Consider the following 104840-nt stretch of genomic DNA (forward strand, 5'->3'; position numbering starts at 1 on the left):
GCTCTACCGAACTATCACCCTCCCCGTCCGCCCTGCCCGGCCAGCAATAGAATTTCGCCGACACCGGCTCGGCGTAGCCCGTGTTAGCCGAATTAATGATCCGCCGCGCCGTATTAGCGGAATCGTTGGACATGGWCGGAAAATGGCGTTGCTCTTGCACAACGGCAAAAATCGCYACTGAACGGCCGTTTCGCAATATAGATCAATGGTTTACAGCCATGCGATTGCTATCGGATATAGCGGTCACCGCTAGCGGGATTAACGATCCTCAACAGCAGCCGACGCGGCCAGTCCAAGCCCCGCATCACGCGCTACCTCAGCCACGCCATGTGGCAGACGGTCAAGGACACCATCGAGGCGATGCCGGGTACGAGCGACAGTGCGACCGAGCGCGAGCGCCTGCATGCGGCGCGCTGCCGCTGGCTCTTCGCGGTGCTGTATCTCGGCGGCCTGCGCGCGGCCAAAGTGGCCGAGACCCGGATGGGCGCGTTCTTTTGCCGGCGCGACCGGGAGGGCCTGGAGCGCTGGTGGCTGGAGGTGACCGGCAAAGGCAACAAGACGCGGCTGGTGCCGGCGACGGACGAACTGATCGTGGAACTGGCGCGCTATCGCGAGGCGTACGGCCTGCCACCGGCACCGCATCCCGGCGAGGCACGCCCCATCGTGCTGCCGATCATCGGCAAGGAAAAGCTCTTGTCACGCGGTGCCCTGCACCTGGTGTTGAAGGAAGTCTTCGGGATGGCCGCCCAGCGCCTGCGCTCACGCGGCCCCGAGTGGGAAAGCCGTGCCGCGGTGCTGGCCAGCGCGTCAGCGCACTGGCTGCGCCATACCGCGGGGTCGCACATGACCAACCAGCAGGTGGACCTGCGTTTCGTGCGGGACAATTTCGGGAACGCATCGATTTCTACCACCAGCGCCTACCTGCACACGGAGGACGATGCCCGCCATGCGGCCACGCAGGAACGCCACCGGATCGGCTGGACGCGCGAAGGGTGACAGGTGCTCGCCTTGGCCAGACGCGCAGTTGTATCACGCAAGGACAATGTCCGGAATCGCATTTCCTCCGTCGATCGCGCGGGTATGCTGGGGGAGTCCCAAGGCGACGGCTGCGAGGCCTACCCTACTGGCGAGGCAGCCGGCCTCCGGGCCGCAGCGCTCAATGCGCAGCTCAAGACTGGTGCCTGGTCGGGCCGGCCAAAAGCGGTCTGCCGATACCGCCTGGCCGCTCCTGAATCGGCCTCAGAAGCCGGCGCGTGCCTGGATGTAAACCATGCGCGGCGCACCGACCAGACGACCGGCATTGCTATCGGTGGTACGTGTGTAATAACGCTTGTCGAACACGTTGTTCAAGCCGATGGTGATGTCGGTACGCTTCCACTGCGGCACCTTGAACATGGCCTGAAGGTTCCAGGTACGGAAGCCCGGTATGCGCCCCACGCTACCATCCGCCGACTCGGCAACCGTATTGGCCAAGTCGGAGTACTGCGAGCTCTGATGCGTCGTGGAGACATTGAAGGTCCAGTTGCGCCAGTCGTAGCGAGCACCGATCGTATCCGTATTGCGCGAGTAGAACGGTACGTCCTGGCCGGCCGTAGCGCCCGACTTCTGAATCGCTCGCGTGTACGTGTAGTTGGCGTAAACATTCAGGCCCGCCAGCAGACCGGCGCGATCGAACGTGTAATCGATCGCGCTTTCCACGCCATCGTGATCGGTAGCGCCGATATTCTGGAACGTGGCGGGAAACAGGCCCGGCACCTGCAGGATCTGGTTGTCGAACTTGATCTTGAACGCGGTCAATTCGGCCTTGATCCGGTTGTCGGTCCAACGGGTACCCAGTTCGAACGTACGGGCCACTTCCGGCTGCAGCGGATTGTTCGGTGTCTGCGAATTGAGCTGGGTGTTTTGCACCGGTCCGAACGACGTGCTGTAGTCAGCGAACATGATCCATGCGTTGTTCACCAGATACGAAACGTTGATCGATGGCAGTGCCTTGTTATTCATGCTTTCGAACTGTGATGTCGCCCCCCGTTGTTGGCGCGTGGTGTCGATATGTTCAAAACGCACGCCCGGCACGATGCGCCAACTCCCGATGGCGATACGGTCGTCGATATAGACGGCGTGGGCATCGGTTGCGTTATCGAACGTGGTGGTCGGGCCTGCCACGCCGGTCACCAGGCTCTGGTTGTACGCGTTGTCATCGCCACGCTCGCGGATATAGCGGTATCCGACGGTGATGTCATGCAGGGTCGGGCCCAGCGCCACGCGCTGTGTGTAGCGTGGTTCAATACCGAACGTCGAGTAGTTGCGAGGCTGGTGCGCGATCTGGGTGGCGCTCTGCTGCAGCGTGCTCTGGCGATAGCTGTCGTTGAAGAAAGTGCGGATTTCGAACTCCTGGCTAGCGGAGATCGTGTTCACGTATCCCAGGTCGAAGCCCGTGCGATTGCCGCTCCAGTAGTCGTTCGGCCGCGTATTCTGAAACGGGTCCGCGTTGTACTGTGCCACCGTCAGCCCGCCGGGCGTGCGCGAGCGCACATCGTAGTAGGACATCTTGCCGTAGACCCGCGACCTGCCGGTGATGTCATACGAAAACTTCAAGGCGACGTCGTTAACATCGTCATCGCTGCCCTTGCGCCATTCGCGGCCTGCCATGCCCGAATACAGGAGGGCCAGTCCCAGACCGTTCTCGAGCGTGGTGCCGACAAATGCGCTGTATTGCGTATTGCTGCCGCCGCCTTCGGTGTAGATGTTCTCGCGAATCGAGGCATCGCCGGTGATTTCCGGCCCGTCGGGAATCGGCTTGGTATTGAAGTTGATAACGCCGCCAACGTTCTGCGGCCCATACCGCACCGCGCCACCGCTGCGCACCACATCAATCGACTCGATATTGCCTAGGCTGACCGGCGCGAAGGACAGCTGGGGCTGCCCGTAGGGCGCCACCGCCATCGGAATGCCGTCGAGCAGGACCGTAGAGCGCGGCGTGTACCGGCCGGTCAGGCCACGCACGCCGATATTGAGCGAGATAGCGCTGCCGGCGGTGCCGGAGTTATCGGTTGACTGCACCCCTGGAATCCGTCGCATGACGTCCCCGATGCTCGCTGCCCCACTTTGCTCGATCTGCTGTTCGTTGACGACGGTGCGCGCGCCCGCGAACGTCTTCACACTGTTCTCCAGTCCGGTGCCCAGCCAGTTACCGGTTACCTGTACGGTATCGAGCACATGTTCGGCATTGCTCTTTTGCGTCGACTGCTCATTGGTCTGTTGCGCGGACGTCAGTTGCGGCGCCAAGCACAGAATGGAGACGGCGAGCGCTGTCGCGCACAGCGAGGTCTGGGGTGCGGCGGGCAGCTTGCCGCAACGACTGGTGTTCATGGCTCTACTTCCTTGCAACAAGAAATTAACGAAAGCGCATGAATATAAATGATAATGATTATCAATTGAGATCCAGTCGACAAAAGAGCTGCCGGATGCGCACACCTCCAAGCAAATTGTTGCTGTGGCACGACGAATATCTACAACTTGCTGGTGCAACAATGCACAACGACCGTCCTGGCGCACATGCGGATCGCCCGTTGCGGGTGAGAGATCGTCAAATGCTGCCCTCTTGTTTGCGCCCTTTAATCCACTTTAATGCCGCGCGGTATCTTTGGATGCGACGGGCAGGCAGCGAGGATTACCAATCCGTGTCCCGTGAGGTGAGTTGAATAAACAGCCTAATGAGGCACTTCACGGATGAAGGTGCGGAAAGTGACGGATGGTGGTGGAGTCAAGGCGAGGGTGCGTGCGAGTGGCCTGTCGATGGCGCGGCACGTGATGCGAATGATGGCGACAATCAGCAGCAATTAGGGCGCATGCGATGCCTGCCGAGCAGCCGCGAGTTGGGGAGAATGACGATGCCCGCCATCGCCATCCACGCTTCCGTTTTTTGCCTGCCCCTAAGGACGCGTGCGCAGTGCAGCGCTTTTGTCGTTTGTCCTGCCCCCCCTGCTTCACTCGCGCCCAGGCACTGGCGAACGATCTTGGCATCTGCAGCAGTTGCGGATTTGGCGACTTTGCCAGGACATTCGTGACACGCGGCTTCCCGCGCCGGCGATGACGCGGGACATACCGGGTCTTTGGCATCGCACCGCGTCAATTGGTGGCGGTGGAATCTATGGACCGAGGGGTATTCAACGAGGCCAGCGCTTTTCTGAACGGTGTATCACCTAAGGGCACCGGCATTGCAGGTCGGATCGCCTGCGACCAAAGTGCGCCACGGCTGGCACCAGTCACGCAAATCGCGCAGTACTCAACGGCGATACTCCGATCCGTAGCAGCAGTCCTGCAAATACAAACCGGCCTGCGTCCCACGGCGCTCACCGGAAGCCATTACGATGGCTGGCAAGCACCCCCGCGCTGCCGGGCAAGTCATGGGAGGCACGGCGCGATCCCGCCGCGCGCGCACGCGCCGCGTTTGCGGGTATCCCGCTGTGCGAGTACAGCTTCCCGGTGCCCTTCACCCGCGACTGACGCCCTGCGCGCGCTGGCAGACGCGGCTGCGTTGCGCCACGATCAGACCAGCCGCGCGTAGCCGGCCGCCACCGCGGCGCGGRCCATCAGCGCTACCGGCTCGTAGTGGGCCAGTCCGGTCCGCGCAATGCCGCGCAAGCGCAAGCGGCGCGCCAGTGCCGGCTCGCCGGAAAGCACTTGCGCCAGCGCCGCGCCAACACGCGCGCTAAGCGCCGGAGCGGCGTGGCGCGAAGACACCAGCGGCAGTCCGGGAGCGGCCTCGGTGCTGCCAATCTGGCGCAGCGCAACAAGACGCTCGGGCAGGTGATCGCGCGCGAACGCCAGCGTGACGCAATCGATGGCGGCGACATCCGCCGCGCCGTTGGCCACGGCGTCGAGCGATGCCAGATGCGACCCGGTGCGCACCGTGCCGGAGAAGAAGCGGCCGTCCCGCGCCAGCTGTGCCACCGCGTAGCGCAGCGCGTTCATGCCGCTGTGCGAGCCCTCGTCGTTATAGGCCACGCGCAATCCGCGGCACGCGGCGAGCGTGGCGGGCCCGTCATTGGCGCGTACCACGATGGCGCTGGTATAGCTGGCGCCATCGCAGCCCGGCGCATCGAACCGTGGCGTGCCAATGATGCGCACATGGCGCCGCAGGCCCTGCACCAGCGGATAGCCGCAGGTTTGCGAGAGCAACAGGTCCGGCCGGCGCCAGAATTTGTGCAGCGCCTCCACCGTCCCGGCGGGCTCGACGACGCTCAGCCGGAGCGGGTCGCGTTGCCGCGCGAGCAGGTCGGCCACGCGCGCGATCAGCGCCAGCCAGTCCGTATGCAGCGCGGGTGTCAGGTTATACATGGGTAGCGCGGCCACCCAGTGCTTGCGTTCGGTCATCGGCCGGTCTTCCACGTTCACCCCGTCAGTTGCGCACGGGCATCGTTGCTGGCCTGCCCGCTTCCTGTTGCAACGGGCACCGCTTCACGTACAGAACCGCGAAACAGCGGATGTACCACGGGCGCGGCCGTACGCAGCGCGAAGCGCGCCAGCCATTCGCCGTAGCCGTGTACCACGAAACCGCCGCTGCGCCGCTGGTAGTCGGCCGCGCGGCGACGATAGATATGTCCCAGCGCGAACCAGGGCACCGCAGGCAAATCATGGTGGACAAGGTGATAGTTGTTGTTGAGAAAGAGCAAGCGCCATGGCCACGCGGCCTCGTTGATCACGCTGCGGCATGCCGGCAAGGCATGGGCACGGTGCTCCTGGAACGAGCGTACCGCCGACAGCGACAGCGCCGGATAGGCCACGCCGGCCAGCATCAGCCACGGCGCGATACCGCAAATGCTGTCGAGCCAGGCCAGCAACGCGGCCAGCGCCAGCAGGTGCGCAAGCCACATCGGCAGGTCGCGCAGATCGCCGTCGCGCACCTTGCGCCCCGCGCCGGCCGCGGTCTGCGCGATGGCAAAGGCCGGGCCGATCAGCACACGTCCCGCCAATGTATTGCGACAGCGCAGCAACACCCGCCCCAACGGACCGGCCGCTTGCCAGTCGCCGGAAAGCATGAAATAGCTCTCCGGATCGGCGCCCGGATGGGTGAGATCGTCGGCCTCGTGATGGCGCAGGTGCTCGCGGCGATACAGCCCGTAGGGAAACCATACCGCCAGCGGCGCCATGCCGAACAGCGCATTGAGCCAGGCCAGCCGGGTCGGGTGGCCATGCAGCAGCTCGTGCTGCAAAGACATATACCAGGCCGTGACGAGAGCCAGCAGCGCGACAGCCAGCGGCAGGCCGATGCGCGTGGCGTTGAACGCGATGCCAAACCACGCGCTATGGACCGYCGCGATCAGCAGCCAGGTAGGCACCTCCGTTCGCCATATCCAACGGCGGGAGGCGCGCGCGATATCGGCGCATTGGATGTCATCCAGGTAGATTGCCATGGCTTCGTCATCGTCGATCGGTGGCGGGCTGGTCGGCAATCGAGGCGACGCGAACACCCAGCGCATCCCGCGCCCGGCGCTCCGGCATGTGCATGGCTCCCGGCGCGAAGGATGTCACTCCAGCTTAACGGCGCCGGAAAATAAGGGAACGAAGGAATGCCGATAAGGATATGCGGGCGCGGGGCCGGGTACCCGTTGCTGCCTACGCTTCGCATGCGGGACGTCAGGTGCCACATCCGGCACAAGGTGCACGCCAATGCCAGACACCTGCGGTTGTGCCCCAGTCCGTTCAGGCGACGAAGAAACAACCTTGCTAGCCGTCAGCGAACAGTGCCAAGGCAGATGGCACGCCACGCAACATCGGGGCCCGGATTACGACGATGCCTGCAGCCATCAGTGCATGACGCCCGCGCAGGTCGCGCGCAAGGTCGCGCATCATGGCGTTGCTTGCCGATGTCTGGCACGACAGTCTCATTGCGGGTATGGACGCCGGTTCAATGCGCAGGGATCTCGATGCCGCCGGGAGAATCGTCGCCGCTGCGCGTGGGCTGCCCACCGGGCCGCGCCGCACGGGCCCTGTACTTGGCCACGTGGTTCTCACGGGCCTCGTCCAGCGAATGGCTGCACTTGAGCCCGCCTTCCCTGTCGGCAAGCTCCGCCAGCTGGCGATAGAAGGTGACCAACTGGCGCAACTCGTCCTCATCGAGTTCCTCGATCGAGACTAGCATGTTGCTCGCTTCCTTGTGCGAGGCAAGCAACTCGTTCAGCTTCAGGTGGACGGCCACGGCGTCCTTGTTCTGGCTCTGCTGGATCAGGAAGACCATCAGGAAGGTGATGATGGTGGTGCCGGTGTTGATCACGAGCTGCCACGTTTCGGAGTAGTGGAAGACCGGACCCGTCAAAGCCCACGCCACCACGACGCCGACCGCCAGCATGAATGCCGTAGGCGAGCCCGCCTGCCTCGTGGCTGCGCCGGCAAGGCGATCAAAGACATGAAGCACGGGAGACCGGTGCCCGTGCAGTGCGGGGGCACTATCGATCCGATGCAGTGAGAATACTGGCTTGCTCATCTTCGGCTCCTTGCTGTCGGCTGCCGCCGTCGGCAACGCGCTGCGTTCATTGTATGGAGCGCGCCGCCAATGGTTCAGCGGGCGCTGTCCTACAACGCCTCCATGACCGGCTGCCCCAGATCGATCAGGGCGTAATTGTGGAGAACAAGCGACTTGGGCAAGTGCTGGGGATCGGCAGCGCTGCGCAAGCGTCGGCCCGGGCGCTTTCCCCCGCTCCGCTGCGGGCATTCGATATTTTTCCTTGACAAGGCGCGACCCATGTTCCAGTATTGTTTATATCGTATGCGATTTAAACGGATGCGATTTACATAGAACCGACAACCACCGGAGATCCATTCCATGAGCAAGATCGAAAAAGTCCTCGCCACCGGCAAGACCCACACCACGCACAGCAGCGCCGGCGTTACCTCGCGCGGCCACAACGGCACGCTGGACATCGCGCTGTCGCCTGGCGACAGCGCCACCCCGGCGCACGTGTTCCCGGCCGTCCAGCCGCACCCGACCGCGGAACAGCTGTTCGCGGGCGCCTGGTCGGCGTGCTACATCGCCGCGGTCGGCCTGGTGGCCAAGGAAATGAAGCTGGAGCTGCCGTCCGACCTGGCTGTGGATATCGAAGTCGACCTGGGCCAGACCGGCGCGGAGTACTTCCTGCAGGCACGCCTCAATCTGCGCGTGCCGGGCCTGGCGCGGGATACGGCGACGGAACTGGCCCACGCCGCCGATGCAATCTGCCCCTACTCGAAGGCAACGCGCGGCAATATCGACGTGGCGCTGAACGTATTTACTTCGTAATTCCCTGCCCTTCTCATTGCCGCAAAATAGTCGTATGCGATTTAATCGCATACGTCAACAATTCACCTGAATCAAGGATGCATACCATGAGCACGATCACCACCATCGCCCGCTACGCCGTTGTCGCAGCCGCCCTGCTGACCGCTGCCGCCGCGCAAGCCGCCGGATCGGCGCGCGACCCCTTCACCGATGGCGCCCGCTCGGTCACCAGCGCAGCCGATCCGTACACAGACGGCACGCGATCGGTACACGGCACGCGCAGCCCTTACACCGACGGCGCCCGCGGCAAGGTCGACCCTTACCTCGACGGCGCGCGCGCCTGAGACCGCGCAGCCACTCGGAGGCCAGATGGTTCGCACGATTTGCCGCCGGTCGCGGGCGCCCTCCCCTTGGGCTCGCGTGACCGCCGCGGGAAGTCATCGCACCTACGATCCAATCGCATACGATCTATAATCGACGCCTGCAATCCATCCGTCTTTGGCCAACGAGGCAGCAAATGAAATCCACCGACAAGCCCGCCGCAGACCCGACGCTCTCGGACTTCCTGTGCTTCGCGGTCTATTCCGCGAACCTCGCCTTCGGCAAGGCCTACAAGCCGATCCTTGAGCAGCTGGGGCTGACCTATACGCAATACATCACCATCGTTGCGCTATGGGAGCAGGACGACCAGACCGTCGGCAGCCTGGGCGAGAAGCTGTTCCTGGAATCGAACACCCTGACACCGATCCTGAAGAAGCTGGAGGCGATGGGCTACGTGGTGCGGCAGCGCGACCCCGAAGACGAGCGCCAGGTACGCGTCAGCCTGACCAAGGCCGGCCGCAAGCTGCGCGAACTGCGCCTGGAATCCGGCCTCGCCGGCGCAACCGGCCTGGCCCCGGACGAGTTCGCACGGATGCAGAAGGCAGTTGCGTCGCTACGCAACAACCTGATCCAGTCGGTGAAAGACAGCGAATGAACAAGCACACAGGACCCACTGCATGACCAGCAAAGCCGCCCAGTACAGCCCGATCGCCTGCGAGTTCCACGACCGCCTGGAAGACCTCGCCACCGTGCGCAGGCCCGCGCAGATCCACTATCGCGACGCCGATGGCACGCCACGGCAACGTACCGCGACCATTACCGATGTGTACAGCCGCGGTGGCGCTGAATACCTGACGCTCAGGACTGGCGAAACGCTGCGCCTGGACCAGCTCGTGGAAGTCGACGGCGAGAAGCTGGCCGACTACCAGGAAACGCGGTCACGAAGTGACGCTTGACCCCCGCCGTTTCATCTTTTGGGATCGGGCGCGCCCGATGGGGAGACCGCGCCAAAGCAGGGCCTGGCCTTCGCGACGGTCCCTCGACCCGATCCGGTAATGCGGGTCAATCCAGCGTGATTCCTTCGCGCTGGATCACAGCCCCCCAATTGGCATCCTCTTTCTCAATGCGCTTCGCGAAGTTCGCGGAGTCGATCATCACCACGTCGCCCTGCTGACCCAACGCCGCCTTTGCCTTGCCGTCATCAAGCACCCCACGGGTGATCGTATGCAGCTTTTGCACAATCTGCGGCGGCGTGCCGGCCGGCGCGAGCATGCCGATCCAGAAGGTCACGTTGAAAGGCGCGATGCCGGCTTCCTCCAAGGTGGGCACTTCGGGCAACTGTGCCATGCGCTTTGACGAACTGACGGCGAGGGGTTTCAGCTTCCCTACCTTGATTTGAGGGAGGGCGCTCCAGGTGTCAAAGGCGGTCTCCAGTTCACCACTCATCACGGCCATCTCCGCCTGCGCAGAGGACTTGTAGGGAATATGCGTGGTCTTGATCTTTGCCCGGTTGTTCAACATGGCGAAGCTGAGATGCGCAATATTGCCCGGGCCCGCCGATCCATAGCTGATTTTCCCGGGATACTGCGTGGCGAATTGCAAAAGGTCCGCTACCGAGCCGACCGAATTCTTCTGCGACCACTCCGGGTTCGTGACCAGGATGAATGGCGCCTCGAGCACTAGCGTGACCGGCGTGAAGTCTTTCGGCTTGTAGTTGCTCTTCTTGTACACCTGATGGTTGATGGTGATGCTGCTGGAGTTCGTAAGCAGCAAGGTGTACCCGTCTGGCGCAGCCCTGGCAGCCTCTGCCACGCCAATCAACCCGTTCGCTCCCGCCTTGTTGTCCACGATCACGGGCTGCCCCAGGGATTTGCTGAGGTGCTCCGACACGACGCGCGCCACGGTATCGGTGAATGACCCGGCCGGGAATGGAACGATCATCCTGATCGGCTTGTTCGGCCAGCTGGCATGCTGGGCTGCGGCCGGACCGGAAATTGCGCCAGTCAGGACGACCAGCGCAGCGACAGCCATTCTGAATCGGCCTGCGACCCTCTGGCGGCGCGACGTAAATTTGAGTTCCTTCATTCTTGTCTCCTGTTCTTGGGTAGTAGTCTTCGAAACTTTTTCTGACCTTACGCCGCCCCTTTCGAGGACTTTGGCTTCGCGGTTTTTCCTGTGATGCCCATGCGTTCCAGGTCCGCGATCTGCCCTGCGCTCAGTCCAAGCACGCGAGTCAACACCTCCTCAGTGTGTTCTCCCAGGGTCGGGGCAGCGTTGCGGATCGGCACGGGCTCGCTTCCAGTGCGAAACCAGGCGGTGCTGGCCGTGTACATGCCACTGTGGGCACGTTCGACGCCACGCCAGAATCCCCGTGCGTGCAGGTGGGCGTCCTGCAGCACCTGTGACATGGGCCGAACCACGCCCGCGGCAATGCCCGCCCGTTGCAACAGGCGCATTGCCTCTTCCGGGTCCCGGGCCTTGCACCAGGACGTGATGGCCGCGTCGATCCTGTCGTGCTGCGCGCGACGCCCTGGCGCCTGGGCAAGCCGCGCATCCGCGGCAAGGTCCTCCCTCCCGATCACACGGCACAGGGCAGGCCATTGCGCGTCAGTGACAGTCAGAACGATCCACGCGTCATCGCCTGCGCAGCGGAAACTCCCATGCGGGACGTGCATGGGATGGCGGTTACCCAGGCGAGGCGAGACCGTTCCGGAGACCGATTGCTCCAGGATGAACGGCGCAGCCATTGGCAGCATGGCCTCGACCTGTGACAGGTTGACATGTCGGCCTTCACCGGTGGCTTGCTGCACGAACAGCGCCAGCAACATTGCGGCCCCTGCATTCAAGCCGCCTATCGGATCGCCATAGGCGTACGACGTCATGGCCGGCGGTCCCTCCGGATGGCCCGTATGAAGCGGCAGGCCGCTGGCCTGCTCCAGCGTGCCGCCGTATGCGCGGGTGTTGCTCCACGCGTTTCCAAGCCCGAATGCCGGCATCGACAGCATGACCAGACGCTCGTTCACGGCTCGCAGCGCTTCGTAGTCCAAGCCCAGCTTCGGCAAGACCTCGGCAGAGTAGTTTTCGATCACCGCATCCGCGCGCGCCGCCAACTGCAGCAGCAACTGCTTTCCCTCGGGGCGCGTCAAGTCCAGGGTGATGCCCAGCTTGTTGCGGTTCATCAGGTTGAAGTTTGAATTCTTCTCGTACAGCCTGTCCCGATAGAACGCTTCAGTGAAGTTGGCGCCGCGCCACCAGTCCGGGTAGCCGGTGCTTTCGACCTTGATGATTTCCGCGCCAAGATCGGCCAGGGTTCGCGACGCCAGGGGGCCCGCCCAGCCCATCGTCAGGTCGACAACACGAATGCCCCGCAGCGGCAGTTGCTCGGCAGACGTTCGCCGGAGCTGCAGACGGGGGTGGTGATCCAGGCCGGATGTCCGGTAGAGGGCGTTATGGGCGCCCTTCGCCGGAGCCGATCCGCCCGGCAACGGCCCGGCCGCATCGAGGCGTAGCGGCACAACGGGGCCTTCGAAGGAAACTCCCCCTACTTCGACCGGGACGAATGCGTTGCGCCGCCGATGCACTTCCTGGCTGAGCAACTCCGCCATGGTGGGGACGATGACAGTCGGATGCTTCTTGTCGCCAAGGATCTCGAACCACTCCCGGGCCGTCCGCGTGAGAAACGCGGGGATGAGCAGCGCGTCGATCTCGTCCGCCCGGGCCATGCGCTCCTGGCCGTTCGCGAAACGAGGGTCGCCGGCCAGCTCGGGGCGCCCGATCGCCTCGCACAGCGCCACCCACTGAGGCAGCGTGTGCGTGAAGATTCCGATCCACCCCTCCGAGGTCTGGTAGATGCCAGCCGGATGCGTGCCGCAGAACCGGTTGACGCCGAGGCGCCGAAGCGGGTGGCGCTTGTCCGGCACCATGCCCGCTTCCATTTCGACCACGCTGAAAATGGCCTCGTGCACACTTAGCACGTATCGGCGGCTGCCTTGCGCGCGTCCGATCAGGGCCGCGACAGCGGCCGAGAATGCGGCAAGCCCGACGACGACCGCGGTCTGCACGTCGTGCGGCATGTGGGGCGGCCCCTCCACCGGGCCGCTCCCATGCACGGCGCCAGCGAGGCCTCGGCACACAGCTTCCGCGCCCGCATACTGACTGTAGGGCCCGCTCTCACCGAACCAGGTGAGCGCCACCTCGATCGGCTCGTGCCCTTGCCGCTCGGCTGTATTGCCGGACCAGACAGGCCTGGCAAGGATGACCGGACCCTCGGTCAGCGCGCGGGCATCCAGGACCACATCGCAGGTTCGCGCGAGCTGGGCCAGCCAGGCACTGTCCTCGGCGCTTCCGGCATCCGCAGTGACGCTGCGCTTGCTGGTATTCAGCCAGGCAAAGAGCGCGCTTTCCGGCTGCGCGGCACCAGGAATGCAGACCATGGGCGGCATCTGCCGCCAGGCGTCGCCCGCCGGACTCTCCACCTTGATCACTTCGGCGCCGAAGTCAGAGAACAACTTGCCCGCGTACGCAAGCGCCGGACCGGTGCCGACCTCCAGTACGCGCAGCCCATTCAACGCCAGTTGCGCCGCGTCAGGACCATTCTTCATCATGGAACCCTCTTGTGTATGCATGGCGATCACCAGGCATCGATGAACGAGCGGCGCTCCCTGCGGCTTCGAACGCCGGCGGATGCGATACCCTGGACAATCCATTTCCGTGTCTGGGCAGGGTCAATCACGGCATCAATTTCCACGGCAGCGGCCGTGTTGATCGCGTGGCCACGCTCATAGGACTGTGCAACCAGCTTTTCGAACAGCGCTTTACGCTCGGCCCCGTCCGGAACGGCTTCGAGCTCCTTCTTGAAGCCCAGCCTGACGGCGCCTTCCAGACCCATCGGACCGAACTCGCCGGTCGGCCACGAGATGGTGAAGCTCGCTGACCGGAAGCCACCACCCGCCATTGCCATGGCGCCCAGGCCATAGCCTTTGCGCAGCGTAACGGCCAGCAATGCGACGCGCAGCTTGGCCGCCGTGAGGAACATGCGCGACACATGCCGCACCTGGGCGTGTGCCTCGACGTCCGGCCCGACCATGAACCCGGGGGTGTCGATCAGCGAAATGATCGGCAGCCCGTGCGCATCGCACAGCTGCATGAAGCGCGCCGCCTTGTCGGCGGCATCCGCATCGATGGCGCCCCCGAGGTGATATGGGTTGTTGGCCATGATGCCCACGGGTTGCCCTTCCACGCGGGCAAGCGCCGTGTGGATGCCCGCACCGAAGCCGCTGCGCAGCATCAGCACACTGCCGATGTCCGCGATCCCCTCGATGGCTTTCCGGGTGTCGTACACGCGTAACCGGTTCTCGGGTACGACGTGACGCAAGTCCAGGGAATCCGGTGCGCTCCAGTGCGCCACGCGCCCCTGGAACATGGACAGGTAGTGCTTCGCCACCTGCACGGCTTCCGCCTCGTTCTCAACCAGGACATCGACCACGCCATTGGCAAATTGCACCGAAGCCGGACCAACGTCCTCGGGGCTGAAGACCCCGAGGCCGCCACCCTCGATCATCGCCGGTCCTGCCATGCCGATGTTCGCGGACCGGTCAGCAATGATGACGTCGCAACAGCCCAGGAAGGCCGCATTACCGGCAAAGCAGCGCCCCGAAACGATGCCGACTACCGGGACATTCCCGTTGAGATCGGCAAACGCGGCAAACGACGGCTGATACAGGCCGGACACCGAAGGAAAGTCCACGTCGCCGGGCCGCCCGCCACCGCCTTCGGCGAACAGCAAGAGAGGGAGTTCATCACGCAGCGCAACCTCGACGATGCGATCGGTCTTGATATGGTTGCGCTTGCCTTGCGTACCCGCCAGCACCGTGGCGTCATAGGCCATCACCGCACTGCGCGCCCGGTCGTGACCGACAAGTCCTCCGTTGATGTTGCCGATGCCGGTGATCAGTCCATCCGCGGGGGTGTTGGCAATGAGGTCCTGCTGGCTGCGCCGGGAGGCCTGCGCCGCAAGCGCCAGCGCGCCATACTCCACGAAGGTATCCGGGTCGCACAGGTCCGCGACATTCTCACGGGCCGTGCGCTGTCCGCGCGAACGGCGCTTCGCTACCGCGTCGGGACGCGCGGCGTCATCCAGGTACGCATGCCGGTCCAGCACGCGCTGGAGGTCCGCACGGATCGCATGGGGGTCGACCTTCTGGGCGGCATCCACGGATACGCCATCGGCCTCGACCTGCTCGAGCACGATCAGGATCTGGCCTTCGGCTGCCAGCGCTCCCTTCTCCAGTCGCAGGTCGACCACGCGGCCGCCACATTCCGCCGCGATCGCGTGCTCCATCTTCATGGCGTCGAGCACCGCGACCGTCTGCCCCGGCTTGACGATATCGTCCACCTGCACCGAGATCTCCACCACCCGGCCTGTCAGCGGAGCGCGGATCGCCACCAACCCTTCGTCCACCTCCTCCTCAATATCGGGGGACCGTGGCGCATGCGCAGCCGGCGGGCGGCCCGCGCCCGCGAAGAGCGCCTCCTGCGCACGCTCGGCATCCGCAATGGCCTCCGCCGAGGCCATCAGCTCCGGCAGTATCGCTTCGAAGTGCCGTGTGTGTACGTGTTGCGTGAGGAAGTCGTCGCGCTGCGCGAGGGCCCGCAGCAGGTTGAGGTTGGTCGGCACCCCCACGATCCGGAACTCCGCAAGACTACGCTGCAGACGCCGCACCGCGACCTCGAACCCGGGCGCCGCGCTGCTCACGATCAGCTTTGCCAGCAAGGTGTCGAAGTTGGGCGACGGCGCATAGCCGGTGTAGCCGTGGGAGTCGACGCGAACGTCAGGACCCGAAGGCGGGTCGAAGCGCTCCAGGCGACCGTGAGCCGGGCGTGCCAGGCCCTGCGCGTCGGTCATTTCCGCGTTGACGCGAACCTGGATGGCGTATCCCCTGGGTTGCGGCGGCGAAGCGGGATCCAGGCCAAGATCACTTAAGGACCGCCCCGCTGCCAGCCCGATCTGCAGCGCGACAAGATCGACCCCGGTGACTTGCTCGGTGATGGTGTGCTCGACCTGCAAGCGGGGATTGGCCTCGATGAAGACAAAGTCCTTCTGCTCGCCGGTCCCGGTTTCCTCGACCAGGAACTCGAAGGTGCCCAGGCTCTGGTAGTTGACGCGGCGTGCCAGCCTTAGCGCGGCCTTGATGATCTGCTCGCGCAGCTGCGGCCTGAGTACCGGGCTGGGGGCGATCTCCACCAGTTTCTGGAAGCGGCGCTGCAAGGTGCAGTCTCGCTCGCCGAGGGCGATCACCTGGGCTCCGTCGCCGGCAATCTGCACTTCGATATGGCGCGCCCGGCTGACCAGCCGCTCGGCGTACAGCGCGTCAACGCCAAACGCGGAGCTCGCCTCCGACCGGCAGCGCGCGTAGGCTTCCGCCAGGTCCTCGCGCCGCCGGACCACGCGCATGCCACGGCCGCCTCCGCCGCCGACGGCCTTGATGACCACGCCGGCATCGCCTTGCGCATCAAAGAAGCTGGTGATTTCCTCGAGAGATGCGCCGCCTCGCGTTGCGGGCATGACGGGAACGTCGCTCTCCGCCGCCAGCCGCAGCGCCCTCCCCTTGTCACCGAAGAGCGCAAGGTGCTCGACCGTCGGGCCGACGAACCGGATCCCGGCGTCAATACACGCCTGGGCGAAATCAGCCCRCTCGCTCAGGAAACCATAGCCGGGGTGGACGGCGTCGCAACCGGATTCCTTCGCTGCGGCGATGATCCCCGCAATGTTGATGTAGGCCGACGGGCCCGCCCCATCGAGGGGACGCGCCTCGTCAGCCAGCATGCGGTGCCGCGCGCTAAGGTCGTCTTGCGAATAGACCGCGACTGTGCCGATATCCAGGTCGCGCGCAGCGCGCAGGACGCGCAACGCAATCTCTCCTCGATTGGCGATCAACAGTTTTTTCAATTCAGTCTCCTCATTCAAACTTCGATGTCAGTGCCGAGCCAGCAGGCCGGTCATACCGCCGGCAGGAAGCGGCAAGATGATGGTCATTGGCTTGCGCGGCCAATTGCCCCGTGCTCGCGCCGCGATTGCGGCCACGGCGGCGGGTGTTGGGTTGCGAGCGAGCATGCGCGGGCGTTGCCGGCGCCTGGTCAGTCGTCTCCATTGTTGTGATCGAGAATCCGGAGAAGCGGCGCTCAAGGCCGGATGCCAAATCGGCTGATGCCGGCTTCGCGCAGCGGTGCCGCCAGATCGGCGAACTCGCACAGCAGCGTGCGGGTATCGCGCGGATCGATGATGTCTTCGATGACGAACGCCTCGGCGCTGCGGAACGGCGAGGTCAGGCTGCGCACGCGCTGCTCGATCTCGGCGCGCTTCTGCACGGGATCGTCGGCGCCTTCGATCTCGGCCTTGTAGGCGACTTCGAGTCCGCCTTCGATCGCCAGCGAGCCCCAGTTGGCCGATGGCCAGGCATAGCGGAAGTTGAACCGCCCCATGTGCTGGTGGCCGGCTGCCGGCACGCCGTACGCGCGGCGCAGGATGACCGAGCACCACGGCACGGTCGCCTGGTAGACCGCGGCCAGCRCGCGCACGCCGTAACGCATGGTCCCTGCCTTCTCGGTCTCCAGGCCGACCTGGAAGCCGGCGATATCGACCAGGTTGACCACGGGCAGGTGGAAGGCCTGCGCCATGTCGACAAAGCGGGTGAATTTCTCCGCGGTGTCGCTGTCCCAGCCGCCGCCATAGAAGCACGGATCGCTGGCGACGACGGCCACCGGCCACCCGGCCAGCCGGGCCAGGCCCGTGACGATGGCGCAGCCCCAGTGCCTGCCGAGCTCGAAAAAGGAATCGGCATCCACCAGCGCCTGCACGATCGGGCGTATCTTGTAGACGGCACGGCTGTCCCGCGGAATGGCTGACAGCAGCCATTCGTCGCGGCGCGCCGGATCGTCGGCCGACTCGGTCCGCGGCGGCAGTTCGTAGACCGAGGGCGGCAGGTAGGACAGGAAACGGCGTGCGCACTCGAAGGCCTCTTGCTCGGTGGCGACCTCATCGTCCACCACGCCGTTGCGGGTATGGATGTGGCTGCCGCCCAGCTCGTTCTTGGTCAGCTTCTGGCCGACGCGTGCCAGCACAGGCGGGCCTGCGTTGAACAGTTGCGCGGTTTCCCTGACCATCACCGAATAGTGGCTGGCGGCCACACGCGCCGCGCCCATGCCCGCCACCGATCCCAGTGCCAGGGACACCACCGGCACCACGGACATGTTCTCCACCACGTGCTCCCAGACCTTCATGGTGGGGATCAGGGTGTGGCCCTTGATCTCGATATTGCGCACCGAGCCGCCACCGCCGGTGCCGTCCACCAGCCGGACCATCGGCAGGCGCAGGTCGTGCGCCATCTTCTCGGCGTGGATCAGCTTGTCCCCCACTGCGCCATCGTTGGCGCCGCCGCGCACGGTGAAGTCGTCCCCCACCAGCACCACCGGGCGCCCGCCGATGCGCGCCCGGCCCATGACCAGGTTCGACGGGACCAGATCCACCAGCCGCCCGTTACTGTCATAGCGGCCACTGCCGCTCAGCCCGCCGACCTCGCGGAACGACCCCGGGTCGGCGATCCCGGTGATGCGCTCGCGCACGGAAAGCTTGCCGGCCGCCTTGTGGCGCTCTACTTTGTCTTCGCCACCCATGCGGGCGGCGAGCCGCCGCCGGTARTCCAGTTCGTCGATTTCAGGCTGCCAGGTCACAGCTTGTCTCCCGTTGATGCCGGCGGAATATGTATTGGCGTTAGTAACGCACTATCCATGCCAACCTGAAGACACTTGCATGGCCCTTGATTTCATTGAAGAATTTCCCGGGCATGGCTATCATGTCCGCCACAACGACAGAATGTGTCCGCACTGAGGACACCCATGGAGACGGCCTGTGTCCTCAACAACAACACCACGGTCAGCAGCCGAAACCGTCGCGCTTGGTGCCCTGGTGCGTTTGYGCGATGGCGGCCGGGTGGCGGCGGTCGGCGCCTGTGCCGACCCCGCCATTGCGGACGCGGCGGAATCCGCCTGCGACCGTGCAACGGACCTGGCCGACGGGCGCAGGCTTTTTCCCGTTGAGGCCGGCGCTCACCGCTACATCGGGCTGTGCCTGGAAGACAGTCGCCATCAACTGATCCTTCTGCACCGCGCCGACACAAAGGCGGTGCTGCTTGACTTCCTTGGCACTGTCCCCTTTGCGGGTGCGATCCTCGACCACTTCCTGACTGGCCCATACCAAGCCATTACCGTGGTCGACCAGGATGGCCGGGTACGCTTTATCAGCCCCGTGCACGAGAGATTCCTGGGCCTGGACGCCGGCGCAGGCATTGGCCGCCCCGCGGCGAACGTCATCCCGAACTCACGGCTGCCGCAGGTGGTGGCGAGCGGGAAAGCCGAGATCGGGCAGTTGCAGCAGATGAACGGCATCGCCCGCGTGGTCAACCGCATCCCCATCCGCCAGGACGGCAAAGTGGTTGGGGCCATCGGCCAGATCATGTTCAAGGGGCCGGAAGCCATTGTGCGCATGCACAACGAGTTATCCGAGTTGCGCTCGCAGGTGGCGCGTTACCAGCGCGAGCTGGATGGCCTGCGGGAAGGCCCGTCGATCCCTGGCCTGATCGGTGAAAGCGCGCCGATGCAGCGCCTGCGCCGGGAGATCCAGACCGTGGCACGCCTTGATGTGCCGGTGCTGATCCTGGGCGAAAGCGGCACCGGCAAGGAACTGGTGGCCCGCGGCATTCACGTGACCGGGCGGGAGCCGGTCAACGAACGGCCGTTGGTCAGCCTCAACCTGGCGGCCCTGCCCGCCACGCTGATCGAGTCCGAACTGTTCGGCCATGCGCCCGGCGCCTTCACCGGAAGCCAGCGCCAGGGGCAGGCCGGCAAGCTCGAACTGGCGGCCGGTGGCACCGTTTTCCTCGACGAAGTGGCGGACATCCCGATGGAGATGCAGGTCAAGCTGCTGCGGGTGCTGGAGGACCACATGGTCGAACGCCTGGGCAGCCGCCGCGCGCAGCGGGTGGACTTCCGCCTGATCTCTGCCACCAATCGCGATATCCCCTCGCTCATCGACGCCGGGCGCYTCCGCCTTGACCTGTACTACCGGCTTAGCGGCGTGGTGCTGCGCATTCCGGCCCTGCGGCAGCGGCGCGAGGATATTCCCGCCCTGCTGCAGCATTTTGTTGGCGCTTTCTGCGAGCGCAACAACGTGCCCGTGCCCAGGATAGATCACGAGGTGGCGCGGCACCTTGCCGGCCAGCCCTGGCCTGGCAATGTGCGCCAGTTGCGCCAGCGCATCGAGGAGGCGCTGGTGTTCTGCGACGGCCGCACGCTGGGCGTCGCGGATTTTGCACGTGGGGAATCGGCGCGCGAGTCAGTGAGCATGGAAAGTCAGCTCGGCGTGCATCCGCTGGCGCAAGCGTATCCGCACGAGGATAGCGAAGCGGGCGGGCCGCCATCCCCCTCACCCACTGCCTGGTCATCCAGCGAGCCCACGGCGGGCATGAGCGAGCTCGCCTATGCCGCCGTGGTTGACGCCATCGCGCGCCACAACGGCAACAAGAAGCGCGCCGCCGAGCAATTGCGGATCTCCCGCTCCCACCTGTACAAGCTCCTGGAGCGTGGGCCGGGTGGCTAACCACTCCGGTTCGCGCACCCGCCCGGCGCACGCTGTTTGCGGTGCATGGCTGGCCTCGCATGACGCGGGTCAGTTGACAGTCCCGGATTCACGACGATTTCATGTAGCATCCTTTTACGAATTGGATCGGGATAACTTCGGGGGAGAAGGCTGGCATGTCGCACAGGCAAACCAAGGAACTCGACGTACTGAAGCGCGCCGCCGAGGCAGCCGAGCGATTCAGGGAAGCGGTCGCGACACAGCCTCCCGCCGCTTCGTACGCGGCATGCCGCCAGGCATGGGACAGCCCCACTCCCGAAGCCGGCACGCCTGCGGCGCAGACGATCGATGCCTTGCGCGCGCTGGCGGAGCCCGGGTTACAGCCCACCACAGGGCCGCGTTTTTTCGGCTGGGTGGTGGGTGCCTCGCATCCGGTCGGTGTGGCCGCCGACTGGCTCACCAGTGCCTGGGGCCAGAATTGCGCCAACCACCAAGGCTCGCCATCCGCCGCGGCGGCGGAAGACGTCGCTGCCAGGTGGCTGCTCGACATCCTGCGCTTGCCTGCCAGCGCTTCCGTCGGCTTTGTGACGGGCGCGACCATGGCGAACTTCACTTGTCTGGCCGCCGCGCGCACCCATGTCTTGCAAAAGGCCGGCTGGGATGTGGAGGCGCAGGGACTGTGCGGCGCCCCTGAAATCCACGTGCTGATCGGCGACGAAGCACATACCACCGTCTTTGCCGCGCTGCGGCTGCTAGGGTTCGGGCGGGATCGCATCAAGCGCGTGCCGAGCGGCCGCGACGGCGCCATGCTGGCGGAGCCCTTCCGTGCCGCGCTGGCAGCCTGCGAGGGCCCCGCCATCGTGATCGCGCAGGCCGGCCAGATCAATACCGGTGCGTTCGACCCGGTGCAGGAAATGCTGGCGGATATCCGCGCACGCGGTGCGTGGCTGCATGTGGATGGCGCCTTCGGCCTGTGGGCCAGGGCTTGCCCCGAGACGGCGGCGCTCGCCGCCGGTCTCGAAGCCGCGGACTCCTGGGCGACCGACGGGCACAAATGGCTGCAGACCCCGTATGACAGCGGCTATGCCATCGTCGCGCACCCGGACGCCCATCGGCGTGCGCTGACGGCCGCCRCCAGCTACCTGCCCCACGCGGCCGGCGATGAGCGCGACCCGTCGCAATACGTGCCGGAACTCTCCCGCCGCGCGCGCGGCTTCGCCACCTGGGCCATGCTCCGCCACCTTGGCCGCGCGGGCATCGCCGACATGGTGGCGCGCCATTGCAGGCTGGCGCGCCGCATGGCTGAGCGGCTGGAGGAGGAAGCGGGCATCACCGTGCTGAACCGGGTATCGCTCAACCAGGTTATCGTCAGCTTCGGTGCGGGACAGGACGATGCCACCGCCGATCGCCTGACCCGGCATGTGGTGGCTCGCGTGCAATCGGCAGGCGACTGCTATGTCGGCGGCGCCTGCTGGAAGGGCCGCGAAGTCATGCGCCTGTCGGTCATCTCCTGGCCTACCGGGGACGACGACATCGATCGCGCGGCGGACAGCATCGTCGAGGCCTGGCGGTATGTTGCCAGGCTCGATCCCTGACGATTCAGCGGTTCAGGGCACTAGATCTTGGTAACAAAGGTCCGCGCGTGATACAGCGCGGTCAGGCTGAGCGCCGTTATCACAACGATCGCGATCACGTCCGCGCCCGGATAGCCCCAAAAATCCGACATGGCAGTCTCCCAGTTGAGTTGTCGATGGTCCGCGGTGCGGGCCTTAAAGCAATCCGGTATCCAGCATCCGCTGGCGGCCGAAGTCGCTCAGCCGGAAGCGGAATCGCATCTTGTCGGCGTAAGCATCGAATTTCTCCTCGACGCTGGTCACCAGCCCGCCCGAGTACAGGTCCGTCAGGATAACGCGCACGGAGCCAATCCAGTATGGCCCTTGCTTGCCGTACTCCTCGCAGACCGACGCCGCGATATCGCTGTCCCACATGCCGTCGGTACCGGCGATCTGCTGCAGGATGAAGCCCTTGATATGCACTTTCGCCACTTGTCATCTCCGGTTCGGGGAAAATACCGCCTCGCTTACAGCGAGCGGACCACTTCGAGGACATCGCTCTTCTCCGTGTACATCAGGAAGGCGCCCGACACCACCATCGCGAGTCCCAGCAGGAAATTCCACGCCGGAAACTGCAGGGTGAAGGCAGYCAGGAATACCACCGCGAACGCGCCGTACAGCGCGGCAATGGCCTGCCCCCGGCCCACGCCGATGAGCGGGAAAGACTTGTACCAGGACACATAGCAGAAGCCGAAGGTGATGCCCGCCAGCAGCAGCCATGTGATGGCCTTGAGATTCCAGGTCTGGATGATCAGGTGGATGACATCGACATCGCCGAACAGCGCCAGCGCCGGCAGAACCAGGCACAGCCAGTAGATGGATTCCGCGGTGAAACGCACGGTGATGCCGCAATCCGGATCGGTGACATCGAGCGCGCGGCCCGCCAGCGCGCCCTCCACGCCCCAGCCGATCGCCGCCATCGCGCCGCCGAGGTAGCCCAACCATGACGTGTGCCGGGTTGACGCGCCGGAGAGTTCGCCCAGGATGCCCGGCGCATAGATAGCGATACCGCCGCCGACGATCACCAGGATGCCGAGCGCGGCACGCATCGTGATTTTCTCGTTGTACCAGATGCGTGCGATGCTGGCGCCGATGATCGGGTAAAGCAGTCCGGCGATGGCGGCGAACACCGCGCCCACATAGCCCATGGCAAGGAAGGAGCCGAAGATCGCCATCGGCCCGCCGAATATCGCGGCGGCGAAGTACCACTTGGAGATGCGCCGCACGCGCACCAGCGTGCGGCCGAAGTCCTGGAATTTGCCCAGCACGATCAGCCACAGGAACAGGAAGAGCAATACCGAGAAGGCGTTGAACGTGGTAATGACCGCCGCCGCGGTCAGGAACTGGCGGGGGTTCGCCATATCCATGGTGGCGAACGGCGCCTCCTTCCAGACCGCAGCGCCAGGTACATACCACGCGCCCCACAAGACCGCGCACCATAGCGCCCAGATAAAGCCCCAACGGATACTGCGGGCACGGAATGCCACCTTCGCTTGGCCGACGGTTGTCATGGATCCTCCTGTGGTAAGCGCGTCGGGATGCGCGCCTGTCTCCTGCTTTTTGTCTTCTTTGTCTTCAAGTCATCGGGAAGACATAGGCAGGATTATTGGAAGGCGGAGGCAGGACAGACAATAATCCAAAGGGGAGATACCTACAAAGAGGCATGAGGGCGGGGAGTTCCGGGGTGGAAATCTCGCCGAGGTGGGGTGGCATCTGGCGCCCTTGCGACCTTTGACCTTCTTGCCCACGTCGTATCCCTGGCCTGCCCCCCGGGGCGAGATACGGCGGTGCAACGCTGCCGCCAGCTGGGCCAACTACGTACAGCCGCGTCAGCCGCTAAAGCACGAAGACCCCGCCCACTCAATGCCGCTTCTGATGCTCATGACGCCAAACCACGGCCTCCAGCCGCGAATGCAAATTGAGCTTGGAAAGCACATGTTTAACATGCACCTTGACCGTCCCCACGCTAATCCCCAATTGCCGGGCAATCGTCTTGTTACACAATCCCTCGGCCAGAAAATCCAGCACCTCCGATTCCCGGGAAGTCAGGTCAGCCTGCGCGGCAGGAACCCGTTGATTCGTCGCCACCACCTGCATCAAACTACCAGTAACCGACTCACTCAACACCGAGGCTCCATTAGCAGCCCTGCGCAGGCAATCACACAAGTCCTCCGGCTCCATATCCTTGAGCAAATAGCCATGCGCTCCGGCCCGCAGCGCCGACACGACATCGCGATCGTTATCCGATACCGTCAGCATGATAAATCGCGCATCCACCTGCTTCTCCCGCAACGCGCCGATCGTCTCGATGCCGCTCATGCCCGGCATATTGAGGTCAATCAGAATCACATTGGGTTGCATGCGCACGGCCATCTCAACGCCCTCCGCGCCGGAGGCGGCCTCGCCGACCACGCGAAAATCCTTATCCATGCCGATGAGTTGCGCCAGGCCTTTGCGGAACAGGGCGTGATCGTCGATGAGCAGCACCGTATTGCTCGTCTCCATGGCCAGTTGTCTCCGTTTCATTTTTTTTCTGCGCGGCCACGGCGGTCTGTACTTCGTCCCGCCTCGGGCCGTATCGTCGCCTGTATCGGCGGCTGCTATTTGCAGGGGTAGCGGAAATGTTACACGGCATCCAGCAACGATGGCGCGTCGTTCAGGGTTTCCCCCATTGCACGCCGTTCCTACCAGTCGGGCTGCCCCACCGGGCGAAAGCGCACCGCAACGCAACATCCGCCGCCCGGCCGGGKTGTGATGGCCAGGGCACCGTCAAGGCTCAAGGCCCGCTCCCGCATGATGGCGGTGCCATACTGGTTGCGCGCATCCGCCGCAGGCTCGAAGCCAAGCCCGTCATCCTCGATGGTGATCGCCATCGCGCCATTCTCCGCGGGCAGCAACCGGACAGTAGCCTGCGAGGCCCCCGCGTGGCGCACGACATTGGAGAGGGCTTCGCGCACGATCTGCACGATATGGAATTCTTCGTTGGCGGTCAGCCGGCAGTGCTTTAGCCGGTTGTCCAGCGTCATGGCCACGCTGCTGCGGGCGCCGTACTCTTCCAGGGCCTCTTCCAGCGCGGCGGAAAGGCCTTGCGAATTGATCTGCGTGCGGAATGTCGTGATCAGTTCACGCAGCTTGCGGTAGGCGCCATTCAATCCGTCGCGCAGCTCTTCCGCCGTCGATACCAGTTCTTCGCGCCCGTCGCCCCGCTCCGACAGGGTCTGCAGCCGGCTGACCTGGATCTTCATATACGACAGCGATTGCGCCAGCGAGTCGTGCAACTCGCGTGCCATCGCCGCGCGCTCCTCGATCAGCGCCACCCGCCTCCCCTCCTGCATGCGCCGGAAACCGCCGATGGCCAGCGCCAGATGCCTGCCGACCGCTTCGCCGATCTGGCTGCCTTGCGACTGGCATTCCCGCACCGTCCCGAACACGAGGAACAGGTGGCCGTAGCGCACCTTGCCGTCGCTGATTGGCACCGCCATCCCTGCCTCGCCATCCTGCGCCGGTGCGCCATGCTCGGACATATCGAACAGCATATGCGGGCCGGCCACCACCAGCGTGCGCACGCGCTCCACCTGTGCCCAGCCGAGTTCGCCCACGTGCACCACGGCCGGCAGTTGCAGCGCTTCGCTGGTCTCGTCATCGAGGCAGATGCCGCATGCCCGCGCCGCCAGGCTATCGGCCACCGCGCCGCAGACATTGCGCAAGGCTTGCGGGCCAAGCGATTCGCCCGACAGCGCTGTCATGACCTGGTCGAGCAGGGTCAGCCAGCGGTCCTGCGGGTGGGCATCGGCCGCATTCGCCGCACCCATGCCGGCCCGCGCCTCGCCCGCATAGCGCCGCAGCCGCAGGCCAACCAGCAAGCCGCCGGCGGCAACGATCAGCAAGGCAATGCGCACCGCGATATCGACCCGCAGGTGGCGCTGCAGCGCCTCCGATACATCGACGGCAGCCTGCTCGAGCAGCGGCATGGCGCCCGTCACCGTCCCTGACGCGCCCGGCTGTYCCACCTCGGCGAGCGCGGAGCCGAACGGCGGGTCGGCCAGCAATGCCCGCGCTTCCACCAGCCATTGCCGTGCTTCGCCATTGGCTTCGTTGCCGCGCGCGAAACCGCTGCCGCGCTGCCGCAATTCGGCCGCCTTGGTCATGAACCGCACCGCCTCGCTGGACCACGCAGCCGTCAGCACGGGCTGCACCATCAGTGCCAGCGCGGCCAGCGCGGCGACCGTCATCACCACCATCCAGGGACGCGCGCGATGGTGTTGCTGAGCGAAAAAAAGCAAGTATGATGGCGAGGCGCGTCTGGCAGGCACGGGATTGCTATTCATCGGATCACCTTGGGTCGCAACGCGCATTCAGTCCCGGACCGATCGCATGCAAGTCAACAAGCGAACGCCGGGAAATAATAATAGGGAGACGAGAGGGATTAGCGTGAGGGGGAGCATCATGCTGGCCGTGTGGCTGTATCTGAGCGGCGCGGCCGCCGCCTGCGGCTATGCCATTGGCGCCACCATGGGCTGGCTGCCCAGCAGTACACCGCTTGCCGTGGGCTGTCTCGGCGCAGCGCTGGTGCTGGTATCGGTGGCAACCGCCACCAACCGGCGCCTGCCCGCCAGACTGGCCGACCCCGGCACGCATCGCCCGAGTGTCGGGCCGATTCCGCTGCATCACGACTATCGTGCCCTGGTCGACGGGATCGAGGACATCGTGTTCGAGACCGATGCCGATGCCACATTCCATTTCCTGAATCATGCGTGGAAGTCCGTCACCATGCTGGATGTGCACCTTTGCCTGCACACTCCCGTGTTTCGTTATGTCCATCCCGATGAGCAAGCGCTCAACCGCGAACAGTTTCTCACAATCCTCTCCCAGAACAGCGATGCGTGCCGCTACGAGACGCGCCTGATCTGCCACGACGGGCGGCCGCGCTGGATGGAGGTGCGGCTGCGGCCCCGCTTCGACGGCCACGGCCGGGTAACCGGCACCACCGGCATGATGACCGACATCCAGTCCCGCAAGCGCGCGGAGGATGTGCTGCGCGCGCGCGACCGCAGTCTGTCGACCCTGCTGGACCACCTGCCCGGAATGGCGTTCCGCTGCCGCAACGACCGGCGCTGGACCATGGAGTTCGTCAGCGATGGCTGCTTCGAACTGACCGGCATGGAGGCGGTGGACCTGCTCAACCACCCGTCCTACGACGAGCTGATCCATCCCGACGACCGCGCTTATGTGTGGGACTACGTGCAGAGCCAGCTGGCGCAGCACAGGGCATTCCACCTGCGCTACCGCATCCGCACCCACGCGGGGCAGGAGAAATGGGTCAGCGAGCGCAGCCGCGGCATCTTCGCCGGCAACGGCACGCTGCTGGCCATCGAAGGATTCATCTCCGACATCAGCAGCCAGAAACGCGACGAGGAGCGCGCCGAGCGCGAGCCGCTGCACGACCGGCTGACYGGCCTCAAGAGCCGCGCCCTGCTGCTCGACCGCATCGATCTCGCCCTGCGGTACGGCGCGCCCTTCATGCTGCTCTGCCTGGATGTGGACAACCTGAAACGGATCAACGAACGGCATGGCCGCGCCTTTGGCGACCAGTTGCTGGCCCGCCTGGGCGAGCGCCTGGCCACCTGTTGCGGCCCGGGCATCTCGGCGGGACGCAGTGGCGGCGACGAGTTTGCGATTCTCGTCTTGCAGGCGCCGGCCAGCGAGGGAAGCCCGGCTCTCGACCCTGCCCGCTTTGCGGGACGCACGCAGAACGAGCGCCGGCTCGCCGCGGTGATCTCCGCATTGACGCTGGTGGACACGATCGCCGCCATGCTGGACACGCCGTTCGAGATCGACGGCATCTCCGCCTCCATCAATGCCAGGCTCGGCATCGCGATCCGGATCGCCAACCAGCCCGATGCCCGTTCCCTGCTGCGCGACGCCTTGCGCGCCGTGTATTCGGCGCAATGGCAAAGCGCCAATGGCACGGTGCGCTACGCCTTCGCGGGGGAAACGGCCCGGCGCACGGCACAGGCCTGGCGCCGCTCCCTCGGCGAATTCGCGCGCGCGTTCAGCTCGCATGGGCTTCAGGTGAGCCTGGCGCAGGTCATACCGCTTGGCGACGGCCCGCGCTGGGCGGAGGGATCGGCATGCTGGCACAGCACGCGCTCCGGCGCCATCCCGGCCGCGCATCTGTTCCTGTATGCGGCCCAGGCCGGCACACTGGACCAGTTGGCAGAACGCTACCTGCTCGCCATCTTCGACCAGGCCTACCCGTTGCTCGAACCACAGCAACGGCTTTGCCTGTGCCTTGACGCGGTGCCGCTCGACGCCATGGTGCTGCGGGGCCTGCAGGGCGCATTGCGGGCCATCGGCGACAAAGCGACCCTCGCCCGTATCGACGTGCTCCTCCCGCAATTCGCGGATCGCGGCCTTGCCGAACTCGATGTCACCCTTGCCGGCTTGCGCCGCGATGGTGTCCGCGTGGGCGTCGACCTGACCCCGGCCACCGCGCACGATGGCCCGTCCTTGCCCGACTGGACGCTGCTTGCGGATTTCTGGCGCATCCGGATGGATGCCGGCGCCGCGGATACGAGCCGCCTGGCGCGCCTGCTGCGGATCGCCGCCAGGCACGGCATCCCGGTAGCGGCGGCGGGAGAACCCGATGGCGCCGGCGGCCAGGGCCGCTTCCAGCATCGGGTCGGGCTCGCGGAGCCCATCGGGGTGGAAGCTTAGGCGGCCACCGGCGCCAGTGCCAGGCATGGCATCAGAAGGTTTTCTTCAGGCCCAGGATCCAGTGCGCGGTGCCAATCTTCTTGCCGTCCACCACCCACAGCGCGCGGTCGGCATTGGTCCCCGTATAGGCAAACGAGACGATCCAGCCCTCGCCAAAGGTCTTGCTAAGCGCGGCGCGCCAGTCCGTATAGTTGAAATCGCCGTAGTTGCGCACCCATTGGCGGCCCACGTGCAGCCCCAGCGTGACGTCCCACGGCAGCGGCACGTCCGCGTTCAGCTCCAGGTAGCCGCTGCCATGCGAATTGCCTTTGCCCGTGCCCATCGACGCGCTGTCGTAGCCGAAGAAATTGGTCAGCGTGCGCGAGTACTTCAGCGTCAGGATTTTCCAGCCGACGGCGCCATACAGTTCCAGCGTGTTGTATTTTTCGTCCGAGTCCGGCAGCTTGGGGTTTTCCGGATAGTAGAACTGCAGCAGGCCGACATCGAAGCGCCAGTCGCCGAACGACCTGGCATAGCCTCCGTACAGATCCAGCTCCAGGCTGGCGCCGTTGATCGCCTTGCTGCTGACATTGGTGCCCCAGATGCCGGCATACAGGCCGCTCTCATGGGCATAGTCGAAGCCGCCCTGGAGCGCCGGACGGTCCTGCGTATACGTGATGCCGCGGAATACATAGTTGCTCATGAGCGCGACGTTCGCGCTCACGGTATGGGGACTGGCGGGCGGTTTCGGTTCTTCCTGCGCGAACGCGCAAGACACCGCGCCCGCCCCGCCCGCCAGAAAACAGCCCGAAGCTACCACCCTGGCCCAGGATTGCGACAATTTCATGGTTCACCTTCGACAAGGAAAAGGCGGCAATCGCGCGAGGGCGGTGCCGGAACGCGATCAGAAGTGGTTTTGCAGTTCCTTGCCGATATCGAAGATATCGCCCACGATGCCGTACTTGGCGATAGTGAAGATGGAGGCCTCCGGATCGGTATTGACCGCCACGATGGTGTCCACGTGCTTCATGCCGGCCATATGCTGGACCGAGCCCGAGATGCCCATCGCCACGTAGAGCTTGCAGTTGGCCGCGGTCTTGCCGGACTGGCCGACCTGGCGAGATTTCGGCAGCCAGCCCGAATCCGCGATGGGCCGGGAGCAGCCGAGCGTGGCGCCCACCGAGTCGGAGAGTTCCTTGAACTGCTCGACGTTGTCTTCCTCGCCCACGCCACGGCCGATGGAGAGGATGAAGTCGGCACCCGGGATATCCACGTCGTCGCCGCCCGCCGGCTCCTCAAACGCCAGATGCTGGCTGCGCGGCGTCACCTGCGGCGCGGGCAGGCTCGTTATGGCCGGCGTGCCGGCTGCCTCCACCGGCTTGAACGAGCCGGGCCGCACCGTCAGCACCACCGTGGCGTGCCCCGGGAACTCCATCTCCACGTTCACCTTCTGCCCGTAGCCCGAGCGGGTGGCCACCCAGCCGTCCCCGTCGCGCTCCACCTTGAACACGTCGGTGGTGAACCCGTGGCCGTCGCGCACCACCAGCGGCGCCGCGTAGCCCAACGTATCGATGCTATGCGGCAGCAGCACCAACGAAGGCTGCCGCGCGGCGATCAGCGCGCGCACCGAAGCTTCATATACCTCCGGATCGAAGGCATCCCCGGCGCTCTGCACCGTCACGATCTCATCCACCCCCGCCAACTGCAGCGCCTGCGCGTGGCGCGCCGGGTCGGCGGCGATCAACGCCACCTGTACCGGCTCGCCGCTGGATGCCTTCAGCGAAGTTGCCAGGCCGATCAGCTCGCGGCTGACCGGACGCAGTTCTCCCTTGCGATGCTCGACTACCACCAGAATGCCCGCCATCATGCTTCTCCCCTGAATTCCTTGATGATCTTCGCCAGTTGCGATGCCTGCTCCGCGGGGGTGCCCTCGATCATCTGGGCGCGCCCTTTCTCCGGCACATACATGCGCCGCACCCGCGACAGCGATCCCGCCGCGCCGGTATCGCCGGCCGCCAGTCCGATGTCGTCCGGCCCGACCACCTCGATGGGCCGTGCCGCCGCCTGCTTGATGCCGCGCAGCGATGCGTAGCGCGGCGTGTTGATACCCAGTTGCAGCGTGAGCACGGCCGGGGTGTTGATCTTCACGACGGCGTAGGTGCCGCCCTCCAGCTCGCGCCGCACCGTTGCCGTGCCCTCGCCCGGGGTGTATTCCAGCGCGGCCACCACCGCCGCATGGGGTGTGTCCAGCAGGCCCGCCATGGCCATGCCGGTGGCGCCGAAAGCGTGATCGGAAGCCTGCACGCCAGCAAAAACAAGATCGGCGGACTCGCGGCGGGCAAGCGCGGCCAGCACGCGCGCCACCGCGATCGGGTCGGCCTCTTCCAGGGCGTCGTCCCAGACGCGGACCGCGCGGTCGGCGCCCTTGGCCAGGCACTTGCGCAACTCCTCGTCGGCGCTGTCGGGCCCCACCGTGGCCACGACCACCTCGATGTTGTCCCCGCCAGGCCCCTCCTTCAGCCGCATGGCCTCTTCCAGCGTGAAGTTGTCCCACTCGTTCAGGTCGTGCACCAGGAAGTCGGGGTCGATATCGCGGTTGTCACCGCGCATCTCGAAGTCCTCGTCCAGCGAAGCCACCTGCTTGATCGTCACCAGTATCTTCATAGCGTCTCCATCGTCATCAGCGGTGCTGATTGTTCGGCTCTCGGCGGAGCCTCGGTATGCGCGGCGGCGGGCACGCCGGCCAGCCGCGCGAAATGACTGAATATGCGGAAGCGAACCTGCGTGTCGGGGTCGTCCCGCATGCGCCAGCGGTCCGCATCCGTGAAATTGGGGTGATCGAGCACCATCGCCCGGTGCAGCGCATAGCCATCCTGACGCAAGGCGAGCAGCACGCCGCGCGGTGCGGCGCGGTTCAGGATCACTGCCCGGCGCACGTCCGGACTCTCGTGCGCCGCCAGCCTGGAAAGCTGCGCAGGCGATGTGGCGGCATTGCGCGCCACGCCCGCCAGCACGTCCACGCTGGCGCTGCGCGCGAGCCGGCGCAGCAGCGGCGGCGCCAGTTCGTCGCGGTAGACCACGCCCGCCTGGACCCAGTCCTCAGGGTCTGCGCCAAGCCGCTCAAGTACGGCAGCGGGACAGGCTGGATGCCGGGCGGCGGCGCGCCGTACTTCGGCATGAGCGTCCGCAGCGGCAATCGCCAGGAGCGCCGGCGGGCAAGCCGCATTGCGGGCCACCGTGCGGCGCACCCAGGAATCGGTGTCCTCCTGCAGCCAGCCGGCCATTCTTGCCGACAGGTCCGCCCGCGCCGCCACCGCGCGGCGCACGCCGGCCTCGGCATCGAAGCAAAGCGTCAGCAGCGCTTGCGCGGGCACGGCGGCATGGGCGGCGGCCGCGCGCCGCACGGTCGGGTCGGCATCGGCCGCCAGTTGCCGCAGTAGCGCCACCGGCGCGCGCGGATGCCGCGCCCCGCAGCGCCGTTCCAGCACGGTCTCGGGCACGGCCTCCAGCAAGCGGCCAGGGCAATGCGGATGCAGCAAGACCTGGGCGCGCACGGCCGGCTCGTCTACCGCCGCCGCCCACAGGGACAGCAACGTATCCGCGGCGGTGGCCAGGTTGATGGCAAGCAGGCGGTGCAGCACCGGCAGGTGGCGCCGCTCCAGCGCCGCCAGCACATCGGCAGCGGTACCCGTGTTCTCGCACAGTGCCCGCAGAATCTCGACCTGCGCGGTGCCTTCGGCCATCTGCGCCAGCACGCCGCGCGGCATGTTCGTATGCCTGGCCAGCAGCAGGCGCAGGCGCTCGCCCCCGCCGCCGCGCCAGAGCGTCACCAGCGCCTGCGCGGGAGCGGCCGGATTGCGCGCCAGGCGCAAGCCGACCGCAGCATCGTCGCGGGCGATCGTGGCAAGCCGCGCCAGTACCGCTGGCGCAAGGAATCCCGCCGACGCCAACAGCAAACGGTCCTGGCGGGCATCGAACAGGCGCGGCAGCAAGCACGCCTGGTGTGCCGGCAACGCGTGCGGATAGAGCGCAGCGGCCGCGTAAGGCTCCGCGTCTTCCTGCGCACGCCGCAGCAGCTCGTTCCAGTGCCGGCCCGAGAATCGCATCTCCGCCCCCGCCCTAAGCTTCCACCAGGCCGATAGCGGCATGGCTGGCCGGGGCGGCCTCAGCCGGCTCAGCCAGGGCGTCGCGGATCAACTCGATCAACTCGCGCACCACGAACTTGCCTTCGTAACCGCTGGTCTTCAGGGCGTCCTCGAACATGGTCAGGTCCTTCGGACAGCACACCACGAAGACTTCCAGCCCTTCGATGCCGGCGGCCTCGCGCATGCGGTTCTGCGACGGCTTTTCCACGCCGACCGGGTCGGGCATCCAGATGCGGCCGCCACCGGCGCCGCAACAGAAGGAGTTGTCGCCATGGCGCGGCATTTCCACCAGTTCGCAGCCGATCTGCTTCAGGATGTCACGCGGCGCGCCATAGCCCTTGTTGAAGCGACCAAGGTGACAAGGATCGTGCAGGGTCACGCGCAGGCGCTGCGGCTGGCGCACCTTGATCTGGCCCTGCTCCAGCATGCGCTGCACGTAGCTGGTGTAGTGCTCGATCTCATAAGTGCCCCCAAAATCCGGGTATTCGTTGCGGATGGTGTTGTACGAATGCGGGTCGGTGGTAACGATGCGTTTGAATTGCGCGGTGCCCAGGGTCACGATATTGGTCTCGGCCAGCAGTTCGTAAAGGCCTTCCTCGCCAACGCGGCGCACATCGTTGCCCGCATTCGACTCGCCCTCGAACAGCAGGCCGAACTTCACGCCGGCATCGTGCAGCAATGTGGCGAACGCCTGACTGACTTTCTGGTTGCGCGGATCGAACGAGGCATAGTCGCCCACGAACCACAGCAGATCCACCGGTTCCTTGCGCGCGTCCTTGATCTCGAACGGCAGCGTTTTGGTCCAGGCCGCGCGCTTGCGCTTGGATTCCCCGAAGGAGTTGCCGGTCTTGTGGATCGTCTGCAGGGTCTTCTGCAGTTGCGGCTCCATATCGCCGTCTTCCACCAGCTTGCGGCGCATCTGGACGATGATGGGCACGTGTTCGATCGCCACCGGACAGATCTCCACGCAGGCCATGCAGGTGCGGCAGGACCACAAGGTCTCCATGAACACCTGGCCGCCGTCCTTGCCGTGCGGGCTCAGCTTGACCTCGTCCGGCAGGGCTTGCTTCTGCAGCGCATCGTTGGCGAACTCGCGCAACGAGAGGATCACGTCGCGCGGAGACAGCGGCGCGCCAGACGCTTGCGCCGGACAGGCCTCGTGGCAGCGGCCGCACTTGGTGCAGGCATCCAGGTTGAGCAGGTGCTTCCAGGTGAAATCGGTGATCGTGCCGTAGCCGACCTTGTCCCCGGTGGCCGCCTGGCGCGGCAGGCGCTGCGCAGCCAGCGGATCCCGCAGCATCAGCGAACCGGCGGCGGTGAAAATGTGCTTGACCTTGGTGAAGGGGATCAGCGCGATCAGCGTCAGCGCCAGCAGGCCGTGGAACCACCACAAGCCGGAGCGCAAGACGCCTGCCGCCCCGGCGCCGACGCCCACGGTGCGCATCGCCTCGGCCAGCGCGGCGCCGAACGGCGACCACCAGCGCAACGCCCACACCTCGGGTCTTTCCTGCAGCCAGACCAGCCGCGCGGCTTCGAGCACGTAGCCGGTCACGCCGATGATGATCAGGGCCCACAGGAAGGCCCAGTCCTCGCGGCGGTAGCCGCTGCGGTCATAGCCCGGCTCTCCCGGCTTGCGGTCCGGCCGGGTGTAGTCGAGCTTGGGCGGCTTGATCCAGCCGCGCCGGATCATCATGTAGACCAGCCCGGCGATCATGGCCACGCCGGCGCAGTCGAGCACCAGCGAGAACCACAGGTAGAACTTGCCGTGCCAGAAGCGCAGGCCAAGCAGCTTGCCGGTGATGTCGTATTCCAGCGTGATCGTGGCGGTGCCGATAAACAGCAGCGCGAAGCCGTAGAAGATCAGCCGGTGCGCACGGCCGGCGGCGGGATCCCGCCGGGCGATGGTGCGGTGGCTGGCAACGGTGCGGCACATCTGCATGAAGCGCTTGCCGATTTCCAGCGGCGTGCCCAGCGGCTGGCCGCGCCGGTACTTGCGGATCTGCACGTAGGTGCCGTAGCAGAACACGCCGATGGCAGCGAAGCCCACCAGGTAGAACAGCACGATGGCAGGTGACGAGAATCCTTCAAACAGGACGCGGGTGACCTGGAGCGGGTCGAACTTGTCTGCGGCTGGCATGGCGGCTTCCGTCTGTGTGGATGCGGGGGCGCGAAGCGTCCGGCGGGAACGGCCTGCGTGGCCGTTCCCTGCCCGGATCAGATCTTGTAGATGATCTCRAACGTGCCTTCCTTCTTGTGCGGCACGCCCCAGACCGGCACCTCGCGGCGGTAAGGCAGCGGGATCTGCGCGTCCGCCTCCTCGATCTCGCGGGCCAGGCGCTGGCCGCCGAAGGTGGCATCCGCGATCAGCCGCGGCGCTTCCGCATCGCCGATCAGGTACACGCCCTTGATGCCGACGCTTTCCCAGCGGTCCTCCGCCGCTTTCAACTGGCGGTGCAGCGTATCGTTGGAGCGGCGGCCGGTCACCAGCACCAGCGAGTCGAACTCCAGCCAGCGATGGCTCTTGTTCTCGTCGCGCGGCGACTTGCCGGGGCCGCGGTAGGTACGACGCGATCCGTCGCCCCAGATGTTGTAGATCTCCAGCCGGCCCGGCTCGATGCGGCTGCAGAAATGGTCGCCCATCTCCTTGACCTTGAGCTCGTGCAGGCGCCGCATCATGTTGGGATATTCCAGCGTGAAGTGCATGTAATTGGCCAGGTGCACGCCGCTGACGATGGTCACCTCATGCCCGGCCGTGGCCAGCTTCTCGGCCAGGCTCGGCGCCATGAAGTAGGTGTCGGCGTTGAGGATCACCACCCGCTTGCCGATCGCCTTCTTACCGGCGATCACCTGCTCCGGCGTCAGCTGGTCGTCGCGCGAGGCGTCCGCGCCCGGGATCGGGTCGTGGGTCAGGCAGTTGGTGCCGTCGGTGACCCAGTGCGAGCCGGTGGCGATCACCACCTTCTCGGCGCCGTATTCCAGGATGGCGTTGGCCGTCAGCGCCTTCTGCCCCAGCGCAAGCTGGCTCTGCTTGTTCTTCTTCAGCAGCTTGTTGATCTGGGTTTCGCGGTAGTCGCGGTGATAGCCCCACTCGCCCAGGCCAGGCAGCGTGATGATCTGGTTCAGGTGGCCGCCGATCTTCTCGGCCTGGTCCACCAGGTGGACCGTATGGCCGCGCTCCATCAGCACGCGCGCGCATTCCGAACCGGCCGGGCCGGCGCCGACCACCAGCACCGCGTCGTCGGACTTCCTCCTGGCAAACCTCTCCGGGTGCCAGCCGCGGCGGTATTCCTCGCCGGCGGTGGCGTTCTGCGTGCAGATCATCGGCGGGCCGCCGATTTCCCAGCGCGAGATGCAGACGTTGCAGCCGATGCAGACGCGGATGTCATCGATGCGCCCTTCCTCGATCTTCTTCGGCAGGAACGGATCGGCAATCGACGGACGCGCCGCGCCGATAATGTCGGCGATGCCCTTGGTCACGATCTCGGTCATCTTCTCGGGATCGGTAAAGCGCCCCACGCCCAGCACGGGCTTTTTCGACACCTGCTTGATAAAGCGCGTCCAGGGGATCTGGTGGCCTTGCAGGTTGAAGCGCGAGGGGCCGGCGTCCTCGCCCCACTCGGCGATATCCCCCACATCCACGTCCCACAGGTCCAGCAGCGAATCCGCCATCTCGACGAACTTCATGCCGTCCTGCTCCACCTCGATGCCCGCGCAGCCGTACAGCGAGTCCACCGCGAAGCGCGTGGCGATGGCGCAGTCGTCGCCCACGGCGCGGCGCACCTTCTCCAGCGTCTCCAGCCAGAAGCGGGCACGGTTCTCCAGCGAGCCGCCGTACTTGTCGGTGCGCTTGTTGTAGTACGGCGAGAGGAACTGCAGCGGCAAGTAGGAGTGCGCGCCATACACGTAGACGATATCGAAACCCGCGTCACGGGCCCGGTAGGCGGCGTCGACGTAGTACTGCTGCACCTGCGCGATATCGCGCAGATCCATCTCCTTGCAGTAGGTCAGCGTTTCGAATTCCGACGCGTACTGGCTCGGGCCGCGCGGCGTGGCCCGGCTTTCCATGCAGGGCGCGTGCGCGCCGCCATACCACATCTCGATGCCGGCCAGCGCGCCGTACTTATGCACCTCGTCGGTCATCGCGCGCAGGTTGCGCACGTCGCCCTCGTCCCAGATCCGCGCCGACAGCCGGTGCGTGTCGTCGGACTCCGGGTGGATGGAGCAGTATTCCGTATTCAGCGCGGCCCAGCCCCCTTCGGCCTTCAGCGAACGGTGCGCGGCCTGGAAGCCGGGCAGCGTGGACCCGGCGCCGATGCAATGAGGCACCTGGTAGAACCGGTTGCGCAATGTCTTGGGACCGATCTGGATCGGTTCGAACAGGATGTCGTAGCGTGGGTCGCGGGCCATTTTTTGTCTCCAGCCGGTTTGTAAGGCGATCGCGCAAGGCGTCGCAAGCAGTGCGGAGCGCGCTGGCTCCGCATTGAATCTTCTGTGGGTGCCGATCTTGTTGTGTCTTCGCCGCGCTTACCCCGGGGCGGTACCCGCGCCGAGGGTGCGGCCGTCGTCGTGCCGCGCCAGCCAGTCGATCGCGGCCTGCCGGTAGCGCGTGATGCCTTTGTAGTCGACCAGTTCGTCCGGCAGCGTGCGCAGCACGCGGTGCAGGCGCGCCGCCCACCTGGGGACCGTGGCCAGTTCCTGCAAGCTGATCAGGTAGCAACGCACGCCAAAGCCGATGGCATTGCTGCGGGGCAGCCGGAACAGCGTCTGCAGTTCCACCCGCAGGTGCACCAGTTCGCCCGCGGTCTCGCGAGTGACCGAGGCCCGGTCCGCGCCCCACTCCGGATAGCGCTCCGGCGAGGTGTCCAGGCGCGGGTGAATGGTCATGGTCCAGTTCAGCCGGCGCACCGGCGCGCCTGCGCGCAGGTGCAGCAGATACTTCAAGGCGCGGTCGAAGATGCCCAGTTCGTGCGCCAGCGGCACGGGTCCGTGCCACTCGCTGAAACTCATGCCGAGATCGAAATCCAACGACCAGTCGGCCTGCGTGGTGACCATGCCGGCGTCCATGAACAGGTTGTCCTGGCGTTGATCCATCAACACCCAGTCACCCTGGTTCTGGCGGGCAATGTATTCCAGCGGCGGATACGGCAACGTCGCGGCGTCGCCAAAGACAAAGTCCTGGCGCAGGCCCAGCAGGCGGTTCTCCCAGGTCCAGCGCGTACCGTCGCGCCGCAGCGTGAAGTGCGCGGGATAGCTGGCCGCCAGCGACTCCATCATCAGCTCCAGCGTGTCCCACTCCGCCTGCATCATGTGCGGCAAGGCCATGCAGCGGCCCGGGTCCTGCGCAAGCACCAGGGCCCGTTCGCGGCATTCGCCGATGTAGTGCTCGTCGACGTCGAAGGGATGTTCGGTCACGCTGCCGGCCGGGCCGGCAGCATGCGGTTCGATGTTGACCGAGTACATGTACCGGTCTTCGTGGAACGGAAACGGAAAGCGCTGGATCGCGGCCGGGCTGTTGGCATAAGCAAAGTTGCCGCGGAAAGTCTCGTCTTGCTTGAACGTGGTGTGCATCGCGCCTCCTAGATCGCCAGCACCAGGCGCTGGCAGTTCGCCCGGGAGACGCAGGGCATCAGCTTGCGGCCGCTTGCCCTTTCCTCGATGGAAAGATAGTGATCGTGGTGGACCAGTTCCCCGTCGTTCTCCAGCACCTCCAGCTCACACTGGCCGCAGGCGCCGCCGCGGCACAGGTAGGACGCCTTGACGCCGGCCGCCTCGATCGCTTCGAGCAGGCTGGTCTCCGCGCCTACCTGGACGGTGATGCCGCTGCGCGCGAGCACTGCCTCGAATGGCGCGCCCGCCGGTGGAGCCAGGAACTGCTCCCAGTGCACGTGGCTGTCCGGCCATCCCGCCGCGCGTGCCGCCTGGCGCACCGCCTCGATCATGCCGGCGGGGCCGCAGACATAAACATCGGTGCCTAGCGGCTGGCCTGCCAGCACTTTGGCGAAGTGCAGCGGCTGGCCGGCGTCCTCCACATAGAGATGCAGCCGCTCGCCCGCCAGCCGAAGCAGCTCGGTGGCAAAGCCGGCGTGTTCCTGGCTGCGCACGGCGTAGTGCAGTTCGTACGGCGTTCCCAGCCGCTGCAATTCCGGCAACTGCGAGAAGAACGGCGTGATGCCGATGCCGCCGGCAATCAGGATGTGTTTCCGGCGCGTCTTGAGCAGCGGGAAGAGATTGACCGGGGCGCGCACGCGCAGGAGCGAGCCTTCCTTCACGTGCTCATGCATGAAACGCGAACCGCCCCGCCCTTCGTCGACGCGGCGCACGCCGATCTGGTACTGGCCGGTTTCCCACGGCGAACTCATCAGGGAATACGGGTTGCGGTGCAGGCGGTCCTCGCCCTGCATCTCGACCACGATATGGCTGCCCCCCGAAAAGGCGGGAAGAGCTTCCCCATCGGCGTGGCACAGCGTGAAGCGTTTGACCAGCGGCGTCACCGCCTCGATCCGCGTCACGCGTACCGGTATGCTTTCTTGCGGTTTCATGCTGCCCCCGGCGTTTCCGCATCGGCCATCACGCCCATGAAGGCGGCAAGCCGGCGGGAATAGTGATCGCGCACCAGCAGCTTGCGGCCGCAGCCCGCGCAGGGCGCGATGCCGCCGGACACGGCTGCGTTGCAGGTGCGGCAATGTACGCAGTAGACCCGCCGCGCGCCGGGCGCCACGCATTCGCATTGCATCTCGGCGGAATCCAGGCCATGCAGTTCCGCCACCCGGCTCACCTCGGCGAGGAAATCCTCGTCGCCGGCGGCGTAGAAGCGCAGGCCCATCGGCAACGAGGCCAGTGCATCGCCCAGTTGCTCGAGCAGCGCCGCGGTGGACGCCGCGACCGTCACATCGGCGCTGCTTGCCCGCACCGCCTGCGTGAGGTCGGCGCCCGCCTCGGCCGCGTACAGCACCTTGCACGCCCTGGCCGCGCCGGCCAGGCGACGCAGCGCGTCGCCACCCGCGCCCCGGGCCACGGCCAGGTGCACCTTGCCGCTGCCGTCGAACTGCAGCGGGCGGTACAGCGGCATGCTCTTGATGCCTGTCACCAGCATGGCAAGCTCCTGCGTGGTTGCGTGGTTGCGGTGCGTAAATGCGCGGATGCCGGGTCAGRCCGCCTTGACCTGGGTGCGCAGGCGCTGCGGGTCGTAGAACGGCGTCTTGGTTACCGTGCCCGTATGCGCGCCGTTGCTGTCGCGGATCTCAACCTTGGTGCCAAGCGCCTTGTAGCCGGACTGCAGGTGCACGAGCGCCAGCGATTGCATCAGGTAGCGGCTGAAGGTGGCGCTGGTCACCACGCCCACCGCCTTGCCGTCCACGAAGATCTTCGATCCGGCTTCCACCGCGCGGTCATGCCTTACCGCCACGCCGGCCTGGAAGAAGCGCTCCTTGCCGCGCGCGTTCAGCAGCGCCGCCTTGCCCACGTAGTCGCCCGCCTTGTCGGTGTCGATGGCCCAGCCGAGATTGACTTCCCACGGCGTGGTATCGCCTTCCGGCATGTCGAAGGGGAAGAACAGCAAGGCTGCCTCGATGCGGGCGAGTTCGAGCGAATCCCAGGAGCAGGGAATCAGCCCCTGCGGCTTGCCCGCCTCCAGGATGGCGTCCCACAGATCGACGGCGTCCGCCGCGGCGCAGGCGATCTCGAAACCTTCCTCACCCGAGTAGCCGCCCCGGGAAACAATGATCTTGCGGCCGAACAGCGTGGTCTCGCGATGCGCGAAATACGGCAGGGAGGCCAGCTCGATGCCGATATGCGGCTTGAGGATGGCGGCGGCGCGCGGCCCTTGCAGGGACAGCATATGCACGTCAAAGTCTTGCTCCCACTTCACGTCGCGGCCTTTCGAGAGCGCGGCAAGCTGGCGTTGCGTATTGCCGCTGCCGTGCGACAGGCGGTACTGGTTCGGCGCGTCGCAGATCACCATCAGGTCGTCGCTGACGGCGCCGTTCTCATCGACGGCGGCAGCCAGCCGCGCCGTACCCGGCTGCAGGCGATGCACATCGATCGGTACCATCTTGTCGATGACGGCGGCGGCATCCGGTCCGGATACCTTGACGATATTCAGGCCGCTGATGTCATAGAGGCCCGCGGCGGTACGCACCGCCACCACCTCGTCCTGCGGATCGCGCCGGTAGCGCCAGGGGATCGGCATATCGTTCCACGTATCGCCGTCCAGGGTGGAGCCGAGTTCGCGATGCCGAACGTTCAGGATGGATTCTCTGGTCATGTGCAGTCTCCGCAGGGTGTCTGGATTTTTGCGGAGTATGGCGAGCTACCCCCCCTCCCAACAATTTCCACTTGGCACTACCTCCTTGGTAGTAGCTGCGGGCGGTGCCTAAGAGGTATTGCCACGGCAGGCCCCGGTCCGCAGACTCCAGGGCACGGAAGTACGCCAGCGCAGGAGGAGAAACACATGACGGCCTTGACCTTGACCCAGCTCCCCGTTCCGGCCGCGGGCACCCATGGCCAGCGCATCGCGCGCGCCGTCGCCTCCCCGCAATCGACAACGGATACCAGTGCCGCGGTGGTGCGCTCATGGACCCGCTGCCTGGGCGAATACGGGCTCGATCCGGAACGGCGTCCCGTCCCGCCGGTGCTTTGCGCCAGCGAATTGCGCGAGCGCGGCGAGCGCTTCGGCGACCTGGCCGACTGCGCGCGGCTGGAGATGACCACGCTCTACCAGCAACTCGCCGACCCCGATATGGCGGTGATGCTGACCGATGCCGATGGCGTGGTCATGCATCTGGTGGCCGCCGACCCGTTCGCGCGCGAGATCGCCCCGGAAGGCTTGCGCGTCGGCGCGATCTGGAGCGAGCGCGAAGCCGGCACCAATGGTATGGGCACCTGCCTGGCGGAAGCCGGCGCGGTGGCGATACGCCAGCATGAGCATTTCTTCCAGCGCTATACCGGCCTCACCTGCTCGGCGGCGCCGATCTTCGACGAGAACGGCGTGCTGGCGGCGGTGCTCGACGTCACCAGCCGCTCGCCCCTGCTGTGGCAGCAACACTCCCCGGTGCTGGTCGGCATGTCGTGCCGCCATATCGAGAACCGCCTGTTCGATGCCCGCTTCCGGCACGCATATCCGATCCGCTTCCACAGCCAGCCGGAACTGGTCTACACCGCCGGCGAAGGCAAGCTCGCGGTCGACGCCGACGGCGTGGTGCTCGCCGCCAACCGCAGCGCCCTGCTCCAGCTCGGCTTCCCTTCGATGCAGGCATTGCGCGGCAAGCGCATCGACACGCTGTTCATGAGCTCGCTCGACGAGCTGGTGGCACGTAGCGCGCGCCAGTCTTTTCATCCGGTGCCGGTCTACCTCGCGCAAGCATCGGATCGTTTCTTCATGGTCGCGCAGCAGCCGCCGCAGGACTGCCTGCCCCGGCCCGGTCGCCTCGCGGCACGCGGCACGCCGGCGCAGCAGACTGCCGCGCCCAGGCCAGCGCGCGCGGGCCTGGCCTGCGGCGACCCGCGCATGGACGCGCAAGTCCAGCTGGCCACGCGCGTCATCGCGCGCAATGTGCCCGTCCTGCTCCATGGCGAAACCGGCACGGGCAAGGACGTCTTCGCCAATGCGCTGCATACGGCAAGCCCGGCGGCGCAAGGCGCGTTCGTAGCCATCAATTGCGCGTCTCTGCCGGAATCGCTGATCGAGAGCGAACTGTTCGGCTACCGCGCGGGCGCCTTTACCGGCGCTCAGCGCGAAGGCCGGCGCGGCAAGATCCTCCAGGCCGACGGCGGCACGCTCTTCCTCGACGAGATCGGCGATATGCCGATGGCCTTGCAGGCACGCCTGCTGCGCGTGCTGGAAGAGCGCCGGGTGACACCGCTCGGGTCCGAGACCTCGGCCCGGGTGGATTTCCAGCTGATCAGCGCCAGCCATCGCAACCTCGCCGAACTGGTCCACGACGGGCGCTTTCGCGAGGACCTGTTCTACCGGCTAAGCGGCGTCGAACTGCGGCTGCCGCCCTTGCGCGAACGCGCCGACCGGCTGGCCCTGATCCACGCCATCCTGGCCGAGGAAGCCGGCCCGCAGGAAACGCCGCCCACGCTCGCACCCGATGCCGAGCAGGCGCTGATGCGCTACGACTGGCCCGGCAACCTGCGGCAGCTACGCTACGTGCTGCGCACCGCTGTAGCCCTGTGCGACGGCACGCGGCTGACCAGCCGGCAACTTCCTCCGGAAGTCGTGCAAGGCGCGCAACATGCCGCACGCCGCGGTCGGGGAGCCGACGCAGGGGCCGAAGCAAGCAAGCCCGCGCAGGAGAGCCTGCCGCCCTTCAACGCCATCCAGCTGAACGAGCGCAAGACCATCCTGGACCTGCTGGAGACGCATCGCTGGAATGTCAGCACCGTCGCCCGCACGCTGCGGGTCAGCCGCAACACGCTGTACCGCAAGATGCACCAGCTCTGCATCGAGATCGCGCGGGAGGCGGCTGCGTCGCGGCATGAGGCCGGGGCCTGAGCGCGCGCCGCTTGCGCCATGACACGCTCTCACCCCACCGTGCCGCGCCCCGCCGGTTGCGGTCCGGCGGCGCAGCGGTATGCCGCCAGATAGATCAGGCAGACAAAGCGATTCGCGAAAGGCCCTCATCCATGCAAACGCTCGAAAAGCCCGGCCACGACATTCATGGCATCAGCCCGTCCGGCGCGGTCCGGATTCACGCCACCGGGCGCCTGCACCTGGGCTTTCTCGACCCGGGCGCATCGCTCGGGCGGCGCTTCGGCAGTCTCGGCTTGTCGATCGGCGGCCCGGCGACCATCCTCGACCTCGGCCCGGCCGCGCAAGACCGGGTCGCCGCGGCGGACTACGCCGCGCGCCAGGAAGTGCCGCGCGTCTTGGCCTGGCTGGAGCGGCTCAAGCAAGCCAGCGGCATCCAGCGCCCGCTCGCGGTCCGGCTGCATGAGGTACTGCCGGCGCATGCGGGCTTCGGCTCGGGTACGCAACTGGCGCTGGCCCTGGGCCGGGCATTTTCCGAGCTGCACGGCCTGCCGTGGTCGGGCGCCGACATCGCCCGCCTGCTGGACCGTGGCGGCCGCTCCGGCGTGGGCATCGCCGCATTCGAGCGCGGCGGGCTGCTGGTGGACAGCGGCCCGCGTGGCGCGGGCAGCGTGCCGCCGCTGGCGGCGCGATTCGATTTCCCGGCCGATTGGCGCATCGTACTGCTGCTCGACACCAGCCGCACCGGCCTGCACGGCGCGGCGGAGAAGCAAGCCATGCAAGGGCTGCCGCCCTTTCCGCAAGCGCTGTCCGCCGATCTCTGCCACCGCGTGCTGATGCAGATCCTGCCTGCCGCCGCCGAGCAGGACTTCGCGCCCTTCGCCGAGGGCGTCAATCACCTGCAGCAGGTCATCGGCAACTACTTCGCGCCGGCGCAGGGCGGCGTGTATAGCAGCCCGGCGGTCGGCCACGTGCTGGACCGGATCACGCGGCAAGTCGGCGCCGGCCCTGCCGCCGTCGGACAAAGCTCTTGGGGGCCGACCGGCTTCGCCATCGTGCCTTCGCAGGCCGCTGCCGAACAGGCGGTGGCAGACGCCCGCGCGGCCGGACTGCTGGGGCCCTTCCTGGAAGCACGCATCGTCACGGGAGCCAATCGCGGCGCGCAGGTCGTGCCATCGGCGCGGCATGAAGCGGGTATCTCAAAGCCGGCGGCTTGTTGCAATGCGGCGGCGTAACGAGCGCAACGAGCGCCCGCCCTCTCCCGTATGCGGCGCCTTCTTTGCCTGCTTTCCTGGCGAGACAAGAAAGCAGGTCGCCGCCCCGCGGGGGTGGTGAAACTGCCTTTGACTTCAGGCCTTTGAAGTTGAAGTTGAAGTTGAGCACCTCAGACCACGGAGCCCCCAAAATGGCACGCCCCTGCATCCTGCATATGTTCACCCCCACCCGGCAAGCCAGCCCCTTCGACGTCAACATGGCCATCGACGCCGGCTACGCGCACGTCATCCCCTACGCCGAAGCCGGCCTCGACAACATCACAGCGCTGACCCAGGACGCCATCTTCTCCCGCGGCCCGAAAGGCGTCGCCAACACCGGCATCTTCATCGGCGGCCGCGACGTGGTGCTGGCGGCGGACATGCTCGACGCGGCCCGCAAGGCCATGGTGCCCCCGTTCGCGGTGTCGGTCTTCGCCGACCCGAGCGGTTCCTACACCACAGCGGCGGCGCTGGTAGCCGCCGTCGAAAGGCAACTGCGCAAAGTGCATCAAACCGACTTCTCCGGCCGCAGGGTACTGGTACTTGGCGGCAGCGGCGCCGTCGGCCGCGTCGCCGGTGCGCTGGCCTCGCAACTCGGCGCGCGCGTCTGGCTATCGAACCGCTCCGGCAGCGAGCAAGCCACCCGCATCAGCCGGGAAACCAACGAACGCTTCAACGCGCAGACCGAAGGCATCCTGATCCGCTCGGCCGACGCGCTGCGGGCTGCACTGGCCGAAGCCGACGTGGTATTCGCCACCGCAAGCGCCGGCGTCCAGGTCGTTGGCGAGGCGGACCGTGCCGCCGCGGGCAAGCTGCTGGTGGCCGCCGACGTCAACGCCGTGCCCCCGGCGGGCATCGCGGGCGTGGACGCCATGGACGACGGCAAGCCCATCGGCACCGGCAAGGCCGTGGGCGTAGGCGCACTCGCCATCGGCAATATCAAGTACCAGGTCCAGCATCGCTTGTTCCTCGCCATGCGCGAAGCCGCCAGGCCGGTCTACCTGGGCTTCCCCGAAGCCATGGCGATGGCGCGCACCGTGGCCGCCGAACTGCCTTGAGCACCAGGCGCTGGTCCCCACCACCGAACCGAGGCACCCATGCCAAGCACAACGAATGCCCACCCTGCCCGCTCACTCAGCGTCAACGCACTCAGCCAGCCGCTCGTCGCCAGCCTGCTCGACCATCGCGCCGAGTGGCGGCTCGCGGTCTCCGAAGGGCCCATGGGCGTGCGCATCGTCGATGCCGGCGTCGAGACGCGCGGCAGCGTCGAGGCTGGCCTGGCCATCGCCGCGATCTGCATGGGCGGGCTGGGCCAGGTGCGGCTGCGGCACGGCGGCGAAGGCTGGCCCACGCACATCGAGGCCAGCAGCGGCCAGCCGGTGCTGGCCTGCCTGGCCAGCCAGTACGCCGGCTGGAGCCTGAGCGCCAGCCAGGAGGAAACCGGCGGCAAGACATTCTTCGCGCTGGGCTCCGGCCCCGCGCGCGCGCTCGCCGGCAAGGAAACGCTGTTCGAGGAACTCGGCTATCGCGACAAGCTCCACGCCGGTGACGGCGGCGCCTGCCTGGTGCTCGAAGTCGACCGCGCGCCGCCGGAGATCGTCATCCGGAAGATCCTGCGGGACTGCGGGCTGCAGCCCGGGCAACTGACCGTGATCCTGACGCCGACSGCAAGCCTGGCGGGCACCACGCAGGTGGTGGGGCGCGTGCTGGAGGTGGCGCTGCATAAGGCGCACGTGCTCGGCTTCCCGCTGGATCGCATCGTCGGCGGCAGCGGTGTCGCGCCACTGCCGCCACCGGGCGCCGATGCCGGCGACGCGATGGGCCGCACCAACGACGCCATCCTGTATGGCGGCAGCGTGCACCTGACGGTCGATGCCGACGACGATGCCGCCCGGGCGCTTGCGCTGGATCTCCCGTCGGCCAGGTCGCGTGACTATGGGCGCCCCTTCGCCGACGTGTTCAGGGAATACGGCTACGACTTCTACCGCATCGACCCGGCCCTGTTCGCCCCCGCCGAAGCATGGGTCAGCAATCTCGCGTCCGGACGGACCTGGCACTCGGGCGGACTGAACATGGCGCTGCTGCGCGCGCAATGGCTGGTGGAGGCCTGAGATGGCCGCCTCCCCTTCGCGCGGGCCGCTGCGCGTCGCCATCATGACCGACGAAACCGGCTGGCATACCGCCAGGCTGAAGCAGGCGCTGCGCGCACGCGCCTGCGAAGGCCGCTGCGTGAACCTGGCCGATTGCCGGATCGACACCACCTGGGCCTGGCACGGGCTGGTGATCCCGGGCTATGGGCGCGGCTTGCCCGACGCCGTGATCGTGCGCGGCCTCGCCTCCGGCAGCTTCGAGCAGGTCACGCTGCGGCTGGGCATCCTGCACGCGCTGCGCGAGCTGGGCGTGCCCGTGTATAACGACGCGCGCGCTATCGAGCGCAGCGTGGACAAGGGCATGACCAGCTTCCTGCTGCATCTGGCCGGCATTCCCACACCCGCGACCTGGGTGAGCGAATCCGCGCCGCAGGCGCAGCGCACGGTGATGCGCGAGAGCGCCGCCGGGCGCGCGCTGGTGCTCAAGCCACTGTTCGGCTCACAGGGCAAGGGGCTGCAGCGCATCGGCACGGTGGACGCGGGCCATGCGCCCGTGCCCCTGCCCGCGCTGGTGGCGTACCGGCAGGTGGCCTATCTGCAGCGTTTCGTGCCCGCTCCGGCCGCGCCGGGCAAGCCCGGCTTCGACTGGCGCGTGCTGGTGATCGGTGGACGGGCGGTGGCCGCCATGCGCCGCGTCAGCCAGGGCTGGATCCACAATGTGGCGCAGGGCGCCCGCTGCGAGCATGCCGAGATCACGCCGGCGCTGGCCGCGCTCGCTGTGCGCGCCACCGAGGCGCTTGGCCTCGACTACGCGGGCGTGGATCTCGTTCCCACCGGAGAAGGGGAAGCCACGGATGGTGCCATGGTCATTGAGGTCAATGGCGTGGCAGCCTGGCATGGACTGCAATCGGTTACGGAAGTCGATATCGCCGGCCTGCTCGTCGACGACCTGCTGGCGCGCAAGCTGCCCGCGGCGCGCCACGGAGCCGTGGCGTGAGGGCGGCGCCGGACAACCGCGTGGCCGGCAATGCGGCCGCGGCCTTCCTGTGGGCATGCACGCTTGACGTAGCGGTGGCGAAGCCGGGCAATGTCAGCATGGATGCGCCGGGGCACGGCATGAGCGCCGGGCTCTTCCTGGACAGCGCGGCGGCGGCGGTGGCACCGCTGACCGACGGCGCGCTCAGGGTCGGCGAACGCATCGAACAGGCAGTCGCGCAAACGCAGGCGGTTGCCAGGTGCAATACCAATCTTGGCATCCTGCTGTTATGCGCGCCGCTTGCCACCGCCATGGAAGCCGGGCCTCCGCGCGATGCCAGAACGCTTGGCGAGCGGATCGAGGCGGTGCTGGCGGCCCTGACCGTGGCCGATACCGAGGCCGCCTATCGCGCGATCGCGCACGCCATGCCGGCCGGCCTTGGCACGGCGCCGGAGCAGGACGTGGCCACCAGGCCCACAGTGAACCTGCGCGCCGCCATGCACCTGGCCACCATGCGCGATACCGTGGCGCGCCAGTATGCAAACGGCTACGCCGACCTTTTCACGCTCGGGCTGCCGGTGTTGCGCAGGCACCTCGCCGGGCACGGTGCCTGGCACGAGCGGCTGCACCGGGCGGTGACAGCCGTCTATCTCGCTTTTCTTGCGCGCTTCCCGGATTCGCATATCGCGCGCAAGCATGGGCTGCCGGCGGCAAGGCGCGTGAGCAACCGGGCGCGGCTGTTCCACGGGCGCTTCGAGGCGGGCCAGTCCATCGATCCGGAGGAATTCGCGCAGTGGGACCGGGAGCTGAAAGCCGCCGGCGTCAACCCAGGTACCAGCGCCGACCTGACGGTGGCCTGCGCGATGATCGCGGGTTGCCTCGATCCGCAGATATGCGCCATGCGGATCGATCCGCGCCAGCCCGGAATCAGCTAGCGCGCAGCGGCGTGGCACCGGCCTGTTCCGGCGCCACGCCGGAACATACCTAGACGCTGACGGCGCCGCCCAGCCAGCCGGGCACTCGATCTTGCACGCGCTGCGACGCGTCCCGCCGCCGCTCTATCGCGACCCCCACCGCGCCAACGTCGTCGAACTTCTTCGGTTTGACGACCACGACCCGCACCCAGTGCGCCCCAAAGTCTTCCAGCAGCAATTGCGCCACGCGCTCGGCAAACGCTTCCAGCAACTGCAGCCGGTGCGTGGCCATCAACTCCCGCAACGCGGTGCGGACCTTGCCGTAGTCGATGGTGTCGCCGATCCGGTCGCTGCTGCAGGCGGCGCTTCGCGGCAGCCCGGCGGTCAGGTCGATGCGCAGCGGCTGTGGCGTGCCCAGCTCGCTAGCGTCGATGCCGATGATCGTCTGCCCTTCGAAGCCTTCGATAAAGATCAGGTCCATCGGGCCGGGCGAGGCCGCCGGTGCCGCGCGGGCGGCCATGGATTCCGCCTTCACGCCCGGCAGCGCGCCGAATTCCGCCGCTTCGGCCTGCCACATCATGTCGTCTCGTTTCATCTGCCCTCCTTGCAATGCACTTGCTACTAGCGCGCGGCCGGCGACCACGCTCCGGCGCTGGTCTCGCAAAAAGCAGGCCACACCGACACACCGAGCGGCGCCCCCGTGCCAGCGCGGCCCCGCAGGCGGGCGGCGCGGCGCCGGGCTGTGGGACACACGCACCGGACGGCACAACCTGTCCCGCCGACGGCGCAGTCAGCGCGGCGCAACACGCAGCCAGGGCCTTGCGGATCAAGGCGCAGGCGGCAGGCACGACTCCTGCGATCATTTCAGCCAGATCGATCCCTTAGCGAGCCGCCCGTTGCCCCACCCGCCCGCCTCCCTCCACCTGGACGCCGAACCATTCGCCGCCGTCGACCGCGACGCCCCCGATGCCCTGGCCCGGACCGAGGGCGCGCCACGCTTCGCCTGGGCTATCACCGGCTCCGGCCATTTCCTCGAAGAATGCCTGGCGCTGGCCGCCGCCCTGCCCGACGTGGATCTGTTCCTGTCGCGCGCGGCCGAGGAAGTGCTGGCGATCTACGGCATCCAGTTGAAGGACCTGAAGGCACGCTTCCGGGTTTTCCGCGACAAGACCGCCAGCGCGGCGCCGGTCGGCATGTTCTATGCGCGCCGCTACCACACCGCCATCGTCGCGCCGGCCACCAGCAACACCGTCGCCAAATGCGCCGTGGGCATCTCCGACACGCTGCCGACCAATATCCTCGCGCAGGCGGGCAAGCTCGGCATCCGCGGCATCGTGTACGCGTGCGACACCGAGCCGGTGGTGGTGACCAAAGGGCCGGACGGCTGGCTGAAGCTGCATCCCCGCAATATCGAACTGGAAAACGTGGAACGCCTGCGCCGCATCGACCATTGCGAAGTGGTGTGCTCCATCGGCGAGCTGCGGGGCGCACTCGATCAACGACTCAAGGCACTGTCACTGACATGGAACACATCGTCTTCCTGACCGGCCGCCTGGCGGAAAAAGGCCTGGAACGCGTGCTGCGCAGCCTGGAGCCTGCGCCGTTTACCTGGGAGATCCGCGAAATCGGCGTGCAGGTGGCCGCGCTGATGACCGCCGACCTGGTGCGCCGCCGCGTGGCCGCGCCGGTGGTGGCGGACCGCATCATCGTCCCCGGCCGCTGCCRCGGCGACCTGGACGCGCTCTCGCTGCACTACGGCATGCCGGTCGAGCGCGGACCGGAAGAACTCAAGGACCTGCCGCAGTTCTTCAACCGCAAGGCCAAACCGGTCGACCTGTCCCGGCACGATATCGCCATCTTCGCCGAGATCGTCGACGCGCCGCAGCTCGACGTCGAAAGCGTATGCGCGCGGGCGCGCCGGCACCGGGCCGATGGCGCCGACGTGATCGACCTTGGTTGCCTGCCCGCCACGCCGTTCCCGCACCTGGAGGAAACCGTGCGCGCGCTGAAGGCGGACGGCTTCCTGGTCAGCGTGGATTCCATGAACGCGGAAGAACTGGTGCGCGGCGGCAAGGCTGGCGCCGACTACCTGCTCAGCCTGACCCTGGACACCCTGTGGGTGGTGGACGAAGTCGCCTCCACGCCGATCCTGGTGCCGCAGCAGCCGGGCGACGAGGCATCGCTGTACGCGGCGGTCGAAGCCATGGCGCAGCGCGGCCGGGCCTATATAGCCGATGCCATCCTCGACCCCATCCCGTTCGGCCTGCTGGCCTCGCTCGGGCGCTACGAGCGGCTGCGCCAGCGCTTTCCCACCGCGCCCATCATGCTCGGCGTGGGCAACCTGACCGAGCTGACCGAAGCGGACACCGGCGGCATCAACGCCATCCTGATGGGCATTGCGGTGGAGCTGCATGCCTCGGCGATCCTGACCACGCAGGTCAGCGGCCATGCGCGCCGCGCCATCCGCGAGGCGGACGTGGCACGCCGGATGATGCACGCCGCGCGCGAGCAGAACGCCCTGCCCAAAGGCATCACCGACCAGATGATGACGCTGCATGCACGCGAGCCCTACCCCGACACGCCAGAGGAAATCGCGGAAACCGCCAGCGCGATCCGCGACCCGAACTTCCGCGTGCAGGTGTCCGAGCAAGGGATCCACGCCTACAACCGCGACGGCCACCATGTGGCGGCGGACCCTTTCGCGCTCTTTCCCCGCCTGCAGCTGGAGGCCGACGGCAACCATGCCTTCTACATGGGTGTGGAACTGGCCCGCGCGGAAATCGCCTGGCGCCTGGGCAAGCGCTACGTGCAGGACCAGCCGCTGGACTGGGGCTGTGCCGACGAACGCGAAAAGCAGGACCTGACCGAATGGTGCGCCCCTGGCGCCACCATGAAAAAACGGGCCTGAGGACATGACAACCATGAGCAACGACGTAATCCACGAAGCCGTCGTCACCACCGTCTCGGTGGCCGGTGCACCGCATATCGCGCCGATGGGCGTGCGCTACCAGGGCAGCGGCATCGTGCTGATGCCGTTCCGTCCCTCCGCCACCTACGACAACATCGTCGGCACCGGTACGGCCGTGGTCAACCTGACGACCGACGTGCGTGTCTTCGCCGGCTGCCTCACCGGCCGGCGCCAGTGGCCCACCGTGCCGGCGGAACGGATCCACGGCGTGCGGCTGGCCAGTGCGCTGAGCCACATTGAACTGCGTCTTGCGCAGGAGAACGGCGACGCAACGCGGCCAGCCCTGCGCATGGAGCGCGTGCACGAAGCCCGCCATGGCGAATTTGCCGGCTTCAACCGCGCGCAGGCAGCGGTCATCGAAGGCGCCGTGCTGGTCAGCCGGCTACATCTGCTGCCGGCYGACAAGATCGCCCGTGAGATGGCCTACCTGCAGATCGCCATCGACAAGACCGCCGGCGCGGCGGAACGCGAAGCATGGCAATGGCTGCTGGACCGCATTGCGGCCTGGCATGCCGGCAGTATCGGCACGCACGCCCCTTGTGCCGCCCCCGAGCCCACCCTGGAGAAAACGCGATGACATCCCTGCTGACCAGCGTACGCAATGTGGAAGAGGCCCTGCAAGCCGCCAGCGCGGGGGCCGAGCTGATCGACCTGAAAGAGCCGAAGGCCGGCGCGCTCGGCGCGCTGCCGGCGGAAACCGTGCTGGAGGTGGTCGGCGCGATGCGCGCGCGCTGGCCCGGGCGCCTGCTGAGCGCGACGATCGGCGACCTGGCGCCGGCCGAGCATGCCGTCATGATGCTGATGGCCAACACCATCGGCAAATGCGGTGTCGATTACGTCAAGGTGGGCGTGGCACCCGGCGAGCATGCGCGCGCGGCCTTGCGGCGGCTGGCTACCCTGCCGTGGCAGGTGGTGCCGGTGTTCCTGGCGGACCACGGGCTGGACCTGAAGCTGGTTGAGGAGGCCTGCGGGATGGGGTTCCCGGCGGTGATGGCCGATACGGCGGGCAAGCAGGCGGGCAGCCTGTTCGATTGCGTCGATATGGCGGCGCTTGCCGCCATGACAGCGATGGCGCGGCGCCGGGGCGTCAAGGTTGGCCTGGCCGGTTCCCTGCAGCTCGAACATCTGCCCCGGCTGCACACGCTGGCGCCGGACTTTGCCGGCTTCCGTGGCGCGCTGTGCGACGGTGGCCGCGCCGGGCGGCTCGATCCACGGAAGGTGGCGGCGTTGCGGGCTGGCTTGCACCCGGCGGTTGCGCTGGAACCGCAGCCGGCCTGAGCCTACCCGCCGCCCGCCGCGCTGGCGCGCAGCAACGCGCGCAGGCGCGGCAGGTCTGCCTTCTGCAGAAGGTCGACCGCAAACGGCGCATCGCGCGTGTAATGGCAAAAGTGCCCATCGACCACCCCGGCGTGCGCATGCTGCGCCAGCGTCATCCCCGCCCCGATCTGGCACGACTTGACCAGCACCAGCCTTTGCGCGCCAAGYCGGCTGGCCAGCCACGCGGCAATGCTGTCGGAAGTCGCGTCCCAGTTCGCCAGCGCATCCCGCTCCTTGCGCAGCAGGCCGTATGGCGCCCATACGGCAACGCCGCCATTGCGCAGCACGGCGTGGATCGCATGTTCGTCGGCGGCCACCGTCAGGGCCGGGCACAGGCCCTGCAGCATCAAGCCGTACTGGACCATGGCCAGCACCGCCATATTGTGGGCAACCAGGTCGTCGAACCCCCATTGCGCCTGGTAATCGCGCACCTCGTCGGCAAAGCCGCCCCCGCCCGGCACCACCACCACGCGCCCGCCGCCGAGCGCGGCCAGCTCCCGCAGCCAGTCCGGCAAGAGCGGATCGCGGCCCAGGCTGCCGCCGATCTTTACGACGTGCACGGGGCCTCCCGCTTCAGCGGGGCGGACGTGGAAATCGCTATCGGCATGCCTGCGCGCCCCCCGTCGCGACCGCCGCTTCCCCGGCCTGCCACAGCAGGACCGCCACGGCAACGCTGGGGGCGCACACGCGCGCCCACTCCGCGTGGGCCGGCGCGATACCGGCGAGGTCTTCGAAGGCCCGATAAGGGCGCCCAAGCCGGCCAGCCAGGTCGCGCGCCAGGAAGTGCCCGCACCCCGCGCCGATCACCGGTGCGCCCGGTGGCAGGCCGGACCGGTCGATGACACGCAGCAGGTTGTCCCCAAGTTCCGCGATCTGTGCCAGCCGCCATTGACGCGCCACTTCCAGCCAGGCCGCCGCGGGCGCGTCACGCGCATCGTGCCCGATCATCCTGGCAAGGCGCTGGTGCGTGGCTTCCGGCGTCTTGGCGCCGCCATCGGCGCTCGGGTGGGGATCGTGCGCTTCGCGCAGTTCGCCGGTGACGCGGTACACGTCGGCGGTGGTGGCGAACAGTTCGTTCATCACGTTATAGCTGGCGCCCTTGAAGGCGATGCGGCGTGCGAGCGCGCACAGCGGCGTGCGCGCCACGCCCTGGTACACCAGTTCGCCGGAAGCGAGCCGGCCGGCATCGTCGCGGCCCTGCGCCGCCACCTCGCCGTCCACGATGGGAATCAGGTCGCTGGTGGTGGTGCCGACATCGACCAGCACGCCGTGGCCGATGCGGGCAGCCGCCATGCGGGCGGTCGCCACCCAGTTGGCCGAAGCGATGTGCCGCCAGTCCGCGGCCACTTGCCGCCGCGTGCGCCAGCCGGCCGCGCCGGCGAAGAAAACGGCGCGCTCGCCGAAGGCGCGCCACATGACGTCCGCCAGCGCTGTCACGCCGGCTTCCCGGTTCTCGAACAGGTCGGCCATTTCGCCGGTCATGGTGACCGCGTGCGCGGCATGCGCGCAATCGGGCCAGCGCGCGCGCGCCTGTGCCAGCACACCGTCCAGCAGTTGCAGGCCCTGCCACAAGGGGCAGGCCCACTGCGCGATATCGACCGCGATGCCGTCCTCCAGGCGCGTTGCCTTGATATTGGCGCCGCCCAGGTCCCAGCCGAAGACAAGCTGCTCAGCGGCCATGGGACGCTCCAATGGTGACCGTCCGCTCCGCCAGGATCTGGTGTCCCGCCAGCATCTCGCAGGCCAGGTTGCGGCCAAGCTCGGCCGACAGGCCTGCATAGGCGCAAGTCACACGCGGGTTCACCTCGATCACCACCGGGCCGCGCCGGGGATGCCAGACCAGGTCGATGCCGACGAAGCCGCGCAAGCCCGGCATGCCGGCCACCACGCATTCGGCCACGTCCGCCAGCCGGCGTCCCGCCTGCCCCTTGCATTCGATCGCATTGATCTCCACGCCATCGTCGTGCACCTGTCCGCTCGCATCGACGCGGATGTGCTGCCGGTTCACGCTCAGCAGTTCGGGCCCGCCCGGGCCGCAGAGCAGCGAGACGCTGATCGGCTCGCCCTCCACCCACGGCTCCAGCACCACCGGCTCGCCGTGCGCGAGGCGCCGCAGCCAGCCTTCATGCGCCGCGCCGAAACCATCGTAGGCGTGCGTCGCCACCGATCCCGCGCCATCATCCGGCTTGACCACCCAGCGTCCGGGCTCGGGGGCGTCCCCTTCGCTCCACGGCCGGGTCGCGGCGATGCCGAGCGCGGCCAGCCGCTGCGCGGTCGCGCGCTTGCTGGTGGCCAGCGCGATCGCGCTGGCATCGCAACCCAGCCAGCGCGCGTCGCCCACCATGTAGTTCAGGCTCAGCAGCACGCCTTCGGATTCCGGCGCGACGACCCAGCTGACATCGTGGCAGGCCGCCTGGCGGCGCACGAAATCCGCCGCGTCCTCGCCGGGCATGCGCGCGCAGCAGCTCACCCTGTGCGCGCCATCGCATGCCGGCGGCAACTCGCCGGGCAGCGCCGCGCAGGTAATCGCCACGTCGCCGATGCGCGCGAGATCTGCGATCATGGCGTCACGCATGGCCCGGCCCTGGCGCAGCAGGTGCGGCACCGCGCGGGTGTCCATGGCGCCCGCGCTGATATATTCATAGACGAACACACGCGTCATCATTCCCTCTCCATGCACATCATCCCAGTCATCGATCTTCTTGACGGCCGCGTTGTCCGAGCGGTGCGCGGCCAGCGCGACCAATACCGCCCCATCGTGTCCGGCCTGCATCCGGGCAGCGATCCGGTGGAGATGGCGCGGGCGATGCTCGCGCATTGCGCCAGTGCCACGCTGTATATCGCCGACCTCGACGCACTCACCGGGCGCGCCATCCAGCTCGATGCGCTGCGAGCGCTGTGCCAGGCCTTGCCGGAAATCGAACTCTGGCTGGACGCTGGCTTCGCCAACGCGGCGCAGGCCACCGCGGCGCTGGCTGCGCTGTGCGGCGCCGGTGCGCGGGTGGTGCCGGTGTTCGGCAGCGAAACCCTGTCCGAGCCACCCGCCGCGGCAGGCAGCGCGCCACCCTTCGACGCCTGGCCCGGCGCCGTGCTTTCGCTCGACCGGCGCCATGGCATGCCGCTGGGCAACGCCGCATGGTGGCAAGCCAGCGACGCATGGCCGGCGCAACTGATCGTGATGGCGCTGGACCGCGTCGGCGCGTTCGAGGGGCCGGACCTGGAAACGCTCGCGGCAGTCCGCGCGCAGGCGGGTGCCGGACGCAGGCTGGTCGGCGCCGGCGGCATCCGCCATGGCGCCGATCTCGCCGCCGCCGCGCATGCCGGGGCCAGCGCCTGGCTGGTTGCATCGGCCATTCATGATCTCCGTATCCCGCCGGCTGGCCAGGGAGGACGTTCCTCCTGATCCGCGCGGCGGGCTCCATCAAGCAAACCTACGGTTCATCAGACTTCCGGGCAGGTCAACTGATCGCCGCGTGAAATCTGGCGTAGGTGTGACTCCGCTCTCCCATTTCACGGGAGAGCGGAGCAATCAAGCGCATTGCTTCGGCGTAACTTCCGGCTGGACACATCGCCCACGCTCAAGTCCGGACGAGCAAGCATGCAAGCAGGCATAAACACGTTCCATGCCAGCCCGCCGCGCCGCGCTGGCGCGGCCTGGCGCCGCATGCGCCGCGCGCGGGCGTGACAGGTTGCCCCGCGTACGGAGCACCGGTTGTGTCGTTGCCACCGCGCCTGGCGCATCCTCCAGGCATCGGCTTTTCCCCACCAGGCGCCATGCGCTCGCGGTGGCGGGCGCATGGCAGGCAGGTGGCCAGCCGCTGGCACAGGCTTTGCTCGACTCGGGCATGGCACCCGCAACCGATCTCCCCTCCGCCCCCCGTGGCCGCCCAGCCGCCCAGGCCAGCTGGACCTGTCCTTTCTGCGCGCTGCTGTGCGACGGGCTCGCCGTCCCGCAGGAAGGCCCGGACGGCCAGGCACCGGCGCTGACCGACAGCAATTGCCCGCGCGCGGCAAGCGCGCTCGCTGCCTTCGGCCGGGGGACAACGGCAGCCGAGCCGTGCGCCGATGGCCGCCCGGTGACACTGCCCCAGGCCCTCGACGCCGCCGCTCGCCTGCTGCGCGGGAGCCGCCGCCCGCTGTTCGGCGGCCTCGCCACCGATGTAGCCGGCACGCGCGCGCTTTACGCCTTGGCCAACCACAGCGGCGCCGTGCTCGACCATGCGCATGGCGACGCCATGACGGCCAGCCTGCGCGCGCTGCAGGATCGAGGCGCCTTTACGACCACCCTGGCCGAGGTGCGCAATCATGCCGACCTGATCCTTTGCATCGGCACCCAGCCCTCGCACAAGCACCCCGAGTTCTTCCGGCGCTGCGGACTGATGGACGGCGAACCGCCGTGCCCGCGCGAACTGGTCTTCCTTGGCACGCCGGCCGACCCCGCCGCCGCGCAACTCCCGAACGTGCGCAGCAGCGAGGTGGCGCTGCCCGAAGGCGAGGATCTGTACCAGACGCTTGCGTTGCTGAACGCCCTGTGCCGCCCGCGTGCGCTGGCCGACGGCAACATCGCAACGGCTGCGCTGCGCGATCTCTCGGCCCGCTTGCTCGCTGCGCGTTATGCCGTGATCGTGTGGACGCCCTCCACGCTCTGCGCGCAGGCGGGCGGCAAGCATGCCGCGCTGCTGATCGAAGGCATCCACCACCTGGTCAAGACGCTCAACCGCACCACGCGCGCCGGCGGCCTGTCGCTAGGCGGCGACAACGGCGGCAACACCGTCAACCAGGCCATCACCTGGCTGTCTGGCCTGCCCCTGCGCACGCACGTGCACCCCGGCGGGCTCGATCACGATCCGCATCGCCACCGGACCGAGCGCCTGCTGCGTGGCGGCGAGGTCGATGCCTTGCTGTGGGTTGCCAGTTTCACGCCGGACCTGCCACCGCCCGCCAGCACCGTGCCCACCGTGGTGCTCGGGCATCCCGCGCTGGCCGCCGCGATGGCGCGGCGCCCCGGCGTCTTCATTCCGGTTTCCACCCCGGGCATCGGCTCGGCCGGCCACCTGTTCCGCACCGATGGCGGCATCGTGCTGCCGCTCATCCCGCTGCGCGACGACGGCCTGCCGACGGTCGCGGCAGTGGCGGCGCAAATGCTGGCGCGGCTGCAACAAGCGCCGGCGCCAACGGAGTCCGCATCATGAGCACATTGCGCCTGCATGGAGGCCGCGTGTACGACCCCGCGCGGGGCATCGACGGCCAGCTTGCCGACGTCTATATCCGCGCTGGCCGCATCGTCGAACAGCCTCCCGGCACGCGGGCGGAGGCRGAGCTCGATATCGGCGGCATGGTGGTGATGTCCGGTGGCATCGACATGCACTCGCATATCGGCGGCGGCAAGGTCAATCTGGCCCGGATGCTGCTGCCCGAGGACCACCGCGACAACCTGCCCGCCGGCGGCCCGCTGGAACTGGCGTCCTGCGGCACTTGCACGCCCGGCACGCTGGCCACCGGCTACCGCTATGCGCAGATGGGCTATACCGCTGCGTTCGAGCCCGCCATGATGGCGTCCAACGCGCGCCAGACGCATTTCGAGATGGGCGACACGCCGGTCATCGATCATGGCGCCTATGTCATGCTCGGCAACGACGACCTGTTCCTGCGCATGCTGGCCGGGGGCACCGACTTCCAGCACATCCGCGACTATGTCGGCTGGACCGTCAACGCCAGCAAGGCATTGGGCGTGAAGGTGGTCAACCCGGGCGGCATCTCGGCCTTCAAGTTCAACCAGCGCAAGCTGGATGTGGACGACCAGCACATGCACTACCGCATCACCCCGCGCGACGTGCTGCGCACGCTGAGCCAGGCCCTGACGGAACTCAAGGTGCCCCACCCCTTGCATATCCACGCCAGCAACCTCGGGGTGCCGGGCAATATCGAATCGACGCTTGCCACCATAGCCGCGCTCGAAGGACTGCCGGGCCACCTGACCCACATCCAGTTCCACAGCTACGGCGCGGATGGCCCGCGCAAGTTCTCCTCGGCGGCGCTGCGCATCACCGACGCGGTCAACGCTAACCCCAATATCTCCATCGACGTCGGCCAGATCATCTTCGGCCAGACCGTGACCGCATCGGGCGACACCATGATGCAGGTGAAAAACGCCGACCACGCCCACCCGCGCAAATGGATCGGCGCCGATATCGAGTGTGACGCGGGCTGCGGCGTGGTGCCGTTCCGCTACCGCGAGCAAAGCTATGTCAATGCACTGCAATGGGCCATCGGCCTGGAAGTCTTCCTGACTGTGAAGAACCCCTGGCAGGTGACGCTGACCACCGACCATCCCAACGGCGGCCCGTTCACCAGCTACCCGCATCTGATCCGTCTGCTGATGGACAAGTCCTTCCGCGACGAGCAGCTTGCCAAGCTGCACCCCGAGGTCGCCGCCAACTGCGCGCTGCCGGATATCAAGCGGGAACTGACGCTATATGAGATTGCCGTGCTGACCCGCGCCGGCCCCGCGCGGCTGCTTGGCCTGCGCGACCGCGGCCACCTGGGCGCGGGGGCGGCCGCCGATATCGCGGTGTACCGCGAGGACGCCAACCGCGAAACCATGTTCAGCGCACCGGAGTACGTGTTCAAGGACGGCGCCCTGGTGGCGCGCGCGGGGCGCATCGTGGCCACCCCCGCCGGTGGCACGCACTATGTCGAGCCCGACTATGACAAAGGCATCGAAAAGACCTTGCGCAAGTACAGCGACAGCCATCTCGCCCTGCACTTCGACAACGCCGCCATCGGCCGCGACGAACTGTGCGCCTGCTGCAATGGCGGCCGCCTGCTGCCTGCGCAGTGCGCCCCTCTGCACAAGCAGGACACCGTATGAACAGGCTCCCGACCTTGCCGCGCGCCTGGGGACACTCCGCATGCTGATCAACGGACTCACCATCGACGACACCTTCGCGGAAGCCTTTCCGATGAAGGCAACCCGCTTGCTGGTCACTGCGCATAACCTGACCTGGGCCCGGCATGCCGCAGCCGCGCTAACGGGCTTCGCCACCTCGGTGATCGCATGCGGCTGCGAGGCCGGCATCGAGCGCGAGATCGCGCCGGCCGACTCGCCCGACGGACGGCCCGGCGTGGCGGTGCTGCTGTTCTCGATGTCGGGCAAGGAACTGGCCAAGCAGGTCGAGCGGCGCGTCGGCCAGTGCGTGTTGACCTGCCCCACCACGGCGGTGTATGCGGGGCTGGCCGAAGGCGAGGCCATCCCGCTGGGCAAGAACCTGCGCTTTTTCGGCGACGGCTGGCAGATCGCCAAGATGATCGACGGCGTGCGCTACTGGCGCGTGCCGGTGATGGACGGCGAGTTCGTCTGCCAGGAGACCACGGCGGTGGTCAAGGCGGTGGGCGGCGGCAACCTGCTGATGCTGGCGCGCGACACCGACAGCGCGCTGGCCGCGGCGGAGGCCGCGGTGGCGGCAATGCGCCAGGTTCCCAATATCATCATGCCCTTTCCCGGTGGCGTGGTCCGTTCCGGCTCGAAGGTCGGCGCCAGATACGCCGGCATGCATGCCTCCACCAACGACGCGTTCTGCCCCAGCCTGGCTGGCCTGGTCGCCGGCAGCCAGCTTGGGTCCACCGTGCGCTGCGTGCTGGAGATCGTGATCGACGGCCTGACGGAAGCCGACGTGGCCGCCGCCATGCGGGCCGGGATCGCGGCACTCGCCGAGCGAGGCGCCGCCGCGGGGCTGGCGCGCGTTTCCGCCGGCAACTACGGCGGCAAGCTGGGGCCCTTCCACTTTCACCTGCACCGGCTTGCCAGCCAGGGAGAATGCGCATGAGCGGCCTGACCCTGCGCCTCGCCAACGCCCCGGCGCTGCGGGTTGACCTGCGCCAGCTGACGCCAGCCGCCCTGGCCGGCATGGCACCGGACGCGGTAGCGCGCCTGCCCTTGTGGCATGGCAACGAGCGCATCGCCCTTGGCGAACTGTTTACCGTGCAGGCCCACGGCGGCGATGGCGAGCCCGCTCTCACGCTTGAAGGCGACCTGGGTCGCTTCGACCGTATCGGCTGGCAGATGTCCGGCGGTACGCTGCGGGTCGACGGCAACGCGGGCGACTACCTCGGCTGCGGCATGCAAGACGGCACGCTGCGCGTGAGCGGCAATGCCGGCGAGTTTGCGGCGGCGGCGCTGGCCGGCGGCAAAGTCGTCATCGGCGGCAACGCCGGAGACTTCGCCGCCGCCGCGCTGCCAGGCGACATGGACGGCATGCGCGGCGGCACGCTCGTGATCGGCGGCAACACCGGCGACCGATTCGGCGACCGCATGCGGCGCGGCACCGCGATGGTGGCGGGCAACACCGGGGACTTCACGGCCTCGCGCATGGTCGCAGGCACCATTGCGGTTGCCGGTGCCGTCGGGACCCATCTGGCCTACGGCATGCGCCGCGGCACCATCGTGCTGCTCAGCGCCAGGCCGCAGGCGCGCGCCACCTTCGTGCGCACCGACGGCAATTTCGATGTGTTCTGGACGTTGCTGGCGCGCCACCTGGCCCGCGCGGGCGGACCCTTCACGACCTTGCCCGCGCTGCGGCCACGGCGGCTGGTGGGCGATCTCGCCGTGGATGGCAGCGGCGAGTTGCTGATCGTTGACTAAGGCCCGGCAAGCCGTTCCCGACCCGGCCTGGAAGGAGTCCGCCATGCCGCATTCCCATGCCGACGCGCCAGCTGCGGGCGACGATTGCTACGCGCTGCTCGACGACGCCACCGCCACGCCGGGCCAGCCCACCAGCCGCCTGTACACCGGCTTCCTGCGCGAGATCCGCTGCACGGATCCGGCCGGCCTAACGCAGGCGTGGCAGGAGGCCGATGCCGCGATGCGCGGCGGCGCCCACGCGGTGCTGCTGGGCGACTACGAATGGGGCATGGCACTCCATGGGCTTGGTCATCTCGCGGCGGCGGGGCCGCGTGAGCCTGCCCTGCGCATCCTGCTTTTCCGCAAGCTGGCCCGGCTCTCGCGCGAGCAGGTGGATGCCTGGCTGGCCAGCATGGACGGCGCACCGCCTTCTCCGGCCCGTGTCGGTGCACTACAACCGAGCGTCGACCGCCCCGCCTTCCATACCGCAATCGCCCGCATCCAGGAAGCGCTGCGCGCCGGCGAGACTTACCAGGTCAACTACACCTACCGGATCGATTTCGAGGCCTCGGGGTCCCCGGTTGGCCTCTACCGCCGCCTGCGCGCCCGCCAGCCGGTAGCCTACGGGGCGCTGATCGCCCTGCCCCACGACGCGCAGCAGCCCTTCATCCTGTCCTGCTCTCCCGAACTGTTCCTGCGTCATGAAGACGGCAGGCTCACCGCGCGCCCGATGAAAGGCACCGCGCGGCGCGGCGCGGCCCCGGCCGAAGACCGCTCGATTGCCCGCATGCTGGCCTCCGACGCCAAGAACCGCGCCGAGAACCTGATGATCGTCGACCTGCTGCGCAACGACCTGGGCCGGGTGGCGCAAATCGGTTCGGTCAGGGTGCCGGCGTTGTTCTCGATCGAGCCTTACGCCAGCGTGTTCCAGATGACCTCCACCGTTGAAGCGGTCCTGCCCGAGGCCGTGTCAATGCCGGCCCTCCTGCGCGCCCTGTTTCCCTGCGGCTCCATTACCGGCGCACCCCGGCATCACACCATGGAACTGATCGCCGCGCTGGAAACCAGTCCGAGGGGCCTGTACACCGGCGCCATAGGGTGGGCCGACGCTCCGGCTCCCGGCTCGGCGCGTGCCTGCGGCAGCTTCTGCCTGTCGGTCGCCATCCGCACGCTGGTGCTTGGCCCTGCCCGTGGCGGCGTGCGACCGGGCCGCATGGGGGTCGGAGCCGGGATTGTGCTCGATAGCGAGGCCGAATCGGAATTCGAGGAATGCGCACTGAAGGCCGCCTTCCTGACCGGCCTGGTGCCCGACACCGCGCCGACCCCGCATCACGTGCGGGATCTAGCCATTCCCGACCTCATCGTTACCCAAGTTAAGCCGCCCCGTCACTCACCATGCCAACCCGAACCCTCATCGTCGCCGCCCTCTCGTCCCGCATGATGGCCGAATCCGCCGCGCAAGCCGGCCTGCGCGTCGCCGCGCTGGATCTCTTCGGCGACGCCGACACCCGTCACATCGCTGCCCACTGGGAGCCCATCGGCGCTGCCGGCTCGATGGCGATCGATGGAGAACACATGCTCGCCGCGCTGCGCCGGATGCGCAACACCGAACAGCCATCTGGTTGGGTCGCCGGCAGCGGCTTCGAACAACTGCCGGAGTTGCTCGATGCCGGTCATGCACTGTTGCCGCTGCTCGGCAACAGCGCCGCCACCGTACGCGGCGTCAAGCAGCCCGGCGCCTTTTTCCGGCTGCTGGCCGCACTCGGCATTCCGCATCCGGAAACCACCGTGGAGATGCCGCGCGATCCGACAGGTTGGCTATGTAAAGTTGTCGGCGGCACCGGCGGCTACCACATCCGGCATTTGGCTTCCGAGCACGCCATCGCCGCCGATACCGCCGACACCACCCCATACTTCCAGCGGCAAAGACCCGGCCTGCCGATGTCCGCGCTATTCGTCGCCCACCGCCGCGGCGTCGATCTGGTTGGCATCAGCCTGCAGCGCATTGCGTCGCATCACGACTGTCCCTACCTGTTCCGCGGCGCGACCGGGCCGGCAATACTGCCTCCAGGCATCGTCTCGCGCCTCGTCGATATCATCCATTGCATCGCACGCGAAACCAGCCTGGTTGGACTCAACAGCATCGACTTCCTGTTCGATGCGCCGGACCTGATGGTGCTTGAAGTCAACCCGCGTCCGCCAGCCAGCATGGCGCTCTATGCCGATGCCTATCCGCTCGGCCTGATGCACGCGCACCTGCAAGCCTGCCGTGGAGAAATACCTGCGCGCCCGGCCGCAGGCCAGGCCGGCGTGCGTGGCTTTGAAGTCGTCTTCTCGCAAGCGCCGGCGCGGATCAACGCCACGCTCACCGCCGCGCTGATGCGCACCGGCTGGTGCCACGACATTCCCGTGCCCGGCAGCTACGTGGCCGCCGGCCACCCCTTCTGTTCCGTCTCGGCCGCCGGGCGGACGGCGGCCGAGACGGAAGCCGGACTGCGCACGCGCAGCGCGCAGATCCTGGCCCTGCTCAAGACGCGTCACGACGGACTTCGCGGCACCGGCGGCATCGCGGCGTCTCTATTCAACGGCCCGCACAGCCGGCAGCAGCACGCTTAGCATTCGCTTCCCCGCCCGTATCACCGACGCCTAACGGTAGCGCTGCACCTGCTTTTCCAACGGCACCGGCTTGATCCTCGAGGCCTGTCCCGCACAGCCGAACGCCTCGAAGCGCAACCGCACCACGCTCTTGGCGCCCTTCTTGGCCGCCAGCAAGGCCTTGCGCGGATCGAACTCGCTGCGGTCGTCGGACAGCGACTTGCGGATTGCGCCGGTCATCGCCAGGCGGATATCGGTATCGATATTCACCTTGCGCACGCCGGTCTTGATGCCGCGCAGGATCTCCTCGACGGGCACGCCGTAGGTCTCCTTGATATCGCCGCCGTACTGGCGAATGATCTCCAGCCACTCCTGCGGCACCGAACTGGAGCCATGCATCACCAGGTGGGTGTCGGGAATCTTCTGATGGATCGCGCGGATGCGGTCCATCGCCAGAATGTCGCCGGTGGGCTTGCGCGAGAACTTGTAGGCGCCGTGGCTGGTGCCGATGGCGATCGCTAGTGCATCCACGCCGGTGCGCGCGACCCTGCTCCGGATCGGTCAGCATCATGTCGTGCGACAGGATGCCGGCGGCGCCGACGCCGTCCTCCTCGCCGGCCTGGCCGGTTTCGAGCGAGCCCAGGCAGCCCAGTTCGCCCTCCACCGATACTCCTACGGCGTGTGCCATCTCGCACACGCGGCGGGTCACGCCGACGTTGTAATCGTAGTCCGACGGGGTCTTCATGTCTTCGCGCAGCGACCCGTCCATCATCACGCTGGTGAAGCCGGAGCGGATCGAGGCCTGGCACACCGCCGGACTGGAGCCGTGATCCTGGTGCAGCACGATGGGAATATCCGGATGTGTCTCCGCCGCCGCCAGCACCATGTGGCGCAGGTAGGCCTCGCCGGCATATTTTCGCGCGCCGGCCGAGGCCTGCAGGATGACCGGGCTGTCGGTCTCCTCGGCGGCTTCCATGATGGCGTGGATCTGCTCCAGATTATTGACGTTGAAAGCCGGCACGCCGTAGCCGAACTCTCCCGCGTGGTCGAGCAACTGGCGCAGGGATACGAGTGACATGATGGAACTCCGTAAGTTGACGCTGATTCGGTGAATTCGGTATTGCATGGGCGCCCGTCAGGCGGCCGCCCGCTGCTCCAGCACCTCGAAGGCCGGCAGTGTCTTGCCCTCCAGGAATTCCAGGAAGGCGCCGCCACCTGTCGAGATATAGCCGACCTGCTCCGCGATACCGTACTTGGCGATGGCCGCGAGCGTATCGCCGCCACCGGCGATCGAGAACGCCTTCGATGTGGCAATGGCTTCGGCCAGCACCCTCGTGCCATTGCCGAACTGGTCGAACTCGAACACACCCACCGGCCCGTTCCACACGATGGTGCCGGCAGCCATGAGCTGCCTGGCCAGTTGCGCTGCCGTGTCCGGGCCGAGATCCAGGATCATGTCGTCGTCCGCCACGTCTTCCGCACGCTTCACAGTGCCGGCGGCAGTGGCGCTGAACGTCTTGGCGCACACTACGTCCACCGGAATGGTCACCGCCGCGCCGCGCGCGGCCATCATGCCGATGATGGCGCGGGCTTCCGCCACCAGGCCCGCCTCGGCGAGGGAATTGCCGATCTTCAGGCCAGCCGCCAGCATGAAGGTATTGGCGATCCCGCCCCCCACGATCAGCTGGTCGACCTTGGCGGCCAGGGATTTGAGGATGGTGAGCTTCGTCGAAACCTTGGAGCCCGCCACGATGGCGACCAGCGGGCGCGCCGGCTGGCCCAGCGCACGGCCCAGCGCGTCGATCTCGGCGGCCAGCAGCGGGCCCGCGCAGGCCACTGGCGCGTATCTGGCGATGCCGTGGGTAGTTGCCTCGGCGCGGTGGGCGGTGCCGAAGGCGTCGTTGACGTAGATGTCGCACAGCCTGGCCATCTTCTGGGAGAGTTCCTCGCAGTTGGACTTCTCGCCCTTGTTCTCGCGGCAGTTCTCCAGCAGCACCACGTGGCCGGGCGGAACATCGAAGCCGCCGTTGACCCAACCGGCCAGCAGCGGCACCTCGCGCCTCAGCAGCGCCGAGAGGCGGCGGCGCACCGGCGCGAGGCTTTGGCGCGGATCGGGCTCGCCCTCCACCGGCCGGCCCAGGTGGGAAGTCACCATGACCGACGCGCCGGCTTGCAGGCAGGCTTCAATGGCGGGCACGGAGGCGCGGATGCGGGTGTCGTCGGTGATCTCGCCCGCGGCGTCCCGGGGGACGTTGAGGTCGGCACGGATGAAGATGCGTTTGCCGGTGAGGTCGCTGCCGGTGAGCAAGGACGATAGGGTCTGTACTTTACCGATGGGGGGCATGGTGTGGGTCCTGGCGGATGTGGTAGGCGTGTGGTTATCTGGTCTCTGCGCGGTTTGATCCATCGTGGGTCTGCTTCGCTCTCCCTGCCCGACTCAGGCCAGCATCCGGCGCGCGGGCGCAAGCAGCGCCGGCACGTCTTCCAGCGAATCGATCACCGCATCGCCACCCAGCGCGGCAACGCCGCCGGGGCCGGCATAGCCGTACCGCACCAGGAAGACCGGCATGCCCGCCGCGCGCGCCGCGGCCACGTCAACCGCCGAATCGCCAACCAGCACGCTGCGCCTCTCATCAGCCTGCAGCAGCCGGCAAGCATGGCGCAGCGGCTCGGGGTCCGGCTTCATCCGCGCGATCGAGTCGCCGCCGACCAGGACCTCCAGGTACCTGGCCAGCCCGGTCACGGCCAGCAGCGGCGCTGCCAGCGCCCTGGGCTTGTTGGTCACGCACGCGATCCGGTAGCCCTGCTGCTGCAAGGCCGCCAGCCCGGTCTGCACGCCGGGGAAAACGCGGCCAAGGTGCCCGTTGACTTCCGCATAGTGGCGGTGGAACACCGCCTCGGCGGAATCGGCGCCATCCCGATCGCCGCTTGCCGCGGTCTCCAGCACGCGCCGCACCAGATTGGGCACGCCCTTGCCGATAAAACCGCTGATGGTGTCAAAGGGCAATGGCGCGCGGCCCAGTTCGTCCAGCATGCGGTTGGCGGCCTCCACGATGTCGTGCGCCGTATCGACCAGGGTGCCGTCGAGGTCGACCAGCACCGCGGTGTAAGGCAGGTCCGGTGCGATGCGCATCACGGCCTCCCCAGCAGAGCGCGCGCCATATCCGCGACCCGCGCCGGCGTCAGGCCGAAGTGCTGGTACAGCGCATCGGCCGGCGCCGAAGCGCCGAAGGTGTCGATCCCCACGGTGGCGCCCTGCTCGCCCACCACCGCGCGCCAGGGCCAGGTGACGCCGGCCTCCACGCTGACGCGCGGCACGCCGGCCGGCAGCACCGCTTCCCGGTAGGCCGCATCCTGCGCATGGAAGCGCTCCACGCAGGGCATCGACACCACCCGCACGCGAATCCCTTCCTCGGCCAGGTGGGCGGCCGCGCGCATGGCGATCTCCACTTCCGAACCGGTGGCGATCAGCACCGCCTGGTGCGCCTCCACATCCTGCAGCACATAGCCGCCGCGCCGGATGCCGGCAAGTTGCCCGGCATCGCGCGCGAACGGTGTCAGCGCCTGGCGCGACAGCAGCAGGCAGCTTGGCCCGTCGCCGCGCTGCACCGCGTCCAGCCAGGCGAGCGCGGTTTCCACGCCGTCGCAGGGGCGCCAGACCTGGTTGTTCGGGATCAGCCGCAGGCTCGCCGCATGCTCGACGGGCTGGTGGGTAGGCCCATCCTCGCCCAGGCCGATCGAGTCGTGGGTAAGCACATGGATCACCCGCTGCCGCATCAGCGCGGCCATGCGGATGGCGTTGCGGGAGTAGTCGGAGAACACCATGAAGGTGCCGCCATATGGAATCAGCCCTCCGTGCAGGGCCATGCCGTTCATCACCGCCGCCATGCCGAACTCGCGCACGCCGTAGCTGACATAGTTGCCCTGCCCGGCATGGTTGACCCAGACCGAGGCCTTCACGTCGGTCAGGTTGGAGCCGGTCAGGTCCGCCGAGCCGCCCAGCAGTTCCGGCAAGGCGGCGGTCAGCGCTTCCAGCGTGAGCTGCGATGCCTTGCGCGTGGCGATCTTGCCGTGCAGGGCCGATGGCGTTTCGAGCAAGGCCATCAGCCCGGCCTCGAACGCTTCCGGCAACTTGCCCTGATCGCGGCGCAGGAACTCCGCGGCCAGCTCAGGATGGGCCGTGCTGTACCAGGCGAAGCGCGCGTTCCAGTCGGCTTCGCGCCCGGCACCCAGCGCACGCGCGTCCCAGGCGGCGGCCACGTCTGGCGGCACCGCGAAGGGTTCGGCGTCCCAGCCCAGCGCTTCGCGCATGGCGGCGATCTCTTGCGGGCCCAGCGGCGCACCATGCACCTCATGCCCGCCGGCCTTGGCTGGCGCACCTTTGCCGATCACCGTCTTGCAGCAGATCAGCGTGGGCCGCTCGCCTTGCGCCTTGGCCTGGCGGATGGCCGCATCGATGGCGCGGGTATCGTGGCCATCGACGTTCGGGATCACATGCCAGCCGTAGGCCTCGAAGCGCCGCGGCGTATCGTCGGCAAACCAGCCCGACACCTCGCCGTCGATGGAGATGCCGTTGTCGTCGTACAGGCAGATCAGCTTGCCGAGCTTCAATGTTCCGGCCAGCGAACACGCCTCGTGGCTGATGCCTTCCATCAGGCAGCCATCGCCGAGAAACACATAGGTGTGGTGGTCGATGATGGTATGCCCGGCGCGATTGAAGCGGGCAGCCAGCAGCTTCTCCGACAACGCCATGCCGACCGCGTTGGCCAGTCCCTGCCCAAGCGGGCCGGTAGTGGTCTCGATGCCCGGCGTGTGGCCGACTTCCGGATGCCCCGGTGTGCTCGAATGCAACTGGCGGAACTGCCGCAACTGCGCCATCGTCAGCGCGTAACCGCTCAGATGCAACAGCCCGTACAGCAGCATGGAGGCATGGCCGTTGGACAGCACGAAGCGGTCGCGGTCGGGCCACGCCGGGTTGGCGGGATTGTGGCGCAGGTGGCGCCGCCACAGCACCTCGGCCATCTCGGCCATACCCATGGGCGCGCCCGGGTGGCCGGACCTGGCCTGCTCCACCGCATCGGCGGCAAGGAAGCGCAGTGCGTTGGCGCAGCGCGCCGCCGGATCGATACATTCTGGTGCGTTCATGGCCGGCTCCTTACTCGTCGGCGCGCTTGCGGCGCTCCATCATGCGCAGCACAAAGGGGGTGAAGATCAGTTGCATGGCGAGTTCCATCTTGCCGCCGGGCACCACGATGGTGTTGGCCCGCGACATGAAGGAGTCGTGCACCATGCTCAGCAGGTACTGGAAGTCGATCCCCTTCGGGTTGGCGAAGCGGATCACCACCATGCTTTCGTCCGGCGCGGGGATCTCCCGGGCAATGAACGGGTTGGACGTATCCACGCACGGCACGCGCTGGAAATTCACATGGGTGCGCGAGAACTGCGGGCAGATGTAGTTCACGTAATCAGGCATGCGCCGCAGGATGGTGTCGGTCACCGCCTCGCTCGAGTAGCCGCGCTGCTTCTGGTCGCGCCACAGCTTCTGGATCCATTCCAGGTTGATCACCGGCACCACACCGATCAGCAGGTCGGGATAGCGGGCCACATTGACTTCGTCCGTCACCACGCCGCCGTGCAGGCCCTCGTAGAAGAGCAGCTCGGCGTCCTCTGGCAACGGCTCCCAGGCGGTAAAGGTACCCGGCTCCTGCTGGAAGGGGGCGGCCTCGTCGGCGTTGTGCAGATAGCGGCGCCGCATGCCGGTACCGGACTCGGCATAGGTGCGGAACAGGTTTTCCAGCTCACCGAAGAGATTGGTGCCAGGGCCGAAGTGGCTGAAGTTCATATTGCCGCTCTGCTCTGCCTCGGTCATCCTGACCTTCATCTCGGCGCGGTTGTAGCGGTGGAAGCTGTCGCCCTCGATCACCACGGATTTCACGCCTTCGCGGCGGAAGATGTTCTCGAAGGTGCGGGTGACGGAGGTGGTGCCGGCGCCGGAGGAGCCGGTAATGGCGATGATGGGATAGCGTTCGGACATGTCCGGGCACCTCAGGCGGGAACGCGAAACAGGCTGCGTTCGTTGAACAGGGGATTGGGAAGCTCGGCGCCGGGCGGCTCGCTGTGATAGCGCTCGATCCGCTCCACCTCGTTGCGCGAGCCGAAGACCACGCCGATGCGCTGGTGCAAGGCGCTGGGCTGGACCGACATCAGCGGCTGCCGGCCCGTGCTGGCGCGCCCGCCGGCCTGCTCCATCAGGAAGGCGATGGGATTGGCCTCGTACAGCAGGCGCAGGCGGCCGGCCTTGGCCGAGTCCTTGCTGTCGCGCGGGTACATGAAGACGCCGCCGCGCATCAGGATGCGGTGCGCCTCGGCGACCATCGAGGCAATCCAGCGCATGTTGAAATCCTTGCCGCGCGGCCCGGTCCGGCCGGCCACGCACTCGGAGATGTATTGCCGAACCGGCGCCTCCCAGAAGCGGCTGTTTGAGGTGTTGATGGCGAACTCGTGCGTGTCCGCGGGCACCGTGAGGTTGGCGTGGGTGAGGAAGAACTCGCCCAGGTTGGGATCGAGCGTGAAGCCGTTGACGCCGTTGCCCACGGTCAGCACCAGCATGGTGGTGGGCCCGTAGATGGCGTAGCCGGCGGCTACCTGCGCCGTGCCGGGTTGCAGGAAATGCAGCTCGGACACCGCATCCACGCCCTCCGGCGCGCGCAGCACGGAGAAGATGCTGCCCACGGAGACGTTGACGTCGATATTGGATGAGCCATCGAGCGGATCGAACACCAGCAGGTACTTGCCCCGCGGATACTGCGACGGAATCTGGTAAGGGGCCGCCATTTCCTCCGACGCCATGCCGGCCAGGTAGCCACCCCACTCGTTGACGCGCAGGAAGGTGGTATTGCTCAGTACATCGAGCTTTTGCTGGGTCTCGCCCTGGACGTTGACGGCGCCGTCGGCGCTGCCATGCAGGCCGCCCAGCGCGCCGAACGCGACGGCGCGCGCAATCTCCTTGCATGCCATGGCGACGTTGAGGATCAGGCCGTTGAAGCCGCCGCTGGCCTGCGGATAGCGGCGGCGCTCCTCGATCAGGAACTGCGTCAAGGTCATTCGGTGTGGCTGGTTTTGATGTGGCATGGCAGGTCTCCTCTTTTTATCTGTCTTTGCTTGGCGTGCCTGGGCAGCGCTATGTCTGCGCCGCTTCGCGCAAATGCCGCAGGATGGCGCGATAGCCACCGTCGGTATCCGGCGCGCCGAACACCGCGCTGCCGGCAACGAAGGTATCCGCGCCCGCCCGGGCAATATCCGCGATGTTGTCGGGCTTCACGCCGCCGTCGATCTCGAGCCAGACCGGCTGACCGCCTGCGTCCGTGTGCCGGTCGATACGCGCGCGTACCTCCCGCAGCTTGGCGAGCGTGCCGGGAATGAACTTCTGACCGCCGAAGCCCGGGTTCACACTCATCAGCAGCACCATGTCGAGCTTGTCCAGCGTATGCGCCAGGTAGTCCAGCGGCGTGGCCGGATTGAACACCAGGCCCGCCTTGCAGCCATGCTCGCGAATCAGTCCGAGGGTGCGGTCGACATGACGGCTAGCCTCCGGATGGAAGGTGATGATCGACGCGCCGGCCTTGGCGAACATCGGGATCAGCGCATCGACCGGCTCCACCATCAGGTGCACGTCGATGGGGATGGACACATGCGGACGGATCGCCTCGCAAACCAGCGGGCCGATGGTCAGGTTCGGCACATAGTGGTTGTCCATCACGTCGAAGTGCACGAGGTCGGCACCCGCCGCCTCGATCGCGCGCACTTCCTCGCCCAGCCTCGCGAAGTCTGCGGACAGGATCGACGGCGCCAGGCGAATCGCCGTGCCTTTCCCGCTTGCATGGTCATGGGTATGCATATCAAGCTGCCTCGAACAAGGTGCCGCGATGCCAGCGGCGCAGAGCGGCCAGGTCGGCCCAGCGGTGGTCCGCGCCCGGCAGGTGCTGCGGCATGGGTTCTTCCGGATCGCCCAGATGCGGGAGCACCAGCAGCGCACCGTCGAAGCGGTCCTGCGAGGTATAGGCAGTGGGTGTGATGACGGTGGGAATGCCCGCGGCCAGCGCGGCGCGCAAGCCATTCTCGGAATCCTCCACCGCCAGGCAGTCTGCCGAGTCCAGGCCGAGCCGGTCCAGCACGGCCAGGTAGACATCCGGCGCCGGTTTCTTCTCGGCGGTGGTGCCTGCGTCGCAGATGACGGCGAAGCGCTGGCGCCAAGCTACGCCCAACGGCGCGCGCAGCAGCGCATCTAGGTTGGCCGGCGTAGTGGTAGTGGCGATCGCGATCGGCATGCCGGACTGCCCGGCCTCCTCGATCAGCCGCGCAATGCCCGGGCGCAACGGCAGCGCACCACCGCTGACTCTCTCGGCATAGTGACGGGTCTTGATGGCATGCACCGCCTCGATGGTCTCGCGCACCTGGCTCCCGCGGGCTTCCTCGGGGTCCGCCATGCGCCAGTAATGCAGCAGCCGCTCCTTGCCGCCGGCCACTTTGAGCAGCCGCGTGTAGAGCGCCACGTCCCAGCGCCAGTCGAGGCCGACTTCGGCAAACGCCGCATTGAAGGCCTGGAGATGCGCGGACTCGGTATCGGCAAGGGTACCGTCGACATCGAAGATCAGGGCTTGCATGGCTCACTCCTCATTGGTCTGCCGGGGCTGCCGGCGCGAACACGCGGCTGGCAAGCAGGTCGGGGGCGGTGATGGTGGTCAGCGCGAGGTCGTCGGCGACCACGCCGGGATCCCGCAGCAGGCGGGAGGCGTGCCGCAGCCGCGCGCGGTCGAGCGCGTTGCGCACGCTGCGGGCGTTGGCAAAATGCGGCTGCACCATGCGGCGCGCAAGGTAGTCGGCAAAGACCGCACGGCTTTGCTCGTCGAAGCGATACTGCATCTCGCCAAGCATCAGGTCCGCAATCTGTCCCAGTTCGTCGACCTGGTAGTCGGGAAAGTCGATATGGTGCGCGACGCGAGAGGACATGCCCGGGTTGGATTCGAAGAACCGGTCCATGCGGTCCTTGTACCCGGCCAGGATCACCACCAGGTCGTCGCGGTTGTTCTCCATCACCTGCAGCAGGATCTCAATGGCTTCCTGGCCATAATCGCGTTCGTTCTCGGGCCGGTAGAGGTAGTAAGCCTCGTCGATGAACAGCACACCGCCCATCGCTTTCTTCAGGATTTCCTTGGTCTTGGGCGCGGTGTGGCCAATGTACTGACCGACAAGGTCATCGCGCGTGACCGCCACCAGATGCCCCCGGCGCACGTAGCCGAGTTGATGGAGAATCTGCGCCATGCGCATGGCCACGGTGGTCTTTCCGGTACCGGGATTGCCGGTGAAGCACATATGCAGGCTGGGCGCGCCGGCGCTGAACCCGCGCGCCGCCCGCAGCTTGTCCACCAGCAGCAGCGCGGCGATATCGCGGATGCGCCCTTTCACTGGCGCCAGCCCGATCAGTTCGCGGTCAAGCTGTGCCAGCAAATCAGCGATTCCCGAGCTGGCGAGCACATCCGCCAGCGTGCCAGGCGGCTGCAGGTGCGAGGGAGATTCCGGCGCTGACATGGTGTCCTCCGTGAGTGTCGACGAGATGCTGCGGACTTAGTAGCGGCTACCTTCGGGACGAGCCTGCGCGGCATAGCCCTCGATCGAGTAGCGCATCGTGCGACCCGGTTCCTCCTGCCGTACCAGGCGAAAGCCCGGCTCGTCAGCGGGCCGGTTGACGATGAAGGACATCACCACCGATTCCACCGTATGCGTCGCATCGAAGGCCATCACGCGGATGTAGTGGTTGGGGAAAGTCTTGCGCGCGTTGTTGATCTCCAGCAGGATGCCGGCGGCGTCGCGCAGGTCGAACATCGGCAGTCCGAACATCTCCCAGTACGTATTGCGCGGATGGGGGTCGTCGGTGTACTCGATGCCGACCGCCCAGCCCTTGTTCAGGCAGTACTCGAGCTGGCTGGTGATCTGCGCGTCGGTGAGTTCGGGCAGGAAGGAGAAGGTGCCTTGTGTAATGCGCATGATGTCCTCGTCTCTTGTTCGTTGGTGTCAGGTACGGCGCGGGCTCAGGCCACGGACGCGGTGGGCACGAAATCCGAGGTATCGGTCGGCGTGTAGTTGAAGCTGATATCGCCCCACGTATCAAGCGCTGCCCGCAGCGGCGAGCACCATTTGGCTGCGTCGCGCAGGATGTCGGGCCCTTCGTTGACGATGTCGCGCCCCTCGTTGCGGGCCAGCACCATGGCTTCCAGGGCCACGCGGTTGGCCGTGGCGCCGGCCTGGATGCCTTGCGGGTGGCCAATGGTGCCGCCGCCGAACTGCAGCACCACGTCGTCGCCGAACAGGTCGAGCAGCTGGTGCATTTGCCCGGCGTGGATGCCGCCCGAGGCCACCGGCATCACCTTGCGCAGCGAGGCCCAGTCCTGGTCGAAAAACAATCCGCGCGTCAGGTCGGTCTTGGTATAGGCATCGCGGCAGACGTTGTAGTAGCCCTGCACGGTGAGCGGATCGCCTTCAAGCTTGCCCACCGCGGTACCGGTATGCATATGGTCGACACCCGCCAGGCGGAGCCATTTGGCGATCACGCGGAAGGACACGCCGTGATTCTTCTGGCGTGTGTAGGTGCCATGCCCGGCGCGGTGCAAATGCAGCACCATGTCGTTCTGCCGGCACCAGTTGCTCATCGACTGGATGCAGGTCCAGCCCACGATCAGGTCAATCATGATGATCACCGAGCCCAGTGATTTGGCGAACTCGGCGCGCCGGTACATTTCCTCCATGGTGCCGGCGGTGACGTTCAGGTAGCTGCCCTTGACCTCGCCGGTAGCGGCGGACGCCTTGTTGACCGCATCCATCACGAACAGGAAGCGGTCGCGCCAGTGCATGAAAGGCTGCGAGTTGATGTTCTCGTCGTCCTTCATGAAATCCAGCCCGCCCTTCAGCCCTTCGTAGACCACGCGGCCATAGTTCCGGCCCGACAGGCCCAGCTTGGGCTTGGTGGTGGCGCCCAGCAGCGGGCGGCCGAACTTATCCAGGCGTTCGCGCTCGACGATGATGCCAGTGGACGGGCCGGCAAAGGTCTTCACGTAAGCCACCGGGAAGCGCATGTCTTCCAGGCGGGCCGCCTTGATCGGCTTGAAGCTGAACACGTTGCCGATGATGGAGGCGGTCAGGTTGGCGATCGAGCCTTCCTCGAACAGCGACAAGTCATACGCCACGTAGCAGAAGAACTGCTCGGGATTGTTTGGCACCGGATCCACGCGGTAGGCCTTGGCGCGGTACATATCGCAGGCGGTGAGCCGGTCGGTCCACACCACCGTCCACGTGGCCGTGGACGACTCGCCAGCCACCGCGGCGGCAGCCTCGACGGGATCCACGCCCGCCTGCGGCGTGATGCGGAACAGCGCGAGCAGGTCGGTGTCCTTGGGCTCGTAGCCTGCATCCCAATATCCCATTTCCTTGTACTTCATCACACCGGCGTCGTAACGCTTGCGGGGCTTGGCGGTGGCTTGGATCGTCTCAGGGGCGTTCATGGTGGTTTCCTTCCCGTGGGTTGGCTGCATTGGCTACATGGGCTGCATGGGCTGCATTGACTGCGTGTGAGGGAAAAGATATCCAGCTATCCACATAAGGTAAATTCAGATATTCTTAGCCCGCATATAAGGGATCCCTTATCTGACAAGGTGGTGCGTACCTCATGTCCTTTCTCCGCTCCCTCACCCTTCGCCAGTTGCAGATCTTCGTCACCGTTGCCCGGCACGCCAGCTTCGTGCGGGCGGCCGAGGAACTGCACCTGACCCAGCCCGCCGTCTCCATGCAGGTCAAGCAACTCGAGTCCGTGGTCGGGCTCCCGCTGTTCGAGCGCGTCAGCCGCCAGCTCACGCTGACCGAGGCCGGCGACCGCTTCCTGCATCACGCCTCGCGCATCCTGGGTGAGGTGAAAGACGCCGAGGACGGCCTGCAGGCGGTCAAGGGCATCGACCAGGGCTCGATCTCCATCGGGCTGATCAGTACCGCCAAGTACTTCGCGCCCAGGCTGCTGGCCGGCTACTCGGCGCGCTATCCGCACGTCGACGTGCGCTTTGCCGAAGGCAACCGAGAAACGCTGCTGCGCCTGCTGCAGGACAACGAGATCGACCTCGCGCTGATGGGCCGGCCCCCGCGCGAACTCGACGCCGTGTCCGAACCCATCGCCATGCATCCGCACGTGATCGTGGCCTCGCCCCGGCATCCGCTACGCGATGCCGGGGGCTTCGATCTGCAAGAACTGCGCCACGAAACCTTCCTGCTGCGCGAGCCAGGATCCGGCACCCGTACGGTGGCCGAGCAAATGTTCAAGCACCACCTGTTCGCGCCGGCCAAAGTGGTCACCCTGGGCAGCAATGAAACGATCAAGCAAGCCGTGATGGCAGGCATGGGCATCAGCCTGTTGTCACTGCACACTCTGTCACTGGAATTGCGCACCAAGGAGATTGCACTGCTGGATGTGGCGGGCACGCCGATCGAGCGCGTCTGGCATATCGCGCACATGGCGAGCAAGCGGCTGATGCCGGCCAGCGAGGGCTGCCGGGCGTTCCTGCTGGAACAAACGGCCGAGTACCTGGGGAGGGAGTACGCCGGGCTGCTGCCCGGGCGGCGCGTGGCCTAGCGATGGGAGAGCTGCCTGGGCGCGTAGCGCATCCGGGGTTCGCCGATGCGCGGCAGGCGCACGCATCGGTTATGTTGCCGCTTGCGCGCTACACGAACTGGCGCATACCGGCACTGCAGCCAAGCCCACTGGGGGTGTATGCGTTGCGGCAACGCGTGTGCCAGCGACGAGAGTGTGCGCTTGGTGCTCGCGGACCAACCGCATAGAGACGCGGTTCCACCCACGAGCCAAGTCATTTCCCGGAGGCGCGCCTACACGGATAGGTCGTTCAACTCATAGCTGGTGCTGCGCCCGCCTGCATCCGATTTCCGCAGGATGCCACGTGCGAGCAGATCCGTGATATCGCGCAGCGCGGTGTCTGGAGAGCATTTGGCGATCGCCGCCCACTTGGAGCTGGTGAGCTTGCCTTCGAAACCATCAAGCAGTCCGTTGAGCAGTTTCACTTGCCGCTCGTTCAGTGGCGTGGTCGCCCAACGCTGCCAGAATCGCGTCTTGACGAGCACAACATCAAGGGTGTCCTGCGCCTGATCGACGGCGCGATGCAGCGTATCGAGGAACCAGGCCAGCCACTCGGTGACATCCATCGACCGCTTCTGGGTCCGCTCCAGGAGATCGTAGTAGGCCTTGCGCTCCCGCCGGATCTGCGCCGACAGGCTATAGAAACGCTGCGGGCTGCCATCGGCGCGCGCCAGCAGCAGGTCGCCGGTCGCACGGGCTATACGGCCGTTGCCGTCGTCAAACGGATGCAAGGTGACGAGCCACAAATGGCCGAGCCCTGCCTTGAGCAGAGGTAGATCGTTCGATGCGCCATTGACCCAGTCGAGAAATCGGCTTGTTTCAGCTTCCAGGCGATTGGCTGGCGGCGCTTCGAAATACCCACGTTGCCGGCCGATGGGGCCGGACACCACCTGCATCGGACCGCTGGCGCCGTCACGCCAGCCACCGACCTTGATCCGGGCAATGGTCTGGCTAGCGGAGTACCTGTCTTTCGACGCAGGCGGGCAGCACCACCGATTCCGGGTGGCCCGCCCTATGTAAAGCCGCCGCTGCGGGCTCGCTTCCCTCGACTCTGATGCGTTCTGCATCCCAGAGACGTTCCCCGGGCTTGGGCGCGAGGTCCCGAAGAGCCCGAGCTGCGGCAGGCTGACCGCGGTACCCGACGGAGCATCCTGCTTGGCATGCGGTCAGGTCCAGCAGTACCTGGCACTTGCCAGCAAGGACGCTGGGAATAGCTGCGCGACAGCCACGCAGCGCATTTGTGGATGTCCGCGAAAGCCGGAGGCTTACCCGGCAGTCACATAGACCAAGACCGCCAGGTCCGCGCCGACCACGTTGATCTCGATCATCGGACTCAGGCTCAGTTCCTTCACTAGCCAAGGCTTGCCGGCGGCGTCCGGCAGGCGAATGACCACACCAAGAGCGAGATGCGGCATGGGCGCGTCTGCGGTCAGTTCAGCCACGAGAACGGGGGCGCCGGCGGGCGTGGCGTTGGTTACATCAATGAAGGTGTATTTGAAAGCCATAGCATCTCCTACGGAGGATCTGCGACCGCGGCCTTAGACTGAGCCATTCCGACTTCATCTTGAAGCAGCGCATCGTCACTATTTCAAAAGGGAAATCGCAATGGCGATCACCCCAATTGCCGCGAGGGTAACGATCACAAAGAGCAGCATGGGCTTATCCGAACTGGGTAGTCCAGTATCCTTCGAGCCATGCGCACATGCTATCGGGTGCGCACTGATTTCATGCCGGATTTCGTCCTACAGGCAGTTCGTCATTGCGAGACGCCATGACAGCAAGTCGGGGATGCGCCGGCTTTGAGATTTGCGCGCAGGCCGCGCGGGGCCAGCCCGAGCCCTTTCGCCCGGCCATTCCCTCGGTACCAGCGGGGCGCCTTTCGCGCGCAATATCACGGACCTATCCCGCGCGTTTTCACTGCCGAGTGTCAGCCACCGCCTGCTCGGAGATTTCAGGCTGCAGCACGTCGACTAGCGCAGTTGCTCCAGCCTATTTCCCGACCTGCAGGCCATCTACCACTGATTGCACGCCATCCACTGCACGGACTGCATTCAGGGCCGTCAGCTTCTCCGAGTCATTTTGCACTTTGCCGTCGAGGTGCACGACACCGTTTTCAGTTCGCACTCGAATTCCGTTGGGCCTGAGCACCTTCGAGGCAAGAAGCTCGGCTTTCACTTTCATCGTGATGGCACTGTCGCTGAGTTTCGTCGAGGACTCCGCAGACGGTGCAGATTTCCCCATTGCGGTGGAGTTATCCTTTGGCACGGTGCGATTGCTTGGTGCCTCGGGAAGCCCAGGCGTGCCAGGCGCACTGTTCATGGGTGGCGCACCATCCGTTGCAGCCAGTATTCTGCCCACATCCCCCCTGGCAGCTGCATTGCCCGAAGCAGCAAGCAACCCAACAACGCTAGCAAGCCACATCTTTTGGATTGATTTCATTAAATGTCTCCTGCTGGTGCTTCTGCGGGTCGGCGGGTCATAGTGCATGGCGATGCCACATCGCGGCACGCGCGCACTATACAAAAAGGACAAGCAACAAGAGGACGGAGTTCCGCGTCGGTCCGGCTACGTTACATCCAGACACAGGCATTACGATTTGAGAAGATGAATCGCGCTAACGCCACTTCCAAGGCGCGCAGGAACCGGGGACTTCACTTCCCTTTGTCATACGCAGTAAGGAAATGTATCCTGCGTTGCGAGGTTGGACACGGAGATGGAGAGTTAGCTTTTCAACGGCGCAGCCGCCCGCTGCATGACCTTCAACAATCCTATCCCCTTCGCAGGAGACGAAGATGCTCAGTCCTCATGAAATCGCCGCCTTGATGCTTCTCGAAAGTGCAGACGGGAATCTCGAATTGGACCCTGCCGACCTCAAGAGCCTCGTGCATCGGCAGCTCGTACGACTGGAACGACCGAAACACGGCCGTAGCCAAGTTCGTCTCACCAACCACGGGCGTAATTTTCTGGACACCGTCGCCAAGAGGCGCTGAACGGCGGCCTACATGGGCCACGCTTCGACCAACTTGCGATGCCAAGCTGCACACTCCCCCAGCGCACCTAGCAAGTCCCGCATAACCCAGTCCTGCCAGGTGTCATAGTCGGCCGCCGCTGGCGGATCCGGTACTACGCACGGGCGCCGCCAGCGCGCTATCGAGCGGCGGCGGCTTGCTTGGCTGCCTCAACGGCGTCGGACAGCTTGCGCACCCGGAAATCGTCAGGGCGGCAATCCACAGGCAAGGGCCTCGCATTCTTCATATCCTTGCGGATGGCGTCGAGCTTGGCGCCAAGAGTCGATTGGATGCCGGCGAGCTCGTCGGCCTTTTGGCGGATGCTGGCGCCGGCGGCGCGCAGATCCTGCAGCGCTTGATCCGTGGTTGCCAGATCCGCCTGGGAGCGTGCGGCAGTGAGCTCGGACAGTTCAGCGTCCTTCCGCCAGCCGTTCGCCGTCCAGCCGGCGGCGAACAGCGTTTCAGCGACCACCGCCAATCCTGCAGCGCGCCATGGAATCGTCGGCATCAGCATCCCCAGCCCTCCGGAAACTCGGCCAGCGGCACCGTCTGGCCGGCCAGCGCATGCGTGCAGTCGCCCAGGAACTGGATGCTGCCGTCGATCACAAAGCTGTGGCACACGCCACACTCGAAATCGCGCTCTTCGTCCGGGTGCTCGGCGTAGTAGGCGCACCAGCAGTCGCCGCCGGTCTTGTACCCGGGAACGTAGTGGCCGCTGCGCACCAGCACGCTGGGCGTGAACGTGGGGCGCTTCACGTCACCGTTCCAGCCCCAGCGCGGGCCCGGCCCGTCGCCATGCTGGATCTGAATCAGCCGCCGCGGGTGGTCGGCGTAGCTGTGAAACAGGATTGGCGCCGCCGGCATGCTGCCGACCAGCACGTTGTACCCGTTGTCGGACTTCGCCAGCAGCGCACGGCCCAGCTCGGACACCGCGATGGTGTCCAGGAATGGCCGGATGAAAAAGCCACCCGAAGGTGGCTTAGTCGATTGTGCGGCAGGCTACTCGCCGGTTTCTTCTTGAAACGCTACCTGCTGTGCTGTGGCGTATCCGAGGATCATTATCTGATCATCATCGAGTTTCGCAGACTGCTCCGGCAGTTCCACGATCGGCGTTTCGGGATACATGTCCGCGAGGAGCTTCTCGGCAAGCTCTCGGGACTCGAATGGACCGAAGTGAATGACACTCTGGCCGCTGACTTCTGCAAAGGAACATTCCCCTGTTTCTAGGGGGTAGAACACCACCAATGTGCGCGCATGCTGGTCCATAGTAGCCTCCAGATCTCGTTATGTACCCCAAACATAACTATCGATACTGGCAGGCCCCGCCCCGACGGGCGGGCGCCTTCCGTCTGCACCACAATTTTAGGAAATCTGTCTATACAGACAAGTATCGAAGCCCACACCCGATATGGCGTCCCCGGCTCCGGCGCGACGACAATGCTGCCCAGTGCCGTCGCCTCGCCGGCGGCCAGCGGGCGTTCCAGGCGCAGGTTCACGTGCCACCCAGGCACAGCCGCTGGCGGCGTGACCACGTTGCCGTCAGCATCCCACTCGCCACCCTCGTAGATCGTGCCGATGGTAGCGCTCTGGGCATCCGGGGCCGCGATGGGGTTGCCTACCCCCCGGCATATCGGGCAAGCTATTCTCTCGGCCCGCCAGCGGAGACGTTTCGCCGTCCCTTGCGCTGTACGGGGCTGCCCCGGGAAACCATTGAGCCAGGGCAACATGCCTCCGCACAGACGCCCCACCAAAGGCCGAAGGCGAGCGGTGCGAACATGGCTGGCTCCAATGGAAAAAGCCCACGCGGCTTTCACCGTGTCAGCTAAACCGACTCTCTGGTCAAAGATAAACCGGTTCGCTGGACTTTTCTGATGGGTCAGGTGCTCAAGCCGCCCTTCGCGTAAAGCAATTCGCTGGATTTCGTGTACAAGATAAAGCGCTTCGTTGGATTTCATGCACGGCCCTAACCCGCGGTGCTTTATCGCATACAAACCCGTATCGGTCTGCTAATTTTCTACCGGAGCGACACTCGCAGCGGGTGCCCGCCGTGTCTCCAAAGCCCCCCACTCTATTCGTATAGCACGAAACGCACATTTAAGCTGCATGTCGTTTTTTGGCTATACTTCCCGCTCTGCTTTAGCAAGATGAGCCAAGGACGGCGCAACGACTGGAGTCCGACGGAACCAAACCCGCCTTACCATTCCCGCACGCCGCAGACTAAGATTCCCTGCGACCCGTTGTCAGGCCGAACTCGCGCAGCATGCTGAGCGGACACACCGTGTCGCAAAGGGATTCTGTTCACAGCGATGAGTCTGCAGCTCCAGCCGCCCCCCTCGAATCGAGGCGCGTTCAGCTCATCCTATTCCACCCAGGCTTTCAGGACGGTCAAGGGCTGTGCAGACGGCGTCGGCCAAAGCACTAGGCGGAGGCGGTATGCGTCACCACCCTCAAGGCCGCTCTCGTCGATTGTGTCCAAGCCGGAATAGAGGGCAAGTACGGCGTAGGTTCCGGGCTTCACGGTTCGCCTCAGGACTTCGGAGCCCGTGCATTCGTGAACCTGGAGCTCGCCTGTCGGCAGGTCGACAGAGCATCCAACAGCATGGTCGTAGCCGGTTTAGTCGATGGCCGGCTCGGCCTCATGGAGCTCCAGGGTAACTGGAACGGTCATGTTTCGGAGCGGGCAGATGACCACCACGTTGTCGGCAACCTTTGCTCGCCGCTCCACGTCCTCGTCTGTCCAGTCAGTCGGCGCTTCCGGGTTGATGCCGCGGTCCTGCACGTAGAACTGGTGGTAGTCGGCGAACACATCAAATGTGAACTGTTGCATTGACATCGGTCAGTGCTCCCTGCTGCTGCCTGGCGCATGGCCGCTTATGAACGCTGGCGCGAGTTCGAGCAGCGCAGTTGCTCGCTGCTTCACTCGTGGGACCGGGTCTGTCTGCATCAAGGCCTCGAGGGCATTGCGCAGTGCTCGCTCGGTGGGTTTGCCAGAGTGGGTCGTATCTGCTGAAGGAACGGAGTCCGCGGCCTAGCGATGGCCAAAAGGGAGATACGCCCAGCCCGAGGCTTGGTACTGGTGCCAAGCTCTCCGGTACCATTATTGCTGCCCCTCTTCTGCTGGGCAGCAATCTCGCTCGACTTAATCCATACTCTACTGTTGCCATTCTCGAGCCACTGTTTGTTCCGTAGCCAGACCAAAGCTAGACAGCGCCCATTGCACGGGTGCAACTTGCCGAGGCGCCACTACTTGTCGACCGACGTTGGGCCCTCAAGGAAGCTGGCTGCGCCCAATTTTTATGACGAACGATAATCAAACTTAAAATTATGGCGAAGGTCTACATCTCATATCAACGCGAAGATTTACCCTTTGTATCGCGACTTGCAGACAGACTCAAAGACGCTGGCCATACGCTCTCATTTGATGTCGATGAGCTATCGCCAGGCGTGAACTGGAGAGCGGCGCTTGACCATGGCCTCAAGACATCGGATGTATTCATTGTTGTCTTCTCTCAAAAAACCGATAAGTCCCAGTATGTTCTGACGGAGGTCGGTGCAGCCCGAGCGTACGCTAACGAATCGGACCGTATGTTGTTGATACCTATTGTTATCGACAACGCGCCATTGCCGCTTTCGATGCAGGATGTTCACGCCATTATCCAACCTGACGCAGATGTAGATTCCATAGTTCCACAAATTGAGAGTGCAATATCCGCCTTTATTGGTCGTCGAGCGGCGAAGGAGGTCGAATCAACAAGAGCCGCCGAGAAGATTCAAAGCAATGCCGCAGGATTCATCGGCACCGCGATTTCGTCGTTGAGCAAACTCGAATCTAGAGACAGAATCCTCAGCTACGCATGGTATGGATTGGGGTTCGTGTCTCTTGTCAGCGGCATTGGCTTTGCTATGTGGGGTCTTAGTAAGGCTGGCCAGCAAGTGGAGCTGCCAACACAGAACCTCATCTACGTAGCGCTGAAAACTCTTGCGGTGATTGGCCTACTCGGAGCGTGCGCGAGATACGCGTTCTCGCTCGGAAAATCCTATTCGACTGAATCGCTAAAGAGCTCGGACCGCATCCACGCTATTCGCTTCGGAGAGTTCTATCTGCAGGCATTTGGCGACAAGACACAGTGGGAGGAGTTGAAGGAGGTCTTCCAGCACTGGAATATCGACCGAAGCTCAGCCTTCAGTTCGCTGGATGCATCGCAGGTAGACCCGAGAATTATGGAATCGCTTGTCGCTATCGTAAAGCTTGCCAGCGGCAGCAAGGATGAGAAGGCGAAATGAGAGACGGCTTCGTGAGATAATCGGTGAAAGGCGGTCGCGCAGCTATCTAACAAAGGCGTTTGCGCCGCTGAGCGTGCTCCGCTGCCCGACACCGAGCCACAAGGCGTTCTCGGTCCCCACGATGAGAAATATCATCGGTACAGACTTGCCGGCGCAAAGTCTTCTCCACTCGTGCGTATCGATGGAGGACGGAGACGGTCTTATCTCGGGATGAGTGTGCCATTCGCCCAGATAGTCCATGGTCTGCTGCTGAGCATTCCAGTGTCGGACGGCGATTCGCTGATGGGCTCTCGCCTGCCGATGGAAACCGAAGCGATGCTGTTGGTCTCCCGGCTGCGGAGAAGATATAGCGGCCACATGTACGTGGCTACCCCTTCTGAATCCCATCAGAATGCCGCCCGCCTCGTGCGATGACGGGGCCAGTTGCCTGAACTTCAGCAGGTTCTCCAGTACATCTGCCTCAATCAAGACCTTGGCGTCTTCAACCAGCGGATGCGGGACAATCAGTGCCTCTGGCATGCTGGACAGTTGTTTGCCGGTGCAATGTTCTGGTTCTTGATGCGTTTGGCATCGGCGTTCTCGAGGTAGCGAGTTCTGAACCGGGGGCTAACGGACCCTCTGAGCCAGTCGCTGACCATATCCGCAGCCAAGGCCGCCGCCGACATCGATGTCGATACGGCATACGGCGTATAGGCGCTACAGCCTCTGAATCGAGTGCGCGGAGGGCTAGCCAGAACCTGATAGCGCTCCTGACGATAGTTTGGCCCGAATCCCTGGCGCAAGCATTGGAAACACCCGTACTTTTCGGAATCTGACCAGAGAGCCTGGACGCACTCACCGTTACCCATCACCCGCACGTACAGGACTGGCCCAAGCCGGCGCTCAATATGCGCGGCATTTACTAAGGTGTTCAACGCTTCATCCCCCGTGGCATCAATGACGAGGTCCGTCGCAAAGAACTTCGCGTTCAACGTCGGGCTGGTTGTTTGGGTTTCGACTTGCACATACGGAAACTGGCGCGCCAATTCATCTCGCAGGGCCTCGGCCTTGTTGCGATATAAGGCCGGAAAACCAAGTGCGTGACGCCCCAGGTTGTCGGGTTCCATCTCGCCAATGTCGATAAGGCGAAGCAGCCCGTTCTTCCCTGTCCCCGCGCCCAGCCGTACGAGTGCTTGAGCTAAATATCCTCCAATCGCACCGCATCCAATGAGAGTAAGCCGCCTGCCAGCCAAGCTTGAAAACTCCAGGTTCCTCGAGTGGATGTAGGCTGGGGAAATGTCGTCAAGGCGCAGTCTTAGAACGGCCGTTTCCCCGCCAGCGTGGTGTAGATAGTTTCGATATTCCCTAGGAGAGTTCTGGAAGCCCTGCCTGTGCTTTAGGTCCAGCTTGAACATGACGCCGAATCGGCCGAGCGGTGTGTTGAAGGCAATGACGCAGCCTTTGCGCTTCAGATACGTCTTGTCAGTGCCGAGACACTGTTGAACTTGCTTCGACAGTTCAGCATCCCAGGACTTCACCCATTTGAAGAACTGCTTTATGGTTGACGGCAATCCCTCGACAGGCACGCCGGGCGCCTCGCTACTTTTAAAGAGAAAGCAAGCGAGAGCTCCCTCAGCCACCCTCTCAGCCGCAAAGCCCTCTCCCACCCTTGCCGCAGCAATAGCGTCCTGCGCTATGAGGCCTTTGCGGTCGCCGCCGTCTTGCTCCATCAAGAAGTACGATGCTGAGGTTGCATCAGGCTCGAGTTCGCCCACCATTACCGGATAGGCGGGCGGACGCTGTCCACCCATCCAGTAGGCACCGAATTCATTGGCAATGTCCGCACTCCGAGTTGTGCCGCTGGCGATGCGATTCAGGACCGTCCTCGCCGCAGTCAGACACTGCAGAATCGCCACATCCGGCTCGAAGCGGTCAAGAATTACCGACCCAGGAGAGAAATAGCACAGGCCGCCAAGCGCATCGACGTGCTCCATTACCTTGGCTGCCCCTTGAGGACGCTCCAGCAAAGTGATGCGCGGATAGCGGAGGAAATTCCAATCCTCAATCTCCATCCGAACCAAGACGTCCCGTGACGCGGTCTTGAGCGGCCCCTCAAAGGCCCGAACTCTCCCTCGCGCCTTTACCAATTTGAGGCCGGCCGCTGACAACACTTGCAAGGCGCGACCGTAGGCGCTCTCGCTCATCCGAATTAGCCTGCGCTTTGTGCGCCGACAACGGGCTTGGACACCGTTGATGCGGGAACGCGGCGAATATCGTCGCCGGACGAATCCGGCTCGACCCATTCTGGCTTGTTTGGAAGGCGTGAGCCCAATTGCGCCTGCAACAACGAGATTGCGTGGGATACGTACGGAAGACTCGACTCGCGAGCTTGCCGTATCGCTTCAGCAAGGGCATAAGCACACGACGATGCCTCGACGCGCTCCGATTCCTCCAATCGATTGAAGTCATCTTTGCCGCCGTCAATGCCGCGCTCGCGAATATCGAGCTTCAGTGCCTTCGCCAGGGCCCTAGCACCCTGTTCAATCGCCAAGTCATCGCGACCGCGGACAGGGACGAAGCTCTGCGCTACCGCAATCATGATGGATACGGACGTCGGGCCACCGGTCTTCCAGCGGAAATCACGCCACGCCTTCAAGAACCGACAGACACGGCGCAATTGCTCACCATGCTCCTCGATACAGTCCTTGAACCACTTTGAAACGTCTGCCGGGTCTGAAGGCACCCACTCCCCTGAACGCTTCGCGAGGACTAAACCTTCCATGTCATCCCAGGACTGGCCGATGAGGTCACCAAGGGCTTCGCTCTCCGACTTGTCACGTGCGTCCATGGCCATACCTTTGGAGTCCGCCGCCTTTCTCAGGGAATCGAAAATTTGCGTTTCGCGGACCTTGACGAACTCGTCTTCCGAAGCGGCGTACAACGGGACATCAATGTGCGCCCAGTTCGCGACCTTGACACGACTACAGTTGTCTCTCGACTTATCGAGAATCCAACCCTCCCGCTTGCAGAGGTCAGTCAACAGGGCCTCCACAAGCTGGAAATATGCTTTGGCCATCCGTGCCGGYGGGCCATTCTCTTCCCAGAGAGTGATGGGCAAGTAGACTCCAAAATCCCAGTCCATTTCTTGCGGCGGCAGCGTACAAGGATGAACACACGTCCCGTACGCCCAGGACCCCTGTGTCCGGAATCTTGGCGTTACCTTATGCTCCATCCCGAGTACTTCAGTGCTCGCCTCTTCGATGGCGGGCCGTAGGTACTCGCGAATCTTGTTCTTGCAATCAACCAAGACCTGGCGTTGCTCCGGTTCAACCTCGATATTATCCCCGAAGGTCCCGTTAGCGACGGTCGAGTAAAACAGTCGAGTCAGCTTCAGCATCACGCCACCTTCAGGTTGTTAACACGTGGCCCGTAGTAGTAGGTCGGCACGGGCGCATTGTGGTCCATGAAATTGCCAAACGCCGCGCTGCCGACGAAATCCTTGGCAGCCTCGGCCGCAGACCCGAGCAGGACCTCGCGGGCGGCAGCATCTGCTTTATCCAACGCCACGGCTTGCGACCGTTCGTCGGTGAGTACGTCATCAATATGGACGTAGTTCCCATTGGGAAACTGGTGGCGCAGCATGTGGTCGCTCATCGCTTCCTGCGCCGAAATCCCAAGGCCAAAAAGTCGCTTGGGTGCATTGACCGGCCACCAGCCACCCCAATCGATGGTTCCGCCAGCGCGATTCCGCTTCGGATTGACTGTGAATTTCGACGACATCGTCCCAATTGACAGTACGCCGACATCCCCTTCAGCCCGTGAGGCGCCCAAAAATTTGAAAGCTTCGTGAACACCAAGCAGCCCTGGCGCATTCGCAAACAGGCCGCCGTCGACGTACTGGCAGTTGTTGAACACGTAGCGGGGGAAAACTATTGGCGCCGCGCTAGTTGCCATCGCGACGTCGACCACTCGATGACGATGGTCAGTCTTGAAGTCGGGGTGATGAGGCGTTTTGAAGACTACCGGCAGGCCGCGCGTGTAGTTGATGGAAGGAACAATGACGGGGTGCAGGCATTCGCCGACGAGTCGCTCACCAAACACCTCCTCTCCCAACAGGTACTTGAACAGTGGTTGGCTGCTGTACTGGGACCGAAAAAGGCCACGGCCGGAAAAGCGCCTACGAAAAATTTCTGCGCCGTGTTTTTCGAACAGCTTCACCATCCGTTGCGCAGGAATCTCGAGAGCAACCGCTAGCGCCAGGATGCCACCGATAGACGTGCCGGCGATGAGGTCGAACCGCGAGCCGACGGGCGCACCGATTTGCTGTTCAATCTCGGCCAGGATACGAGCCGTAAACAGCCCTCGGTACCCGCCGCCGGACAGCGCGAGAACTTGGAAACGCGATTTCGCTGTATTCATCTCACAACCCCATAGCCAAAACAAAGGGACCGCTGACTACACCCGCGCGCCATGAAAATGACTAGCACTCTTACCCCCCAGAGTGCCAATTTCCTACTATATCACGGAGATTAAAGCATCAGAACACTATATCTTGTGGTTTTTGGCTTATACATCACCAAATGTCTATACAATTTGCGTTGGAGGGGCGAACCGCCATGCGGAAGGAATGAAACCGTGGCCTTGGGACCGGAGCTGACAGAGGCGGCAGGGTCATTGACCGCGTCACTTCGCAGCCAGGATGTGATAGAATCGCGCACTCTTTTTTCCCGAACGCTTGGGCATCGTAGCTTGGCTACGATGCTCGACAACCGAGCAGTCGGGTTGCTGTCGCCGTTCCGCTGCTGAAATGAAGAATAGACAGCAAAGTCTGGGTCGCCATTCCCGCCTCTTCATGAGACTGATGGCAATGTTGAATAGGGAGGGCACATGGCTCAACCAAAAACAACAGCTCCGGACGGCTTGGGTCAAGCCATGTCGGCAATCTTGGGTGCCTTTGCGGTCCTGAGCACTGCCGGCGTGAGTCCGCTGGTTGCATTCGTGCTGCCGGCCGTCGTAGCTGTGGCGTTTGTCACGGTCTCACGACTCTGACCTAGGCGCGTAGCATGGAAGGCCCCCGAAATCGGCGAGTTCTCGCTGTTTCGGGGCGTCGGCCTCCCTCTCTCTACCCCTTTTTCTTGCCTTGCAACTTTGCCCCCCCCTTGCACCAACAGGTTGGTGGCAAAGTCCTCACAGCTCTTTGCAAGCTCCCCACCGGCTACCGCGCGTTCCAGCACTGCTCTTGCGACCCTGCGAGCCAAGGACCCGGCTTGCAGTCGATACTCCGCGCCAATCGCTGTCATCTGCCGCCCATGTAAAAATACACTACGGAGGTCGAACAACCAGTCGTACAACGCGCCATCCGCAGGAGAATTCAGCAATGCGCTTATGCGGCACTCGATTCGTTTCGGACCGTTAAGCTTGGGCAAAACCTGCTTTTCCTTCCCGTAATCGCTCCTAAGCCCAAGAGCTGCCTCGATAGTCAGCATATGAGCGATGAATTCGTCGATTCCATCGCTTGAGAAGGCGCGCACGAGGAAATGCACAGGAGTCTCAAAGAGCGGCGACAACATAGCCCGCGCTAGCGATTCCCACGCCGCATCGTTCACACTTGCCGATACCGCTTCAAAGCCCCCACCTAGATAAATGACGGCGGGAATGTCTTCGTACAGCCCTCCATCTTCGTCCGGCCGGAACTGCGGGTGCCAGGTTACCCGCACCGTCGAGCATGGCGGAGCGCTACCTGGGAAGCCACGGCTTGCTTCGTTGTTAGGTACGACGACTCACTTAGATTATTACTGAACCGATGAACGACTGCGCTCCGTCCGTCGGTCGCGTGCTTGTTATTCCGTCTGTTGCCGCTCACCAAGCTTCATCCTTGGTCAAAGCAGGAGGTCCACAGTTTGTCGCCTCTTTCTGCCTGGCTCAGCTTGATATATCGGGTCACGCGCTCGCAATCACACCGAACGGAACGTTGTGAGTCTCAAGAAGGAAGTTCTCTGTCACGCTCAGCAGAGATAGCTGTTCTGGAGACGCTTTCGCGCGGGACAGCCCCGGCTGAACGATGAACACTCGCAACTTGATGGCCGCCATTCGGCTACGATTTCGGATGGCCTGAAGGATGTCGCGGTCACCGGTCTGGTACCGTGACAGCTCTTTGCCTTCACGAATCTTGGGGTCCCGCCGGAGCAGATGAACGAAGAGGTCGGTTTTCCGTAACTGGTTCAGAAGCCAGCTTATGCTTTTCTGCGCCTGACCACAAACTTCGTACAGGTCGCCAACGCGCGCGCCGGCGGTACTTTCCTGCGAATACTTGCAGTGGTAGAAGTCCACAGCGATGGTCGCGCCTGCCTCTTCTTCTGTCACCTTGATGGTAACGACGTCCGCAGACTCACCGGAGCCGTCATCATCGTAAATGACGTCATACCCGCCTGCCATCTTGAGGTTTTCGATAACCTTAAATTGGATGGAATCCTTTTCCCGAGTCACGCCCTGCGCCTCCTTCTTTATATTGACGTTAGACCAATCCCATACGGTAATTCGGTCCCGGTCGTAAGGTGCATAGATGTCCGGCAACGCCACAAGGAGATTACCTTCCAGGTACGAACCGTCGGCGAAGGTAACGACTGGAGGGTTCTCATCGAAGAACTCGGAAAGCGGCCAAGTGTGCTGGCGTTTCGTCAACGTGCCAGCGGCCTCTACTGACACAAAGCGATAGGTCGAGACCGTGTCGTCGTCGACCGGTACCAATTCCAGCCGCAGCACCACTTCAGCGGAGTCGCTGAATACCCGGAACATGATGTCGCCAGCCTCGGCGGGACTAACCAATTCGATACCGAGGTTCCAAAACTCGGTCGTCTGAGCGTCGCCGAGCCTTATCGAATACGCGCTCTCCAACTCCTGATAGATGCAGTCTGGCCAGTCGACAGCGATGGGCATTATGGCTGGACGCACCTTCACGAGTTTTGGGACGAGTGTTCCCTTTAGTACTGCTTCCGGGTCGATAGTTTCGTCAATGACTTTCGAACCGACGTGCTTACACCAACGCGCAAAAGAGTCTAGGCGTAAGCGTTGGAAAGACCACACTCGACCACGCTTTGCTGCGCCGATGGTTGCGATAGCTCCATTTTCATAACCAACTCCGGAGATAACTGCACGACGTGCGGTTTTCTTCGAGGCCTCTGACAGACGAGCGGCAACGTCTGCACCCATGCGAGCAATGTAGCGAATCTGCCTGCCAAATTGCTCATTCATTCCCAGATTCGTAAGTAGTAGGCGCTTGACGCCATGGAAGCATCGGTAGAGCACAGGGTCCTGAATAAGCTCCACATCGTCGCCACACAGGACCTTGGCCATCGTTCGATACTCGCTACTCTTGGAGGAGCCATGGATGTAGAGAAGTTCCTTTTCCTTATCCCATATTGCAACTAGCAACTCCCACTCCCAGTCCCGCACCGCCTCAATGTCAGTCCACGGGACCGACTTGCTGGTGCCAATCACGACAACGAGAATGTTCTCTTTGACGTTCAGCGTATCTCGGACCTTGTCCGAGGGAGCTAGGCCCTGCAGCCCTCTTCGAAAGTTTCCAGGCTTCCATGCGCTACAACGAGTACGGTAGACCACCATGCTGGTAGCCGGCCTGATTTCCTGCAGCGGAATTTCGCCCTCAAACGGTTCAAAGCCATCCAGGAAGCTCCGAGCCTCGATTTGCTTGTCTATCTGGGTATCGCTGAGTTCTTGGAGCAGTTCGTTCCAATCCGGGTCTTGGCTATAGAGCTTCTCGAGCTCATGCCGGACATCAATGTTGGCGACATTGGCGATGAATGTCGGACTTCCCAGGTCCGGTCTGGTGCGGGTGAACCTGCCTGCAAGCTGGAGCGTTACCGGAAGGCTTTTCCGAACGTCATGGAAAGCTGCAATTTTCAGCTCCGGCATATCAAATCCCTCGCCGAGCATATCGACGCACACCACGAGCCTCGATTTCCCAGACATCAACTTCTCGAGGGCCTCCCTTCGCTCCCGGAATGTAATCGGCTGGAAGTATCCGTCCGTCTGTGCCTGCCTCAACGGATAACGGTAGACTATCTTCCCATCAATGAGTTGGTCGTCGTCGCGAAAAGGCGTGGCCGTAAACTGAAGAACCCGGCGCTGGCCGAAGTGGGCTTTGAAGCGTTTCCACGTCGGCGCTTCTGCATGGTGGGCTTCATCAATGAAAAGATGTGTACATAGCTCGGATATGCGCTCCTGCAAGTGGGTCGGAAATTGCCCCGCAATGTGGCTGGTAGTGACGACCACATTGCAAGGCTCGAAAAAAGCCGTCAAGGCATCAGCAGTTTCGAATTTGTGCTCAAGGACACCGACGACTGGATAGCGTGCGCTTTCGGCGAGGATTGTACTTCCGGGCGCTTTGAGCAGGCCAAGCGTCAAGAATTTGTTCGCAATCTGGGTGCGCAGAGCGTCCGTTGGCACAACGACGATTACCCGCTCGCAGCAAGCCGATGTCAGAACTCCTAGCATAGTCTCGGTTTTTCCAGTGCCAGTGGGCAAGACTATAGATGCGACTTCGCTGCTGACCGTCCAGTGCGCGTGCACCGCATGCAAGGCCCCCGCTTGTGGCGGGCGGAAACCGATGACACCCGTCGCCCGGTCCTCCTTAACATACGAAAATCCGTCGCACCAGGAAGCGATAGCGTCTTTCGCGGCCGCGTTGTCCAAGGGCCGGTCATCGGCGTGCAATGACGGATGCTGTAACCAAGTCCCTGCCGACGCGTCCAGTGCCTCATCCACGATGGCAGCGTTCGCACATTTCAATATAGCTGCTTCCGCTGGTGCAGGTATTTGAAGAGGAACTCTCTTGAGGATTCGAACCGGCATCGGCAGGACGCCGGACGTAACTTCGAAGCCTTCCGCTCGGTCGGTCACGAATCGAACAACCTCTGCGTCAAGCTCCTGTTCCGGCCAAGCCAGCTGACGAATCCAGCTTTTCTCAATTTTTATTTTGACCGAAAACACCGCGGCAAGTCGCACCTTCATCTAGCCAGTCCCCTTGAACGCCTGCGATAGGACAACACGTTTCGCGAGCATACCGTGCTGAATTCGGATGCTCATCATTTGCTTGACTCACTAAACTTCTATGACTTTTTCGCTATCTCAGCATGCAACGAGGCAGAGGCGGCAAATGCTATTAGTAATCCATCTCGGACCTTAAGGCTTTCGCCAAGTCTTGGCCCCCATTGGCAGCAACGCTTTGACGTACGCCGTAGACCAGGAAAGCAGTACGGACTCATGCGATAGACCGCTAAGTCAAAACATCGAATCTCCATCCGTGATAGCTGTACAAAAACTGGCCACCACCTTCACGGTCGGTGAGCTTCGCAGTGAGACGAAACCTGGTGCCAACTGGGTAGTCGCGGACCAAGCGTTTCGAACATTCCACGTGCAGTTCGGTAGAGTATTTCCCACCGGGCACTGGTCGAACATGCACTGACCCATGAAGACTTCTAGTGCTCGCCGGGCAGTGGCTCTCTACGATGACTTCTTCGTAAGGATTGTCTTGTGCCATGGTGGGTCGCCTTATCAGTTTTGCCATTTTCCCTCCACCACGCTTTCGGGTCACATCCCACCGAAGCATGGCAGCTCCGCGGATGGCGCCTGCTTGTCGCCTTCAAATATACCTCATGCGTCGCTTTTTGGCACTAAACGCGGCGCACTCATGGCCGCCAGTGGTTCGCTCGGGAGCCTCCATGTCGTGCGCTTCAGCCGGCTAATCAGTTGGCTCGTAGAGAAGCCAGCAAAGCTGGTGTTCAAGCGAGTCCCGCGGCTACTGATGCGAACCGACGTGCCACGCGGACCGAGGGTCCAGCCAATGCGGACCCGCTCCAGCTCATTCGAATACCCGAGGCAAGCTTGATAGATTTTCGAAATCTTACTGCCATGACACCCTATCCCCTATTCTTGTTATTCACGTCCTTGTGCTCAAATCACCAGCCAGAAGCATTTAGGACACCTGCTATCAGCCGGCTTGAGCGACGTCTTGCAGACTTTGCAGCGTAGCCCGCTTCTCTCTGAATCTGTTGTGTCGCGGTCGGGCGCGCACGACGTGCAAGTCTTGCTGCTCCTAGACCAGCAGTTGCTCACGCAAACACGCTTGCCGCACTGGGAGCAGCGACGGCGTGGTGCACGGGGCGAGCAACCACACCTCTCGCATTTTTCCTTCATTGTGGCTGCTCCACGGCGGCTTCCTTCTGCTTGGCGGCCACAATGGCAGCGTCGACGACTCCAGCAATAGCGTCAGGGGTTGCGACTGAGAGCACCCACGTACGAGATTCGACCAAACGGGACGGTACAGCCATGGCACCAATGGGCTCAATGCCCATCGCTGTCAGCCGCTCAACTAGCTCCGCGAACACCTCCTCCTTACGCAAGCACCAGGTCGAAGCGAAGCAACGCCAGAATGTCCAGCCCGCGCGCTCGAGAATACRCTGTCGATTCATATCGCTGGCCCAGCGTTCTGGGCCATGGTAAGCGTCGCCGTCGCATTCGATAGCCAGGCGCGCGTCGTTGGCGCCCTCGACCACCATGTCCAGTCGGTACGCGCCGCTCTTAACCTGGGGGATGACGCGATAGCCACGCTGCAAGAGCATCGTGAACACCTCGCGTTCGAATCCGGATTCGCACAGCTTGATGAGGCCCTCCTGGTCATCCACTTCGTGGACGACCTTAGGCGTGCTGAAGTGCTCGAGCAAAGTCATCCGGATGTCCTTGTCCGAGATTTGCTCCGCCGTCACAGAGCGGACCAGATACATGAGGTCGCGGGCGCGGCTGGCAGCCACGTTGAAGCGTTGGTTGTAGGCATTGCCCGAGAGCGGGTGGCAACGTTCGGGGTCGGCCACCATCGACAGGAACATGATGTCGCGCTCGCTACCTTGGAAGGTACGCGCGTCTCCGCAATCAAATTCGCGCCGCAGTAATTCGGAAGCGGAACAACGCTCCCGCACCATCGCGTCGATAAACTTGGCCTGTTCCATCCCAAGAAGGGAGACCACTCCAATGGTGCGCCCGGCATAACGCTCGTCCTCAAGGATGGCGCTGATTTCGGCGGCGATATGGGCGGCCGGCATCGCGCTTATTGGCTTGCAAGCAACGGAGCGTGCTTTGTACCGTTACTTGTACCCAATAGCCAGGTAGCGCACTTCAGCGCGTTTCTCGTTTGAGTGAAATCCAGAAAACTCAGAGCGACCTGACAAGTCGCAGATGGTTCAGCGGCCCATTGCCCCTGCAAGCCTGATGTCAAAGCCGGCCAGTCGAGCCGGCTTTTTGTCCACGTTAGGGGCCGCCCTGAGCAGAACCTTGCAAACTACTACCAGTGCATGGGAAAGCACGATTTTCCATATCGGGCAATAAAGCATAACCTGACCAACGACCCAGTTTATACTTTGCGGCACTGGCAGGACTTTTTGACCGGCCGGAGATAGCGCAAGAGAGCGCTGCCTGCGGTCCCGACAGCATGCAGCGTTGGCCCAGAATTGCTTCGATGCTCCCCTTCAGCCGCTGAGGAGCATGCTTCGCCCAGTCGATTCGCTTTTGGCCTCCTCATGCGGCCAGGCCATGTTTAGTGCGCTCATCCGATAATCCACGCGCGTCTCAATCATGGATGAACACAATATTCCCGACGGCTCCCATGACACAGGTTCAGATGCAGTTCCCGGTGTTATGAGCCGCGAATCGCTCTACCAACTCGTCTGGGCTGAACCGATGCTGAAAGTAGCTGCTAGTTTCGGAGTGTCATCTAGCTACATGGCCAGGGTATGCACACTGCTCAACGTGCCACGCCCAGCGCGCGGATATTGGGCAAAGTTGGCCGTTGGGAAGGCCCCTGCTAAGCCAAGACTGCCCGATGCTCGTCCCGGGGACGAACTCGCGTGGGCTCGTGGCGACGCTCAGTGGGAAACGAAGCTCCCACTTCCGAAGCCGCCTTCGGACAGGCCTAACAGGCGGGCCACGCGCATCAAGCGGACTAACACCGACCATGCCCTAATAACCGGAGCCAAAGCAATCTTCGAAGAAGCCAGAACGGCTTATGGCGTGGGATACCTCAAGCCAAGAAAGAGGTTGCTTGTCGACATAGTCGCCACTAAGACAGGCCTTGATAAGGCTCTTTCGTTTGCAAATGAAGTGTTCCTCGCCTTGGAGGACGAGGGCTATCGCGTTGTCATCGCGCCCCATGGAGAGCGTCTCACGCGAAGGGACTTCGATGAGCGGGAAGTACCTCGGAAGGACCATAGTCGTCGTGACCGATGGTCACCAGGACGCTGCACGGTTGTCTACATCGGTACAGTGGCCATCGGACTCACAATTATTGAGATGTCCGAAGAGGTCGAGGTGAGGTACGTCAACGGTGAATACGTGCGACTCAGTGAGTACGTTCCTCCGAAGCGGGGACGTTACGTTTCTGACCATGGATGGACCAGCAAACAAGATTTGCCAACCGGCCGCCTTTGCTTGCAGGCCTACTCTCCATATTGGCGTGCGGAGTGGAGTAGGCAGTGGCGGGAGAAGCCGGGCCGTGACATTACTGCTCTCATTCCAGTCATCGTGAAGGAGCTGAGGCAATCGTCTTCCGAGGTCGCTAGGTTAGCTGCGGAGGGCGAGCGGCTGGCTGAGCTTGAGCATCAGCGCTGGGAGGCTCAACGTGAGCAATGGGGCCGAGAAGAAGAGGAAAAGCGAGCGGCGAAGGCGTTGAAGGACAGTAAGGATGAGCTCCTCCAAATCATTGAAAGCTGGGCCGAGTCGAGGCGATTGGCAGAGTTCTTCCTTGATGCCAAACAGAGATTGCGAGACTTGAGCGAAGAGAAGAAAAACGAGATGCTCGAGCGACTAAGGCGCGCTCGAGAGCTTATTGGCAGTGCAGACGCCCTTGAGCGATTTCGCTCATGGAAAGCGCCTGAGGAGCGCTAGTAATGGACCTCCAAACGAACCCGCTGGCGAGCAGCACAATGCCTGTCGGTAAGGGGCAGTGCTCGCTTGCCCGGAATGCGGACCTGGCTCGCACTGCGCTGCATGCGGAAGGCTACCTCGGCTTGAGGTAGAGCTGTTTTTGGGACTGACCAGGTACAGCATGCTCTTCCGTGACGAAAATATCTCCCCTTGCCTTGACCAAATCCGACAGTTTTTTGAAATCGTAGACCCAGGAGTCGAAATCGGGCTGTAATTTTGTCAGGTAGCACGTACACAATTACTGCTAGCGACCGTAAGAACTATGGTGGCTGCTAGCCATACTTCCGCGCTCACGAAACCCTGAAATGGTCCGTGGTCTGGCCAGCATAGACCGCGCGCTGAAGCCATTCGGGTAAGTCACCGTGGCCATCCCTGCTATGGCCCGCGGCGTCTCTGAAGCGAACCGGGCGGACCTTCTGGCTGGAAATCGGAGTCGTTGCGGCGAAGCATCCAGCGGCAACCAGGTCATCTATTGCGATGCTGTGCTTGGCCATGTATAACGCTGGATTTCTTGTGCAAAATAAACTAGTTCGTTGGATTTCTCGCACCCCGCAAAATCCCGCGCCTTATTACCCACAAACCAGGAGTGCGAATCGGCCTCGCAAATCGATAATCCTGCGACACTCCACGCCACACAGCCGGAAACCGACCTTGATGGTATAGCATGAAATAAGCATTTTTCCCAAAAATGCTACATACACAACCCAACTCCTGGCGAGAAATCCGGAATAACTCCCCAACCCCGGAGCCCGCCGCCACTAACCTCGCCTTTCCCTCCTCGGCTTCCCCACCGACTAATATTGCAGTGTGCCTCCCAGCGCGCCACCGGCTGCCACTAGAAGTAGAACTACACCTCGGCAGCAAACCTCCAACCCAGCTTTGAGCAGCAGCTCTTTCCCTTGGCATCGGCTCGACCCTTCACCGGTCCCTCAGCGCGCCAATGGTCTCTTGCTCGCACGAGCTTTGGAGCGTGACATGGAACAGCAGAAGCAAGTCCCCAAAAGACTTCCCCCATCGATATTTTCCAGCGGTACTCCCCGGCACACCGCCTAAGTTATGCGCTCGCAAGCTTCCTGACGGGACGTATGACACCGGGGAGACGGGTGCCGAGCGATATGAGCGGTGGCAAACCTGTGAGGCACCGGTCTGCCATCTCCGAGCCATCGTCGCAACCCGCGGGTCAGGCAACGGCCCCACGTCTTCCGCGATGCTCGAACGAGTGCGAGCTGTGGTGCCTTACAAGATGTGGCTGACACCGGATGAGCTGGATTGGGTGGAGCGTCGTTTGGTCACATCTGGGGATTCGAGGGTTCACACCTAGTACAAGGCACCGCTGTTCGAATCAGGACCGCATCGGCACGGTCAGCCGTAATGTTGCTCTCGATGGCAGTTTGGGCAGACTGCTATCGCGTTCGAGACTGTGTCGTCGCCTCCTTTGGCCAAAGGCACAACATGGTGAACTTCGAGATAAGGTTCACCTGTCGACCTCCGGCTGAAAGGAGCCTTGGAATTGCAGGATTCGCACGTACCGGCAGCTCGGTAGAGTACTTCGGCAATTACGTCAGGGTTGCGGTCGAACACTCGCGTTAGAACGAACTTCTCCGCCGGCTTTGGCTCAGCTTTCTCCAGACGAGCACGGCGACGTGAAGCGTCGTCCTGCAGTGCTCTACTGACCAGGCCGTCTAGTTCGGCATAGAATCCAGCTGCTTCATCAAATTCCAGTGCTTCCACGTCCGGCTTACACATCCCGCACGGCGAGATGTCAACGCGAATTCCCTTGGTCTCCTCAAGAAACTGGTGGGAAATCTGGTCGTATCGGTGCGAACAGAGTTTGGTGTATTGGCCGGACGTATATGGCGCGTTCTTCGTACTCGTTATTGTCCCGCAAGTAGCGCGATGCAACTTTGGCGTGAACTGATGTGCGGGATGTCGAATGTTGAGCACAAGTCCATCTGGATTGCCGGCCAGCCAACTCATGTACCCGCACTCGTCATTTCTGAAGTGCACAACTTTTGTCATTGAAGTCTGGCAGTATTGGTTCGACCCATCCATGGTCCAGCCTCGAAAAGCGGCCGCCGGCATTGCTGCTACAGAACAGTGGCATCCCGTGTCGAAGCACGAGAAACGTCTAACTGGGGCGGCAGTCCCAAGGCCGAGACTTCACAAGTCGTTATTTAGATGTCTCGACGGCTATTATTCTTCAGCGATGAGGAATCGATTCGGATTCTTACCGAGCCAGGCAGGGGCTCGGCCGCGACCAGACCAGGTCTTTCCGGTCTTCGGGTCACGATATTTCGGCGGCAACGGCTCCTTTGCCTCAGCAGCCTTTCCGGACGTGCTGCCAGCGGGCCGACCACGACGCCGCTTCCCTTGAATATCCTCAAGAGAAAGATTGTACTCAACCATCCGATTGCGAATTTGCTCGATGACACCTGCCACTTCATTTGCACGTACCTCTGCAAGCTGGGCATCGAGAGCTTCTTTCTGCGCCATCAGTTGCTTGTAAGTTGCCATGTTTCTCCTTGGGGCGATATCTCTGGAACAACAGCTAGATGCTTATACTCCACCCAGACCGAAATTGGCAAGCAACCAGCCACTCGAACTAATATCGTCCTATTCCGAGCCCGCCGTGTCAATACCCCTCCTTAGGAAAATAGACGACCCCGGTCTGTATATTGCAGAATTCGGAATCTGTCGAAATTCAATAAGATTGTCGAAATGTCCGAGTCGCTCCAACAGATATCCGTCCTGAAGTATTGGCGGGCCGTCGAACTGTTCTCCCCCCAGAGCATCCCTGCGGCGGAGCCTAACGACAAGACCTTTCCGTCGTTCGATATTACTCAGGAAGATGGCACGCTTCCCTGGGAACCCGCGCATCGGCTCCGCGGCCGCAAGCTTGGCTACAACAAGGTGTGGCGGCATCGGCTTTTTGTCAGTGTCTACCCTCTCGATACGGTTAGAACGATTCTCGAAGCGGCCTGCGGCAAAGACCCGGAGGCTGTAGATGAACGTTCAGATGGTGAAACGGCAATGTTCTCCATCTCCGTCTCTGATGATGGCCGCCCCCTCTTTGACACGCTGGTGCTGTCCAATTGCGCGTGGGCGCTGGGACGAACCGTGACAGTCGGTCCGGAAGCAAAGGATTGGCTCGAAGGTGTTTCGCGATTTCAGTCGAAATTTGAGCAACATACGCGAAAGCAACTTGGCATCATGCCGGATGACCCCGCGAGAGGGACTTTCGGGGAACGTGAAGAGGAAGTTGGTCGCCCAGTGGATGCAAGTGACCTATTCGCCCTAGCGCAGTGGTTGACGGATTCGTTGGGGCTCCAAGCCATCATCTCTCAGCGGACCGTAATTCGAGCTCAAAGCTATCAACTTGCGGCGAAAAAGTCACATGAATCCGACGATGCCGACTTCCTGAACAGCTTTTTTGTCGACGACCTTGACCGCCTTGCTGACGCGCTGAAATCCGGCGACAGTGGAATGGCTCTGCGCGACTATCTAACCACTGACGAATCTGAGAAGCGCATCCGCAGGACCGATATTCGGAAGAGTCTGGACRACGTATTCGAAACCCTTGCCCCGGACAGATTTCCCACCGGGCGCTGGCCTAGCGAGGGGCACCATCCCCTTGTGTACAGTCAGCAATTCGCTGTCAATTCCATTTGGAAATCGCTGTCTCCCAAAGGCGGGTTGTTTGGGGTGAATGGCCCGCCGGGCACGGGCAAGACGACGATGCTGCGCGACATAGTGGCTGGTGTTGTCGTCGCTCGGGCCAAAGCTCTGGCAAATCTGTCTTCGCCGTCGGAGGGATTCGGTGGCCGCACCGGGTGGAAGAGTGGAAAATGGAACCGCTCAATTTCTGTTCCGTCGAGCACGTTGACGGGCTTCGAAATCGTCGCAGCTTCGTCGAATAATGGGGCCGTCGAGAACATTACGCTTGAAATTCCGGGCGCAAAAGCCGTGGACGCGAGCTGGCTTGACCAAGTCGACTACTTCCCTCGCTTTGGAACTCAAGCTATCCAACAACCTGCATGGGGCTTGCTTGCCGCGAAGCTCGGCAACAAGAGCAACAGGGGCGAGTTCCTCTCGAACTTCTGGCACGGTCAAGAACTCCCGTTCGAAGCCGCGATTCCGCCCGAGAACGACCTCAGGGTGAAGAAGACGGGATTCCAAGCGTGGCTAACTGCAGCAGCGGCAACGCCCGTCGATTGGCGCGCGGCAGTTAAAGAGTTCGAACAGGCTCTGGTGCAGGAAAAAGCCGAGCGCTCAAAGCTCGCGGAGGTGTTTCGCCACATCAAATCGCTTCGTTCCGAGCGTGCCGAAATCGTTCGTATCGACAATGAATCCGTCGCCCTGATGGACAGCCTGCCCTCTTACGTTCGGCGCCATCAGGCGGCCTTGTCCGCMGCTGCAGCTCAAGCTCTTCAAACGGAAGGCCACCGCGCTTCACACAAGCTGCATCAGGCGAACCGCCCAGGAATATGGGAAATTGTCAGTTCCCTAGGTAAAACCTACCGGGCATGGCGAGCGATGGAACGTGGTCTCCAAAAGATTGCCTCCGACTCCGAAAACCGCCTCCTTCAAGCACAGAACGAAGCAGCAGCAACGAAGCTTGAAGAGGTTGAAGCTCGCAGACTGCTCCAAACGCTGGCCCAGGAGCGCAAAGACAGGGAAGCAGTCATTGGGCGTCTGACGGCAGACATTCAGGAGGATAGAGCCGCCCTTAAGCAGCACTTCCCTGACGATGAGGCATGGGCCGCTGCAGAAGAAGCGAGAGAGCTCTCCGCGCCTTGGGCCACCGAGGCTTGGAATCACGCACGTGCCAGGGTCTTCCTGGCTGCCCTGAACTTGCACAAAGCCTTTATCACGGCGAACGCTGACACTGTTCGGAAAAATCTCCACGGCCTCGCTGACATCCTGGACGGCAGCGCACCACAGACGGCCCCCAAGGAAGCGACTTTGGCAGCCTGGCAGACGCTGTTCCTGGTAGTGCCGGTTGTCTCCAGCACCTTTGCGTCATTCGCGCGCTTGTTCTCGCACATCGGCAAAGAGAACATCGGCTGGCTGCTCATCGACGAAGCCGGTCAAGCGGTCCCACAGGCTGCTGCTGGCGCAATCTGGCGTTCCCGCCGGGTAGTCGTCGTCGGGGACCCGCTGCAACTGGAACCAGTCGTCTCAATCCCGTACACGGTTCAGCACGCTTTGCGCTTGCACTATGGCGTGTCGGAAACCTGGCTGCCCGGACGCACGTCCGCGCAGATGCTCGCCGACCGCGCAACACCATTTGGCACCACCGTGGCCCAAGCGAATGAGCAGCTGTGGGTCGGCTCACCGCTCCGCGTCCATCGGCGCTGCGACCGCGAGATGTTTGATGTCGCCAATAGGATTGCCTATGACGGACTGATGGTGTTCGGTACTCAGGCGCGAAAGGACGTCGGCTTGCCGCCAACGGCGTGGCACGATGTCGTATCGCATGACGCAGACAAGCACTGGATACCCTCAGAAGGAGAAGCTGTACTGTCTCTCGTATACGGCATCAGAAGTAGCGGCCATGATGCGGATATCTTCCTGATTTCACCCTTCAGAACGGTTGTCGACGGATTGCGGCAGCTGGTGCGGAGGCATTCACTGGAAGGCATCAAGGTCGGAACGATTCACACCGTCCAAGGAAAAGAAGCAGATGTCGTGGTCCTCGTTCTCGGTGGCAATCCAAAGAGACCTGGCGCTAAAGCCTGGGCTGCAGAGAAGCCAAACCTATTGAACGTCGCTGCGACTCGCGCCAAGCGACGACTATATGTTGTGGGCAACAGGACAGAGTGGGCACAGCAGAAGTACTTCGACTATTGTGCAGCTCGAATCTCCAACAGCYAAACAACCTCCTGCCGAAAGCCAATGACAAACTTGAGCTACCTACCCCGGCGCGGGACCAAGACTCTGGCGAATGGCGCGCGAGACACCAGACTATTGGCAGACTGGGCGGATGTAGACGCCTACGTGCTTCTTGGTGAGCCGGGCTCCGGCAAATCGACGGCGTTTCTACGCGAAGCGGAAGGCGCAGATGACTGCCATTTCGTAACAGCCAGGAATTTGATTGCTGTTGGGCCTCCCGATGGATGGGCTGGAGGGACCCTGTTTATCGACGCATTGGACGAGGGTCAAGTGTCCTCGGGAAGTTTCTTGGCAGCATTCGACGCCATACGGAAGAAGCTGGTCGAGCTTGGTCGCCCTCGGTTTCGGCTTTCGTGCCGAGAGGCTGAGTGGTTCTCTGAGGGTGCTTCAGAGCTAAAATTTGTGTCCCCAAACAACGAGGTCGTAGAGCTATATTTAGAACCTCTATCCGATGCTAAAGTCCGACAGCTGGTCGAATCCTGGGTGCCCTCTCGCCTGCCGGAAGCGGATGAATTTCTTGCCAAGTCGGAGCAACTTGGAGTTGCACCCCTCTTTGGCAACCCTCTGCTACTTGACCTAGTTGTCAGAGCCGTTGGAAGTGACAGATGGCCAGCAAGCAAAGAGGAAACGTACGAACTCGCCTGCCGACAACTAGCTCTAGAGCACAATCTAGTGCATCAACGCGGCCAGAGGGGCAAGAATTTCTCCTTGGAGGGAACTTTACATCAAGCGGGTCTACTTTCCGCATTGCTCGTCATTTCCAGCGCGTCGAGCATTGCCATCGACGAAGCATTGCCGGGGGAATCATCGGTCTCCGTTCCAACAGTTGCCGCAGCCTTAGGGCTGAACATTGACGAAATCCACGCCACCCTGTCTACTCCGCTCTTCGGAGCTGCAGGGTTCAATCGAGTTCCGCGCCATCGAACGGTGGCAGAGTACTTGGGAGCGAAGGCCATTGCTCGACTTGTACAACGTGAGGGCCTGCCGATTTCACGCGTACTGGCGCTTATTTGCGGGAACGATGGGAGGGTTGTCGATGCTATGCGGGGTCTTTACGCCTGGCTCTGCCTTCACTGCAAGACTGAGCGCCTGCTCCTCATCGAGCGTGACCCACTTGGACTCGTCCTCTACGGGGATGTCCGGCCGTTCTCTGCAAGCGAGAAGGTAGCGCTCCTGGACGCGCTTCATCGAGAAGCGGCGCAATACCGCTGGTTCAGGAACGAAAATTGGTCTGCTCAGCCTTTTGGCGCTCTCGGTACTTCAGATATGGTCCAAGTATTTGCGGACCGGTTGGGTGATGCTTCACGTGACCCTGCACATCAGGCCGTGCTCGATTGCATTCTGGATGCCATTCAGTATGGAAGCCCCATGTCCGCACTAACACCTGCACTAATGGACATTGTTCGGGACACGACGTACTGGCCTCGAATCCGGAAGGCGGCGTTGGATGCGTTGCTTGTCAATGACGACTCCGAAGGAAATGCCGCAAAACACCTTCTGCGCGAAATCGACAGCGGTCAAGTAGAAGACGACGAAGATGAGCTCATTGGAGCGTTGCTAACTCACCTGTATCCGACGCTGTTGCCCCCCAACCAAGTGGTGGCATATCTTCGAAAGCCCAAGTTGGACTCCCTCTTCGGCGACTTTAAGTACTTCTGGAAGAGTAAGTTCCTTAACGCAACGCCCGGGTCCGCCTTGCCCGCGCTAGCGGAGCACTTCGCGTCATCAATTAAGAACTTAGAGGCGGCAGCAGATGGTCAGCGAGATGATGACCTAGAGGACATGAGAGAAATCGCTGCGCAACTCCTCGCGCGCGCACTGCTCGAGTGCGGCGATGACTCTACACCGGAGCAGATTTATTCTTGGCTCAGAGTAACTGTCGATGAGTACGGATTTCATCGCGGCCACGGAGGTAGCGTAGACGACATTCGGGCGTGGCTTTCAGCAAGGCCATCACTCATCAAAGCCATTTTGGCTTTCGGCTACTCGCAGGTTCATCCGGATGAACAAGGGAAGCTGAGTTTTTGGATACCTGAGCATCGGTTGGGGAGGGTCGACTTACCGAAGGATTGGTACAAATGGATGCTCTCATTGGCGAGCATCACACCGAGCGCTGAACTGGCACAGT

General features: G+C 64.5%; 80 protein-coding genes and 3 pseudogenes. 30 read left to right on the top strand and 53 right to left on the bottom strand.

What is annotated here, in order from left to right; genetic code table 11:
* Positions 1 to 279 precede the first annotated feature (279 nt).
* Positions 280 to 996 (top strand): annotated as a pseudogene (locus tag AC1DN0_RS19450) (tyrosine-type recombinase/integrase); the annotation flags it as partial.
* 243 nt (positions 997 to 1239) lie between these two features.
* Here AC1DN0_RS19450 and AC1DN0_RS19455 read toward each other — a convergent pair.
* From AC1DN0_RS19455 to AC1DN0_RS19470, 4 genes are all read right to left on the bottom strand, one after another.
* Entirely contained in the window at positions 1240 to 3369 is a 2130-nt protein-coding gene (locus tag AC1DN0_RS19455) for a TonB-dependent receptor family protein (RefSeq protein ID WP_441631351.1), read from the bottom strand.
* Between the two features lie 1179 nt (positions 3370 to 4548).
* On the bottom strand, positions 4549 to 5376 hold the full coding sequence (locus AC1DN0_RS19460; RefSeq protein WP_477145920.1) for a phosphate/phosphite/phosphonate ABC transporter substrate-binding protein: 828 nt from the start codon (positions 5374 to 5376) through the stop codon (positions 4549 to 4551).
* Between the two features lie 17 nt (positions 5377 to 5393).
* A complete protein-coding gene (locus AC1DN0_RS19465; RefSeq protein WP_477145921.1) occupies positions 5394 to 6416 on the bottom strand; it encodes a fatty acid desaturase in 1023 nt (340 codons plus the stop codon).
* 494 nt (positions 6417 to 6910) lie between these two features.
* Positions 6911 to 7486, bottom strand: coding sequence for a low affinity iron permease family protein (locus tag AC1DN0_RS19470; protein ID WP_441631329.1), 576 nt, complete (start codon positions 7484 to 7486; stop codon positions 6911 to 6913).
* Between the two features lie 339 nt (positions 7487 to 7825).
* Between AC1DN0_RS19470 and AC1DN0_RS19475 the strand changes: the two genes are divergently transcribed.
* From AC1DN0_RS19475 to AC1DN0_RS19490, 4 genes are all read left to right on the top strand, one after another.
* The gene (locus AC1DN0_RS19475) at positions 7826 to 8278 is read left to right on the top strand and encodes an Ohr family peroxiredoxin (RefSeq protein WP_441631327.1); all 453 of its coding nucleotides are present in this window, start codon (positions 7826 to 7828) and stop codon (positions 8276 to 8278) included.
* An 86-nt stretch (positions 8279 to 8364) separates the two neighbouring features.
* Positions 8365 to 8601 carry a hypothetical protein gene (locus AC1DN0_RS19480; RefSeq protein WP_441631325.1) on the top strand — a complete coding sequence of 79 codons (237 nt, stop codon included), beginning with the start codon at positions 8365 to 8367 and terminating at the stop codon, positions 8599 to 8601.
* 173 nt (positions 8602 to 8774) lie between these two features.
* Positions 8775 to 9233, top strand: coding sequence for a MarR family winged helix-turn-helix transcriptional regulator (locus AC1DN0_RS19485; protein ID WP_441631323.1), 459 nt, complete (start codon positions 8775 to 8777; stop codon positions 9231 to 9233).
* A 22-nt stretch (positions 9234 to 9255) separates the two neighbouring features.
* A complete protein-coding gene (locus AC1DN0_RS19490; RefSeq protein WP_441631322.1) occupies positions 9256 to 9534 on the top strand; it encodes a hypothetical protein in 279 nt (92 codons plus the stop codon).
* Positions 9535 to 9640: 106 nt separating this feature from the next.
* Here AC1DN0_RS19490 and AC1DN0_RS19495 read toward each other — a convergent pair whose 3' ends face one another.
* From AC1DN0_RS19495 to AC1DN0_RS19510, 4 genes are all read right to left on the bottom strand, one after another.
* Positions 9641 to 10663, bottom strand: a complete 1023-nt coding sequence (locus AC1DN0_RS19495) for a Bug family tripartite tricarboxylate transporter substrate binding protein (RefSeq protein WP_441631320.1) — start codon at positions 10661 to 10663, stop codon at positions 9641 to 9643.
* Positions 10664 to 10710: 47 nt separating this feature from the next.
* Positions 10711 to 13182 carry a CaiB/BaiF CoA-transferase family protein gene (locus AC1DN0_RS19500; RefSeq protein ID WP_441631349.1) on the bottom strand — a complete coding sequence of 824 codons (2472 nt, stop codon included), beginning with the start codon at positions 13180 to 13182 and terminating at the stop codon, positions 10711 to 10713.
* Positions 13183 to 13208: 26 nt separating this feature from the next.
* The gene (locus AC1DN0_RS19505) at positions 13209 to 16526 is read right to left on the bottom strand and encodes an acetyl-CoA carboxylase family protein (protein ID WP_477145922.1); all 3318 of its coding nucleotides are present in this window, start codon (positions 16524 to 16526) and stop codon (positions 13209 to 13211) included.
* Positions 16527 to 16759: 233 nt separating this feature from the next.
* Positions 16760 to 18307 carry an acyl-CoA carboxylase subunit beta gene (locus AC1DN0_RS19510; RefSeq protein ID WP_477145923.1) on the bottom strand — a complete coding sequence of 516 codons (1548 nt, stop codon included), beginning with the start codon at positions 18305 to 18307 and terminating at the stop codon, positions 16760 to 16762.
* Between the two features lie 178 nt (positions 18308 to 18485).
* On the opposite strand from AC1DN0_RS19510, the gene AC1DN0_RS19515 reads away from it, so the two are divergent.
* Both AC1DN0_RS19515 and AC1DN0_RS19520 read left to right on the top strand, forming a co-directional pair.
* A complete protein-coding gene (locus AC1DN0_RS19515; protein WP_477145924.1) occupies positions 18486 to 20231 on the top strand; it encodes a sigma-54 interaction domain-containing protein in 1746 nt (581 codons plus the stop codon).
* Between the two features lie 155 nt (positions 20232 to 20386).
* Positions 20387 to 21805 (top strand): pyridoxal phosphate-dependent decarboxylase family protein, encoded by a 1419-nt coding sequence (locus AC1DN0_RS19520; protein ID WP_477145925.1) that lies wholly within the window; start codon positions 20387 to 20389, stop codon positions 21803 to 21805.
* A gap of 174 nt (positions 21806 to 21979) precedes the next feature.
* Here the strand turns inward: AC1DN0_RS19520 and AC1DN0_RS19525 are convergent, their stop codons facing one another.
* The 4 genes from AC1DN0_RS19525 to AC1DN0_RS19540 form a co-directional block, all read right to left on the bottom strand.
* Positions 21980 to 22255, bottom strand: coding sequence for a hypothetical protein (locus AC1DN0_RS19525; RefSeq protein WP_441631310.1), 276 nt, complete (start codon positions 22253 to 22255; stop codon positions 21980 to 21982).
* A 35-nt stretch (positions 22256 to 22290) separates the two neighbouring features.
* Entirely contained in the window at positions 22291 to 23334 is a 1044-nt protein-coding gene (locus AC1DN0_RS19530; RefSeq protein ID WP_477145926.1) for an EamA family transporter, read from the bottom strand.
* Between the two features lie 349 nt (positions 23335 to 23683).
* Complete coding sequence (gene narL / locus AC1DN0_RS19535; protein ID WP_441631306.1) at positions 23684 to 24328, bottom strand: two-component system response regulator NarL; 645 nt, start codon at positions 24326 to 24328, stop codon at positions 23684 to 23686.
* A gap of 179 nt (positions 24329 to 24507) precedes the next feature.
* Positions 24508 to 26055 carry a histidine kinase gene (locus tag AC1DN0_RS19540; protein WP_477145927.1) on the bottom strand — a complete coding sequence of 516 codons (1548 nt, stop codon included), beginning with the start codon at positions 26053 to 26055 and terminating at the stop codon, positions 24508 to 24510.
* Positions 26056 to 26254: 199 nt separating this feature from the next.
* Here AC1DN0_RS19540 and AC1DN0_RS19545 point away from each other — a divergent pair, with 199 nt between their 5' ends.
* A complete protein-coding gene (locus AC1DN0_RS19545) occupies positions 26255 to 28540 on the top strand; it encodes a PAS domain S-box protein (RefSeq protein ID WP_441631302.1) in 2286 nt (761 codons plus the stop codon).
* 31 nt (positions 28541 to 28571) lie between these two features.
* On the opposite strand, the gene AC1DN0_RS19550 is transcribed toward AC1DN0_RS19545, so the two are convergent.
* The 10 genes from AC1DN0_RS19550 to AC1DN0_RS19595 form a co-directional block, all read right to left on the bottom strand.
* Positions 28572 to 29366: a TorF family putative porin gene (locus tag AC1DN0_RS19550; RefSeq protein ID WP_441631300.1), complete on the bottom strand. Its 795-nt coding sequence runs from the start codon at positions 29364 to 29366 to the stop codon at positions 28572 to 28574.
* A 57-nt stretch (positions 29367 to 29423) separates the two neighbouring features.
* A complete protein-coding gene (locus tag AC1DN0_RS19555; protein ID WP_441631298.1) occupies positions 29424 to 30386 on the bottom strand; it encodes an electron transfer flavoprotein subunit alpha/FixB family protein in 963 nt (320 codons plus the stop codon).
* A complete protein-coding gene (locus tag AC1DN0_RS19560) occupies positions 30383 to 31183 on the bottom strand; it encodes an electron transfer flavoprotein subunit beta/FixA family protein (RefSeq protein WP_441631296.1) in 801 nt (266 codons plus the stop codon). The genes AC1DN0_RS19555 and AC1DN0_RS19560 overlap by 4 nt, the downstream gene beginning before the upstream one ends.
* Positions 31180 to 32625, bottom strand: a complete 1446-nt coding sequence (locus AC1DN0_RS19565; protein ID WP_441631294.1) for a hypothetical protein — start codon at positions 32623 to 32625, stop codon at positions 31180 to 31182. Before AC1DN0_RS19565 ends, AC1DN0_RS19560 begins: the two co-directional genes overlap by 4 nt.
* A gap of 13 nt (positions 32626 to 32638) precedes the next feature.
* Positions 32639 to 34801 carry a (Fe-S)-binding protein gene (locus AC1DN0_RS19570; protein ID WP_477111410.1) on the bottom strand — a complete coding sequence of 721 codons (2163 nt, stop codon included), beginning with the start codon at positions 34799 to 34801 and terminating at the stop codon, positions 32639 to 32641.
* Positions 34802 to 34878: 77 nt separating this feature from the next.
* Positions 34879 to 37071, bottom strand: a complete 2193-nt coding sequence (locus tag AC1DN0_RS19575) for an oxidoreductase (protein ID WP_441631290.1) — start codon at positions 37069 to 37071, stop codon at positions 34879 to 34881.
* Positions 37072 to 37188: 117 nt separating this feature from the next.
* Positions 37189 to 38232, bottom strand: coding sequence for a heme-dependent oxidative N-demethylase family protein (locus AC1DN0_RS19580; protein WP_441631288.1), 1044 nt, complete (start codon positions 38230 to 38232; stop codon positions 37189 to 37191).
* Positions 38233 to 38240: 8 nt separating this feature from the next.
* Complete coding sequence (locus AC1DN0_RS19585) at positions 38241 to 39203, bottom strand: PDR/VanB family oxidoreductase (RefSeq protein WP_441631286.1); 963 nt, start codon at positions 39201 to 39203, stop codon at positions 38241 to 38243.
* Positions 39200 to 39757 (bottom strand): dimethylamine monooxygenase subunit DmmA family protein, encoded by a 558-nt coding sequence (locus AC1DN0_RS19590; protein WP_441631284.1) that lies wholly within the window; start codon positions 39755 to 39757, stop codon positions 39200 to 39202. The genes AC1DN0_RS19585 and AC1DN0_RS19590 overlap by 4 nt, the downstream gene beginning before the upstream one ends.
* A 54-nt stretch (positions 39758 to 39811) precedes the next feature.
* Positions 39812 to 40927 (bottom strand): aminomethyl transferase family protein, encoded by a 1116-nt coding sequence (locus AC1DN0_RS19595; protein ID WP_477145928.1) that lies wholly within the window; start codon positions 40925 to 40927, stop codon positions 39812 to 39814.
* A gap of 186 nt (positions 40928 to 41113) precedes the next feature.
* Between AC1DN0_RS19595 and AC1DN0_RS19600 the strand changes: the two genes are divergently transcribed.
* From AC1DN0_RS19600 to AC1DN0_RS19625, 6 genes are all read left to right on the top strand, one after another.
* Positions 41114 to 43159: a sigma-54-dependent Fis family transcriptional regulator gene (locus AC1DN0_RS19600; protein ID WP_477111409.1), complete on the top strand. Its 2046-nt coding sequence runs from the start codon at positions 41114 to 41116 to the stop codon at positions 43157 to 43159.
* A gap of 131 nt (positions 43160 to 43290) precedes the next feature.
* Entirely contained in the window at positions 43291 to 44370 is a 1080-nt protein-coding gene (locus AC1DN0_RS19605; protein ID WP_477101746.1) for a beta-ribofuranosylaminobenzene 5'-phosphate synthase family protein, read from the top strand.
* Positions 44371 to 44540: 170 nt separating this feature from the next.
* On the top strand, positions 44541 to 45446 hold the full coding sequence (locus AC1DN0_RS19610; protein WP_441631674.1) for an NAD(P)-dependent methylenetetrahydromethanopterin dehydrogenase: 906 nt from the start codon (positions 44541 to 44543) through the stop codon (positions 45444 to 45446).
* Between the two features lie 39 nt (positions 45447 to 45485).
* On the top strand, positions 45486 to 46499 hold the full coding sequence (gene mch, locus AC1DN0_RS19615) for a methenyltetrahydromethanopterin cyclohydrolase (RefSeq protein ID WP_441631672.1): 1014 nt from the start codon (positions 45486 to 45488) through the stop codon (positions 46497 to 46499).
* A 1-nt stretch (position 46500) separates the two neighbouring features.
* Positions 46501 to 47475, top strand: a complete 975-nt coding sequence (locus AC1DN0_RS19620; protein WP_441631670.1) for an ATP-grasp domain-containing protein — start codon at positions 46501 to 46503, stop codon at positions 47473 to 47475.
* Entirely contained in the window at positions 47472 to 48389 is a 918-nt protein-coding gene (locus tag AC1DN0_RS19625) for a triphosphoribosyl-dephospho-CoA synthase (protein WP_441631668.1), read from the top strand. The genes AC1DN0_RS19620 and AC1DN0_RS19625 overlap by 4 nt, the downstream gene beginning before the upstream one ends.
* A gap of 49 nt (positions 48390 to 48438) precedes the next feature.
* Here AC1DN0_RS19625 and AC1DN0_RS19630 read toward each other — a convergent pair whose 3' ends face one another.
* Positions 48439 to 48849 (bottom strand): dihydroneopterin aldolase, encoded by a 411-nt coding sequence (locus tag AC1DN0_RS19630; RefSeq protein ID WP_441631684.1) that lies wholly within the window; start codon positions 48847 to 48849, stop codon positions 48439 to 48441.
* A 490-nt stretch (positions 48850 to 49339) separates the two neighbouring features.
* On the opposite strand from AC1DN0_RS19630, the gene AC1DN0_RS19635 reads away from it, so the two are divergent.
* Genes AC1DN0_RS19635 through AC1DN0_RS19650 form a run of 4 tightly spaced genes read left to right on the top strand, consistent with a single transcriptional unit; the run spans position 49340 to position 52614 of the window.
* A complete protein-coding gene (locus AC1DN0_RS19635; protein ID WP_441631682.1) occupies positions 49340 to 49912 on the top strand; it encodes a flavoprotein in 573 nt (190 codons plus the stop codon).
* Entirely contained in the window at positions 49891 to 51276 is a 1386-nt protein-coding gene (locus tag AC1DN0_RS19640; RefSeq protein WP_477145929.1) for a DUF6513 domain-containing protein, read from the top strand. Before AC1DN0_RS19635 ends, AC1DN0_RS19640 begins: the two co-directional genes overlap by 22 nt.
* Positions 51277 to 51289: 13 nt before the next feature.
* Positions 51290 to 51913: a DUF447 domain-containing protein gene (locus AC1DN0_RS19645; protein WP_441631664.1), complete on the top strand. Its 624-nt coding sequence runs from the start codon at positions 51290 to 51292 to the stop codon at positions 51911 to 51913.
* Entirely contained in the window at positions 51910 to 52614 is a 705-nt protein-coding gene (locus tag AC1DN0_RS19650; protein WP_441631662.1) for a (5-formylfuran-3-yl)methyl phosphate synthase, read from the top strand. Before AC1DN0_RS19645 ends, AC1DN0_RS19650 begins: the two co-directional genes overlap by 4 nt.
* Before the next feature lie 2 nt (positions 52615 to 52616).
* On the opposite strand, the gene AC1DN0_RS19655 is transcribed toward AC1DN0_RS19650, so the two are convergent.
* From AC1DN0_RS19655 to AC1DN0_RS19665, 3 genes are read right to left on the bottom strand one after another with little or no spacing between them, the layout of a single operon-like run.
* Positions 52617 to 53213, bottom strand: a complete 597-nt coding sequence (locus AC1DN0_RS19655) for an amino acid kinase family protein (protein ID WP_441631661.1) — start codon at positions 53211 to 53213, stop codon at positions 52617 to 52619.
* Between the two features lie 37 nt (positions 53214 to 53250).
* Complete coding sequence (locus AC1DN0_RS19660; protein WP_441631659.1) at positions 53251 to 54333, bottom strand: hydantoinase/oxoprolinase family protein; 1083 nt, start codon at positions 54331 to 54333, stop codon at positions 53251 to 53253.
* A complete protein-coding gene (locus AC1DN0_RS19665; protein ID WP_441631657.1) occupies positions 54323 to 55318 on the bottom strand; it encodes an ATP-grasp domain-containing protein in 996 nt (331 codons plus the stop codon). The genes AC1DN0_RS19660 and AC1DN0_RS19665 overlap by 11 nt, the downstream gene beginning before the upstream one ends.
* A 9-nt stretch (positions 55319 to 55327) precedes the next feature.
* Here AC1DN0_RS19665 and AC1DN0_RS19670 point away from each other — a divergent pair, with 9 nt between their 5' ends.
* The 7 genes from AC1DN0_RS19670 to AC1DN0_RS19700 all read left to right on the top strand — a co-directional run bounded on the left by AC1DN0_RS19670 (position 55328) and on the right by AC1DN0_RS19700 (position 63889).
* Entirely contained in the window at positions 55328 to 56056 is a 729-nt protein-coding gene (locus tag AC1DN0_RS19670; RefSeq protein WP_441631655.1) for a HisA/HisF-related TIM barrel protein, read from the top strand.
* Positions 56057 to 56498: 442 nt separating this feature from the next.
* Complete coding sequence (locus AC1DN0_RS19675) at positions 56499 to 57845, top strand: molybdopterin-binding domain-containing protein (protein ID WP_441631653.1); 1347 nt, start codon at positions 56499 to 56501, stop codon at positions 57843 to 57845.
* Positions 57842 to 59524 (top strand): formylmethanofuran dehydrogenase subunit A, encoded by a 1683-nt coding sequence (locus tag AC1DN0_RS19680; protein ID WP_441631651.1) that lies wholly within the window; start codon positions 57842 to 57844, stop codon positions 59522 to 59524. Before AC1DN0_RS19675 ends, AC1DN0_RS19680 begins: the two co-directional genes overlap by 4 nt.
* 40 nt (positions 59525 to 59564) lie before the next feature.
* Entirely contained in the window at positions 59565 to 60479 is a 915-nt protein-coding gene (gene fhcD, locus AC1DN0_RS19685; protein ID WP_441631649.1) for a formylmethanofuran--tetrahydromethanopterin N-formyltransferase, read from the top strand.
* A complete protein-coding gene (locus AC1DN0_RS19690) occupies positions 60476 to 61294 on the top strand; it encodes a formylmethanofuran dehydrogenase subunit C (protein WP_441631647.1) in 819 nt (272 codons plus the stop codon). The genes fhcD and AC1DN0_RS19690 overlap by 4 nt, the downstream gene beginning before the upstream one ends.
* Positions 61295 to 61337: 43 nt before the next feature.
* Positions 61338 to 62714 carry an aminodeoxychorismate synthase component I gene (gene pabB, locus AC1DN0_RS19695; protein WP_441631645.1) on the top strand — a complete coding sequence of 459 codons (1377 nt, stop codon included), beginning with the start codon at positions 61338 to 61340 and terminating at the stop codon, positions 62712 to 62714.
* The gene (locus AC1DN0_RS19700; RefSeq protein ID WP_477143591.1) at positions 62669 to 63889 is read left to right on the top strand and encodes an ATP-grasp domain-containing protein; all 1221 of its coding nucleotides are present in this window, start codon (positions 62669 to 62671) and stop codon (positions 63887 to 63889) included. The genes pabB and AC1DN0_RS19700 overlap by 46 nt, the downstream gene beginning before the upstream one ends.
* 30 nt (positions 63890 to 63919) lie before the next feature.
* On the opposite strand, the pseudogene fba reads toward AC1DN0_RS19700, so the two are convergent.
* From fba to AC1DN0_RS19755, 11 genes and pseudogenes are all read right to left on the bottom strand, one after another.
* Positions 63920 to 64946 (bottom strand): annotated as a pseudogene (gene fba, locus AC1DN0_RS19705) (class II fructose-bisphosphate aldolase).
* A gap of 57 nt (positions 64947 to 65003) precedes the next feature.
* A complete protein-coding gene (locus AC1DN0_RS19710; protein ID WP_441631639.1) occupies positions 65004 to 66212 on the bottom strand; it encodes a phosphoglycerate kinase in 1209 nt (402 codons plus the stop codon).
* A 93-nt stretch (positions 66213 to 66305) separates the two neighbouring features.
* Positions 66306 to 67001, bottom strand: a complete 696-nt coding sequence (gene gph, locus AC1DN0_RS19715) for a phosphoglycolate phosphatase (protein WP_441631637.1) — start codon at positions 66999 to 67001, stop codon at positions 66306 to 66308.
* On the bottom strand, positions 67001 to 69013 hold the full coding sequence (gene tkt, locus AC1DN0_RS19720) for a transketolase (protein WP_441631635.1): 2013 nt from the start codon (positions 69011 to 69013) through the stop codon (positions 67001 to 67003). Before tkt ends, gph begins: the two co-directional genes overlap by 1 nt.
* A 10-nt stretch (positions 69014 to 69023) precedes the next feature.
* On the bottom strand, positions 69024 to 69902 hold the full coding sequence (locus AC1DN0_RS19725) for a phosphoribulokinase (RefSeq protein WP_035873561.1): 879 nt from the start codon (positions 69900 to 69902) through the stop codon (positions 69024 to 69026).
* 11 nt (positions 69903 to 69913) lie between these two features.
* Positions 69914 to 70999: a class 1 fructose-bisphosphatase gene (locus AC1DN0_RS19730; protein ID WP_441631633.1), complete on the bottom strand. Its 1086-nt coding sequence runs from the start codon at positions 70997 to 70999 to the stop codon at positions 69914 to 69916.
* Positions 71000 to 71048: 49 nt separating this feature from the next.
* Complete coding sequence (gene rpe, locus AC1DN0_RS19735) at positions 71049 to 71765, bottom strand: ribulose-phosphate 3-epimerase (protein ID WP_441631631.1); 717 nt, start codon at positions 71763 to 71765, stop codon at positions 71049 to 71051.
* A gap of 1 nt (position 71766) precedes the next feature.
* Positions 71767 to 72531: an HAD family hydrolase gene (locus AC1DN0_RS19740; RefSeq protein ID WP_441631629.1), complete on the bottom strand. Its 765-nt coding sequence runs from the start codon at positions 72529 to 72531 to the stop codon at positions 71767 to 71769.
* Positions 72532 to 72541: 10 nt separating this feature from the next.
* A complete protein-coding gene (cbbX, locus tag AC1DN0_RS19745; protein WP_441631627.1) occupies positions 72542 to 73456 on the bottom strand; it encodes a CbbX protein in 915 nt (304 codons plus the stop codon).
* Between the two features lie 36 nt (positions 73457 to 73492).
* Entirely contained in the window at positions 73493 to 73912 is a 420-nt protein-coding gene (locus AC1DN0_RS19750) for a ribulose bisphosphate carboxylase small subunit (protein ID WP_276288579.1), read from the bottom strand.
* 44 nt (positions 73913 to 73956) lie between these two features.
* Positions 73957 to 75423 carry a form I ribulose bisphosphate carboxylase large subunit gene (locus tag AC1DN0_RS19755; RefSeq protein WP_441631625.1) on the bottom strand — a complete coding sequence of 489 codons (1467 nt, stop codon included), beginning with the start codon at positions 75421 to 75423 and terminating at the stop codon, positions 73957 to 73959.
* 164 nt (positions 75424 to 75587) lie between these two features.
* On the opposite strand from AC1DN0_RS19755, the gene AC1DN0_RS19760 reads away from it, so the two are divergent.
* Positions 75588 to 76538, top strand: a complete 951-nt coding sequence (locus AC1DN0_RS19760) for a LysR family transcriptional regulator (protein ID WP_441631623.1) — start codon at positions 75588 to 75590, stop codon at positions 76536 to 76538.
* Between the two features lie 251 nt (positions 76539 to 76789).
* On the opposite strand, the pseudogene AC1DN0_RS19765 reads toward AC1DN0_RS19760, so the two are convergent.
* From AC1DN0_RS19765 to AC1DN0_RS19775, 3 genes and pseudogenes are all read right to left on the bottom strand, one after another.
* Positions 76790 to 77500, bottom strand: a pseudogene (locus AC1DN0_RS19765) (Fic family protein); the annotation flags it as partial.
* Between the two features lie 321 nt (positions 77501 to 77821).
* Positions 77822 to 78061 carry a hypothetical protein gene (locus tag AC1DN0_RS19770; protein WP_441631621.1) on the bottom strand — a complete coding sequence of 80 codons (240 nt, stop codon included), beginning with the start codon at positions 78059 to 78061 and terminating at the stop codon, positions 77822 to 77824.
* Positions 78062 to 78545: 484 nt separating this feature from the next.
* Positions 78546 to 78995 (bottom strand): BON domain-containing protein, encoded by a 450-nt coding sequence (locus AC1DN0_RS19775; protein WP_441631619.1) that lies wholly within the window; start codon positions 78993 to 78995, stop codon positions 78546 to 78548.
* A gap of 353 nt (positions 78996 to 79348) precedes the next feature.
* Here AC1DN0_RS19775 and AC1DN0_RS19780 point away from each other — a divergent pair, with 353 nt between their 5' ends.
* The gene (locus tag AC1DN0_RS19780) at positions 79349 to 79546 is read left to right on the top strand and encodes a hypothetical protein (protein ID WP_441631617.1); all 198 of its coding nucleotides are present in this window, start codon (positions 79349 to 79351) and stop codon (positions 79544 to 79546) included.
* A gap of 157 nt (positions 79547 to 79703) precedes the next feature.
* Here AC1DN0_RS19780 and AC1DN0_RS19785 read toward each other — a convergent pair whose 3' ends face one another.
* The 4 genes from AC1DN0_RS19785 to comJ form a co-directional block, all read right to left on the bottom strand.
* Positions 79704 to 80078: a hypothetical protein gene (locus AC1DN0_RS19785; RefSeq protein WP_441631615.1), complete on the bottom strand. Its 375-nt coding sequence runs from the start codon at positions 80076 to 80078 to the stop codon at positions 79704 to 79706.
* Positions 80072 to 80494 (bottom strand): ubiquitination-like system serine protease family protein, encoded by a 423-nt coding sequence (locus AC1DN0_RS19790; RefSeq protein ID WP_441631613.1) that lies wholly within the window; start codon positions 80492 to 80494, stop codon positions 80072 to 80074. The genes AC1DN0_RS19785 and AC1DN0_RS19790 overlap by 7 nt, the downstream gene beginning before the upstream one ends.
* A gap of 69 nt (positions 80495 to 80563) precedes the next feature.
* The gene (locus AC1DN0_RS19795; RefSeq protein ID WP_441631611.1) at positions 80564 to 80830 is read right to left on the bottom strand and encodes a hypothetical protein; all 267 of its coding nucleotides are present in this window, start codon (positions 80828 to 80830) and stop codon (positions 80564 to 80566) included.
* Positions 80831 to 82178: 1348 nt separating this feature from the next.
* Entirely contained in the window at positions 82179 to 82397 is a 219-nt protein-coding gene (gene comJ / locus AC1DN0_RS19800; RefSeq protein WP_477111408.1) for a competence protein ComJ, read from the bottom strand.
* A gap of 491 nt (positions 82398 to 82888) precedes the next feature.
* Here comJ and AC1DN0_RS19805 point away from each other — a divergent pair, with 491 nt between their 5' ends.
* Positions 82889 to 83848, top strand: a complete 960-nt coding sequence (locus tag AC1DN0_RS19805; protein WP_441631607.1) for a toll/interleukin-1 receptor domain-containing protein — start codon at positions 82889 to 82891, stop codon at positions 83846 to 83848.
* 42 nt (positions 83849 to 83890) lie between these two features.
* On the opposite strand, the gene AC1DN0_RS19810 is transcribed toward AC1DN0_RS19805, so the two are convergent.
* The 6 genes from AC1DN0_RS19810 to AC1DN0_RS19835 form a co-directional block, all read right to left on the bottom strand.
* Positions 83891 to 84367, bottom strand: coding sequence for a Mov34/MPN/PAD-1 family protein (locus tag AC1DN0_RS19810; protein WP_441631605.1), 477 nt, complete (start codon positions 84365 to 84367; stop codon positions 83891 to 83893).
* Complete coding sequence (locus AC1DN0_RS19815; RefSeq protein WP_441631603.1) at positions 84352 to 86031, bottom strand: ThiF family adenylyltransferase; 1680 nt, start codon at positions 86029 to 86031, stop codon at positions 84352 to 84354. Before AC1DN0_RS19815 ends, AC1DN0_RS19810 begins: the two co-directional genes overlap by 16 nt.
* Before the next feature lie 5 nt (positions 86032 to 86036).
* A complete protein-coding gene (locus tag AC1DN0_RS19820) occupies positions 86037 to 87224 on the bottom strand; it encodes a CBASS cGAMP synthase (RefSeq protein WP_441631601.1) in 1188 nt (395 codons plus the stop codon).
* Positions 87224 to 88246 (bottom strand): CBASS cGAMP-activated phospholipase, encoded by a 1023-nt coding sequence (locus AC1DN0_RS19825; protein WP_441631599.1) that lies wholly within the window; start codon positions 88244 to 88246, stop codon positions 87224 to 87226. Before AC1DN0_RS19825 ends, AC1DN0_RS19820 begins: the two co-directional genes overlap by 1 nt.
* A 1521-nt stretch (positions 88247 to 89767) precedes the next feature.
* Complete coding sequence (locus AC1DN0_RS19830; RefSeq protein WP_477145930.1) at positions 89768 to 92857, bottom strand: DEAD/DEAH box helicase; 3090 nt, start codon at positions 92855 to 92857, stop codon at positions 89768 to 89770.
* A gap of 1181 nt (positions 92858 to 94038) precedes the next feature.
* Complete coding sequence (locus AC1DN0_RS19835; protein WP_477145931.1) at positions 94039 to 94944, bottom strand: AAA domain-containing protein; 906 nt, start codon at positions 94942 to 94944, stop codon at positions 94039 to 94041.
* 529 nt (positions 94945 to 95473) lie between these two features.
* Between AC1DN0_RS19835 and AC1DN0_RS19840 the strand changes: the two genes are divergently transcribed.
* Positions 95474 to 96781 (top strand): hypothetical protein, encoded by a 1308-nt coding sequence (locus AC1DN0_RS19840; RefSeq protein WP_441634440.1) that lies wholly within the window; start codon positions 95474 to 95476, stop codon positions 96779 to 96781.
* Positions 96782 to 96893: 112 nt separating this feature from the next.
* Here the strand turns inward: AC1DN0_RS19840 and AC1DN0_RS19845 are convergent, their stop codons facing one another.
* From AC1DN0_RS19845 to AC1DN0_RS19855, 3 genes are all read right to left on the bottom strand, one after another.
* On the bottom strand, positions 96894 to 97058 hold the full coding sequence (locus AC1DN0_RS19845; RefSeq protein WP_441634442.1) for an OST-HTH/LOTUS domain-containing protein: 165 nt from the start codon (positions 97056 to 97058) through the stop codon (positions 96894 to 96896).
* Between the two features lie 1124 nt (positions 97059 to 98182).
* Complete coding sequence (locus AC1DN0_RS19850) at positions 98183 to 98797, bottom strand: HNH endonuclease (RefSeq protein WP_441634444.1); 615 nt, start codon at positions 98795 to 98797, stop codon at positions 98183 to 98185.
* Between the two features lie 216 nt (positions 98798 to 99013).
* Positions 99014 to 99334: an H-NS histone family protein gene (locus AC1DN0_RS19855; RefSeq protein WP_441634446.1), complete on the bottom strand. Its 321-nt coding sequence runs from the start codon at positions 99332 to 99334 to the stop codon at positions 99014 to 99016.
* A gap of 204 nt (positions 99335 to 99538) precedes the next feature.
* On the opposite strand from AC1DN0_RS19855, the gene AC1DN0_RS19860 reads away from it, so the two are divergent.
* A partial coding sequence (locus AC1DN0_RS19860; protein WP_477145932.1) for an AAA domain-containing protein occupies positions 99539 to 104840 on the top strand: 5302 nt, incomplete at its 3' end.

This window comes from Cupriavidus sp. 05N39 (genome assembly GCF_056397325.1).

What these genes read in the sequence shown, in the direction of transcription:
- AC1DN0_RS19455 (WP_441631351.1), bottom strand. Translation starts at nt 3,369, where the DNA reads ATGAACACCAGTCGTTGCGGCAAGCTGCCCGCCGCACCCCAGACCTCG.
- AC1DN0_RS19470 (WP_441631329.1), bottom strand. Translation starts at nt 7,486, where the DNA reads ATGAGCAAGCCAGTATTCTCACTGCATCGGATCGATAGTGCCCCCGCA.
- AC1DN0_RS19475 (WP_441631327.1), top strand. Translation starts at nt 7,826, where the DNA reads ATGAGCAAGATCGAAAAAGTCCTCGCCACCGGCAAGACCCACACCACG.
- AC1DN0_RS19480 (WP_441631325.1), top strand. Translation starts at nt 8,365, where the DNA reads ATGAGCACGATCACCACCATCGCCCGCTACGCCGTTGTCGCAGCCGCC.
- AC1DN0_RS19485 (WP_441631323.1), top strand. Translation starts at nt 8,775, where the DNA reads ATGAAATCCACCGACAAGCCCGCCGCAGACCCGACGCTCTCGGACTTC.
- AC1DN0_RS19490 (WP_441631322.1), top strand. Translation starts at nt 9,256, where the DNA reads ATGACCAGCAAAGCCGCCCAGTACAGCCCGATCGCCTGCGAGTTCCAC.
- AC1DN0_RS19495 (WP_441631320.1), bottom strand. Translation starts at nt 10,663, where the DNA reads ATGAAGGAACTCAAATTTACGTCGCGCCGCCAGAGGGTCGCAGGCCGA.
- AC1DN0_RS19500 (WP_441631349.1), bottom strand. Translation starts at nt 13,182, where the DNA reads ATGATGAAGAATGGTCCTGACGCGGCGCAACTGGCGTTGAATGGGCTG.
- narL (WP_441631306.1), bottom strand. Translation starts at nt 24,328, where the DNA reads ATGGAGACGAGCAATACGGTGCTGCTCATCGACGATCACGCCCTGTTC.
- AC1DN0_RS19550 (WP_441631300.1), bottom strand. Translation starts at nt 29,366, where the DNA reads ATGAAATTGTCGCAATCCTGGGCCAGGGTGGTAGCTTCGGGCTGTTTT.
- AC1DN0_RS19555 (WP_441631298.1), bottom strand. Translation starts at nt 30,386, where the DNA reads ATGATGGCGGGCATTCTGGTGGTAGTCGAGCATCGCAAGGGAGAACTG.
- AC1DN0_RS19560 (WP_441631296.1), bottom strand. Translation starts at nt 31,183, where the DNA reads ATGAAGATACTGGTGACGATCAAGCAGGTGGCTTCGCTGGACGAGGAC.
- AC1DN0_RS19565 (WP_441631294.1), bottom strand. Translation starts at nt 32,625, where the DNA reads ATGCGATTCTCGGGCCGGCACTGGAACGAGCTGCTGCGGCGTGCGCAG.
- AC1DN0_RS19570 (WP_477111410.1), bottom strand. Translation starts at nt 34,801, where the DNA reads ATGCCAGCCGCAGACAAGTTCGACCCGCTCCAGGTCACCCGCGTCCTG.
- AC1DN0_RS19580 (WP_441631288.1), bottom strand. Translation starts at nt 38,232, where the DNA reads ATGCACACCACGTTCAAGCAAGACGAGACTTTCCGCGGCAACTTTGCT.
- AC1DN0_RS19585 (WP_441631286.1), bottom strand. Translation starts at nt 39,203, where the DNA reads ATGAAACCGCAAGAAAGCATACCGGTACGCGTGACGCGGATCGAGGCG.
- AC1DN0_RS19590 (WP_441631284.1), bottom strand. Translation starts at nt 39,757, where the DNA reads ATGCTGGTGACAGGCATCAAGAGCATGCCGCTGTACCGCCCGCTGCAG.
- AC1DN0_RS19600 (WP_477111409.1), top strand. Translation starts at nt 41,114, where the DNA reads ATGACGGCCTTGACCTTGACCCAGCTCCCCGTTCCGGCCGCGGGCACC.
- AC1DN0_RS19605 (WP_477101746.1), top strand. Translation starts at nt 43,291, where the DNA reads ATGCAAACGCTCGAAAAGCCCGGCCACGACATTCATGGCATCAGCCCG.
- AC1DN0_RS19610 (WP_441631674.1), top strand. Translation starts at nt 44,541, where the DNA reads ATGGCACGCCCCTGCATCCTGCATATGTTCACCCCCACCCGGCAAGCC.
- AC1DN0_RS19620 (WP_441631670.1), top strand. Translation starts at nt 46,501, where the DNA reads ATGGCCGCCTCCCCTTCGCGCGGGCCGCTGCGCGTCGCCATCATGACC.
- AC1DN0_RS19630 (WP_441631684.1), bottom strand. Translation starts at nt 48,849, where the DNA reads ATGGACCTGATCTTTATCGAAGGCTTCGAAGGGCAGACGATCATCGGC.
- AC1DN0_RS19650 (WP_441631662.1), top strand. Translation starts at nt 51,910, where the DNA reads ATGACATCCCTGCTGACCAGCGTACGCAATGTGGAAGAGGCCCTGCAA.
- AC1DN0_RS19660 (WP_441631659.1), bottom strand. Translation starts at nt 54,333, where the DNA reads ATGGCCGCTGAGCAGCTTGTCTTCGGCTGGGACCTGGGCGGCGCCAAT.
- AC1DN0_RS19665 (WP_441631657.1), bottom strand. Translation starts at nt 55,318, where the DNA reads ATGATGACGCGTGTGTTCGTCTATGAATATATCAGCGCGGGCGCCATG.
- AC1DN0_RS19670 (WP_441631655.1), top strand. Translation starts at nt 55,328, where the DNA reads ATGCACATCATCCCAGTCATCGATCTTCTTGACGGCCGCGTTGTCCGA.
- AC1DN0_RS19675 (WP_441631653.1), top strand. Translation starts at nt 56,499, where the DNA reads ATGGCACCCGCAACCGATCTCCCCTCCGCCCCCCGTGGCCGCCCAGCC.
- fhcD (WP_441631649.1), top strand. Translation starts at nt 59,565, where the DNA reads ATGCTGATCAACGGACTCACCATCGACGACACCTTCGCGGAAGCCTTT.
- AC1DN0_RS19690 (WP_441631647.1), top strand. Translation starts at nt 60,476, where the DNA reads ATGAGCGGCCTGACCCTGCGCCTCGCCAACGCCCCGGCGCTGCGGGTT.
- pabB (WP_441631645.1), top strand. Translation starts at nt 61,338, where the DNA reads ATGCCGCATTCCCATGCCGACGCGCCAGCTGCGGGCGACGATTGCTAC.
- AC1DN0_RS19700 (WP_477143591.1), top strand. Translation starts at nt 62,669, where the DNA reads ATGCCAACCCGAACCCTCATCGTCGCCGCCCTCTCGTCCCGCATGATG.
- AC1DN0_RS19710 (WP_441631639.1), bottom strand. Translation starts at nt 66,212, where the DNA reads ATGCCCCCCATCGGTAAAGTACAGACCCTATCGTCCTTGCTCACCGGC.
- gph (WP_441631637.1), bottom strand. Translation starts at nt 67,001, where the DNA reads ATGCGCATCGCACCGGACCTGCCTTACACCGCGGTGCTGGTCGACCTC.
- tkt (WP_441631635.1), bottom strand. Translation starts at nt 69,013, where the DNA reads ATGAACGCACCAGAATGTATCGATCCGGCGGCGCGCTGCGCCAACGCA.
- AC1DN0_RS19725 (WP_035873561.1), bottom strand. Translation starts at nt 69,902, where the DNA reads ATGTCCGAACGCTATCCCATCATCGCCATTACCGGCTCCTCCGGCGCC.
- AC1DN0_RS19730 (WP_441631633.1), bottom strand. Translation starts at nt 70,999, where the DNA reads ATGCCACATCAAAACCAGCCACACCGAATGACCTTGACGCAGTTCCTG.
- rpe (WP_441631631.1), bottom strand. Translation starts at nt 71,765, where the DNA reads ATGCATACCCATGACCATGCAAGCGGGAAAGGCACGGCGATTCGCCTG.
- AC1DN0_RS19740 (WP_441631629.1), bottom strand. Translation starts at nt 72,531, where the DNA reads ATGCAAGCCCTGATCTTCGATGTCGACGGTACCCTTGCCGATACCGAG.
- cbbX (WP_441631627.1), bottom strand. Translation starts at nt 73,456, where the DNA reads ATGTCAGCGCCGGAATCTCCCTCGCACCTGCAGCCGCCTGGCACGCTG.
- AC1DN0_RS19750 (WP_276288579.1), bottom strand. Translation starts at nt 73,912, where the DNA reads ATGCGCATTACACAAGGCACCTTCTCCTTCCTGCCCGAACTCACCGAC.
- AC1DN0_RS19755 (WP_441631625.1), bottom strand. Translation starts at nt 75,423, where the DNA reads ATGAACGCCCCTGAGACGATCCAAGCCACCGCCAAGCCCCGCAAGCGT.
- AC1DN0_RS19760 (WP_441631623.1), top strand. Translation starts at nt 75,588, where the DNA reads ATGTCCTTTCTCCGCTCCCTCACCCTTCGCCAGTTGCAGATCTTCGTC.
- AC1DN0_RS19770 (WP_441631621.1), bottom strand. Translation starts at nt 78,061, where the DNA reads ATGGCTTTCAAATACACCTTCATTGATGTAACCAACGCCACGCCCGCC.
- AC1DN0_RS19775 (WP_441631619.1), bottom strand. Translation starts at nt 78,995, where the DNA reads ATGAAATCAATCCAAAAGATGTGGCTTGCTAGCGTTGTTGGGTTGCTT.
- AC1DN0_RS19780 (WP_441631617.1), top strand. Translation starts at nt 79,349, where the DNA reads ATGCTCAGTCCTCATGAAATCGCCGCCTTGATGCTTCTCGAAAGTGCA.
- AC1DN0_RS19785 (WP_441631615.1), bottom strand. Translation starts at nt 80,078, where the DNA reads ATGCTGATGCCGACGATTCCATGGCGCGCTGCAGGATTGGCGGTGGTC.
- AC1DN0_RS19795 (WP_441631611.1), bottom strand. Translation starts at nt 80,830, where the DNA reads ATGGACCAGCATGCGCGCACATTGGTGGTGTTCTACCCCCTAGAAACA.
- comJ (WP_477111408.1), bottom strand. Translation starts at nt 82,397, where the DNA reads ATGTCAATGCAACAGTTCACATTTGATGTGTTCGCCGACTACCACCAG.
- AC1DN0_RS19805 (WP_441631607.1), top strand. Translation starts at nt 82,889, where the DNA reads ATGGCGAAGGTCTACATCTCATATCAACGCGAAGATTTACCCTTTGTA.
- AC1DN0_RS19810 (WP_441631605.1), bottom strand. Translation starts at nt 84,367, where the DNA reads ATGCCAGAGGCACTGATTGTCCCGCATCCGCTGGTTGAAGACGCCAAG.
- AC1DN0_RS19815 (WP_441631603.1), bottom strand. Translation starts at nt 86,031, where the DNA reads ATGAGCGAGAGCGCCTACGGTCGCGCCTTGCAAGTGTTGTCAGCGGCC.
- AC1DN0_RS19825 (WP_441631599.1), bottom strand. Translation starts at nt 88,246, where the DNA reads ATGAATACAGCGAAATCGCGTTTCCAAGTTCTCGCGCTGTCCGGCGGC.
- AC1DN0_RS19830 (WP_477145930.1), bottom strand. Translation starts at nt 92,857, where the DNA reads ATGAAGGTGCGACTTGCCGCGGTGTTTTCGGTCAAAATAAAAATTGAG.
- AC1DN0_RS19840 (WP_441634440.1), top strand. Translation starts at nt 95,474, where the DNA reads ATGGATGAACACAATATTCCCGACGGCTCCCATGACACAGGTTCAGAT.
- AC1DN0_RS19850 (WP_441634444.1), bottom strand. Translation starts at nt 98,797, where the DNA reads ATGAGTTGGCTGGCCGGCAATCCAGATGGACTTGTGCTCAACATTCGA.
- AC1DN0_RS19855 (WP_441634446.1), bottom strand. Translation starts at nt 99,334, where the DNA reads ATGGCAACTTACAAGCAACTGATGGCGCAGAAAGAAGCTCTCGATGCC.